Origin of the sequence: Chlamydia serpentis (assembly GCF_900239945.1) — a bacterium.
Classification (GTDB): Bacteria; Chlamydiota; Chlamydiia; order Chlamydiales; family Chlamydiaceae; genus Chlamydia; species Chlamydia serpentis.
In genome coordinates this window covers 1-115343 of the sequence record NZ_LT993738.1, presented here as the reverse complement: position 1 = coordinate 115343, position 115343 = coordinate 1, and the positions used below count along the sequence as shown (strand labels likewise).

Below are 115343 nucleotides of genomic sequence, written 5' to 3'. Positions count from 1 at the left end.
GTACTTGCCAATAAGTGCCCATAATGCGGAAGACCTGTAGCAAAAGGAGGACCATCATAGAAAGAATAAAGAGTTTTTCCTTCACGATTTTTTAAGGATTTCTCAAAAATTTTATTGTCTCTCCAAAATTTCAAAACCTGTTCTTCTGTTTCTACAAAGTTACTCTTCTTCGCTCCATCCGTAATCATGCTTTGTCCTTCAGAACATTTTGATATAAAAATACATTTAGAATAGAGGTTTTTTAGGTTTTCGTCCATAACCCTCCTCTCTATGGATTGAAAGAGAAGCCTTAGGACTTGACCGAAATATCGTGATTGGATAAAAGCTAGCAAGCTTTTACAATGCTTTCTGGGGGTGTATAGGTTTCGACTTGAAAATGAAGTGTTAATTGCATGCGGAGGGCGTTGGCTGGCCTCCTAAAAAGCCGACAAAACAATAAATGCCGAACCTAAGGCTGAATGCGAAATTATCAGCTTCGCTGACCTCACTGAGGAAAGACTTGCTGCTTAATTAGCAAAAGTTGTTACCTAGATACTCTCTAGGTAACCCGGTATCTGTGAGCTCCACCAGAGGTTCGCAGAATACTGTCATTTATCTGGTTGGAACATACTTTCTCTAATTCTCAAGGATGTTTGTTCGAGATTTCTGAGAGTCGTTGACTACTATAGAGGCTTCTAGCTAAGGGAGTTCAATGAAAATTTCTAGAAGATAAGCATGTAGAGATTAGCAGGGAGTTTATCAAGGACGAGAGTTCGAGTCTCTCCACCTCCATCATTTTAGCTATTCGTTTCTTTTAAATACCTGTTGCTGTCAATAGGGCACTAGAGGGTATTTGAGAAGGTCGTCTCAATAAAAAATTTTGCCACTCCTAATACATGTAAGATCATCGCAAAAATTAAAATATTTATTAAAAATAGATCTGTATATTTTCAATTTTAGTTAGAAAATAAATAAGAAAAACAAAATAATATTCCAATACTACAAAACAAATCTCTCGTTTCAACGAACCACATGAGTATTACTAATCAAAAAATTTTCATACTTAATCATTACCATGATCGTCAAGGTTATAACTCAGGAAAACTAAAAAATATCCCTTTGATTAACCCCCTAAACCGTTCATATTTAGAACGCATTGCGAGTTGGATTCCTATTCTTAGTACTTTCACGGGTATTCGAATCTTAAAAGGTATCAACTCGTTTCAAACTTCTATGGTTACAATCACAAATAATTTTTTGCCAACCTGTAAAACATTTCCTTGTCCAGAGATTCATCATGAGCTACCCCAAATGAAGAAAATGGCGTGGCTAGAAATTTTCGGCATCAAAGCACTTTATTACTTGGTTTTAGGAATTATTAAGATTGTTCGACTCTTTATCCGATGTACTTGCTGTAATCCTCCAAAAGAACTTCAAACACCCTTATCTCCTGAGCCAATAATTTTAGACGTAGGCAAGCAGATAGATTCAGTATTTCCTACTGATTCCTCACCGAAACCAACCGTTGTACTTCCCAAACCCCAGAAAATTTCGCCAATCCCAAAATCACCTTTTATATCTGAGCGTGCAATTTCACCTGGAAATATAAACTCATCCCCAACCTTAAATAAAAAGCCACCACCAAGTCCCATTCCACTTACCTATCCTCAATATAACAGAGAGCTGATTAATAACTGGACACCGTTGGAAGAACCATTCCCATGGCCTCCAACACAAAAGAATCAGAGAAGCTTCGGCTGGCAACTGAATAACTCTAAACTTATTTTCATATCTACAACAGGGAGTATTGAACAGCCTTGTTTTGCCACAAATAGTGCATCCTTCATGATTGTAAACGCAGCTAATGCGAAAATGACTCGAGGAGGACTAAAAGGAACAAATAAAATTCTATCACAAACAGTAAGTGCAGCTTCTTGGAATAGTTCACAGATACCTGCAAATCCTGGACGCAAAGGTATGCCTCTTGAGATAAGCGAATGTCGTGTGGGGCAATGGTCAAATGCTGATGGATCAACGCATACCGGTCAGAAAGGAAAACCCCATTACCTAGCGCAACTCCTTGGTCCTAAGGCTAGGGACTATAACAATAATTGTAAAAAAGCCTTTTCTTTATGTAAAAAAGCATATTTGAACTGCTTTAAACTAGCTCTACAACTAAATGTAACTTATTTACAACTTCCCCTGATTTCCTCTGAACACTTTGCTCCTCTTCAAAATAAGCAAGATCCACATAATCCAATGAATAACGTATATAAAGAATGGATGGACACTGTAAAACTTGCTCTTGTCGCCGCTATGCAAGAATTTGGAAAAGAGTATGAAAATCAAACACAAAAAAGAGTAATTGTTCTCGTAAACACCGGTCTACCTGATATCATGCCTGCCCAAGAGAACAACTAGTTATCAAAGCTCCAATCGAAACACTAAAAGCTTTCCTATAAAAAGAGAACCTACTCACTTTCGCTCCTTAGACCTAGCAATTATAAAATAGTTGCTGCTGCTGCTGCGAGTTCCGAACGCTCTGTACGCGTCATAAACATATGTCCATATAATGCTAAGTGATGGAATTTGCCAACAAGGTAAGTTAACCCATTAGAATTTTCATCAAAATATAAACTATCGATTTGTGTAGGATCTCCTGTAAGAATAATCTTAGTTCCCTTCCCAGCTCTTGAGATGATAGTTTTTATTTCATGAGGAGTGAGGTTTTGAGCTTCATCGATAATTATAAAAGCTTTCGGCAGAGAGCGCCCTCGAATATAGGTAAGAGCTTCCATTTCCAACTTTTTAGCATCCATAAGAGCTTGGAGAGCTTCTGAAAAACCACCCATTTGATTGATGCTAAACAAGAACTCCATATTATCATATATAGGCTGCATCCAGTGCATAAGTTTATCTTCCTTTAATCCAGGAAGGAAACCTATATCTCTACCCATAGGAACTATAGGACGACTTACTAAAACTTTATTATAAGTCTCCTTATCAAAAACTTTATACATAGCTGCTGCTAAAGCTAGAATTGTTTTTCCAGATCCTGCTTGCCCCATAAGGGTAACTAACTTTATATCATCTCTAAGAAGTAAATCTAAAGCACACCGCTGTTCTGTATTTAAAGGTTTTACTCCCCAAACACTTTTAGGAAGTGCTTTTAAAGCTATAATCTTTCCTTGACTTACGCAATATCTACCCAAAGCGAAATGATTATCTCCTGCAGACATAAAGAAATACTCATTTGGAGAAGGGGTCACATCTAAAGGAAGATCCAAGCAACCATTCTTATAAAAATTCTCAATGTCATTTTCAGAAACCTTGAATTCTCTAAATCCCCGATACAAAGAACGAAAAGAAAAACGCTTACTTTCATAATCTCGAGACTCTATATGCAATGCTTCAGCACGCACTCTTCGTCCTAAGCTCTTAGTAACAAAAATCATAGGCTCTCGTTCGGCAATAATTTTAAGCAATTCTAAAGTCAGAAGTTTTCTTCGTCTATCATCATTAGAAAGTGGAGCAACTTCTATGCGTAATTCACTTCCATTAGGTAGCTGTACTCCTTCCGTCACCTTGTTATCTGAGGCCTCTAAAAGTAAACGGATATTACTCAAAGCCCGAGAAGCATTTTTTGCAGACTCGTCGCGAAATTTGCCAAAAGCTTCTAGTTCTTCAATCACTGGGAACGGAATAATAATTCGGGTATTTTCAAAAGAAAGAAGGGCATCAGGATCATAGATGAACACACTTGTATCAATGACCATTGTTTTCTTCATTTGTCCCTCTCATTTCTATATAATGAACATGTATTCTTTATAATACGCATATCCTTGCCTAAACCAACTCTAATACAAATTCCTTAGAAAACCTTTGCTTCCATTAAAGACCTTGTATTTTGTTGTTAAGTTCCAACTACCATACTTTCGTTTTTCTATCAGGAACTATTGAAAAAAAATACGTTCCAAATAAAAAATATATTTACACAATGAAGGTCTTGCAAAAAGATTTAGCAATCAAAAGGACCTATTGCTAATTTATTGTCAAAAAAAAGACTTCGCTTTAGAATGATGTCAAATCCCTAAGATAGGTTTACCCACTTAAGGCCACTATGAAAGTCAAAATTAATAATCAACTGATTTGTATTCCCCCGTTTATCTCAGCGAGATGGAGTCAAATTGCATTTATTGAATCCCAAGAAGATGATAACAAAAGTCAAGGAACACTGAAACTCCATCTTATAGATGGAAAAGTTATTTCTATTCCGAATTTGGATCAATCGATTATTGATATGGCTTTTCAGGAACACCTTTTATACCTGGAAACTTGCCAACCAAGTAAAGATGAGTTCAACCGTGATGATGATAAATTAGGGCTAGGGGTTCTTATGAACGTATTACAACAAATAACTAAGGGTAACGATATTCAAGTGTTGCCTAAAAATCTAATTTCTCCCCTATTTTCTGGAGCTAATCCCATTGAAGCTGTATTGCAACATACCCCAGAACATAAAGATCATCCAGATGCTCCTGCCGATGTGTTAGAAAAAATGGCAGATGTAGTTCGTCTACTTTCAGGAAACAACACAACCCTTTTACCCAAACCAGAGCCTCATTGTAATTGCATGCACTGTCAAATTGGAAGGGTCATCTATGAAGAAGACCATTTTACTGTTTCTGATAAAGATCTTTCTTTTCGCACCTGGGACATCATTCAAAGTGGTGATAAGCTATACCTCGTCACTAACCCTCTGAATCCTAGCGAGCAGTTTAGTGTTTATTTAGGCTCACCAATTGGATGTACTTGTGGCGAATCTAACTGCGAACATATAAAAGCAGTTTTATATACTTAATATAACAAAATTCTTATTAAGCTTTTGGCAACCCGATTGACTTTTTCCTCTAAGTTAATATAATTCTTTTTCTAGGGGTTGATCTCCTTTTGACTATAAGGGACGTTTTTAACCAACAGTTAGCCGAAATATATTTGTAGGAGAAAAGCATGAGAATGCTCCAGATTTCTATGCTTCTTTTAGCTTTAGGAACTGCAATAAAATCGACAGCTATTCATGCTGCCGACCCCCAATCGCCATTGTTCTTAGAACAACCACTCTGTTCATTTACTGGAGAAATCAAGGGAAATCATGTGCGGATGCGTTTAGCACCTCATACTGACGGTACAATTATTAGAGAGTTCTCCAAAGGTGATCTTGTTGCTGTAATTGGAGAAAATAAAGATTATTATCTCATTTCTCCACCTCCAGGAATGACAGGTTATGTATTCCGCTCGTTTGTTATAGATAATATTATTGAAGGTGAGCATGTCAATGTCCGTTTAGAACCTTCAACATCAGCCCCTGTACTCGTACGACTCTCTCGAGGGACGGAAATACAAACAACATCAAGTACCCCGCAAGGTAAGTGGTTGGAAATTGTCCTACCATCTCAATGTGCATTCTATGTTGCAAAAAACTTTGTAACCAACAAAGGACCTATTGAACTCTACACCCAGCGTGAAGGGCAAAAGAAAATAGCCTTAGATCTTATCAATGCTGCTTTAGACTTTGCTCGTATAGAACTAGAGAAAAATCTTAGTGATATTGATCTCGAAGCTATTTATAAAAAGATCAACCTCGTACAATGTGAAGAGTTTAAAGATGTCCCAGGAATTCAAGGACTCGTACAAAAAGCTCTAGAAGAAATCCAAGATATTTATCTTTCCAAATCCTTAGAGGTTCAAGACTCTTCGAATGGAATTTGCCAAAATTCTATGTCTACAGTTCCTAATTCTCCTACAGTTGGGACTTCCTTGCTTTCACGTCATATTCGCAAGCAAACAACATTAAAAACAGCCCCTCTTACGCAGGGAAGAGAAAATCTAGAATATTCGCTGTTTAAGATTTGGACTAGTATGCAACAAAGCAATGACGGCTCTGAATCACTAACACAAGAAGCGTTTTATCGTGCTGAACAGAAGAAAAAACAAATACTTGTTGGTATATTAGAAGTTTATCCCCATTTAGTTAAGAATAATCCTGGTGATTATTTACTTAAAGACCAAGAGCATACTATAGCTTTTCTTTACGGGACCAATATCAACCTAGAGGAATGGCTAGGAAAACGGGTAACTGTAGAATGTCTTCCACGTCCTAACAACCATTTTGCCTTCCCTGCCTATTATGTTATAGGAATTAAAGAAGTTTCATAAAGCATAACTCTCAGAATATATAATTATATTCTTTCAATTTCTATCATTTATTTTTGAAATAAAAACCTTCATCAAATTATGGGGGTTATTTTATCATGCATCTAAGCAAATAAAATTTAATAGATAGAAGGAAAGTTTGTTTTACCTCTAAAGACACGATAAATATAACATGCATAAGCTATAATAAAAGGAAGACCAATCAGCACTATAATCAAGAGACTTTTTAATGTTTTAGTTTCAACAGCACTATTATAGATTGTATAACTATATTGAGGATCTATAGTAGAGAGAAGAATGTTAGGAAAAGTTAGGGTGACTGCAGACAAAATAAGCATTAATAAATTTAATGCAGAATAAATAAAAGCATAGCCATAACGTTTTTTAGCTATGCTAGTCCTAGAGGCAACACAACAACAAGTTGTTAAAGCGATGAGTAAAATCAATAATGGGTAGGTAGGAAAGGCGTCAAAACGTTTTGGAATAGAGATTAAACTAGCTCCCAAAAGCAAAACATAAAACACTAAAAATGCCGAAAAAACATAAGGAAATTGTTGTGCAATCCTAGCGTTTAAAGAATCAGAAGTCTTCATTAATGCAAAACAAGCACCATGAATAGCAAAAGCACTAGCAACTACGGCTCCACATAAAGTTGCATAGGGGCGGAAAAATAAAACCCATGACAACGAAGCATAAGGAGTATCTGGGGATAAAGGCAATCCGAGAATAAGATTTCCTACAATCGTCCCCAAGAAAAACCCTATTGCAATCCCTGAACAGGCAAAAATGATATCCCAAAACGTTTTCCAAGATATAGATTCTGATTTACTTCGAAATTCTAGAGAACACCCTCTGAAAATATAAAGAAGGACCAGAGTCCAAATAGGCATATAAAAGATAGACAAAATGGTTCCGTAGCATGAAGGAAAACCTGCAAACAGTCCACCAACAATGATAATTAACCAAACCTCATTGCCATCCCATACAGGTCCAATTGAATTAAGAAGAGTCCGACGCTCTTCATCTGCTTTTACTTTAAGATAAATAGCCCCAAGCCCTAGATCAAAGCCATCACCAAAAGAATAAGCAAAGACAGCAATTCCAAGAACTATATACCAGGCCAGTGGTAAAAGAGTAGTTAGAGAAAGTTCCATAAAAATACCTCTATTTCACTTTTAATTCTTTAGGATCATTTTCTTCTTCAGGGCCACGTTTTATTTTTTTACAAAGTATAGTAATAAAGAGTGTCAAAAGAGCGATGAACACTAAGCTGAACATTATCAAAGATTGTATAATTTGATTTCCTTGCACTATCGGCGAAATCGCATCTTTGGTTTTTAGTAATCCTTGAACTACCCATGGCTGTCTTCCCATCTCAGCAGCACACCAACCACATTGATTGCAAATTTCTGGAACAAGTACAGAGAAAGTTAAAATTATTAAACAAACAGGTTTTAAAGCCCAGCGCCACTCCTTATAGGCAAACCAAGCAAGTACAGTTAAAACGATCATAATTCCCCAAAACATGACCATAAGATGGTAGAGTTGAAAGACCACTTGCACATTAGGCCATTCATCTTTAGGGATTTGATCTAAACCTGTAACAGGAGTTTTAATATTCCTATGAACAAGAAAAGAAAGAGCCCCTGGAATAGGTAATCCTATAACATGCTCCTTCTCCATATCTACATAACCAAATCCCCATATAGGAGTATATTCTTTGGTTTTAAATATGCCTTCAAAAGCAGCTAACTTAGCAGGCTGATTTTTAGCAACTCCCCTTGCAGTTACATCTGCAGACCAAAGTTGCAAAACTAAGACTATAGCTGCACAAATCGACCCTAATTTTATCCCCTTTTTAGCGAATTCATCATGACGTTTTTTCCATAAATAGTAGGCAGATACACCTATAACCAGGAAAATTCCAGAAAGCCAAGTCCCTAAGACTGCATGAATAAAGCGATCAATAGTTGTTGGAGAGAAAACAACCTTCCAGAAGGAAGTTAAAGCAGGAATCAGCTTTCCATTATGCATTACCATTTCATAGCCTGAAGGAGTTTGCATCCAGGAATTAGCACAAATAATCCAGAAGGCGCTCATATGAGCACCCAAAGCTACCATACATGTAGCAAAGAAATGCATTTTCTTAGAGACCTTATACCGACCAAAAAGTAAAATACCTAAAAATCCTGATTCTAGGAAAAATGCAAAAACACCCTCACTGCCTAATAAAGTACCAAAAATGTTTCCTGTATATTCAGAAAAGTTTGCCCAATTAGAACCAAAGGAAAATATCTGCATAATTCCTGTAACGACTCCAAGAACAAACGTCAAGGCAAAAATCCCGACCCAAAACCAAGTCATTTGCTCATATACTTTCTTTTTTGTGACCAAATAGAATCCTTCCATAATTACAAGCATCATGCTCAATCCCATACTGAGAGGCACAAAAAGGTAATGAAAAGCTATAAACAACCCAAACTGTATTCTAGATAAGATGACCGCGTCCATAAACTTCCAGAACTATATGTAAAATTAGAAATTGTAATGTGAACGATGAAACAAAGTATTGCAACTATAAAATACTTTGCTGTTAACCTTTTTGTTCGTATGCTAAGATATAGGTTATATTCCCCAGGATTAATAGCCGTACTTTCCGTACTACTTGTTGAAGTATACTACCCAAAGACCTAGTAAAACTATGCCCTTTGATATAACTTACTATACAACCCCTCTTTTAGAAATCATTTTAATTTGGGTAATGCTCAACTACCTATTAAAATTTTTCTGGGGAACTCGAGCTATGGATGTTGTTTTTGGCTTGCTAGCCTTTCTTTTTCTATTTGTCCTAGCTGATAAACTCAATCTCCCCATTATCCGGAGACTTATGCTCCACGTAGTTAATGTTGCTGCTATTGTGGTCTTTATTATTTTCCAACCTGAAATACGCCTTGCCTTATCTCGTATACGTTTTCATGGCAAAAAATTTTTTATAGACACTCAAGAACAGTTTGTAGAACAATTGGCTGCAAGTATTTATCAATTATCAGAACGTCAAATTGGAGCTCTTGTTGTTTTAGAAAATAAAGATTCTTTTGACGAATACCTAAGTTTCTCATCAGTGAAAATCAATGCAACTTTTTCTGAAGAACTTTTAGAAACAATTTTTGAACCTTCGTCCCCTCTACACGATGGCGCAGTGATCTTAAGAGGAGATATTCTAGCCTATGCTCGTGTGGTTCTTCCTCTTGCTCATGATACAACACAACTCTCTAGATCTATGGGGACCAGACACAGAGCTGCTCTAGGAGCTAGCCAACGTTCAGATGCACTGATTATCACAGTGTCTGAAGAAAATGGAAATGTGTCTTTATCTAGAGATGGCCTTTTAACACGAGGAGTAAAAATAGATAGATTCAAAGCAGTATTGCGAAGCATTCTCTCTCCGAAAGAACATAAACAAAAACCTTTATTTTCTTGGATTTGGAAATGAAGATAAAATTCTTATCTCAACTCTTTATTCGCAATTGGCCTAGAAAAGTTGTTTCCTTAGGGTTTGCCATTATCATTTGGATTCTAGTAGGACAAAGTGTTACAATCACACGAACACTGACAAATGTCCCTGTTCGTATTGTAGACTTACATCCAGACCAAACCGTTCTTGGACTACAGAAAACTGGTTTCCTTAATAAAAAGGTATCATTAACAATCACAGGGAATAAAAATACTGTCGAAGATCTTCGCCCTTCAAATTTAGAAGTTGTAATTAGTGCAGCAAATCACACAGAAAGTTGGATTGCTACTATAGATAAACACAATCTTGTAACTATAGATCATGAAATTAACATACGGAAAGATATCCAAAGTGTCGATGCCAATGATATTTTTGTTCGACTTACACAATACATCACAGAAGACGTTTTATTGACAATAACAAAACCAATAGGCAGTCCCCCGAAAGGATACGAATATCTAGATGTCTGGCCAAAATACCTAAATCAAAAAGTAAGCGGTCCTAAAGAATATGTAAATGCTTTGAAAGAGCAGGGCCTAGAATTAACTTTTAATTTGAACAAAATCTCGTTTGAAGAACTAGAAAGAAATCGTATTGCTCAAGGAAGTCATGACGAGATTATTTTTCCTATTCCCAAGGAATGGAAAAAAGTTTTAATTCCGTTCGAAAATACTTATGTAAATCTTAATGATCCTCAAGCAGATTTTCTGCGTCTCCTATTCCTAAAACAGGAATGTCTTCCCCTAAACTTAAATTTACCAATTTTTCTATTCTTCCCTATTACCCTCATCGAAACGATCAACCCTCTAGAATATACTTTAGATCCAGTACCTCCTATTATTCTTAATCATGGAATCTATCAAATAAATATTCCTCTGTATGTGAAAGATGTCAGCCGACAATTCTTAGATGTTGTAAAGAACAACATGGCTTTAACTATCGTGATGTCTTCTCCACATGATCTATCTCCTATCAACTGGGCTATAGAATTCTTAGATGAAAAAACTTTAGAAAATACTTTCCTTAAGACTATTATAGCTCAAGAACATGGGATCTTACATGACATGGCGCTTATTGATGAAGCCGGAATTCGTCATAGATTCCGAGAATATCTAAGGAAACTTGGCCTATTTACAGCTGATGGTGAGCCTTTAAATCTTGCTGCAGAAATTAAAAACAATAAAGTTATTATTCAAACTAAAAGAAAAGAAACAACTAAATTATATAAAAAAGATTGGTAATTGATTCCGATTATAAAATTTAATTAAGGAAAGATTTATGTGCTTAGTAGACTGTCTAGGGCTTGGGTTTGAAGCAGCTATTAGTACAGCATGCTGTTGTTCAAATGATTCATCGCTTAAGGCAAGGGTAGCAAAAATTTCTGCAGGACTTTTAGCTCTTACTGCTATTGTTTGTTTCATACTTGTGATTCTGATTTGTACTGGAGTCTTAGGGGCTTCTGGAACTACATTAGGAATGAGTAATGTTCTAGCAGGATTTGTTTTAGTTGGAATAGCGTTATTATCTATGTTCTTTGCTGCAGGATGCTTCTCAGCAAAAAAACATATCCAAAACAATTAATGTGTGCTGTAAAAAGCTAAGATAACCTGTGGGACAAATATTTCGCGAAATCAAGAGAACTATTTTAGAGGCACCTCTTTATTATTTAGTGTCGGGTATTATTGCTATATGTAAGCGCATTCCTACTTCCTTTTTAAGAAGCCTAGGAAAAAGTCTTGGTTCTATAGCTTTTTATACAATCAAAGATTATCGCAAAACAGCTCTCACTAACTTAGCCTTAGCATTTCCCCAAAAACCTTTCAATGAGCGTTATAAAATAGCTCGTGAATCTTTGCAACACGTTGTAATCACAGTCTTAGAATTGCTAGCAATGGAAAAGTTTGTTAAAAATATAGATGAACTAATTACTATTGCTACCTCTTCAATAAATCCTGAAGGCTTTTCTCCGAAAGAACTGATATCTGATGAAGAATTAGAGCTAACTTTTAAGCAGCTCAATGAAAGTCAAGGGCTAATTTTATTTTGTGGTCATCAAGCAAACTGGGAGCTGCCTTTCCTTTATATCACTAAAAACCATCCTGGAATAGCCTTTGCAAAACCAATAAAAAATCAAAGGCTTAGCAAGAAAATCTTTTCTCTTAGGGAGGTCTTTAAAGGTAAGATTGTGCCTCCAAAACACGGAATCCAACAAGGGATAGAAGCCTTGAATAAAGGGCAATTTGTAGGGATTGTTGGAGACCAAGCTTTATTAACATCTCCATATACCTATCCTTTATTTGGTTCTCCAGCATTCACAACAACATCACCAGCCCTGTTAGCTTATAAAACAGGACTCCCTGTTATTGCTATTAGTGTTTACCGTCAATCTAAAGGTTTTCAAATTATCCCCAGTACAAAGTTGTATGCCAATAAGAGCCTCCCTATGAAAGAATCTGTAAGTATCCTTATGGATCAAATGATGGGATTCTTAGAAAAAGGTATTGCCAGTCATCCCGAACAATGGATGTGGATTCATAAGAGGTGGAAAAGGAAAATCTCTAATTTAATAAAAAAAAAATACCGCTATAGCCATATTTTAGTCATTGTAGATCAAGCCTCCACACATCTTCCTTTCCTTAAAGCTCTCGCAAAATGCTTTTCAGGAGCAACTCTCAGTCTAGCTTTCAAAAACGCTGATAATCTTGAAAAACTAGAAGAAACCTTATCCACATATTCCTTTTTGCACTTCAAAAATGATCAAGATCTTCTAGCACTACCTAATTGTTACCCCGCTATCTTTGATCTGAATAATAACCTCAAACATTTATATAGACATTTCAAAAAAACAGGTTCTCGTACTATTTACTCTAAAAAATTTCTAGAAAAAATTTTGGATAATCCTAAGGCTCCCTTAGAGAATTCTTTGAGAATCTTTTATGCTAAAAATCCTAACTAGGTAGCAAAAAAAGTGGTTGAAAAGAAGTTGTCGATAATCTTCCTCTACACTTTAGATCTGAGAAAATTCGGACCCAGTTAAAATATCATTCACAATTGTCAAAGTAAGGTTATTTGTTTCTTCCATACCTGCTCCTCTACTCAAGACAAGAATTTTATCATAATTAGCAAGAATACCTTGTTCTATACCATAAACGCAGGCCTGATGTCTCCAGACGGTTCTCTCACTTTCCTGGGTAAGCATAGGATAAATTCCCCATTCCAACGCTAGGCGGTAATAGACAGAAGAGTTTGGAGTTACTGCAATGATCGGGAATCTAGGACGATATTTAGAAAGGAACATTGGAGAGCTTCCTGATTCAGTATAAACAATAAGAGCTTTGGCATCTGCTTTCTCTGCAATTTGAATAGCTGCCAATCCAATAGAAGAGAGATAAGGAGAAACTTGAACGGCGCTTTTAGTATCATCCAATTGTAAGAAAAAATCATATGAAAGATTCTTTTCAGTTTCAAAAATTACAGAACGCATAATCTTCACAGCAGCTATGGGATTCTCACCTGTTGCAGTTTCCCCGGATAACATCACTGCTGAAGAACCATCATAAATTGCATTAGCAATATCAGAGACTTCAGCACGTGTAGGTAAGACATTTCGAATCATAGATTCTAGCATCTGTGTTGCAGTAACACAGAAACGACCGGTCTCTCTAGAGACTCTAGCCATCATTTTTTGTAAATTTGGAACTTCAACAACAGAAAGCTCAATACCTAAGTCTCCTCTAGCAATCATAATTCCATCTGCGAGGTTGGCAATTTTAGAAAAATTTTCTACTCCCAAGCGATTTTCTATTTTCGCAATAATAGGCATTTTAGGATTACCTAGATCTGCCAAACACTTGCGCATAGTTTCAATGTCTTCACCATAGCGGACAAAAGATGCTGCCACCACATCAATACCCTGTTCTACACCAAATTTCAGATCAGCTATGTCTTTTTCTGTCATAAATGGCAAGGCAACATCAACACCACGAATACTTACAGATTTATAGGATTTAAGAACACCGCTGTTCATAAATTCTAATTCTAGGGAATCACTGTCTGAAGAAACAACAACAGCATGAATATAGCCGTCATCTATTAAAACATCAGCACCTTCAGGAACAAAGGGAAATATCCCCTTAGGATAAAGAGAAACTCCCCCTTGGGCAGATCCATCGATATCCGTGTTTACAAGAATAAGTTTTTGTCCTCGAGAAACGGAAATCGAATTAGGAATATTCCCTAAACGAATTTCAGGCCCTTTAGTATCTAACATGATAGCTAAAGGAACACGCTTTTGTTCCCTTAATTCTTGTAAATTTTTGATAGTTTGTCCATGAGCTTGATGGGTCCCATGACTGAAATTTAATCTTGCTACGTTCATCCCAGCATCTAGAAGCTTTACTAACATTTCTGGACTGTTTGTTGCTGGCCCTATGGTACAAATAATTTTAGTACGTGTGATCATGCTGCCCTATTTTCTATTCAATCAAAAGTACGTTTTATCATTAGATTTTTAAACTTTTCTTCTGAAGAATTATTGAAATTTTTTTTATATTTAACTCAATCTATCCAAGGAGGAGGATACTTGCAGGAATATACAATATTAGGGTTTAATTTGTACTTGAAATCCTAGAACATTAGAACCACTAAAATTCTTTTCATAAACTTGGATAACAAATGCTTCCAAGTACACTACGAGAATTCTTTATGAAATTACTTCCTGTATATCTTTCCGGTATCACAGTTAGAAATCTAAAAAACATTTCTATAAACTTCAATTCTGAAGAAATCGTTCTACTCACAGGAGTGTCTGGCTCAGGAAAATCCTCTATAGCCTTTGATACTTTATATGCTGCGGGAAGAAAGCAGTATATTTCTACTCTTCCTACATTTTTTGCTGCTGCTTTAAAATCTCTTCCTAATCCTAAGGTAGAAAAAATCTATGGACTGTCTCCAACAATAGCAATAAAACAAAATCACTTTTCATACTATAGCCATGCAACTCTAGGAAGCACTACAGAGCTTTTCTCTCATCTTGCTCTCCTTTTTAGTCTAGAAGGACAAGCTAGAGATCCCAAGACAAAAGTAGCCTTAAACCTTCTTAGCAAAGAAAAAGTTCTTGCTACTATTATGGAACTACCTGAAGGCATACAGCTAACTCTCTTAGCCCCTCTATTATACAAGGATACCAACGGAATTCGAGATTATGTTCAACAGGGATTCACAAAAGTACGTCTAAACGGTAGTGTTCAACCCATCTATTCTTTCTTAACAACAGGCATTCCTGAAAACACTCCTGCTGATATTGTGGTTGATACCCTAGTTAAGATCCAGAATAACACTGCAAGGCTAAAAGTTAGTCTCTTCACAGCTTTAGAATTAGGAGGAGGTCAATGTGCAGTTCTTGTTGATACAGAACTCTTAACATTCTCTACTAATCAGCAGATTAATCAAGTCACCTATACCCCTCTAACACCGCAATTATTTTCTCCTCATGTGCTAGGTAGTCGCTGTTGTTCTTGCCAAGGATCTGGCATCTTTATTTCTATTGATGACCCTATTTTGATTAATCAAGATCTTTCTATTAAAGATAACTGCTGTAGTTTTGCTGGAAATTGCTCCTCCTATCTTCACCATGCTGTATACCAAGCTTTTGCAGATGCCTTAAAATTCAGTCTTGAGACACCTTGGAAAGATCTTCCTTTAGAAATTCAAAATATCTTTCTCCGGGGGAAAAGTAATTTAGTTCTTCCTGTACGACTCTTTGATCCAACGCTAGGGAAAAAGAATCTAACCCATAAAGTATGGAGAGGTGTACTTAATGATATAGGAGATAAAGTGCGTTATACTACTAAGCCCTCACGTTATCTACCTAAGGGAATGTCTGCTCATCGCTGCTCTCTATGTAAAGGCACAGGTTTAGGAGAATATGCCTCTGTAGCAACTTGGGAAGGTAAAACATTTGCTGAATTTCAAGATATGTCTATAAATTTATGGTATGCACTTCTTTCTGAGGTGAAAGCACCTTCTCTCTGTATTCGAGAAGTCCTTCAAGGACTTAAGCAAAGACTCTCTTTTCTTATAGATTTGGGTTTAGGCTATCTTACTCCCAATAGAGCACTGTCAACTCTTTCTGGAGGAGAACAAGAACGTACAGCAATAGCCAAATATTTAGGGGGAGAACTTTTTGGAATTACCTATATCCTAGATGAGCCGTCCATAGGACTTCATCCTCAAGATACTGATAAACTCATTCGAGTCATTCAAAAACTAAGAAATCAAGGCAATACTATTATTCTTGTTGAACATGATGAGCACATGATCTCTTTTGCAGATAGGATTATTGATATTGGTCCAGGAGCTGGTAGTTTCGGAGGCGAAGTTCTCTTTAACGGTAGTCCCAAGGACTTCTTAACACATTCGGAAACTTTAACAGCAAAGTACTTACGCCAAGAACTTGCTATCCAGATTCCAGAATCTCGTGGCCCCCCTAGATCATGGCTATCCCTAAGACAAGCCGTAGTCCATAATCTTAAAAATCTTTCTATCCGTCTCCCGTTAGCTAGGCTAACTGCAGTCACAGGAGTTTCAGGATCAGGAAAATCTTCATTAATTAATGATACCTTAGTTCCTACTATAGAAAGTTTCTTAAATCAAGAAAACCCTGAAAATCTAGAGTTTCAGGGTAGTAGCATAGATCGCTTGATTCACATTACCCGAGATCTTCCAGGACGTTCTCAACGATCTATTCCCTTAACTTATCTTAAAGCTTTTGATGAAGTTCGGGAACTCTTTGCTTCTCAAAAGCGTAGTCAACGTCAGGGATTTACAAAAGCCCATTTTAGCTTTAACCAACCCCAGGGGGCTTGCATAACATGCCAAGGGCTAGGAATCATTTCTATTTCCGAAGATGAAATGCCAATCCCATGTTCTGAATGTAAAGGAAAGCGTTATCAACCACAAATATTAGAAATCCTTTATGAAGGGAAAAGTATTGCTGACATCTTAGATATGACAGTATACCAAGCTCAAAAGTTTTTTACTTCATGTCCCAAAATTTACGAAAAGATACATGCTCTATCTTTACTACGTTTAGACTATTTACCCTTAGGACGACCCTTGTCTACACTGTCTGGTGGAGAAATACAAAGACTAAAACTAGCCCATGAGTTGTTGTTTTCTTCATCCAAGCCAACGCTATACGTCTTGGATGAACCTACAACTGGCCTTCATACCCATGATATTCAAGCCTTAATCGAAGTACTTTTATCCTTAACATATCTAGGTCATACCGTGATTGTTATTGAACACAACATGCATGTTGTCAAAGTCTCAGACTATGTTTTGGAGTTGGGTCCTGAAGGAGGTAATGATGGAGGATACCTACTTGCTTCGTGTCCTCCTAAAGATCTTATCCATCTAGATACCCCAACAGCAAAAGCACTAGCTCCATATATTCAAGACTCTTTGACCTTACCTGTGCTAAGAAACTCACCACCTCGTCTAGAAGATCCTACATCTGGCAATATCATCGTCAAAGATGCCCATGAAAATAATCTTAAACACCTGGACCTTTCACTTCCGCGCAATGCTCTTGTTGCGATTGTAGGTCCAGGAGCATCAGGAAAACATTCTTTAGTCTTTGATATCCTTTATGCCTCAGGAAATATTGCCTATGCTGAACTCTTTCCTACTTATATTCGACAAGGCCTGCTTAAGGAAACCCCTCTACCTCATGTAGGGGAAGTCAAAGGACTTTCTCCTGTTATTTCTGTAAGAAAATGTACCTCCCGCAATCACTCCCATCACACATTAGCCTCGGCTTTAGGATTAAGTAACAGCTTGGAAAAGCTCTTCGCTATATTAGGAGAACCTTTTTCTCCAGTTACAGGAGAAAAACTCTTTAAAATTTCAAGCCAAACGATTATTGATACATTACTTAAAAATTACGAGGATCACTACGTTACTATCACTTCTCCGATCCCTAGTGATACTGATCTTAATCTCTTTCTTCAAGCAAAACAGAAAGAAGGGTTTTTAAAGTTATATTCTCAGGGAAATATCTATGATTTAGATCAAAAACTTCCGAAAGATCTAACATCACCTTCTCTAGTGATACAACACCTTAAGATCTCTCTAAGGCATGTTTCTGCTTTGTTTTCAGCATTATCAGTTGCTTTTTCGCTATCTTCAAAAATCCAGATGTATATTCTTGACGGAGAGGAGACTCTTGAGTTGTCATATTCTTTAGGCTGGAAGGACCTTGAGGGAAGAACCTATCCCGAAGTCACACATGAACTTCTTTCTTGCGATCATCCTGAAGGTCGTTGTCATCAATGTGGGGGTACTAGTCAGATCTTAAGAATTTCTCTAGAGCATCATCAAGATAAATTCGCTGATTACACTCCGCTGGAACTTTGCAATTTATTCTTTCCAAATAGCTCAATGCAATCTCTAGAACATCTTCTAAAACTTGCCAATATTTCTTCTTCTAAACCTCTGGGTTCCCTAACTTCAGAAACTTTTCAAATATTGTGCAAAGGTTCCTCAGAATTTCTAGGCATGAATACCCTTCTTCAGGATCAGCTGGATATGGAAGTCGCTGCTCCTTTACTTAAACCGCTTCTTTTTCCTATCCCCTGTCCTTCATGTAAAGGCTCAGGACTAAACGATTATGCTCGTCATATCCGCATAGGGGAAACATCTCTCCTAGATATTTATGAGCAAGATACAGCATTCTTATACTCTTTCCTAAAAGATATAGAGACCAACGACACAAAAAGTATTGTCCAAGATCTTATGAATCGACTGACTTTCATTACGAAAGTAGGACTAGACTATATTACTCTCGGGCAAAGACAAGATACTCTCAGTGACGGTGAGAGTTATCGCCTACACCTCGCAAAAAAGATTTCTACGAATTTAACAAATATTGTGTACTTATTTGAGGAACCTCTTTCTGGACTACATCCTGAAGATCTTCCTATCATTATTCGTTTATTCAAAGAACTTATAGCAAATCATAATACAGTCATCGCTACAGATCGCTCCTATACTTTAGTACCCTATGCTGACTATACAATATCTTTAGGCCCTGGATCAGGACCTAAAGGAGGGTTTCTAGTTGATTGTGATGTGGAAGTTCTTCCTAAATCAAATTCTAATTCTAGTAGTGCTAAAAAAGTATTTCCCTCTAAAACAAACGCAAACTCTAAAGTAGCATTAAATTCTACTTTAAAGGTTAATCTGTCGATATACCATATTCAAAACTTAAAAGTATCCGCTCCCCTACATTCTTTGGTTGCAATTGGAGGAATTTCTGGATCTGGAAAAACATCCTTACTCTTAGAGGGATTTAAAAAACAAGCAGAAGTCCTACTTTCACAAGGAACTAGAAATTTTTCAAATATTCTAGTTATTGATTCTCATCCCATAGCCTCATCTCAACGTTCTGATATCAGCACATATTTTGATATTGCCCCATCCTTAAGATCTTTCTACGCTTCGCTTATGCAAGCTAAAGCCTTGAATATCTCCGCTAGTATGTTCAGTACAAATACAAAACAAGGACAATGTATAGATTGTCAAGGACTTGGATATCAATTGGTTGATCGAGCTTTCTATGCTTTAGAAAAGCGCCCCTGCCCTACATGCTCAGGATTTCGCATCCAACCCCTTGCTCAAGAAGTCTTGTATGAAGGTAAGCATTTTGGTGAGCTTCTCCATACTCCAATTGAAACTATAGCGACCCTATTCCCTTTTATTAAAAAAATACAGAAACCGATAAAAGCACTTCTTGAGATAGGTCTTGGTTACCTTCCTATTGGTCAAAACTTAGCTTCCTTATCTATAAGTGAAAAAACAGCACTAAAGGTGGCTTATTTCCTCTACCAACCTCCACAATTCCCCACTCTGTTTTTAATTGACGAGCTATTTACTTCTTTAGATCTGAAAAGGAAACAACTTCTTCCAGAAAAGCTTAAATCACTTGTAGCTGCTGGTCACTCGATAATCTATATAGATCACGATGTAGAATTATTAAAATGTGCTGACTACCTTATAGAAATAGGCCCTGGATCAGGGAAACAAGGAGGAAAACTTCTCTTTGCTGGGCCTCCTAAAGATATTTATCTGAACGAAAGCTCTTTGTTAAAAAAATATGTCCCTAGAGATTAATTTTACCTATAAACCTAAAATCTAGAAACATTTTAGATAGAAAAATTAGGTTACTAATAATTACTAAACACTTAAAGCTGAAATTCTTCGTCCAAAAGATGATAGATTTTCTGAGAAGAGTCTCGCTCTTTCTTGTTTTTAAGACAGTGAAAATAAAGGAACTTTTGTCTTAATAACAACCGACGTTCTTGGTAACTAAGAGAATCTTTCGGAAGACCTAAGAGCCTATAATCTCTAGCTAATAGAGAAAAGGGGGAAATCCGATCTTCATTGCAAGTATCGAAATGTTTTACTGCAGATTCATGACCTTGTGTAAGAGCAAGGTAACACCCATAAAGAATGAAAACTTCTTGTTGATCATCTATAAATTGCTCTTTTGTATAGTTCTGAAGAAGTTCTTTTACATTCTTTTCATTATGCTTCCAAAGGTGAGCTCGAATTTCATGATTTAAAAAGTAATCATTATAAAATTTATTAGAAACTTTAGGTCGAATGATACTCACAGCCTCTAAGATAGCTTCTCCACAAGATTCCATAAGAGCGCGATTAGCAAAAAGATCGAATATATAGACAAGGAGTATCGGTGAGAGGTTATTGCTAGAAGAAAACACTACTGTTGCATCTTTCTTCTCATGAATATTCTGAAGAGCAAAAAGAAATTCTGTTAACTCCTGTAAAGAAACCTCTGCCATTTCTTCTAAAGATTGCTTACTCTGAAGAGATTCTCTAATTATGTGAATACAAGAGTTTAAAAACTCCCATTGATTAAGATCACAGGCAACATACAAAATTTCAATAAGAGCTCTAACATCTCTCTGATCCCAAGCCCTATGAAATAAACTAGTAAGATGAAGCGTAAATCCCGACCAATAACTCAAAAATAATTCCATCTTAGAAGAACGACACTCTAAGGAAGTAGGATCAAGTCTACAAAATAGCGTTCCTCTAGATTTATCCTCCAACCAAAACAGGAACTTTTCTTCTTGCCCAGGAGTAATTGCTTGTGGAGCTACTTGTAATACTAGTATCATGAACACTAGAACAAGCCGATGACGCTTATAAAAACTCTCGTGTAATCGGTATACTACATGGTCTTTAATCCTGAAAATTTCAGGATGCTCTGAGTAACGCTTCAATGCTAACAGCAGACTTTTGACTTCTTCATTGTATTCTTGAAGTCTCTGATATACTAAAGACTTACCAAGATATTCTAACGGAGCAGCAACACCGTGATGCAACTTTGAAAATTCTTCAATAGCTAGAGCAAATTCATGTTCTTCATTATTTGTAAATGCCTTTTCTAAAATAGTAATTCCTGCTCGAAATCTCGCTTCACAACCTTCCTTACGTCCTGGAAAAGATTCTGCTATTCTCTGATAAAGAACCAAAGCACGATCATATAACTTTTCTGAAAGAAAAGCATCAGGAACAGCGAGACAGCTGACACACAAAGAACCACTACTTTCAAAAATACCTATATCTCCAAGGATATCTTCCATATCTTGAACTATAATAGCTACTCGTCCACCACGGCTTGGTAAGTAATTCATATGGATAAGCCAAGCGACATTATCAATGAACAAAGACAAGCCATGATTATGCCTTTCTAAAGTTACCAAGAAATTATCCTTATCACAGTTTAAATCTTGAGAATACCTCTGAATTTCCAAGCTATTTTTCACTAAAGATACTGACAAAGTTGTAGCTTTAATATGGAGCCAAAAGCCGTAACCATAATAAAAATCTCGACCTAAAGCATTCTCTGAAGTTGGGAGTAGAATTCCAAAACCCTGAGTAAGCCCCTTTTTAGCAATAGTATATTCTAAGCGGATCTCAGCAAAACCTTCGCTATTAGAGATCGCGAGATTATACCATGATGCTGGTGATACTTCTAACATTGGAAAGTACTTAGAAAGTAAAATAGGTTCGTTTAGCTTCCAACTACAAGATTTTTTAGGCGATAATGCTGTTGTTAAAGTCCATTTAGGACTGCCTTTCAAATGACTCTCTATATCTTCTTTCAGTTCTGTTACTGAAGAATAACGTGCTTTTGGATCTGAAGCTAATGCTCTCATAACTACACCAGAGAGAAATCCAGGGATTTCTCGATAGGGAGCAACTTCCCTGGGAGGTGGAATCTCCTGGTGGCTACCGACAACAATTTTGTTTCCTTTCTTCCTTCTATAGGGGAAAGAGAGCGTGAGCATCTGATAGAGAATAACTCCCAATGCATAAATATCTGTACCTTCAGAAGCAGGATAACCAAGAAGCCTTTCAGGAGCCATATAATCTGGAGTCCCAACAATCCTACCTGGAATTGTCATTTTGGAAGAGAAGAGTTCTTCTTTTCTAATATCTAGATTAAGAAGACCTTCTTCTTCCCCATGAGCAACTGCGGCTCCCCAATCTAAAATGACAGTTTCACTAAAGAGACCTAGAAGAATATTATCAGGCTTAAGATCACGATGAAGAATACCCCGAGAATGGACATATTCTATAGTGGAACAAATCTTATAAAATATGGATAGCAATGCCCCTACAGAAGTTTTTTCTGCTAATTCCTTAGATAAAGATTCTTTCTGCCAAACGCTCTTTAATAAGGTTTTCAGGGTATAGCCCTCAATATAGGGCATAGTGTAATATACGGGATCTTTCTCACTGTAAATAGTATAGACGGGGACAACTCCAGGATGTACCAGATCAGCAGCAATTCTAGCTTCTCGCAAAAAGCGTTTTTTTAATAACAGATTTTCTGCAAGATCTTCACGAATTTTTTTAAGAGCTACTTTACGAGAGCACACTGGGTCATAAGCAAGATATACTTCACCCATCCCTCCCTTCCCAATAATTCTGAGAATATCATAGCGCTCCAAACATCAGCCCTTTTGGTTCTAGGAAAACGACATAAGCTTATCAAGAATACTCTGTAATTCTACACGATTATTTTTTAAAGCTTCTCTCTTGATATTTACAAGACTCGGATTTGCCTTCTGACAAAAATTTTCATCACCTAATAAGCGCTCTAAATTTTCTACTATCCCCTCTAATCTAAGTCTTTCTTTTTCTAAACGTGTTTTCTCCTTAATTAAATGCTCTTTGGGAACAAAAATTCCAAGACGAATATTATCAATGACACCGAAACTATATAGCATTTTTTCCGGTTCTTTATCCAAAAGTTCTATAGACTCTAGTCCCCCCAATGCCTGGAGAATAGGAATATAGTTTTGGATATGGATATCTTCAGAACAAATAATAAAGGCCTTGAGTTGTAAACGAGGATCAAGTTGCATTTCTCCACGAATATTTCTAATAGTATAAACTAGACGCTGAGCCAAGACAAAAGACTCTTTAAGATCTTTAGGCATTTCTATATCAAAAATCTTAGGATATGGACATTCGATACAGGCACGAGAGCGTAGCATATTCACAGCATGACTTGTAATTGCATCACCCTTTCCTTCGGGAATCTTGCCTAATGTATCCTTTAACCTTAAAAATAAAGATTCTGTAATAAAAGGAGCTACAGGATGCAGAACTCCTAATACATTGAGAAGAAGAACAGCAAGCAATTTACGTTTTATAACTTTAGCAAATTCATTTTCCTGTGTACTCAAGAGTACTGGTTTAATTATCTCAATATAAGTAGAGCAAAGATCATTACGGAAAAACTCATAAGCTAAACTTGCTACTTTATCAAAGGCATAAGTCGCATAAGCTTCCTCAAGCTGACAAATAAGGTGATTAAAACCATCTAAAATATAGAAATCTTCAAGACCTAGGGCACTCTGATCAATACCGATAAGGAGCTCTTCTACTTGGAGATCCGAGATATGACTAAAAATAAATCTGGCTCCGTTCCATATCTTATTCGCGAAGTGCTTGTACTCTTCGAACAACCTATAATCAAGATCTATTTGCTCACCACGATTTGCACAAGAACATAGGGCCAGGCGTACAGCATCTGTACCATAAGTAGCTATCATTTCTAAAGGATCTATGACATTCCCCTTAGACTTAGAGAGTTTTTCCCATTTAGCAATAACATCACTAGGAAGTTTTTCTCCCATATCATAGGCAAGCTTCTCCTTACCAGAAATATAGGACCAATCACCGAATTCGTTATAACGTTTATAAGACTTTCCAAATATTAATCCATGTAAGAACACCTCAGAAAATGGCTTTTTTTCTGTCATTGAAGAACATAACAATACCATGCGTGTTACCCAGAAAAAGAGAATGTCATGCCCCGTAACTAGTACAGCGGTGGGATAAAATTTATTCAAATCTGGAGACTTTGCATCAGGCCACCCTAAGCATGTCAACGGCCATAAACCTGAAGAAAACCATGTATCTAGAACATCAGGATCCTGATACCAGGCATCAGGATCTTGTGCCACCTCTTCAGGAACACCTTCTCCATCATAACAGAGAATACGTTCTTCATCATCTTTGTGATACCAAACAGGAATACGGTGTCCCCACCACAACTGTCTGCTAATACACCAATCCCGAAGATGATTGACCCAAGAGAGATAATTTTTTTCAAAGTCATTAGGAAAAATCTTAATATCCTTATTTTCAACAAGCTCTCGCAAAACTCCACGGAATTCTGATACTGAGATAAACCATTGTTTAGAAAGATAGGGTTCGATTACAGCGCCCGATCGATAAGAAACACCAACACGAAGTTTGTAGGGCTCCTTTCTTATAAAAAGCCCTTGCTTTTCTAAAGCCAGAAGAATCTCTTCCCGAGCCTTTTCCTTAGTCATTCCAGAAAAAATACCGCCATTTTCGTTAATCCTCCCACAGGGAGTCAGGATATTAATGCTAGGTAAATTATGGTGAATCCCCATAAGGTAATCATCTTTATCATGAGCAGGAGTGATCTTGACAGCTCCTGTTCCAAAAGTGGGATCTACAGAGGCGTCTCCAATGATAGGGATTTGACGATTTACGAAAGGAACCTCTACACTCGCACCAATCCAAGATGCATAACGCGGATCACTAGGTGATACTGCAATTGCAGTATCACCTAATAATGTTTCAGGTCTTGTAGTTGCTACAACAATAGTTTCATTAGAATCTACAATACGATAACTAATGTAGTAAAGCCAACCGTCCTTTTCTTCATATTCTACCTCATCATCAGCAAGAGCTGTTTGCAGAATAGGATCCCAATTAACAAGGTAGTATCCACGGTAAATATAACGATTATCAAATAGAGCTTTGAAAGCCTTTTTTACTGCACGATTAGCAAGAGGATCCATGGTAAAACGCTTCCTATTCCAATCACAAGAACAGCCCAACTGTCGGAGTTGCGAAAGAATCACTCCCTCACTCTTTTCTTTCCAGGTCCAAACATGTTTTAAAAACTCTTCTCGACTATAGTCAGTACGGCGCTTACCTTCCGTAGCTTGAAGATGCCTTTCTACTACAGTCTGGGTAGCAATTCCTGCATGATCAGTCCCTGGAATCCAGCACACTTCAAATCCAGACATGCGTTTGTAACGCACAAGAATATCTTGAAGAGTATTGACAAGGGCGTGGCCCATATGCAAAACCCCAGTCACATTCGGAGGTGGCATGATCACACAATAGGGAGGTTTGTCACTCGCAACTTCCGCTTGGAACATTCCTTTCTTTTCCCAGAAAACATATAGTTCGGGTTCTATAGCTTTAAAGTCATATGCTTTTGGAAAGTCTTCTACTTTCATGGTTTTTAATTCCAACTTATGATCTGTACCTATTTTTTTCTAAACTCAGGGCTTAGAAAACTCAGTCGTTTCTCTTTTGCTAATTTGGCTAAAGACATTTATGCCTTGATTCTTCTCTATCTAAGGAGAGTCTAGGGAAATCACCTCCATCCAAAGATGGTGACGTCTGCTCACGATCTCTTGATTCCCGCTATATAATGCTACACGATAGGAGATAATTCCCTGAAATTCTTTGTATTCCAACCCCTTAAGGCAATAAACTCGATAGCCTGCACTTTGATTTACCTCATAGGTTAGTTTTTCTACTTTACCATTCCCGTAGTACACCCATAGATACAGGGTTAACGGAAGGCATCTCCTCATACGAGAGGGAAGGCTCCAGGTAACAACGACCTGCTGTCCGAAGATCTCATCAACACAACTCTGTTCAATATTGAGTTGGGCTGCTGCGCTATGTTCTGGACCCACATATTCCGTAAAAGAAGACAATGAAGGTTCAGAACAACCGAATAAGCAAACTAAACTTATTACTGATAACAGCAATAGAAGTATAAATATGATCTTAGAGCAGTAGTAACGCAAAAACAACAGCAAACAATGCAAATGATTCGACAATTCCAATCGCTGCATAACATTTCCCATATATTGAGGAAGAACGAGCGTAAGCTTGAATTCCACTTACACAGCACTTCCCCTGCATAATCGAAGATAATAAAAGAGCAGCTCCAACAGATAAGCCTATTGCAATTCCACCAGCTGCGGATAGCGTTCCATTTTTTATTGCTGATTGCATGAGCAACATTAAAATAAACCCATAGATAGACTGAGAAGAGGGCATCGCAGACATTCCTATAAGCTTCCCATGTCCTTCATCTATACGAGACATTACTGCATGTGAAGCTACACCAGCAATACCACAACCTATGGCACTCCCAATCATAGCTAGCCCCAAAACCAAAGCAGGCCCAACAACAGACAAATCAATCATACTTACCTCATGCTCCCTTCTCAAATCCCTTTAGAACAAATACGATCTTGACAAAATTTCTTTCGTACTTCTCTCTCAAAGACAGGAGAAGTTTATCAAACTACTGAATTATTATCTAAGTGAATCCCCTGAAGCCTCAGTATCTTCATGACAAACGAGTTTTCTTAGGGGACGTAAGGGACGTCCTCCTCCATCAAAACTATAGTGATACCACTCGATAAAATTTAACCTGAGTCCATGAATAACTCCTCCCATAATAGAAAGGATAATGTTCACAGAATGACCAAGAAGAATCACTATAGAACCAAGAAGCATAGGCAACCTTGCCCCCATTTGGTTAAATGTTGCTCCCATCATAGCGCCAGCAAGTCCTAAAGCATAAATACGCAAATAAGAAAGAACGTCAGAAAATACCTGTATTACAGAAATAATCTCCTCAATTCCACGCCAACCTTTCTGTATGATTGCTAATACAACAGCAAGGCTTATACCACTAAACATGCCGTAATACCCTAGTTGTCCTCCTAATTCATAGGGAACATGGAAAAGATAATGAATCAAGGATACAGCACCTAGATAGACTGGTACATAAAGATAGGCGCCAACCATGAAAATGATCCAACCAATACCAGAATAACGATAACGAAGATAACGGAACATTCCTAGAGAAAGGTGAATCACGCCAACCAACAATGCAAGTTCCATAAGTATATTATCTATAAACTTATCGTACACTACAGCACGGGACTCTGTGTTTCTACTTCCTGTTTCTGTAGCAAGCAAAAATAATTTTGGATCTTTAATCGCTTTTAAAGAGGGATATTCATTTGTCAGTTCTTTATAGGCTTTAGGACGAGTCTCTAAATAATATTTCGCTTTTTCTAAAGCAAGAAGATGGGTCATAGAGTATTCTCTAAGAAGACTGGTTCTACTAAAAGTAATTCCGAAAAATGATGTTGTCATCGTCCCCCAACATATACAACCCAGGCCTAAAATAGCGGTCATCTTAAGTATCTGGGACAGATGTTTCGAGAATTTCACTTTAAGACGGTACTTCCAAGAAAAAATGAGAGAAGAAGCTAAAAATAGTAAGCCGTACCCAGCATCATTAACAATCATAGAAAAAAAGAGTACGAAGGCAAAAAATACCCAAGTTGAAGGATCTTTATCAGAATATGCTGGAGTATCATAGATCTGCACGAGATCTTCTCCCATCATTCCGGCGCCTTTATTCTCGAGGTATGTCGGAATAATCTCATCAGGATCTACCGGGACTCTTTCAATATAGATTTGATAACGGTCACACAAGTCTTGTAATTCTTGCATTTTCTTGACAATGACCCAACCAGTTACAGCAAAACATTGGCCCTCAAACAACTCTTCACAGCACTCTTGAGCTTGATGAAGTCGTTGTTCATTATCATAGGCGCAGAGACCGCGCAAGATCTCTTTACGATAGACATAGAGATCACAGAGACGGTCTGATCTGTTTCTAATTTCACGCTGAAGATTAGCCAAATCTAGCTGAAGTTCATTAACAGATCTTGGTGCTTCTATTTCTGTATAAATATCTTTAGGGAGATCCACTACTCCAAGAACTACATAATAATCAAAATTATAAGCTGTAGAAAGATAAAAGACGTTAGGAAGATCCTCTTCGAGATCTTGATTATCTTTATGTGTCCTATAGAAAAACCGAAAAGAAATTCCAGTTTTCTTAAAAAATTCTTTTATTTCTAAAGAAGAGAAGACTCCTAAGGGTTTTACTCTAACAATTTCTTTTCTTAATGCCTTTACAATTTCTGTAAGTTCTTTTATCTCTTTGTTTAAAGTAAGGACCTCATCTAGTATCTCAGCAACTGAAATGTCTGGGTCTGTAATAAATTCCAAAGTTTCTAAAGAATACTCTTCTTGTAGATGATTAAATACTTTTAAACACTCTACAAAACGGCGGCCCTCTTCTGTGATAATACGATGTTTTTTAGAGATAAATTCTATAATACCAAGCTCTCTACTCGCAAAAAAAAAGTCCGCTTTATCGCGTCCAATAAAGAGATACTTATGTATATCTAAACGCACTCGCTCCCCCTTATTTTCCGGAGTTCTATCTTCTTTTTCGCCATTTTAACTTGACCTACATCTGTGATACTACGGTCACTTAAGAACACCGAAATCTTCTTAAGTATCTTCATAGTTTCAGGAATAAGTTTCTTTTCAAATAAATTCACTCGAATTGTGACTGCGCGTAATTCTTCCTCTAAGATCTGTTGTCGCTCTTTAGTAACTTCTGCCATTATTTTACCAATAACAAGTTCTTTTGATGCTGAAAGCATAGTATCTAGCCATATAGGAGTCTCCAAAAGAGAATATGATACGGGTGTTACTCTTATATTCCGAACTATAGGAACTTCAACTCCAGCTACGTTCTCATAATCTTTATCTATACTTTGAATCTCGAAGCTCTTCTCCACACAATTCGTATAAAGAGGAATGCTAAACAACTCTGCAAAAGCATAAATACGATTATAAGCCTCAACACAAGCTGTTTCATACGCTTCGGCTTCTCGAACAGCATTTTGGACCTCAGCCTGTAGTAAAGCTTTCTTAAGCTTTAAGGTTGGAAGGTACATTTGTAAACGTGCTAATTTTTGTTTTTCTAATCGAAACGCATTTTTTGTTAATTTTACTTGGACAGACATGCTTTAGGCCAATACTTATTTATTAACTGCGCTTTAATTCCTACTTCTTCAGAAGTAAAACTTTGAGCAAGAATTTTCCAACCAATATCTAAAGCTGCTTCTAAAGGAATATTTACCTCTAAACTCATTAAACGAGTTTCAAAGAGCTGTGAAAATGCAAGTAACTTCTTATCCCAATTAGAGAGCTTAAACCCCATAGCCATTCTTTCGATAGCTTTACGAGAATCAGCGTAAAGGCGGATTAAAGCGTTAGCAAGATCACCATGATCTTCGCGAGTGACTTTACCGATGACGAGTTGTTTCAATCGCGAAAGAGAACCAAAAGGATCTATACGATTATTTTTTAAATAGAACTGGCCTTCTGTAATGTATCCAGTATTATCAGGAACAGGATGCGTAATATCGTCGCCAGGCATCGTCGTGACAGTAATTAAAGTAATAGATCCTCCATCTGCAATTTCTACAGCTTTTTCATAGCGTAAAGCCAAGTCAGAATATAGAGAACCTGGGTATCCACGATTTGCAGGTATCTGATCCATCGTGATAGAAATCTCTTTCAGAGCGTCAGCAAAGGCTGTCATATCTGTCAGCAAGACTAAGACATTCTTTTTTTCTTCTACAGCGAACTTCTCTGCACATGCAAGAGCCATATCAGGGACTAAAACACATTCTACAGGAGCATCTACAGCCTTATGGATAAACATGACACATTTATCTAAAAAACCAAGCTTCTTAGATTCTTCGACAAAGAAACTATAATCCACGAATGTAAGCCCCATCCCACCAATCACAACAATATCAGCATCTGTTTGTGCAGCAATACGCATTAACAAAGCATTATGGTGTTCTCCAGAAGAAGAAAAAATAGGAATTTTTTGTGATTTTACCAGGCAATTGAATACATCAATCATAGGAATATTGGTTCTCACCATACTCCTAGGAACAATACGACAAACAGGATTAAATGTTGGTGTAGCAATCTCTATAGGCTCTCCGAAACATTCTCCTTCGTTATCAATAGGTTTGCCTATACCATTCAATCGTCTTCCTAATAACGAGCTGCCAAAAATCACCTCCATAGGTCTTCCTAAGAAAGTAACATGATCTCCTGTAGATAATCCTGATGTACCCCCAAAAACCTGGAGAGTTACTTTTTTAATATCAAAACGCAGTACTGAAGCATAGGAAAACCTTCCGTCCGATCTCACTATTGTAGCAAGCTCTCCTAATCGAGCTCCTTCCGCTTGTACAGTAATTAAATTGCCTTTAATATCAGTAATTTTTGTATATATTGTCTGCATGCCTTTACGCCATTTGTACTATGGTTTTTTCCAATAGCCTAATGATGACCTCTTTACTTTCTTCGTATTCTTCTGAAAGGAATTTTAGTCCATTTAATGTCTTTATCTTACTTTGCAACTCAAGGAAAAAGCTTCTCGCATCATCAGGCCCGTCGAAAATAAATTTAGCCTCAAAAATACGACTGATTAATGAAAATAGCTCTATCTGCCTTTCAAAAGGGCAGTAACAATCTACAGGATCAAACGCGTTCTGTTGAAGGTAACAAAAATCATAAAGCTCAGACTTTAAGTAAATCTCTATATCTTCCATAGAAATTCCTTCTTCACCTACAACTTCCATGCGTTTACCGATTTCTGAACCTTTCTCTAAAAAATGTGCTGCCTTTTTTACAGAATCACCCCAACCAGCAATCTTCTTTTCTAAAATTTGTCCTACTTGATTCAAATATTTTGACCAAGAAATCAAGGGATCTATTGAAGGGTATCTACGAGCATCAGCTCGTGCCTTTGAAAGTCCACAGAATGCTCCAACCACAGCTAACGTAGATTGAGTTACCGGCTCTTCAAAATTCCCTCCTGCTGGAGAGACAGCTCCACATATAGTTAAAGATCCTTCAGAATCGTCTTTCATTCTCATAGCACCTCCACGCTCATAAAAAGCAGCTATTCTAGAAGATAGATATGCAGGAAAAGCTTCTTCTCCGGGAATTTCTTCAAGACGTCCTGAAATCTCTCTAAGAGCCTGTGCCCATCGAGATGTAGAGTCTGCTAAAAGCAAAATATCTAATCCCATCTGACGATAGTATTCTGCAATCGTCACACCCAAATAAATGGAAGATTCTCGGGCAGCTACAGGCATTGATGATGTATTACAAATAATACATGTTCTATGCATCAAAGATCCCCCTGTGTGCGGATCTATGAGATGAGGAAACTCTTGCAATACTTCAACAACTTCACCAGCACGTTCTCCACATGCACACAAAATAACAATATCTACAGCAGCATACTTAGATAAATGGTGTTGTAAAACTGTTTTTCCTGCTCCGAAAGGTCCTGGTGTACAAAAAGTTCCCCCTTTCAATATTGGAATTTGGGTATCTAGGATACGTAAACCCACGTCCATGATTTTATGTGCAGGAATTTTTTCTCCTTCGATAAAAGCTTGTTTAATTGGCCATCTTTGGACCATAGTGAAGGAGTATTCTTTACCAGAAGCATCTCGAGCTTTTGCTACGACAGTATGAGCATTATACGTGCCTTCAGAAATTACCCAAGTCAAGGTAACTTCTTGAAAGCAAGAAAAGGGAACCATAATCTTATGAGTAAATCGCCCTTCAGGGACTGTTCCTAATATGTCTCCACGTCTTAAAGTATCTCCAACAGTGGCTACAGGATAATAGTTCCATAATAGCTCCTCAGAAATTGCATTAACATACTTGCCTCTTTGCAAGAAGGAGCTATCCTTAGCAACAACCTCCAAACGATTCTGAAGCCCATCAAAAATTCCCTGAAGCAAACCAGGCCCTAACTCTGCTTCTAGTAGATGTCCTGAAAAAGTAACAAGGGCTCCTCTACAAACGCCTTGAGTATCTTCAAAGACCTGAATCTTAACTTCTTGATCAGCAACTTCGATAACTTCGGCTTTTAACCAGGTATCATCCACATGAACATAGGCAACTTCACCTTGTCTAACATATCCATCAAAACGTACACGCAACAAATTCCCGTAAGCCTCTATAACATGTCCTTGGGCTGTTTGTTCTGAAATCATTACCATTTAATTGCCTTTTCTAACTGATTAATCATTTCTCTTCCTTTTTCAATATTTGCGAGGCTATTACGAATAGCAAACATATACGCAGCAGATCTTGCTAAAATTACATTCCCATCAAAATAGGAGTCACAATAAAACCCCTCTAGTTTATGAAACTGATATAAAGAAAGTGCACGATTAAGTGTGTGAGGTAAGCGTCCATAATCGTCCAAAACTACCTGTAAATCAGAAAACTCTTGGGGGAGCTCATAGTTTGGTGAATCTTTTTGCATTAGCACCTTAAGAACAACAGGATCGGAACTATCTTCATTTCTTAGTATATAAGAAACATCCATATGCAAAACTCTAGCTCGAAACCCTGCTAATACAACACGCAGCTGTTGTTGGAATGTAAAATAGTCTTGGAGAAACTTTGAAGAATTCGTTTGGTGGTACGAAAGAAATTCCCTAAATAGGTCTGAAAAATGGTTTAAACGATCTTCTGGGGTTTTATAAATCATTAGAAAATCTTTAAAAAAATCTTCAAAATCACTGTCATCAGACCACTGCTCAAAAGAAAGCATCCACTCTACGTTTTCCTGAGTTACCTCTCCAAACGAGAAGGGAAGAGACTTACCAGACCAAAAAAAAGCGAAGTTTTCAAAGTCAAAGAAACGTTTAAGAAGAGTATAATGACATAAATCTTGTTCTGAAAGGTTTAAATAAAGCAAGTCATCTAAATCTGAAATGGAGAATACTGGTGGGGATTCTGATAACTGCGGAGGCAAAAATGAAGATAAAAAATAATATTGAGTCATGACGACAATTTTAAACTTTGAGAAGATCTTTACATGACTTTAATAAAGTCATGGCGCTTGAAAAATCATTTCGCGAAAATCTTTCTGTAAATAACGCGTGAAAATCTCTACAAGAGCAGAAGAACTAAGATCAAGAACCCAATTCTTCTCTTCAACTTTTAACTGAACGCCACCAATAAAGTTCCCAACAACTACACTTTTTTTACGCAACTTTGCTGTTACAGCCTTACCAAGAAGTTCATTAACAGCTCGAGGGCTCACATGTTTTCCTATATAAGCCATGAGATTTCCTGCAACCCCTTGACTTTCTAGAGCATGAATTAAAGCTTGTATTAATTTCGCAGCAACATCAGGATCTGAAGTCACGTGCTCTAACCATTCCACTAAAGACTCTTTAAAGATTTTATTCTCTACAGCTTGTTTCAGCGCTTCTAAAGAGCGTTTCCCTGCTTGATTTAAAGCAACTTCGCCTTGTTTTAGCTTTTGATGAGCTTTCTCTTCGGCAGTCTCAAGAATTCTCTTAGATTCCTCTTGAGCGTCTTGTATAATTCTTTTAGCTTGTTCTTTAGCATTATGTAATAACGCCGCAGCCTCTTCTTCTGCAGGTTTTAAAGTCTCTAAACGCAAAGCATCACAGATTTGCTTAAGCTTATCACTAGCACTAAGATTCGGCATAACATTTTACCGCTTATTCTTTTAAAAAAGAAATTTAACTAAAAAGATATTATTCTGATTTCACTAATCCAGGAGTTTATGTCATTCTCCCATTTAATTCAACTTATCCACAAATTAAGGAACAGGTCAGAGAGACATTTTAGAACACAACCTTTTTGATCTTTGAAAGTAAAGAGCTCTTTGTTGCTATATAGTTGAAAAAAGAACACGTATAAGATGCCCTAGTCTAGGAGATTAGAAAATAACTCTGGTTATACCTTTGTTTAAATCCTTCACAGATATCCTGAATGATTAAAGATCCCTATTAGGAATATTTCTCTGAAAACGATACAATCTTGTATAAGAAAGAAAAACTGGGGTGCATGCTTGCGATTTCCCATTTTATGTAAAATTAATTATATGATTTTTATGAGATTTCTTATTCTTCTTACCTTTATTCTAGTTCAGTTTTCTATTTGTGCAGCTCCAATAAGAACGCAAACTCCTAAATCTCACTCAAAACAACGCTCTTCATTAAAGAAAACTAAAGGGACAAGAACTTATAGGAGCAGATCTTCAGCAGCAACTCGTGCAAGTATATCTCGTTATAAAACAAGAACAGCTGCACGCCAAAAAACAGGACAATTTGAAAAAAAACCCTCATATGCTCCTATGCAATGGGTTCCTTATTTAGGAGAAAACTACAGCGTTAATATTCCTTCCTTCTGGCAATGTATTGATGACAAAACACAACTTCCAGAAAAATTAGATGTGCTCTTTATAGGGAAAGGTAAAGGGAATCTCACTCCTACAATTAATATTGCACAAGAAATCACAGGAAAGTCTTCTCAAGAATACATAGAAGAGGTACTAGCCTACCATAAAGCTAATGAGATGACTTTAGAATCTGAAATATTCACCCAAATCGACTCTCCTAATGGAAAATTTAGTATCATTAAAACAGAAAAAAATTCTTCTTGGGGACGAGTATTTTGCTTACAAGCTACAGCTGTGATCAACCATACAGCTTACATTTTTACAAGCACAGCAACTTTAGATGACTATGCTGAACTTTCATTTATCTTTTTAAAAGTAGTCTCCTCATTCCAAATTAATGGTGGCAAAGAGGCTGTCTCAGGAGATGCTATCCTTGAAAAGGCTTTAAAGGCCCTACAAAATGAAAAAAAAGGAAAATAAGGATTTAAGAAACAAGATCGCTTTCTTGATGTAGAATAGTTTTATTTAAAGCATCAAAAAGAAATCTAATTATTATCTTTCTTCCCTCTAAAGATAGATTTAATACAACAGGAAAACGTGAAAACAGCAATTGAAAAGGAATATCCATTTGGTTATCTTCTACTGATACTGATACAGTAGCGCTTCCGAGTATAGAGTTAGCATCATGGATTCTTTTGCATAAAGCTACAAATTGACGAATATCATTACGCATGACGGAATCAAATGCATAGGTAGAAGCACACACACTACAGGTTAAAGTAGTATCCAAGTTAAAGACCGAGAAACAAACATTGCCTTTGTGACAACAAGGGCATGAAAATGCTAATTGCGATTTATAGTCCATCTTATTTTTCATTTGCCCTTTAAGGTGCTATCCTAAATCGGCTTACTTTATTAAGCAATTACGCACCTTCTGCAGCAATTTGCTTCATAAATTCTGTAATTGCAGTCTCAAGAATTTGAGTATCTCCTGCAAATATCCGAATTCCTTCAGCAAGTTTTTCTGTTGCCATAGCATCCTCATTCATTAAAAAGCGAAAAACACTTTCCGTAAGTTCTATAGGCTGTACATCTAACTTTTTAGCTTCGACAGGATCTAGCTGTTTTTTTACTGGGTCCTGGGATTTTTTGAGTTCATCTAATAGCTTGGGCGATATCGTTAAGAGATCACAACCAGCTAATGCTAATACCTGTTCTTTTGTACGAAAAGAAGCAGCCATAATTTGCGTAGGAATATTAAACTTTTTATAGTATGCATAAATATTTGACACCGAAGCAACACCTGGGTCAGCATCTATAGAATACCCTTCGTCACCATAGGCAGCAATCCACCAATCATAAATACGGCCAACAAAAGGAGAGATCAGAGTTGCCTTAGCCTTAGCAGCTGCAATTGCTTGAACCAAATTAAAAATCAAAGTTACATTGCAGGCGATTCCTTTTGACTCTAAAAATTCAACGGCTTGAATGCCTTCCCAGGTTCCAGGAATTTTCACTAGTAAACGTTTTTTATCTCCTCCTACAGCTTCGAACAGCTCAGAAAGAAACACAGCTCGTTGCACCATAGCTTCAACATTAAAGGAAAGCCTCGCATCAATCTCAAGAGAAATTCTCCCTGGAATATTTTTAATAATTTCTAAAGCAAAGTTAGTTTGAATTTTGTCCAAAATAAAAGACAAGGTCTGAATGTCATCGCCATTCTGACGAATTCCCCAAACTACAGCCTCATTTAAAAGTTCTTGGAACTTTGGCTCTTGGGCCACTTTTAAGATCAAAGAAGGGTTTGTCGTAGCGTCTTGAGATCCTCCGGCTTTGACTAGCTCAGGGTCTCCACTATCACAAACGATAGTACTCAACTTCTTTAGTTGATCAAATTGATTAGACATAGGCACCTTGGGGCATCACTGTTGATCTCTAGGTAACGTTAACAAAAAAAAATATTCCTATCAAGGAGGTTATGGACATAACCTCCTTGTCAAAACTTTCTATTACCTAATTAACAAGCACACTCTGCTTCGCTAACAAAATCGAAAACCAGGTCTTCTTGTTCTTTTTCCAGGTATTGCTTAATACGTTTATGAGTTTCAAAACCTGTACCTCCTGGGATCATATGACCCATAATAACATTTTCTTTAAATCCTAAGAGATAGTCGGTCTTACTACAACAAGCTGCATCCGTCAATACACGAGTAGTATCTTGGAAAGAAGCTGCTGATATGAATGACTCCGTACCTAAAGAAGCTTTGGTAATTCCTAATAAAACAGGAACAGCTTGAGCTGGCTTACCACCATCTTCTTCAGTGCGACGATTTTCTTCATAAAACTCCTTCTTATTCACATCTTCGCCAAAGAGAAGTGTAGTATCACCTGGGTCAGTAATACGTACTTTTTGGAGCATCTGACGAACAATAATTTCAATATGCTTATCATTGATATCGACACCTTGTAAACGGTACACTTCTTGGACCTCATTTACAAGATACTTCTGAAGTTCACGAACTCCACAAATTTCTAGGATCTCATGAGGAACAACCAAACCATCAGTAAGCTGTTGCCCTTTAATCACACTATCTCCCCGTTGTACGATCAAATGTTTAGTTAATGGAATAAGATGTTCTTCTTCCATACCTGTCATTTCATCACAGACAACAAGAATGCGTTTATTTTTCTGAATTCCTTTGAAATCAACAACACCATCAATTTTTGCAATCTCAGCAGCATCTTCAGGCTTACGGGCTTCTACCAACTCAGCAACACGAGGCAAGCCTCCAGTAATATCTTTTGTTTTGATAGCTCCACGAGGTAATCTAGCTAAGAGCATACCTGGATCTACTCTTTGTCCTTCTTCGACTGAGATAATTGCTCCTGAAGGAATCGCATAAGTTCCTACGAGCTCAGAGAAGTCTGCATCATCATAAATGGCAATCTGAGGATGTAACTCCCCTCGATGTTGCTTTACAATCAGCTCAACAAGTTCTGTATTTTTATTAACCACTTTTTCAGTAGAGATTCCTTCTACTAAGTCTTCATACTTCACAAATCCTGGTTTATCACAAATAATAGGAATATTATGTAGTTCAACTTCAGCTATTCTTTGTCCTTGAGAAACAGGTGTTCCATCTGCAATGAGAATTTTCACTCCCAATTCTACAGGGAAAACTTCTAAGCTTTCTATAGATTTCGTTGAGAGCAATTTTTTATACTCATGTAAGTTACGCCCTTCATCACGGACGATATGAAGAGCTCCTTTCTTATTCAATACGAGATTGTGGCCTTCTTGTCCTTCGACCACACGAAGATCCATATAGACTAAGATACCATCGCTATTTGTAATAATCTCAGGAGTTGAGGATGTTGCAGCAATACCTCCAAGATGGAACGTTCTCATTGTCAGCTGAGTTCCAGGCTCTCCAATTGACTGGGCTGCAATAATACCAACAGCTTCACCCATACCTATCAATCTACCATTAGCTAAATTGAGGCCATAACATTTTGCACAAACTCCTCGAGGACTTTCGCAGGTCAATGTCGAACGAATCTTTATCATCTCTATTCCAACATCATCGATAGCTTCTGCCTGTAATGAGTTGAGAACATCTCCGGATTGAGCCAACAATCGACTTTTATCACCTGGTTGATAAACATCCTCAGCTACAGTACGTCCGTAAATACGATCCTTAAGAGGTAAAAGTTCTTCAGAACCTTGACATATTGCCGAAATTTCAATGTGATTTAATGTACCACAGTCTTTTTCTGTGATAATAACATCTTGAGCAACGTCTACAAGTCGCCGCGTTAAATATCCAGAGTCAGCTGTTTTCAATGCTGTATCAGCTAAACCTTTTCTAGCACCATGTGAAGAGATAGAATACTCTAAAACTGTCAATCCTTCTCTAAAATTCGAAGTAATTGGTGATTCAATAATAGCACCATTTGGTTTTGCCATTAATCCCCGTAAAGCTCCTAGCTGTTTCAGCTGAGATTTATTACCTCGTGCTCCGGAATCTATCATTAGGAACAAGGGATTATGCTTACTACGTGTTTGTTTACTAATCTCAATATAAAGAGCATCAGAAAGTTGATCTGAAACTTCAGTCCAAATACTAATTGTTTTAGAATGACGTTCCCCTTCTGTAATAATTCCGTCATCGTATTGTTTTTTGACAATAGCAACCTTATTGTAAGCATCTTTAAGGATTTCACTCTTGATATCAGGAATACGAACATCCTTGAGTCCCATAGAGATTGCAGCTTTTGTAGCTTGAATAAATCCAAGATCCTTAAGATCGTCTAAAAAACGTACAGTAGCTTCTAAGCCAACTTTTTTATAGCATTGCAAAATAAGCTCACTGATACGTTTACTTGGCATACTATAGTTTTGGAAACCAAGTTCTTTAGGAACTATTCTATTAAATAACACTCTTCCTGGAGTAGTTTCAATAATTTGTCCGTCAATACGCACTTTAATTTTTTCATGAATATGGATACCGCGTCCTGTTTCATCACGACGTGACTCGAAAATATCATCAATAAATCCTCCATTATTCAGAGCACGTAATACTTCGATCTCATCTTTAAAGATTTTAGTTTTTCCTCCATGCTCTTCGGGGAAATAGGTAGGATCAGCCATCAGGTAATATAATCCCAAGGTCATATCTTTAGAAGGAATCGCTACTGGTTTTCCTGAAGACGGAAGGAAAATATTATCCGGAGCCATCATTAATACTTTAGCTTCTAACTGTGCTTCTACAGACAAAGGAACATGAACAGCCATTTGGTCTCCGTCAAAATCAGCATTAAACGCTGCACAAACCAAGGGATGCACACGAATTGCCTTGCCTTCTATTAATACAGGTTCAAAAGCCTGAATTCCTAAGCGATGCAATGTAGGTGCTCGGTTAAGAAGTACTGGATGTCCTTTAATAATCTCTTCAAGAACGTCCCAAACCTCTGGAGCTCCACGTTGGATCATTTTTTTAGCTGAACGAATAGTATAGACACTGCCCTGATCTTTGAGCCTTTTAATAATAAAGGGCTCAAATAACTCTAAAGCCATTTCCTTAGGAAGTCCGCATTGATTAAATTTTAATTCAGGGCCAACAATAATTACTGAGCGTCCAGAATAGTCAACACGTTTCCCTAAAAGATTTTGGCGAAAACGACCGTTTTTTCCTTTTAGCATTTCTGATAAGGATTTTAGTGGTCGATTTCCAGCACCCATAACAGGATGACCATGACGGCCGTTATCAAAAAGAGCGTCAACAGCTTCTTGTAACATACGTTTTTCGTTCCGCACAATCACTTCCGGTGTTTTTAAACGTAGGATTGCTTTAAGACGGTTGTTACGATTAATTACACGACGATAAAGATCATTTAGATCGGAAGTAGCAAAACGTCCACCATCTAGGGGAACAAGAGGACGAAGATCAGGTGGAACTACTGGAATATTTTTTAATACCATCCACTCAGGGTGATTCGATGAAGAAACAAACCCCTCAATAATTTTAAGGCGTTTAGCTAATTTCATTCGAGCCTGCTGAGACTTTGTTTTGCGCAAACGCTCTTTTAAATCCTTAAGTAAACTTTGGAGATCCTCGGATTTAAGCAAGTCATAAATAGCTTCGCCACCCATCTTAGCTACAAAGGCATCTTTACCCCACTTCTCAATAACTTCACGGTACTGTGCATCATTAAGAAGTTGTTTTTTAGTTAAGTCTGTTTTACCCGGATCAATAACTACATATTCTTCGTAATAGATGACTCGCTCCAAATCCGAGGCAGTCATTCCAAGAACATTACCTATTCTTGATGGAGTAGTTTTAAAAAACCAGATATGAACAATAGGAACAGCCAATTCGATATGAGCCATACGTTCACGACGTACTTTTGAAAGTGTAACTTCAACTCCACATCGATCGCAGACAATACCTTTATGCTTGATTTTCTTATATTTTCCGCAGCAACATTCCCAATCTTTAGTAGGACCAAAGATTTTCTCACAAAATAGACCACCCTTTTCAGGCTTAAAGGTACGATAATTTATAGTTTCTGGTTTTTTAATTTCTCCACAAGACCATTTATCTCGAATTGTAATATCTGAAGCTATGCCGATCTCTAATTTATCAAACAATCCTTCTTTAGAAAGGACTCCAATGTCTCGAGAATTTTCTCCGAACATTATTTTCTCCAAAACGTAATTTTTTAAGCGTCTACAACCATAGGACGAACATCAAGTCCTAGGCCCTGCATCTCTTTAATTAGCACATTGAAAGACTCAGGTGTTCCTGATCTTAGGAGGTTTTCCCCCTTAACAATAGATTCATAAATCCTTGTTCTTCCAGAGACATCATCAGACTTCACTGTTAGAATTTCCTGTAGCATATGAGCAACTCCATATGCCTCCAATGCCCAAACTTCCATTTCTCCAAATCTTTGTCCTCCCATCTGTGCTTTACCACCCAGAGGCTGTTGTGTAACCAGGGAGTATGGTCCTATTGATCTCGCGTGAATCTTATCAGCAATCAAGTGACTAAGCTTTAACATATAGATATAGCCTATGACTACCTTGTTATCAAAACGTTCACCAGTTTTACCATCATATAGGAAAGACTTACCATTGTCGGGTAGTCCTTGTTCTATCATCATATCCCAGATGCGTTGTTCAGGAAACCCTTCAAATACAGGAGTTTTCACATAAATCCCTGCAGTTTTTGCCGCATAACCCAAATGAGTTTCTAATACCTGTCCAAGATTCATCCTTGAAGGCACCCCTAGAGGGTTCAGGATCATTTGTACAGTTTCTCCATTAGAAAGATATGGCATATCGGCTTCAGGAACAATTTTAGAAACGACTCCTTTATTTCCGTGTCGCCCAGCCATTTTATCCCCGACTTGGAGCTTTCTTTTAGAAGCAACATAAACTTTGACTTGGCGAATTACACCGTGATCTAAATCTGCATCTCCCTCACGAATATGTTCGACTTCAGTTTTATAGTTAATCTCTAACCGTTGTAAGGAGGTTTCATAATCCGATAAAAGTCCCTTTAATACTTCATAGATTTCACAATTAGGCATTAAAAGATCTACCAGATCTTCTTGTTCAATACGTTCTATAGTCTCTTGATCAAAGAGCAGACCTTCATGAACAACAATTTCTGCTGTACGACGATGAATAATTGCTGCAGGCGCTTTTTCATTTAATAAGAGTGCCCCTAACTTTTCACGATATTCTGTCTTTAACGTTGCGACTTGATTTTTGTATCCTTTTTGCAAGTCTTTTAGGTGAACAGCTTCCTCTACAAGTTCGTCATCACTCTTTGATAATCTATCTTTTCTACTAAAGACTTTTACATCCATAACGACACCTTCAGTACCTGGAGGAACTGTTAATGAGGCATCTTTAACATCTGCAGCTTTTTCACCAAAAATCGCGCGCAATAAACGTTCTTCTGGAGCTAATTCCGTTTCTGATTTTGGGGTGATTTTACCAACAAGAATATCTCCTGGTTTAACTTCAGCACCTATACGAATAATACCGTCTTCACCTAGATTAGCTAATACTTCATCAGATACATTAGGAATATCACGTGTAATCTCTTCTTTCCCTAGTTTTGTATCACGAGCAGTTAATTCAAATTCCTCAATATAAATCGAGGTATAGGCATCCTCCCTGATCAATTTTTCAGAGATAATAATCGCATCCTCAAAGTTGTATCCATACCAGGGCATAAAGGCAACGAGAATATTTTTACCCAAAGCAAGTTCACCACGATCAGTTGCCGGTCCATCAGCAATAACATCGCCTTTGGTTATAATGTCTCCTACTGCACATAAAGGCTGTTGATTAATGCAAGTCCCTGAATTAGATCTAAGAAACTTTTTGAGATGATAGGTACGCTTAATTGTAGGATTATGCTTTGCAGCAATAACAACTTTATAACCATCCACAAAATCAACAATACCATCCTCTTCTGCAACAACGATAGCACCAGAATCTTTAGCAGCACGACATTCTAATCCCGTACCAACAATAGGAGCTTCAGTTTTAAGTAGCGGAACAGCCTGACGTTGCATATTAGATCCCATTAGCGCACGATTAGCATCATCATGCTCTAAAAAAGGGATCAATCCCGTAACAATAGAGACTAACTGTTTAGGTGAAACATCCATATGCGTTACAGTACTTGTATCAGCTTCAAAAGCTTCACCAGCATAACGTACCCAACATACAGGTTCAGTAAACATATTGTATTCATCTAAACTTGCGGAAGCTTGTGCGATAACACATTCTTCTTCGACATCAGCCGTCATGTATTCAATTTCGTCTGTTACAATTCCATCTCTTACAATTCTATAGGGAGTTTCAATGAATCCAAATTCATTAATTTTAGCAAAAGAAGAAAGAGAGGTAATCAGACCAATGTTTGGACCTTCGGGAGTTTCAATAGGACAAATGCGTCCGTAATGACTTGCATGAACGTCACGAACTTCAAATCCTGCTCGCTCTCTATTGAGCCCCCCTGGCCCCAACGCAGAAAGACGTCGCTTATGAGTCAGTTCTGCGACAGGATTAGTTTGATCCATAAATTGAGACAATTGAGAACGACCAAAGAAATCTTTCAATACACTAGCCAAACCTTTAGCAGAGACAACCTTCCCAGGAGTCAAGGTATCTGAAGAGAAATCAAATAAATTCATTCGTTCTCTAACAATTTTCTCCATTCTAGCCAAACCTGAACGACATTGGTTTTGAATGAGTTCACCAACTGAACGGACACGTCGATTTGCAAGATGGTCAATATCATCTATACAAGCTTTCTCATCACCCATTTTTAAACGGATTAGATATTTTAGAGCCCCTATAACATCTTCTTTTCTTAAGGTAACCTGAGACAAAGCATCTTCATCCATAGAAAAGCCCAATTTACGATTAAGCTTATAACGTCCAACACGTCCTAAGTTATAACGCTTAGGATCAAAGAATAACCTCATAATTGTAGAGCGTGCATTGGCTAGAGTTGCTGGTTCTCCTGGACGTAATCTACGATAAAAATCTTTTAATGCAGCTTCATATGAGTCCGTAGGATCTTTGGCTAGCATTTTGATGATAGGATGATTTTCATCAGCATCTACAGCAATCTTAACACAAGAAATTCCAGCATCAAGCATCCGTTTTAACATTGCTGTACTTAATTTTTCTCCAGCTTTTCCATAAACTAATGAAGAAGCTTCATCAACGATATTATCTGCTAAAATTCTTCCAACAAGGAGAGCAAAATCTTTTTCACTCTTAAGAGTATTTTCTTCTATTTTGAAGAATTCCTCAATAATGTCAGCATCTGAAGAGTATCCAAGGGCACGGATAAAAGTTATTGCTAAAATTTTTCTTCTGCGTTTTTTTCTATCAATATGAATATAAATTAAATCATTGATATCAAAAATAGCTTCAAGCCAACTTCCGCGATAAGGAATTATTCTAAAAGAGAATAAGATATTTCCTTTAGAATGTCTTTCTTGTTCGAAATTAATTCCTGGAGAACGATGAACTTGGGAAACAACGACTCTTTCTGCTCCATTAATAATAAATGTCCCTTTGTCAGTCATAAGAGGAATCGTTCCCATATAGACTTCTTCTTCTTTTATTCCTGTTTCATCTGTTAAACGAAAACGGACCTTTAAAGTAACGCTATACGTAATTCCTCGACGGATACATTCTTCTGGAGAATATTTTGGCACACCCAAATTATATGACAGGTATTCAAGAACAGTGGCTTCGTTATAAGATTTAATGGGAAAAATTTCCCTGAAAACCTCTTCTAAACCAGTATTCTCTCTTTCTTCTGCTAATTTTCCAATTTGAAGAAATTGCTTATAAGACTTAATTTGGATTTCAATAAGATTTGGAAGGTCTAGGATATCTTCCTTTTTTTTAACACTGACCCGTTCAGGGCACTTGAACATGCGGCTCTCCTGCTATTTTGATGCGACAAAATTTCCCTAAATCAAGCCTACGTATACTTGTAAAGGGAGGATTAGGTTTTTTATACATGAAAAGAAAAGAAAAGAAAAATCATTTTGATTTTTCTTTTCTACAAATTACAGTCCCTTAAACGAGGCTTTTGCACCCGCGTCTTGCAACTTCTTAACTGTATCTTCGGCATCACTCTTAGAGGTTTTTTCTTTGACGGTCTTAGGTAACCCTTCCGTCATTTCCTTAGCTTCTTTCAAAGCTAATCCTGTTACTTCTCTAACTACTTTTAAGACGCCAATTTTTTTATCAGCAGGAACATCTTCTAAAGTTACTGAAAATTCTGTAGGTTCGGCAGCAGTAGGAGCTTCTCCACCACCAGCAGCAGCAACAGCAACTACGGGAGCAGAAGCAGTAACATCCCATTTCTCTTCTAATAATTTTTTTAATTGAGAGAGTTCTAGTACAGTTAAATTACTTAACTTCTCTACTAAAGTTTCCAAACTTTCTGTTGTCACTTTTGTCACCCTTACTTATTTTGAGAGTTTTAATTTTAATTCTTTAGTTCTTTTCTGCCTTCTGATCTATGCATGAGATGACTCCAGAAAGAATGGAGTTCATAATTCCTACAACTTGAGACATAGGTGCAGCAAACAAACCAACAACTTCCTGTCTAAGCTCTTTGAGAGATGGCAGTTTGGCGACAGCTTCTACCTCAGCACCCGAAAGAGACGCATTGTCTATTCTTCCTGCAAGAAAAACTAAAGAATCTTTATGTTGTTTATTAAAATCTAATACCTGCTTTGCTGCAGAAACAGGATCTCCATAGGAAAAGACCACACCGAGATGACCATCTACGTCACTACAATCTACTTTTAGGCCCTTAGATTCTATGGCTTTAAAAAAGATTCTCTTTTTTAGAACTTCAAATTCCGCAGACACTCCAGAAAGTGAATTTCGAAATTCTCGAGAATAAGCCGCTGTAAATCCAAGGTATCTCAATAAAATAAATCCCTGTGATGCAGAAATTTTGTCTTCTACCTCTTGAAGAAGCAATGTTTTTTCTTGTTTCATTTTCCCTCTTTAAGATTAAGATACCATTAATTCTCTAGTATCTATAGAAATTCCAGGCCCCATAGTGGAGGAAATAGTAAATGAGACTAAATATTGCCCCTTAGCTGCTGGAGGCTTTGCTTTAATTAAAGCAGAACTTAGGGCCTCAATATTTTCTTTTATTTGAATACTTTCAAAAGAAAGCTTACCTACACCTACATTACATACGCCGGCACGATCTGCTTTAAATTCAATTTTTCCCTTACGTAATTCAACGACAGCCTTAGCAACATCTGTTGTTACTGTTCCTGTCTTAGGTGTGGGCATTAAGTTTCTAGGTCCTAAGACTTTTCCTAACTTTCCGACTTCACGCATCATATCTGGAGTAGCAACGGCAACGTCAAACTCTAACCACCCAGATTTAATCTTTTCAACGAGATCATCACTCCCCACAAAATCTGCGCCAGCTTCAAGAGCCTCTTTGACTTTGTTTCCTGAAGCAAAAACCAGAACCCTTAAGGTTTTTCCAGTCCCATTAGGCAAGAAAACCGCTCCCCGGATCTGTTGGTCGCTCTTTTTAGGATCTATGCCCAATTTGATAGACACATCTACGGTTTGATCGAAGCGTACTGGAGGACACTGTTTTAAAATATCTATAGCTTCTTGCAAAGAATATGATTTTGAAAAATCATAATTCTTTAAAATACCCCTTATACGTTTGCCATGCTTTGTCATAATTCTATAGCTCTAAAAGTAACAATTTATTCTACGTCTATACCCATACTACGGGCAGTTCCTTCCACCATACGTGTTGCAGACTCTAAAAGGACGATGTCCATATCTTTCATTTTTTGTTGAGCAATTGCTTCAACTTGAGCCCGAGTAAGCTTTCCTACTTTATTACGATTAGGAATTTTAGACCCTGATTCCAAATTCAATGTTTTCTTGATGAGAGAGGAAACTGGGGGCTGCTTCGTTATGAAAGTAAAAGTTTTATCGGTATAAACAGTAATCACCACTGGAAGCAAGTCTCCAACCCTATCTTGAGTTGCTGCGTTAAATTCTTTGCAGAAGCCCATAATATTGACCCCAGCAGCACCTAAAGCTGGCCCTATAGGCGGAGCTGGATTGGCTTTGCCCCCAGAAATTTGCAACTTAATTATTTTGATTACCTTTTTTTTAACCGACATACTAAACCTTAATTGAGACACCTCTACAAACAGAGGGTAAGAAACGAAAAACTAAAATTATAAGAAGATAGCGAATAAGAATACACAGATTTCAACCTATCTACTCACTTTCTTGTCCTGGGGTTACCTCTTCTACTTGCCAAAATTCTAAATCATCTACTCTAGTTTCTCTTCCAAAAATAGAAACCATAACGCTTAATCGCCCTTTATCGTGGAAAACTTCGGAAACGACACCAATGAAATTAACAAAAACTCCATCATTAATTTTTACTCTAGAACCAATCTCAAATTGATGTTTTTGAACAACCCCAGATTTTTTTTCTTCTATATCTGTTAGGATACTTCTTACTTCTTCTTCAGAAAGAGCTACAGGCACTCCTCCCCCAAGAAACTCGACAACACCTGCTGTACCTTTAACATAAAGCCATGATTCATCTGTTAAGTGCATTTTAACCAAGAGGTACCCTGGCCAGATGTATTTTTCAACGACCTTATGTTCCCCTTTTTTGACTTCCATGACATTTTCAATAGGCAAGATAATTTCATGTATAAAATCAGTCATTCCAGAAGACTCTTTAAAATCTTCCAAAGCCTTCTTTACTTTCTTTTCTTGAGCCGTGAAAACCTGAACGACATACCATTTATACATGCAATTAACCGAACAAAAAGGTTGTGATACCATCTAAACACATGAGCAATTTACGCAACAGCAGATCTATAAAATAGATAGCAAATCCAAAACCAAAAATACTTACAAGAATTATCTTAATGTATTTTTTAAGATCACGTTTACTCACCCACTCGACTTTTTTAATCTCATCTAAAAAGCTTCCTGCAAATTTAGCCTGTTTTTTGACAGTACTTAGCTTGCGAGATAAGGCTTCACGATTGTGTTGCTGTTTCATAAACTAACTTCTAGATTAAAATTAAATCTACGGGTGCGAAGGGAGTCGAACCCCCGACCGGCGGCTTTGGAGGCCACTGCTCTACCAGCTAAGCTACACACCCAAAAACTCGTGATAATTATTTCTATCATCACGAGATGTACTTTTTCTAAGCATTGATCTTTGAAATTGTTCCAGCTCCGATAGTACGACCACCTTCACGGATTGCAAATCTCATCCCTTCCTCAAGAGCAACTGTTCCAATGAGCTCGACATCCAGCTCTACATTGTCTCCGGGCATCACCATCTCTACTCCTTCAGGGAGAGTAACGACTCCTGTCACATCTGTAGTGCGGAAGAAGAACTGAGGCCTGTATCCACTGAAGAAAGGCTTATGACGGCCACCCTCTTCTTTTTGCAAAACATAAACAGCTGATTTAAATTTAGTGTGAGGTTTAACACTACCAGGTTGGCAAACTACCATTCCTCTTTCAACATCATTTTTCCCAATACCTCTGAGCAATAATCCGACATTTTCTCCTGCTCGACCTTCTGGAAGCTCTTTTCTGAACATCTCAACGCCAGTAACAATAGTTTCTTTAGTTTCCCCTAATCCTACAAGCTGCACTTTATCAGAAACTTTAACAATCCCACGCTCAATTCTTCCTGTAACTACTGTACCACGACCAGAAATAGAGAAAACGTCTTCAATAGGCATCAAGAAAGGCTTATCAATTTCTCTTTCTGGTGTAGGAATATTATCGTCGACAGCTTGCATAAGTTCACGAACTTTCTCAATATAACTTGGATCTCCTTCAAGAGCTTTTAAAGCAGAGCCACGGATAATAGGACACCCTTTGTAACCTTTTTCTTCAAGAAGTTCGCTAAGTTCCATTTCAACTAAATCAATAAGTTCTGCATCTTCTTGAGAAATCATATCCACTTTGTTGAGAAAAACAACGATATAAGGAACGCCAACTTGACGAGCTAAAAGAATATGTTCTTTAGTTTGCGGCATAGCACCATCTGTAGCGGAAACTACCAAGATAGCACCATCCATTTGAGCGGCACCAGTAATCATATTTTTAACATAATCGGCGTGGCCTGGGCAATCTACGTGAGCATAGTGACGGTTAGGGGTTTCATACTCAACGTGAGAAGCATTAATAGTAATTCCTCGGGCCTTTTCTTCAGGAGTATTGTCAATTGAACTATAATCACGAAAAGACGCCAATCCATCCCCTGATAATGCGCGTGTAATTGCCGCTGTTAGCGTAGTTTTACCATGGTCAACGTGCCCTATTGTCCCGATATTGATATGGGGCTTAGTACGTTGAAAAGTTTCTTTTGACATCTCAAAATCCTCTTAAAAAATTATTGATTACTCCAACCATTCTTTCTGCCCAGAATAGGAATTGAACCTACGACCGCTTGCTTACCATGCAAGTGCTCTACCACTGAGCTATCTGGGCTTACTTATGCATTGCTTACTGGTCCTAAAAAACCGCCTAGTCTATGTCACTTATTTTAAAACATCAATAGAAAATAATTAACGGTGCCTGTATACGACCCTAGCCTTTGTTAAGTCATAAGCAGACATTTCAACAGTAACACGATCCCCAACGAGTAATCGAATATTGCTCATGCGCATCTTTCCACACAAATGAGCGGTAACTGGCATGCCATTTTCTAATACCACACGGAAATGCATTCCTGGAAGGAGCTCCTCTACTTTACCTTCAAGTACGAGAGTATCTTCTTTTTTCGCCATTGATCAATAATCCTTAACAAAATCTTTTGGGCCGAGGCTTATGACTAGCTAGCCAAGTAGGTAGATTTAGCCCTAAAAATAGAATGGTGACCTTCTATTTCCCCTATTCTATAAACGCATTAGGATTATATTTGTTATTTAGAAAAAGTCAAATCCCTTTCACAAGACCTTATCAATACTACCAATAAAATATTGAACAAACTAAAGGAGCTCTAGAAATAAAAAACCCCTATTTACAAACAAAAAGTCCTTATTTTAATATGTCCTTCTTATTGTTTTGTTTTTAATTATCCAATGTCTATCCCACCATCTTCTGGAGGAATTACCCCTTCTGCTCAATTCCCATACTCCACCATTAACCCATGTAATAGACCGCGTTCTTCTACATCAAATTCCACTGAATCAAATAGCCCGGGAACATCTCCAACATCTTCTACTCCCCCCTTTTCAGATTTAGCTCCATTAACCCAATTACAAGTGGTTTCTCCTAATCAGGCTTCTTTTTCTTGGGCTCTCCGTTTAAAAGCAGCTGCTCAAAAGATAGGTTTATTTTTACAAAACAACTGGAAATATATATTACTTTATATTTTAGCTTGGGCACTAATTTTAGTATGTCATCACACAGTTGCTTTGACTTTAACAATTTGGTTAGGGGTTGGCCTAGGGGTAGGGGTTATTTTTGGAATCTTTACGGCAACGTGTATAGACAAAGAAAATAAACACAAGCATGTGAATAGCTTATGGAATTTGATCAACTATGGAATTTTAAAATTAGATCCTAATGGAACTCGACAAATTCTTTTGGCCACTATTATTGCCTCTATTTCGTCACTAATTTATGCTCTTCCACAAGCTGTGGGTCTAGTTATAGGCTTTTCTATTGGGAATCAACTGAGTATCAATACAGTCTATGGAATGCGTTTAGGAGACAAGGCTGCTTATGCTATTGATCGGAAGGCTCACGAAAGACGTATGGAAAATATTCAAAACGCAATTAACCAGACGCAAATATTAAAACATCAGATGGTTATTCGGATGCAGTTAAATGCAATTCGAGAGGCATTACAAAATACTCAAGAAAACTCTATAACTACCGTTTTAGATACTATACAGCTTCAAATGCATCAACCTTTCCCTTACTGTTTTTCTACACCAGATTGTAATTTGAACCCCTCTATACAACTTGATTTGAATAAAAAGTCGCCCCTTGAAATTATTCATGTCGCCGATCAATACATTATGACTTTATCCGAAACTTTACGTCAGATAACACTCGAACCTGATAGTATTATTGAGGAATAATTTGGAATTCGTTTGTCCTCTCCACCATGCTAAATGTTTGAAAAAACAATATAATATTATTAAGAAGCTCTTTCCCGAGCCTTTTCAAAAAGATACTTTGTATCTTAAATTGATGGAGAACAGTTCTTCAAGTGGCTCTTTTGACAAGCAACATATGATTAAAGAGAACTTAGTTACTGGCTGTCAAAGTGATTTATATCTTTATGAAGTGTATCAAAATGGAAGATTATTTTTTTTTACTTATACAGAAGCTTTAATCTCTTCTGGAATCGCCGCTTTATTCACTGAGGTATATTCTGGAGAAACTCCTTCTATAATTTTGACTTGCAAACCCATTTTTTTTCAGCAACTCACACCCTATCTTTCCTTTGGTAGAGTCAACGGTGGAGAATCTCTCTATATGCGCATGAAGCAAATTGCTGTAAAATACTTAAAATCTCATCATGCCTAAATACCTTCTGTTTAAGAATGGATATCCCTTGATTATTAGAAAATTATGTGCTAGCATTTTTTTCTTAAATCGGGGCGGTAGCTCAGCGGTTAGAGCTGCGGACTCATAACCCGTAGGTCACAGGTTCAAATCCTGTCCGCCCCAAGTTTTTCTCGTCTCCACTCTAAAATAGTTAAAAATTTTTATAAGACTTTCGTCATGATTACTTATATGACCTGAGCAACCTTTATTTTTCAACTGCGCACTAAACAGACAATCAGACCGATCAACCCAAGAAAGAGACCTAAGATTAAGTTAGAGACCATAATACCTGCACATATCCCACAAGTGATTTTAAAAGCTTTTTCAAACATATTTCTCCTCGAGTCTAGATTAAGTACAACTTAGGATATCTAAATTAATTAATTATAATAAATGAAAATATTTATTTTAAAAATAAAAGAAACTTCAATATAAAAAACAATATCATTAAACGAAAAGCAAACTGAGGATTCTTGATATAAAACAACCTAATGGATATCTCACGATTTTTTAGAGATTTGCATTCAAACCGTCTTCCAAAAACATCATCGATAGCGATATCCAAAAGCAATTTTTTAAAAAATTCCTATAGCATCCTAAGGATAACAAGTCATCATTAGGAAGATCTATACAATTTATTATTCTGACCTGTTCGATAAAGTTATGAACCCTATAACCTGTCGTATAGGTTTTTTTATCTACTTTGCAAGCCAGCATATTTAATGCGGTTGTGGGCAGCTAGATATCGTACTCCTCTTCGATAGAAGAAATCTATACAGAGAAACACATAATCGAGGAACACTTTCTGTGCAGTCCTTTCCCTCGTTAATGCCAACCTCATTAGTTCTAAAAAAGAATACCGAATGTACTTTTTCAATTACTACTAGGGATCTTTTTCATTTTACAAGTATCTAGCTAAAAGCTTGCCTTTGCTCCTTATTCTATCTAATATATCCAACATACTTTTGTCAGGATCAGGGACGCAGGTATACCTTGTAAGCCTGATTATTTATCGATTAAGAGGTTTTTATAATGTTTTCTCCCTTAACACAACTTGCCAATCCTTGACCACATTAAAGCGTATTATAGAATTAAAAGTAAGTAAGGCAATTTATATTAAAATACTAATAAATTAAAAAATTTAAACAACGTTAGACTCAACAAGTTAATTAAATCCTATATAAAACATTCAATAAAAATGTTTTAAGCAATCAAAAAATATAATTAACAATTATTTTCTCCTTCCTGCAAATTTATTTGGTGTTTTGAATTTTTATTCCTATAATACTTTTAAATCCTATTTTATTAAATTAATTCCTTTAGAGTTTTTATGATTAAGAAAATTTTTATATATAGTTTATTTTCCTTTTGTAGTTTCTCAATTTCTATACAAGGCGTGTGTAATGAAACTGTGTGTTCTCCAGAGAGTAACGAGCAAAACTCTGAACATTTAATCGCAGAGTTGAATGGATTACTAGAAACCTTAATAGAAGAAGGAAAAGAAATTCGTAAGGAATTACAGACAGTTTGTAATCAAGAAGAAAATCTCAATCAGGTTCAGGAAAAAGATCTTATTTTCGATGAGGGTATGGCATCTGAGGATAACCCTCAAGAATACGTTCTTAACTTTTTAAACACTATGCTTGAAAGGTTGAATGATATTTCTAAGATGTCTCAGTCTTCACAAATTTCTCAGATTATAGACTGTTTTAACCGCGAATTTGAAATTCGCAATCGAGAATTAGAATTGAAAAATCGAGAATTAGAACTTCGAGATAAAGATTTGGAATTTAAAAAATCTATTTTAAGCTGGGAGAAAGAAAAAGCAAGTCAAGAACGAGCTTTTCAACGAGAGCAAGATGTTAAGCAAACTCTCATGCTATTAAAAAAATAAACATGCTGAGGGCTGCAAGTATTCTTATAATCTTAGACCTACTTGTAGTCCCAATTTTTTATTCGACGTTTTGTATGAAAACTCAGAATTGCAATACAAAATTTTTTTATCTTCGGTAAGAAAATTATCTTTATCGCTACTTCTACAATTTAGAATGCAACCTTAGGAAATATCAAAAAATTCTTTAATCTTGAAAAACTAAAGAGTAATTTTATGCTTATTTGATATTCTAATAGTTATTGTTTTTTTAAAAGAAAACGTAGAGGCCAGGACATGAATACTAAGTAAAAAACGAGAAGCTCTAATAGAAAAAATAGAGTTATGCATAAAAGTGGTCTTCTAAGCTTCTACCCCCGTATTTCCTAACTTGATGGTCTTTAAGAAAAGACTCACCGTTATCTGTTGTTATTAGTAAATCATAAATAGGGTTAAGTGCCGGTTGTTGACAGGCAGGGTCTTTATCCTTATTAGCATAAATTTCACGAAGCTGTTTAATATTAAACAAACTGTGATAAAGTTCAATAGTTGCATTAAAGGCTAATCGAGCATAGTAGCATGAATGTCCTGGAGTAAAAAATAATTGTTTATCATTAGTACGTCGCAGCTCTGAATATTTTTTTAATATTGTTTGAGCCCCTGCTCTAAATACTGTGAAAAATCCGTCATAAGTTTTTGTATAAGCAAGAAAATGAGTCGCTCGATTTTTTACATTTAACGAGAGTATTTTCAACCCTAGTTCCTTAGTCACATCCCCGAATAGAGATCGGCTCAATTGAGTAGGAAGAGTTGAAAATAGAAAATCGTTTAATAAATTAGTAAGTTCTTTTGTAAGTTGTGGCAACTTTGGGGTAGTTGTCTCCATTAATAAATAGCAGCCGACGATATCCCGTATTAATTTTTCTTCTTTCTGACCAACATCACTAAAATTAGAACCGCTCCAATTCTTAAATAGGAAAATATCTTGGGAATTCTTATAAACATCTGTTAATGTAGGACTGTTACGTACAAAATGAAGGCTCTTGTTAAATGCAGATAGCGCATTATTTTTGTCCGATTTACTAGGATCCTCCATGTCTACACGCTTTCTTTCTTGAAACCACCTGGTCACTTCTTTGTGCTTTGACTCCACACCGCCGGTTCCAACTACTTTTTTTATTCTCTTAGAATAAAGAACTGTTACTAGCAAACAGGCAGAGACAATAGTTAAAATAACAGCCAAAATTAGATAGGGAAGCAAAGGTAAAACAGCGGCTCCTGTTAAACCTAGCAGTACCCCACCACCAATAAAAGTTAGTACAGCTACGATTATAGATAAAACTCTACACAGTTGAAATTTTTGAGAAGATTTGCTGATTAAGATTTCTTGCTCTCTCTGAGCAGGGATTTGAGAATGACTTACTATTCGCTCTGAAGACACAAAGCACCTTTATAAAATATAAAATAAAGTTCTTTAATTATAGAAATTAAGCCTTTAAAAAAGCTAATAATTTTATTTATTAGAAAAATAATTCAAAGTAAAAATAATTTGATATTTTATATGTTATTCTGGTTAAAAAATATCCGACACAATTTCTATAGATACTCACCATATTAGGAATCTCAACAGCGCTAAATTTGATATGTTATTCTGTTCTACAAATGAATTTAAGTACTGAGTTATTAGGAATGAATGCTTAGAAAGCCCTTTAGGGGTTTGCCATTAAAAACTTAAAAAAATACGATGTGTAAAAATCATCTTAGTATAATTTCTTGTTCTCTTTGAAAATCTAAAGGGCAAGGTTCCTGAACCTTCTTAGCGAGGCGACCTACGATTTAAATGTCTTCGCACTGAACTCACAAAGAAAAAGGTATTTATAAACAATAGGAGCATGCATAGCAAAAAGTGGAAGGTCTGTCCTACAGCCATTATATCTCCTGAGTTCCATGCTTCATTCGCGGTCTGATTTAAATCATAGACTACATTATGATTTGAACGCATCACGATCCTTGGAAAGTTAATGAGCATTTGGCTAAAAACACCTAATGTCAAAGGTATGAATAATCCACTGTGAGCTGTAAATAATGCATTTTCAGCAAATCTTATAGTGCTCATCTGATTTACACGAATTCTCCCTAAAGGAAGACCTCTTCCTGTTAATCTTCTGAGAACTAAAGCCTGAACGCGCGAACGCAATTGTGTGAAAAACATACGTGTGATGTCTATGTAAACGACACTTCCTGTTATAAGGGTAGCAACACAGAATATTCCTGACACTATAGCTGGCTGGCGATTAACCCTACGCGCTACATTAATATGATCAAGCAATACAGATAAAAATCCTAAAGGTTGCAGTGCTAAAAATCCCAGTCTGACAGCACGACAACGCCTACGGCAACCTGGACGATTTGTCAATAACAATATGAAATAGCGTAGGGTCATTATAGAGTATCCCGTGACAATAGCGTAGGATACGAAAACATCAGGGGAATAAGTCACTGAAAGGATTAAAACCTCTTGAAGTAAACTGGAAATCCTTGTTGTTGCATATAATGCGGTTAACGCAACATCACGGCAGTTATTTGGTTGAGGGTTAAACTCGAGAACAGCTGAGGAATCTCCTTCATTCATCCATGCAACAAGCCGAGCCATTGCACCAGAATTCGAATCTAAATCTATCAATAAAGATATTTCTGGAGCACGAGATCGAGAGATTGGAGGAATAGGGTTCTCTAAGATCCCGTGTTCCTGACTCGTCATTAAACACTGTTCTCCAAAAAGCAAGACGCTCTGATATGAAGGACAACGTACTGAAGGGTTAAAAATCCCCTCAGCAGAATCTGCATAGGGAATTGTCGTGATACTTCCTGGTTGAGCTAACCTAGAATGTAGAAGCGATAACCAATCTCCTATGACACGGTAGTGATGAACGCGATGAGACCCTTGAATATAATAACTAGCTCCAATACCAACACAAAGAATACGTTCCGAGTATATAGAATTATCTAATGCTACTTGAAGACATAGACCTCCATTACCAGAGAAAAAAACGATATACTCTCTATTTTGATTTGAAGGAGAGGTGAAAAATTCATTCCACCGAGATAAAATTCCTCCAGGAATATAGTCGTGAATAGATGGGAAATGAGGCCGAATACTTAAGGGACACGATCTTGCATTCCGTCCATCATTATATATTAGCCTAACAGGTTCTCCACGCAAGCTACTGATATGCATAGCTTCCGTAACAGCTTCGCAACGTGTTAAATGACTACTATTAATATACATAATCTTAACTTCAGAATCTTCAAAATTAAAATCTTCGTCGCTGGCTGTACACACACAGTCGTAAACTTCTGAAGATCTTAGAAGTCTTTCATTATTTCTATCGCCTCCTTCAATAAAAAGAGAAACCTCCTCAGCAGTCGAATAGGGCGGAGGAGGTTCAGAGGGAGTCTCAATATTAGAGCTCGGTGGCTGGCTTTCTGTTAGCTCAATTTCTTCTATACTCACGCTGGGACTCGGTGGTCTTGATTGTGTAGGATTTGCCATATAAACTCCTTATTTTATTAGTTTTGGGAAAATACTTTAGAAATAAAAAAATAAAGTTCAAGAAGTATATTTATTATACCTACTTACTAAAAACAGTCTCTTTATAAAGAAAGGGAAGTAAATATAAAACAGAGTTAAACTAAAATTACGAAGAAAATATTATAAAAACAACTAGCAGAGTTGTTTAGAAACACTAAAAATTAGATAATAGTTTGTGAGAGTTAATATTCAAAATTATGACCCGCTATCCTCTGTGTCTGAGGCTTCTTGAATTATTAGCCTTATAATACGACTTTGAAGCGCATTAATCTCTTTTAGAAGATCACAGATATTCCTTTTCTCCATTTGACAGCGCGTATAAAAGTCAACTATGCTTTTGTTTTGAATCTCGGAATGCTGATCTTGATATATAATATACCCAGCACGAGACATTACAGGATTCCTCCATAGTCGAATTCTGTGGAGTTCTTGCCGCAAAGCTGTGCTTCTTATTTCCAACTCTTTTAACGTTATATCAACATCTTCTTCTAACAATAGATGCTCCCTTGAATTGAGCTGTAAATATGAAGGCCGTTGATCAAATTCTTCAGTGCCTTCTTTTTTAGGCATCCAAGGTGATAAAAATTCTGGATCAATTTCCTGATTGTCTGGCCCATAAATCTTAGTTAAGTCATGCGAGGTATCTCGACGTAATTTCGCGAATTTTGTACCTTCAGTAAGCATCTTATCGAAGTCATCATCTGATGAATGATATATTTGAGATGCATTAGAAAATCCTTTAGAACACACCTTTTCTAGTCTCTTTAGGTCTCTATTCCTAGCTTCTAGTTGCTTTTGAATCTTTTCGTTGTTTTTTCTGAGTTCTTCTTCCAAAAATGGTTCTAACTCCTTAGTTATTAAGATCTGCCTATACCAGGGTTGACTTTCTAAAGAGAACGTTTCTTCCTCCTTAAGTATCCCTTGCAAAATATCAAAAAGAAGATTCTGGGAGCTTATTAGCTGATTAAAAAGGTTTAAATCTACAGTTTTTATAAAATCCTTAGAAAGTTGCTGACGATTAAACTTTGTCATACTCAACATCTGCCGTAGTAGATAGGAAAGTCCTGCAACAACAAGTCCTAAGCCCATGCTAACAGCTAAAAGTATTGGAATTGCAAATATTCCTCCAGGAATGAAAGCTGCGACAGTCATTACAGCAGCGACTACACCTAAACCTAGAATCACGCTGATTGTTGTATGGATAGACGACATCCGCGAACTTAACATCGAAAATTTTAAAGAGAATACTCCTCCAGCTTTAGAGATACCATCTACCATATTAGAGATGATGCTAGTTACAACTTTGTTTCTATAAGTGAGATAAGCACGAAATTGCGTGTTTTCGTAAATCGTTTCTTCTTCAAGGAGCTCTTCACGATATTCGAGCATCTTTACACATTCCTGATAATTTGCTGAGACCATAGCAGCATACTCTGCTAAAGTAGTCCCTGGATTGATCTCTATTTGCTCTAAGATCTTCCTTTGATTCTCTGGAATATTGAGGTTTAACTTTCGAAACTGTTTAACAACAACATTATGTAAGCACCAGCTCTCCTTCAGGACACTAGGATCGAAAGACTTTAGTTCCTTTTGTTCAAGAATAGGTAGGGAGAGCTTGGCCTGATTCAACAAATGCTTGGCTCTACTGCTCCTATGCAATATCATAGAAATAGTACCACCAACAAACAAAGCCCCTCCAGAAGCGAAAAGACATCCACCTATAATCATACTCATAGGAACTCCTAAAGGAGTTCCTATGACCAGAAAAACGCCTATTAGAAGAGCAAGTATACCTAAAACCACAGCTGTAATTTCAACTACTTGCGCTATTTTAGAGTGTTTCTGAAAAAAATTTGGATTTACCTTAATAGGATTGAGTTGGGGCCCTTTAAAACTAACAGAATGATCAAACATAGATAAAGTCACTAAAAAAACTATATATTTATGTTAACCCTATAGAGCGCTAATTAAAAGAATTATTTTTAAAGCCAAATTTTAAATAATTCTTAATAAATAAAACCATTTTTATAAAAAAACACCTTTTGCAGTAGGGTTAGGAAGGAATAAAAATTGGAGCAGCAGCCCCTTGGGTTGCTGCAACGAGTATACAAAACATAGCAAAGAGCACAAGAATGAATTTTACAGTTAGAAAAAAGCATGTAAAGAACTCTTCCCAAGATATCTGTATTTGTAGGACAGTGCGAGCACCAATAGCTTTATTTCGGAGTAAAAAGAGGGGCTGTAGTATTTGTCAACTCTTTGATAACTAACCTTATAACTACAAATATCTAACACAATTAAACCATAACTACACAACGTTAGCGCGCTAAATTTTAATTAATTCGGTTGAATTTTTAAATAAAACACAAACTAAATATTAATATAATTAATTTACTGAAAATTAGACATTTTTATCTTTTAATTTAATCACAATGGATTATTAGTATAAAACATTGGATCTTTTCCAGAGAACAAGTTAAATAAAACTATAATAGCTTGAATAAGAAAGAATTTTCTTAACCATAAAATTCTCATTTCAAAAAGCAATTTATAAAATAGAGGCAAATACCTAAAGCTTTTGCCTCTTTTTAAAAGCTCTACAATTAAGGAGTAGGCGAAGGATTGGGAGTAGGCGTAGGGCTGGGCTTTGTTGGAGACTCTGTAGCATTAGCAATAATCAAAGCCCCTACAATCATTGCGATGACAGTAACAACCATTGTACATACGGATATACTATTGTGAGTCCTACGCTTGGAGACACAGGAAGAGCATGGCCAATCGGTTTCTTCAGAATCACAGCTATATTGGTTTGCAGTAAGATATGTACCTATATTTGTGTTTCCAGCATTAGAGTAAAAATTTGGAGAATACTTTGCCAACTGGGATCCGGTTTTAGTTTTTTCACTTCTAGATCCTTTTACAGTTTCTTTTTCTTCTGCGTTAGAAGTTCCTCCGGTTTGCTTGTTTGAAACATGAGCTTCTCTTTTACAGGAAGAATTTTTCTGTTCACGAGCTTCACGCCTTACCTTACAATTGCGCCTGCTCTTGATTTCTGCAGCCTTTTCTGGATTATAACGCAAAGTAGAGGTCACAGAAGCATCTCTAGGAACTTGTTTAGTTGTACAACGAGATTCAAGGGCTTCTCTTGCAGACTTTCTTTTACATTGCCTATGCTCAGCAATAAGTTCTTTCAATATAACCTCTTTTTGCCTTTGCACCAATAACTCAGGATTAGGACGTACTAAGACAGGCAGGCTAGCACCTTGAGCTAGTTCACGTAAAGAGTGATCAATTCGCTCTGATTTTGCAACTAAGTCCTTTGATGCTAGTTGTTTACTCTTCTTAGAATCTTCTTGTTGCGAATGAGGATTCTCGACAGGAGCTTGAACAATTTCTGTTTCTAAAAATATTAAAGGAGAAGCAGAAGATTGCGTGGAATAACGTTTTCTTAGCGAAGCAAGACTAGAGGCTCCTTTATCTTTTTTTTCTTTCTGAGGAAACTTAGGAGAAAGATTTTTCAACTTTAGGTTGGGGAAACTCAGAGATCTTTTACTAACAACTTGAAATTCTTTAGAATCGTTATTCTCAATGACTATATCTTGAGTTTTGATAGAACACTCTTTCAGACGCTTGAATCTTTGTGAGCGAGACGTAACTTGAGACTTTGATTCAAAGACAATTTCAGAAGATGGTTTTTTAAACCGTTCACTTCGCGCAGTAAGGGTTTTTAGATAAGGAAAGAACGACTTTTTACTAGTAACTCTTTGAGAGTCTTTTTTCTCTAGCTGCCGTTGCTCTTTTCTTTGTTTTTTTATCTCTTTCTTGTTCTGAAGTTTATCTACAGTCTTAGAGTTAACGTAGATTGTACTCAGGCCTATGGGTGGATTTGTGTTTGCCAGCCCTGTAGAATGAGTGAATATTAATAAAATTGAAAGCACCGCTATTTTCGAGGTACGCTTAGAGCTCATCATGCGACTACAATCTCCTGGAAGCCTATGAGGATCACCATAGCAACAAAAGGATTTTTTTCACAACTTGGACTTAAAAATCTTTTTAAACTCTAGTCATTAATGAGTTTGGGACTCCCACTCTTTAACGTATGCTAACAGTTGATCTTTGTTAGGATAATTTCTAAAGAAACTTCGAGCTTCTAAAGACATCCCTAAGTGAACTATCTTATTCACTAAATTTAAATGACTTTTATCTTGGCAAGCAAAAAGAAAGAAAAGAATATTTACAGGCCTTCCATCCAAGGCTCCATACTCTATAGGTTCTCTAAGAAACATAGGAACAACAATGTCGTAGTAGGCGTTAATTAAAAAGTCTTTAGCATGGGGCAAAGCAAGTCCCTCGCCGAGGCCTGTAGACATCAGGCTTTCCCTATAAGACAACATTTCAAAAAGAACACTCTCATCTAATTGAAACTTGTCAGCGATGTATTTAGAGGCACACGCGAGAGCTTCTTCTTTATTCCGAACAATAATATCGCACAAAACACCACCACGATGAATGGCTTTATAAAGACTATATTTTAAAGAAAGATCTCGAAATGCTTCCTTATCATCGCTGGCACGTTCTTGAATCATCAATTTTTGGTTATGTAAAAGCCAATCTTCAATTTCGTCACGGCTAAAGCGATATTCGTTTTGCATGCTATAGCTTGGAATTGTCCCTTCATTAAGCCATTGAAGTATCGTTTGTTCGGAGACATCCAATAAAGAGGCTACTTCATCTAATTTTAAATCCATTTTTATATCCCCACAAACACGTTCATAACTTCTTCAATCGTTTTAACCTGCAAGAGCTGTTGACGACGAGACTCCTCTCTCAAAGATAAAGTCAAAGTAGATAATAGTTTTAGATATTCTGCTTGAGCATTCTCTGGGCCCCCAATCAAAAAAATAAGGCGGACAAGAGCTCCATCAATAGCATCCCATAAAATACCTTGGGTATGGATTCCTATAGCAATAAAAAAATCAGAACAGCTTTGAAGTTTTCCATGAGGAATAGCTACTCCCATGCCGATGCCTGTGGACATGATATTTTCACGACGGACAAGTGCATCAAAAAAAGCATGTTTGTCTTCAAGAAGTCCTGCAGCATGTACCAGATCTGTAAGATCTTGCAAAATTTCAGTTCGAGAATGTTTCCGTAAAAACATTACTAGATTCGGTGATAGAAGAGAAAATAAAGAAAAGTCTTGTTGATCTTCGCAATAGAAAGACATCTTAGTTTGCTCCAGTATGTCCAAAGCCTCCACTTCCTCGCCCAGTTTCGGCTAAGCTTCCCTGCTTAACAACAAACTCTGCTCGTACTACAGGAGACAAAACAATTTGAGCTATCCGCATCTTAGGTTCGATAATAAACGCAGTATCACCAAAATTGATTAAGATAACACCAATTTCTCCTCGATAATCTGAATCAATAGTCCCTGGAGCATTTAACACGGTAACACCGTGCTTTAAGGCTAAACCACTCCGAGGACGGACTTGCAATTCATAACCAATAGGGATCTCCGCCCTTATCCCTGTAGGGACCAAAACACGTTGACCAGGAAATAGAGCTAAAGGTTCTTTAATATTTGCTCTAAGATCAGCGCCAGCAGCTCCTGCTGTAGCATATTGAGGGATTTCCCCTCCTAAATCCAATTCACAAAATACATTCATAGGGATAGGGTCACAGATAATGTTATTGTTGCAAGATCTGGTATAATCTTTTATTCATTGTCATCTGTCAACAAAAAAATCTCTTTAAGCCTTTTAGAAAGATCTCTAGGGGCTTTAGTTTTTCCGCCAGTGTATTCTTGAGCCAAAAAGTAATCAAGCAAGGTTTGTAATGTTGTTTTCAATTCTTTACGTTCGACAATTTTATCAATCATCCCATGTTCGAGAAGAAACTCTGATTTCTGTGCGCCCTCAGGAAGATCCTCACCTATGACCTGAGCAACAACTCTTGGGCCGGCAAAGCAAATAAGGGCTTTGGGTTCTGCAATAATAACGTCTCCAAGAGCCGCAAAGGACGCAGTCACTCCTCCAGAAGTAGGGTTAGAGAGAACTGAGATATAAGGCAGCCCTGCTTCATGAAGCTTAGCCAGTGCTGCTGAGGTCTTAACCATCTGCATTAAAGAAAAAACAGACTCCTGCATACGTGCGCCTCCAGAAGCGCTGACAATAATTACAGGAAGGCGCGTCTCAATAGCCTCCTCAATCAGCCGGGTCAACTTCTCCCCTACAACAGCACCCATTGATCCTGCCATAAAATTGAAGTCCATAACAGCAAGAGCTACAGGATGCAAGCCTATCGTGCAAAAACCCACAATAGCACCTTCACTATCGGTACTATTTTTTCGAGCTTTTTCTAAACGATTTGCATAGGTATCCGTATCTACAAATTCGAGAGGATCCTGAGACTTTAAATTCGTATAAAGAGGGCGCCAGGAATCTTTATCCGCAAGCAACTTGACCCGTTCTAGAGCAGTGATACGGTAGTGATAAGAACACTTAGGACAGCAATTGTAATTTTGTCCTAATTCGTTTGCATGAATCATCTCATGACAATGATTGCATTTGAGCCAACCACTAAAACCATCAGCCTTGATTTTTTGCACTTTAATCTTGGGTTTGTCGTAAGAAAATAAACGCACAAGCCACCTAATCTAAGTTTTGTTAGGAAGCAATTTTAAATTAATGTTGTTAACACTGCAAATAAAATCACCAAATTCAAATTATTTAGATGATATTATTTCAGAAAACCTATTCTCTATATATCGCCAATTAATTATTTGAGGAAATACTTTTAGATAGTCCATCCGAACATTTTTATATTGAAGGTAATACGCGTGCTCCCAAACGTCCAGCCCAAGTAGAGGTAACTTGCCTGTGGTTGCTTCCAAAGGATCTTGGTTTACTGTTGTCTGCAAAACAAGCTCTTGTTTTGCAGGACAAAACCCTAGCCAAGCCCAACCAGATCCTTGAATCGCAGCAGAGATTTCTATTAATTTTTTTAAAAAATTATCCATAGTACCCCAAAACCTCTCAATAAGTGAGAGAAGCTCATGTTTTGGGGGTTGTCCTCCGCCCTGATCTTTAGGAGCAAGAGTCTCCCAGAATAAGCAATGATTAATATGTCCTCCCCCATTGAAACGAAGGCTGGGCTCTAAAGCAATTAACTGAGTAAGGTTTTGTTGTGTTTCTGCAGCGTCTAATTTCTTTAAAGCTTCGTTAAGATTATTAATATAGGTCTGGTGATGCTTTTGATGGTGGAGCATCATGATTTCAGCAGAAATTACTGGCTCTAGGGCATCGTAATCATAGGGTAGTTCTGGTAATGTGTAGGGAACAAAACTCATAAAAATATATCCTTATTCATAGATCAAGCTCCTCAATCTAAGTTCAGAGCAGGCTAAAAACAGATCTGACCAACTGATATCTTGAAGAGGCTTTAAGCCGAGTTTAGATAGCTTTAAGATATTCTCCAAGAGGATTTTTTAATTATAGATTTGAAAATTTGTCTTTAAAACTAAAAATAAATTCGTCTAAATGCTGCTGACTCTCCAATTCACGTTCCTTTTGAATTTCTTTATCTTTAACTTGGGTTAAATAATGGATAGAAGTTTCAAAGTAAAATTTAATCTTAGGCTCTGTTCCTGATGGCCGGACAATTACGCGACCTCCCCCACTAAAATAATAGCAAATCATTGATGTTTTAGGTAATTCCAACGGATACGATTGGTTCAAAAGAAAATTCAGCCCGACTCCTTGTGCATAGTTTTCGATTTTTTCCACTTGATATTTCCCTGAAAAAAGCCTTGCTGTACTTGTTTCTTCAAGGCGCAAGAGTTTTTTTCTTATCTCTTGTTCATCAGCATCTCCTGAGAAAACTACTGACTCAGTTTTATTAGCAAAGTAACCATAAGTTTCATAGAGCGAAAGAAGAGCATCGCGTAAAGTTTTTCCTTTTAACTTCTGTTGGAGAGCTGCTTCAGCAATCAATGCGGAAGTAATAATGGCATCTTTATCTTCGACATGGGTACCATAAAGATAACCATAGGATTCTTCGGCACCAAACACAAAATTGTTAGAAGAATTTCTCCACGATTCAATTTTGGCTCCGATATATTTAAATCCTGTACCTACATTGATTAGGTCAACATGATAGTGCTCAGCAATAGCAGAAAGCATCTCTGTAGTTACTAGGCTTTTTACGAGTTTGTCTTGAGCTCCTAAACGTCTCTTTTTTCCCCAGGCATGTAATATATGATCTGCGAGAAGACAAGCAGTTTGATTTCCATTAAAGCGGTAAGGTTGACCTTCTTCTAAGCAAACGACTCCCACACGATCTGCATCTGGATCGGTAGCAATAAAAATGTCATCGTTATTAACAAGCATTTGTTTGATCCCGAGACGTAATGCATCGGGATCTTCAGGATTTGGAAGATCGACTGTTGGAAAGTCGCCATCACTAATAGCTTGTTTTTCAACAAGATTAACGGACAGGAAGCCCCAATCTTTAAGGATACGAGGCACTAGAGAAACTCCTGTACCGTGCAATGGAGAATACGAAATTGACAGAGTTCTCCCTGAAATTCGGTTATCTTCAGGATGGAGTTGCAATTTCTGTAAAGTTTCTCTGTAAAGAGCTTCATGTTCTTTTCCAATCAATTTGATGTTTGGATGATCAATAGACGACACGGATAGAACTTCACTTACTTCCCTACATGCGCTAATAATCTCCTGATCTAATGGGGGAAGTACTTGGCCTCCTGATGACATGTAAACTTTATAACCATTATAAACTGGAGGATTATGAGAAGCTGTGATCATTACGCCACCCATAGCCTGTTCTTGTCTTATAGTAAATGAGACTAAGGCTAGAGGTTCGGGATGTTGAAAAAGGAAAACTTTGCAACCATTACCTGCAAGAACTTTTGCGGTTTCATAAGCAAATTCTATAGAATTATGGCGCGTATCACATCCAATAACTACACGAATAGGATCTTCGAAGTGAGGAGCATGAGTTTGAAGTACCTTAACTAACCCTTGAGTAGTTCGACGTATGGTAAATAGGTTGATTCTATTCGTTCCGATGCCCATAGGGCTCCGCAATCCTCCAGTTCCAAATACCAATGTAGTTCCGAATAACTCTCTAAGTTGCCCAGGATTCCTTTCTAATAATTCTAAGATTATCTTAGTGTCTTTTTGATTATTATCATTCGACAGCCATGACAAAATATTCTCTGCTGTTACTCCATCATATAGAGACTTAATACGTCGTTTCAATTCATCCATTCAAAAAGTCCTGGTAAGGATATTTTAGAAACTCTTAACACCGTTGATCCATAAAGTCCAGGAATTCCTAAAGTTAAATAAACTTTTCTATTCAAGACCGCTATACTTGAACCTCTGATTTTTGCAATTAATTATTCGAAGAAAAATTTTGATTAGAATAGGAAAAATCAGAAGGATATCTTTTAAAGAAGGCTCTTATTTTAAAGCCAAAATAAACCGCCCTTAAATAATAAAAACATAAAAAAAGCTTTTCCGTAATCCTTAGTTCTAACAATTAGGAATAGCTATTAAATGACTGGGTGACCTATAGAGGAAAAGGCTAAAAGTAGAGCCGTTGTTCCGTTTTCTAGCTTATAAAGATCCGAAGGATAAGGCCCTACAAAAAATATGCCACTCCCTATATGATTTCCTGAAAGTATAAGAAGAAGCATACAATCTTCTTCTCCTTCCGGGATTACTTCTCCTGGGAATACCCACAAATCTCTTATGAGAGAAAGCCTAGGACGGTGCACTAATTCCTCGGCAAAAGAAGCCAGATGCCGTTTACGAACCACTCCATTGATTTCTGGAATAGAACGAAACAGATTTTCTCTCCATCGAATAGCATTATCTTTTGATGCTCTGCCAATAAAATTTTGTAATTTTGCCTCTAATAGAAAACAATCCTTTATTGTTAGAAGAGCTTCAAATAAAATTGAGCCATGATTATGGAAATAGCGCAGGTGTTGGAGGTGTAGAGTAGGCCTCATGCTTATCCGAATAAGATAACAAATCCAAAAGCACTATAGACTTTAAGGTTTTTTCCACCTATAAAAAATCCGTAAATCCAACTTCTAAGTTTAAGGGCAAGTATTCTATATAAACCTATGCATTCTCCTATAGATATTAAAGCTATTGAAGCTAAACTAAATTTTACATTTACGCAATTCAAGCTCCTAGAAACAGCTCTAACTCACCCCTCATATAAAAATGAATCTTCAATTCAAATGGAGGATAGCGAACGTTTAGAATTTTTAGGAGATGCTGTCCTTGGTCTCATTGTTACTGAGCACCTTTTTCTGCTTTTCCCTGCTATGGACGAAGGAACTTTATCAACAGCGAGAGCTTGTTTAGTTAACGCTACAGCATGTTATCGCTATACAATTACTTTAGGAATTGGAGAGTATCTCCTAATAGGGAAAGGAGAAAAAATCCAGAGCGATCGAGGTCGCCTTTCTGCTTATGCAAATCTATTTGAAGCTATTTTAGGGGCCATATATTTAGATGGAGGCCTTTCTCCTGCTAGGAAACTTACTGTTCCCCTTCTTCCAGCTAAGGAAGAAATACTTCCTTTGATGTCAGGCAATCCTAAGAATCTTCTTCAGCAATTTACACAAAAGCATTTTCGTATTCTACCAATCTACCAATCTAAAGTAGTTAAAAATGCGGCAGGGATTGAAAGTTACCAGATTCAAGTGATAGTTAATAATCAGATATGGGGAGAAGGTCATGCACTATCAAAAAAGGAAGCAGAAAAGATTGCAGCAAAACAGGCATTAGATACTCATGGCAATAAAACCGAAAACACAGTGGACATGTAATCAATGCGGAGCTACTACTCCTAAATGGTTAGGCCAATGTCCAGGATGTCAGACTTGGAATTCTCTGGTTGAAGAGTATATCTCTCCAAAACGACCTGGAATACAATCTAGTTCTTCTACAGATGCAATTGCTTTAAGCTCGATTGAATTACAGGAAGAAGCGCGAGTATTTATTGATCATGCTGGATGGGACAGAATCCTGGGAGGAGGAGTAGTTCGTGGAAGCCTTTCTCTTCTTGGTGGAGATCCAGGGATTGGAAAATCGACTCTTCTTCTTCAAGTAGCAGAACGATTAGCATCCCAGGGCTATAAAGTCCTTTATGTTTGCGGTGAAGAGTCCGTCATACAGACTTCTTTAAGAGCAAAACGCCTGAAAGTTTCTTCTTCTCTTATTTATCTATTTCCTGAAACAAATTTAGAAAATATTAAACAACAAATAGCAAATTTAGAACCTGATATTTTGATTATAGACTCCATTCAGATTATATTTAATCCTCACCTACAATCTGCACCAGGATCTGTATCCCAAGTACGTGAAGTTACAGCCGAGATCATGCATCTTGCCAAAAATTTTCAGATCACAACATTTATTATTGGGCATGTCACAAAATCTGGAGAAATTGCGGGCCCTAGAGTATTAGAACATCTTGTAGATACTGTACTTTATTTTGAAGGCAACTCTCATGCCAATTATCGCATGATTCGCTCTGTGAAAAATCGGTTTGGTCCTACAAACGAGTTATTAATTCTGTCTATGCACGAAGATGGACTTAAAGAAGTTCAGAACCCTTCAGGTCTCTTCCTTCAAGAAAAGACTACGTCAATTACAGGATCCATGATTATTCCTATTGTTGAGGGTTCTGGAACTCTACTTATTGAATTGCAAGCTTTAGTTTCTTCCTCTCCTTTTGCTAATCCTATTAGAAAGACCGCAGGATTCGACCCTAATCGCTTTTCATTACTTCTCGCTGTATTAGAGAAAAGAGCTCAGGTCAAACTATTTACAATGGATGTTTTCTTGGCTATTACAGGGGGCTTGAAAATTGCAGAACCAGCTGCAGATTTAGGTGCCCTACTTGCAGTTGCATCATCACTATATAATCGCTTGCCATCTAAAAATTACATCGTAATTGGTGAAGTAGGTTTAGGAGGAGAAGTCCGTCACGTAGCTCATTTAGAGCGCCGTCTCAAAGAAGGCAAGCTAATGGGATTCGAAGGGGCTATTCTCCCTGAGGGACAAATTTCAAGTCTTCCTAAAGAAACTCGAGAAAATTTTGATTTACAAGGAGTTAAAACAATAAAAGATGCTATCCGCCTGCTATGCTGATCCCTTCCTAACTGATTTTTGCCAAGGGAAACGTCCCCTGCGTATTGCTTCAAGAAATTCAAATTTAGCAAAAATTCAAGCATATGAGTGCATGTCTTTACTGCGCTCCTGGTATCCAAAAGTTTGGTTTCGCCTATACACCATCAAGACTACAGGAGATCGCAATAAGAAAACTCCCCTACGCCTAGTAGAAAACACTCATTTTTTTACTGATAGCGTTGACGCCTTGGTTAAAAATAAAATTTGTCATTTTGCTATACATTCTGCTAAAGACCTTTCTGACACACCTTCACTGCCTATAGTCGCGATAACACAGTCTTTAGATCCTACTGACCTTTTAGTTTATGCTGATCGTTATATTGACGAGCCATTGCCCCCTAGACCTCGCTTAGGGAGCTCCTCTCTACGTCGAAACAAAATACTAAAACAACTTTTCCCTCAAGGGAAGATCTTAGATATACGAGGAACGATCGAAGAAAGGCTTAATCAACTTCACAGTGGTTATTACGAAGCTATTGTCCTTGCCAAAGCTGCTAGTCTAAGACTTCGTCTACATCATCTCTATAGTATAGAGTTGCCTCCTCCATACCACCCTTTACAAGGAAGTTTAGCAATTACAGCAACAGATCCTATAGATGCGTGGAGAAAGTTTTTTCATCCTATTACTGCCTTTGTTGATGACTCTAGCTCTCAACTAAATCAATTGCAGGAAGCTATTTCATAAAAAGTATTAAGTAGAAATTGTTTTATTAAGAAAGATGACTCTATAAGGAATGCATACCTAAGATTCTTTTATATATAGTATCTGAATGTTTTCTGATTAAAACAAAAGGCCTCTTATTCATAAGGAGGAATTCTTGTTACTTTTTTTGCAAAAAATCTGATCTATTTTTGTTCCTTTCTACTTTGAAAATTTCTTAAACTTTAAGAGATGTAAATCCCTAATAATATTGATTATAAGAAGCATGACTTGATAGTTATTTTTCTTTCAAAATTAAATATGATGAAATATTTAGAATGAATGAATTGATTCTTTATAGAAAATTAAGCTAAAGTTTTCTGAGAAATTTTTTTTAGGCATTTTATAATGACAACATCCATACTATCCTTAGTAATCGATACTGTCGGTAAGGGACTTTCATATGACATACCAGAGCACCAACATACATCCTCTAATAATGACGTAACTAAAGTACCTCATAAATCCACTACGCTAGTCTCTGGAAGTCCCGTACAAATTTTCTTGCTTCAGCTGCCTCTTTTGGGGCTATTGATGGGAGCAATACTCTATCATCAGCAAGAGCGATACAACAAGTCTGTAGTTTGCAAAGAGCTTGGTTACATGCCCTCGACAAATTGCGAAAATAGAAAATGTCAGCTTGCTACTATGTTTATAGGAAAAAAGATGTGGCTGTGGATAGGAATTGTTTGTGGCTTGGGACTATTCCCCGTAGTGGCTATTCTAATGACTATTGGAGCAATTGTTCTATTCATTCTTGGACTCTTGTGTTCCTGTTGCTCCAATAAATCAAATGCCTCTTAGATTTAAGTAAATTCTTCTTCCTATCTTATGCTGGATAGGAAACTGTATCAGGTTAGGTATCAGAATATAAAGACACGCCCCCTACTTGCCAATTAGTAGGGGTTTCTTTAAAAGTACGCTTATCAGATGCCCTCTCAAGTATGTGATTAGAAATTTCATTACGAATAATGAAACTAAAAACCAACAAGTAGCGTTCAAAAGAGTTAATTATCTTTCCTCATTTAATTGGCAAAATGCAAATTTTCAGTCTATTATTCAGCTTATATCAGCACGAATGATTTTCAGAATCCTTGATTGGTCTTCGAAATCTCTTACCGATAATAAGAGTCTTTTCCTTCTTATTATTATATCATCGATACAACCTCGTCTTGCTGTTACCATTGTTATTAAAAAAATTTATTTCTAAAGCTTTAAACACCATGAAATTTTAATAAAGAAAAAATCTAAAGTTAAAACTATAATTAGAAAAATTTTTGCTTTATTAAAGAGTTTTAATATTCTTATGGATTAAATACTATCAATATTAATTCTGAAAAATTTTTTAATTTTTTCAGAAACTTGTTCTTTAAAGAAAAAGGATTATAATAGTCGTACCATTAAAAAATATTTGAAGTAGTTTTTATGGACACAGAATCAATAATGCAAGCTCTCTTAGGAGAGCCATACTATATACCTGCGCACACGCACCTCTGCAAAAACGGCAAGTTAGCTTTAACTCCAGGTAAAGCCGTTACACTATTCTACACTCCTAAATCTTGCTCAACAATTTTGAAACTTGTTGCTTGTTTTCTTCCTATTATCGGACTATTTATGGCTGTACACTTCCGTTATAGAGAAAAAGCATGGTTGAGAAGTCATATTCACCCGACGTTACGTTACGTCCCATCAAGTCGGTGTCCAGATAACAACTGCAAAATGGCTGGCATCATTATGTCGATAACAAGCACAACTGCTATCCTCGGTGGCTGCGGAATACTTCTCCCTGTTTTCCTACTTATCATAACTGTAGCTATTATTGTTGCTCTTGCTTATGGAATCCTAAAAATCACTGATTGCTGCAAATAAAAATAATTTTAGATTCATCCTATTCTAGTTATTACCATACTAAAATAAGCCATTTCAATCTTACTGGCTTTTATCGAGAAATTTTATATAAGAATTGAATAAGTTAATATCGTTTATGATACTTACTAGTATTGAATATACTAACATTTGTTTCTATTCTTAGATTAAAGAAGGTGAATCTTACTAAAATTTTAGATTCCTTCTATCAGTTGTTGTGTAAAAGAATCTGTAGAAGATTTATAAGATATCTCAGGATATTTCATACGAGAATGCAGAGCTCCATAAAGAGTTTTTATCATACTCTCACTAATCAGTGCGAGCTCATCTAAAGTAACGGGAGAGCAAGAAAACTGACCGTCTTGCATCTTCCCATGAATAATTTGATCAATAAGTCTTCGAAGATCCGAAAGGCTAGTATTTTTCAAAGATCGCGAGGCAGCTTCAAAAGAATCTGCTATCATAATAATTGTAGTTTCTTTAGTGGAAGGTTTTTTCCCAGAATATCGAAACAGTTCCTCATCAAAAGCTGCTGTCCCTGGATTTTCTATCATATGACTGTAGTATGCAGACCGTATTACAGACGTACCATGGTGCTCTTCAATAACCCTCACAAAAGACTCGGGAAGTCCTGCCTGCCTTACAAGATTCACTCCTTCAGGGATATGGCGCATAATCATTTTAGCACATTCTAATGGTGATAGAGAGTTTCGAGATTGCTTCAAAATTATTTGATTTTCAGTAAAAAAACCTGGATTGATCAGCTTTCCAATATCATGGTAATGAGCTGCGACGAGGCAAAACAAGCTATCTGCGCTTATAGCTTGAGCAGCAGCCTCTGCTAAGCTCCCTACCAGTACCGAGTGCTGATAAGTACCTGGGGCTTCTTTAAAAAGACGATTTAGTAAAGGATGGTCAGGAGATAGATAAGTAAGCAAAGAGAAGTTCGTAGAAGCTCCGAAAGCAGCTTCAAAGACAGGAATCACAGCAACAACACTGATTGTTGTAACCAAGCTATAAATAAAACTTTCGATTCCATCAAGATACAGTGCTTCTTTAGATATTGTATTGGTAAATATCCGAAATAGAAATAAACTACCCATAACAATGCCTCCGAGCTTCATACATGCCCAGAATACTGAAGAAAGATGACTTTTTCGATTTAGGGTTGCTAAGATTCTCCAAGAACAAAGCAGATTAATAGATAAAAACCAATTGTTGTTCCAAAGATCGGATCCTAAAGTATAAAGAAGAGCGAGAAACATACAGGAGAACCCTGCGATGGGCAAACCTAGGAAATATCCCAAAAGCACAGCAGTGAATGGCAAAATTAGCGGTGAAGACAAGTAAGGAAACCAGTTAACACAGAATATTTCTGTTGCTCTGCACCAGAGTAAGGAAAGTGTTAAAATAGCAATATAGAGCATAAAGCGATGCAATGATTCTAAAATCTCTGGAGACAAAGCTTTTAGAGCACCATAACCCCAAAAAAGCGTCAAACAAACTACAAAAATAGCACCCCATAATGATCGGCAAGAAAACAATATTCGTGATGAAAGCAACTGTATCCGCAGTTGTTTCAAGATTTTAACATCTCGATTTTGTACTTTTTGATATTTTTCTAGTATAGGTGTTCCCTTAGTAATTTTCTCAATACAATGGGTTCCAAGAAGTTCTCCTTTTAAATATCCTGACATTTCCTTATCAATGACCATTTCGAATTTGGAAGCAGTGAGGATACGCATTACCCAATCAAGACAAGGTAACGGACAACTTTCTTGATTTAGGAAGGATTTTACATAAGTAAAACACTTAGGAAGAACACTGTCTATATTCGAGCCGATATTTATTTCTAAGATTTTCTTGGCATCTTCAAGTAAAGGGGAACATATGGATAAGTCTTTAAGGCATCTGTCTGTTGAGCTATCTACAAAGTTGGTAGACAATAAAAATTCAGAGGCTTTTTCAAGCCAATACTTCATATCATCTTCTATTTTAAATTCCTGATTAAGAAGCATGGTAGAAGAGTGTCTAAAATGATAAACTTTCCCAAAAGCTTCCGGGACTTCTGCATTATGTTTGTAGAACTTATCAACACTCCAACTTAAAGAAAAATCTATAGGGGCTATTAGTGAAACGCGAGAAATATCACCTTCTTTATACTGAGGGATATAAAGAACCTTTAACCATGCGAAAGTAAAGACTGCAAATATGAATGCAAACGAAACAAAAATATATAGGAAATATCGCATCCAATGATGACTTAGCTTATGTAATGTATGGGTATAGGATTCATGTCTAAGTTGCTTCATCTATCTAACCATACACTTACAAATTTTGTTCTCACAATTATCTATTTATGAGAACCAATCTGTAGTTCACCTTAAATGCTGAACAGGAACTATATAAAAATTCATGCTCACAGTCTTCCTTTAAAGATTTATTAAAAACAAATCCTTGATTTCTAGTTGTTATAGCAGTCTTTTGTTTAATCATACACAGTAGGATACTTTATTAAGACCAAATTAGGCAATCACGCTATTAATTTTAAGAATGCGAGCACTATTTTTTCTAAAGATATTTTTCTGATTTCTCTATAAAATGTCCACAAAGGAAAGTCAAAAAATCCTCCTATGGATAGAACTATTCCATTAATGAAGCCAGACTTCTTTTCGAAAAGGTTTTCTAATGAAATCTAGAAAGGTCTTCAAGAAAAAGTCTCTTAAATGAGAATATGAGCTTTTCATATATATTTTTTTGGATATGCAATGACTCCATCCCCATACCAAACGTCTTCCAGAAAATATCGTCCACAAATCTTTCGAGAGATTCTTGGGCAGAGTTCTGTTGTTTCTGTATTAAAAAATGCCTTAGTCCTCAATCGATTGGCTCATGCCTACCTATTTTCTGGAATTCGCGGCACAGGGAAAACCACCTTAGCCCGTATCTTAGCTAAGGCTCTGAACTGCACAAATCTAGGGGATGACGGAGAGCCTTGTAATCAGTGTTCTTCTTGCAAAGAAATCTCTTCTGGATCTTCTTTAGACGTTTTAGAAATAGACGCAGCCTCACATCGAGGTATTGAAGACATCCGTCAAATCAATGAAACAGTGTTATTTACTCCAGTAAAAGCTAAGTTCAAAATTTATATCATAGATGAAGTCCACATGCTTACTAAAGAAGCTTTCAACGCTTTATTGAAAACCTTAGAAGAGCCACCAACACATATAAAATTTTTCTTAGCCACTACAGAAATTCAGAAAATTCCTAATACCATTTTAAGTCGTTGTCAAAAAATGCATCTCCAAAGAATACCTGATACAACTATCTTAAAAAAGCTTTCTCTTATGGCTCAAGATAACCATATTACGTCATCACAAGAGGCACTTGTACCTATCGCACGTGCAGCACAGGGAAGTTTACGTGATGCGGAATCTCTTTATGACTATGTGGTCTCTTTACTTCCTGAAATTTTATCTCCTGAAGCTGTTTCTAAAGCTTTAGGATTTCCTGCTGAAGATACTATAAAAATTTTAGAAACTGCTATCCGGAGGGCAGACTATCCAACAGCTTTACAAACTGTTATTGAATTATTACAGTCAGGGGTAGCGCCTACTGTTCTTCTTCATGATCTTACAGTCTTCTATCGCGATCTTCTTCTTAAAAATTATAAGAATAGCGAAATAAAAGAAGTTTCTTCTTATTATACTATAGAACAACTTTTAGAAATTATAGATTTTCTTGGTGAATCTGCGAAACACTTGCAAAATACAATCTTTGAACAAACATTTTTAGAAACTGTCATTATTCATATTATCCGTGTTTATCAAAGGCCTGTTTTATCAGAACTCATAACCTCGATTAAGAATACGCAGTTTAAGAATCTTGGCAATATCAAAGAAGTTCCTCGTCAACTTGTCCCGCCATCAGAAGCTTTGATACCTAAAACCATCTACAAAGAACAGAATTTTCTAAAACAAGAAAATCAGTCTTCTATTGGGGAAAGTAAAATTATAGCTGTCGAAGGGAAGAGTTCTTCTGTAGTTAAATCTGCAACTATAGATACGTTACTACAATTTGCTGTTGTAGAATTTTCAGGAATTTTAAAACAATAAGCATAAGTCGTACAGATCATTTTCATGAAAAAACAAGTCAATATTTCACCTAAGGATAGATAAACATGGGTAGTGGATATGCTAAGAAAAAAAAAGAAGCTAAGATGATGGAACAGCAGTTCTTAGAAATGGAAACCTCGTTATTAGAAAAGCGTTATGAGGGGAAAGCTGGAAATGGGCTAGTGACCGTTGTAATTAATGGAAAGTGTGATTTAATTACAGTCAAGGTACGCCCTACATGCCTAGATCCTGAAGACCCTGAAATTATTGAAGATTTATTCCGCGCTGCATTTAAATCTGCAAAAGAGAAAATGGATGAAGAGATGTCTATTATGCGTTCAACAATGTCTTTTTAGAATTAAGTACTTATTTTTAAATGTAAGACCAATATTCTGCCACTAAAACTAGCCTGCAAAAATAGTCAGGATAAAAAAGGTTCATGCCTACTTCTTAGGATAAAGCTGGGCTTTTTCTATTTAAAAGTTCTTGCACTTCCAAACATGTCTTAGCTTGCAAAAGCTCTTCAGTCATTGCGACACAATAATTCATATCTAAGCGAGCCATATGATTATGAAGCTCATGGATTAAAGGCATCGTTACTGAGAGCTCTTTAACTCCTAAACCTATAAATAGAGGAGTAAGATCCAGCTGCCCAGCTGCCTCTCCACAGATGCCTACAGGAATGTTACTTGGTTTAGCAATCTGAACCACATAATTAATCATACGGATAACTGCTGGAGGCAAATGGACATTTAGATGGTTAGGAAGCTCGGATCCTCTTGAGCCTCCCAAAGTATATTGGATAAGGTCGTTAGTTCCTATAGAGAGGAAATCACATTCACCAACGATCTCTTGAGTCATCCAAACGGCGGAAGGGAATTCTATCATACTCCCCCAAAAAACTTTTTGTTCCTTAGGATTTCTGCTTTGAATCTTATCCCACCTCCTTTTAACTTCGACAATCTCAGAAAGATCAGAAACTCCTGGGATTAAAATCTTTATGGGGCCATCTTTAGAGGCTGCAGCAATAGCTTTCAACTGATCTTCAAGTACCGAAGTATAGTGGAGCAAGAATCGTATTGACCGCTCTTTTTTATTGTTTATTCCAGGACAAGGCTTATCTTCACCAAAATCAAACAGACGCAGTACTCCTGGAGAGTCTCCAGGAAAATTTACGAGTTTCTCATAAATATCCGCTTGCTCTTGTACTGTAGGTAGGCGCCCTAAAGTCAACGCTAAAAATTCAGAGCGAAAGAGCCCTATGGATGTGCCAGGAAAGTGGTGCAATAGAGTTTCTATATCCTTATTGCTCCCCGCATGCGAAGAGATCACAGGATGAATTGATTTTTTGACTAACTTGTGTGAGGGATTAACAATAACTGAGGGTTCTTTATTGTAACAACTTTGCAAGGTTGCTGGCTTAGGATTAAAGATCAATTCTCCGCGGTAACCATCTATTAAGACCAACTTACCATTATATTGCTTTGCAAGATACCAAAGTTCCTCAGAGATATTTGCAAGATAGGGAATGCTCTTAGCCCGCGAGACTATGGCTGTATGTGATGTGACCGCACCTATCAATGAGACAAAACCTCGAATATAAGCAGAATTAGCACTAGCAACTTCTGAGGGCGTCAATTCTTCAGAGAATATGATCAAATTCTGATCGCACTCTCCTAAAGAACTCTTATGTTGACAACACAAATGGCCAATTACTCTATTAGAAATATCATGAATATCTTGAATACGATCTACAACAGCAGGCATCCCATGTACTGCTGTTAACGATTCTTCTATTTTACCCATTACTGAAGAAAAGACATATTCTGCATTTTTACGATCCTTACGGATTGTATTCACCACCTCCTCAGTAAGGAGGGGATCTTTGATAATCTCTAGATGAGCCTGTAAGATAGAGGAAACCTCTTGAAGACCTTGTTGTCCCGTAACTTCTTGTTCTAAAGCTACAATATCAGATTTAGAACGATTTAAAGCCATGTAATAACGATGGATTTCATGTTCAATCTCTTCCTGAGGGAGAGTAAGCTCCCGAACATGTAAAGGGGAAGTTCCTAGAAAAAATACCTTGCCTAAGGCCATACCAGTAACTATAGACGTTGCTGAAACACGCCATTCTTCATTAGATACAGTAGGCGAAATATTCATTTAGAGTTCTCCAAAACCAGAATTAAAAGCATCTTGTATCTTCTTTAAAATACGACAGGCTTCTTTACTTCTAATAGTCACAAGAATCTCCCCCCCTTGAGGAGCCCCCAACATAAGAATACTCATAATACTTCTGGCATTTATAGTTTTGCCTGCATAGGTAAAACGCACATCACAATCTTCTCCATTAAATAGTTGAACAATAATTCCTGCAGGACGCACATGAATCCCTGCAGCGTTCTTAACTATACAAGTTGCCTCGAGCTCTTCAAAGAGATCTTGTAGATCTGTATTCTCGTTCTTAGAAGAAGAAGTACTAATAAACTCATTCATTATAAACCCCTTCACTATGTAGATAATTTTCTAACCATGAAAGAAAAGAAGAATAGTAACTCGTAGTCAAATGAAATAACTCAATAGCCTCTAAACTTCGATGTTTTAAGCTTTCCTCGTTCAAAAATACATTAGGTGAAGGAAGATCTCTACGTATCTCAGGGTCAAAAAGGAAGCATTGATAGGTAAAAGGCTCTTCATAACCATAAAAAGGAAAAACCCCTAAAGAATAACAATTCTCTTCAGGATGCACTTTATTTAGTAAAACGAGTTGCTGACGCAATTGTTGTTGCACTTTTGCTAAAGACCTAAGAGGGAAAATTCCTTCATCCTCCCACTTTCCAAATCCATTATGTATAGAGAAAAATTTTTGATAATGATTGTCCCCTAAAGGTGGTAGTCTACTCCCTAAAGAATCTAAGAAAGGTGGTTCTCCTTGAAATCCACAACGAGCATCACGAAAGATATAGAACATCTTTACTTGGTAGGGCCCTTGGTCTAGGCGATAGATATAAACTTCTATAGTTTCTAACAAAGAAAAAAAACGACAAATACTTGGGGATTCGTTATGCTTAACCCCTAATACTGAACACCAGAAGTCTAAACAAAAGTCTATACGATCTTCTTTAGATAAACCCATCAGCTCATACCAACCTCGAGGAAGGCGCGGTATCTTTGCAGAGGCCTCTTCCCAAGACATTTCCTTTCGTAGCTGTTCAACACATAATACATCGCGAGGGAAAAAAGAACGGATATTGAATGTTAAACTGTTTTCAGATTTTTTCATCTTTTTCCTTTCGCTATCTCATAAGCTCCTGGCTCATTCGATTACGCGCCTCTTGTGAGTACTTCCAACAAAAGCATCCTATGTTTTTATGTGGACTCTATTGGCTCGCTGCCACAGTATGTCGTAGTCATCCAGGATGCAGCGCTCTTATTCTTATCTTTCTAGGAATATTCCTTCCTCGCAATCCGAAACAATGGGTGCCCTTAGCAATTGCTTGGATCATTCCCCTGATTCTAACTTTTGCACCGTTTACTCATAAAGGTTTAGTATCAGGCACTTTTGTAATTCACCGTAAAGCATGGCAAGGAATCTACTATGGAGAAGCACTTTCTATTAAAAGTCCATGTGGTAAGAGAGCTCGCTACATTGCCTGTCAAATTCTATCAGAGTCTCAATTAGAACCTAAAAAAACTTATCAGCTCCAAGGGACCCTACATCATACATCTCAAATTGTTTTTAAGTCTAATGCTTGCTGCAAAGAAATTCCTAAGTCTAGACTGTTTATTATAAAAGATGCATGTGAAGAAGCTAGCAAACATTTTCTCAAAAATGCCTTTTATTCCAGCGAAGTACAAGCCTTTGCTTCAAGCCTCCTATTAGGAGCTCCTCTTCCCAAAAATCTTCAAGATCTCTTCAGGAAAAAAGGATTATCGCATCTCTTTGCTATCTCAGGCTGGCATTTTTCTTTATGCGCCTCCACTCTTTGGATATTATTCGGATTTTTCCCTCTGAAAATCAAAAACATTCTAATCTTTATTCTACTTACTTCTTTAACAGTTATTTTCCCCGTATCCCCCTCAGTGTGGCGTGCTTGGATCTCGACATCTTTACTTTGCTTTTCTTCGTACTTTTCAGGATGCTGTTCTGGACTCAATCGCTTAGGTCTAGGCTTTATGTTATGTTCTATATTTTTTTCCCCTTTCTCTCCATCTTTTGTCCTAAGCTTCTTAGCCACGTTAGGGATTCTTATTTTTTTCCCTATACTCTATTCCTTTCTCTACACGCCTTGGACACTTGTACTATCGCCATTTTGGTTAAGACCTATCCGTTACTTGGCTTCAACTCTTGCGATTTCAATATCTGCACAAATTTTTATTATCCTTCCTATTATGCACTTTTTCGGTAAACTACCTCTTGACGGTCTCATTTATAACCTAATCATTCCTTTTACGGTCCTTCCTATGATCTTTCTACTCCTTGCTTCACTCATCTTTCCCTTCCTCGTCCCAATGACTGAAATTTTCGTGCATAAATTTCTTGCGAATCCTTGGCTACAAACTCCTAATATTTTGACTACCATTTCTTTCCCACCAGTTGCTCCTTGGATTCTTACACTAATTTCCCTAGTTGTATTTTTCTTTGGAGTCTTATGCTCAAAATGTTCTCCTAACCCCTTAGTTCCAACTAATACTTATTATCTGATCGAAAGCTTATAAAAAAGATAAAATAAATAGACGAAAATTGTTTCCATAATAAATAAAATTGAACCGCATCTTGTGCTTTTTCTTTCTACTTGTCGTTATGTTAAAATTAAGTAATATTTTCATTCAAAAATTTATAAAAGAGTATCTATGAATAGGACATCGACTCCAACTTCAGTTCCACCCTCTCTATCTCATGCTTCATCCCCGATTTCTTTCCACAATCCTTGTTCTGAGCCTAGCCCACCAAGTCCTTTAGAGGCAATACCTTCTCAACCTCAAAATGAGAAAGCAGACGCCAAATCCTCTATCATCAAAGCTGTGTCTTGTTTTATTCTTGGGCTAGCACTGTTACTCAGCGGAATCTTGAGCGTCTGTTTAAGTGCTTCTTTATCAGTCTCAATTCCTATATTTATACTTACGGCTATTTTTATAGGCCTGGCATTACTCTATTTTATAAAACACCTAAAAGAAAGGCCTACTCTAACAGAGGAACACCTGGAAACTCCAGCCAAAATATCACCTGAACCAGCCCCAAAGGCATTACCAATCCCTGAAGAAAAAATTCTAATACCTCCTACACCTAAAGCGATACCTAAAACAAAATTGAGCTCTGATCCTGAGATACGGTACCCGTTAAAATGGGACTATTCCATTCTTCACGCTTGGCTAAAGAGTTTATTTGATCTAGATCCAGATACAGACCCAACAGACCGTCTAAAATCTAGTAATCTCACAAGTGTAACCATGCGATCCAAAACAAAACCTTGCTTTCGTTTGCACTGTTTCCAAGGCATGTTTTCTACTGATAAGCTTCTAAACAAACAGTCAGGAGCTATTGTTGTTACGACGAATTCTAGCATGGACTTTTCCATGACAGTAGGAAGAACCTCTGCTGTCACAGCACGTTTAAGCAAAAGATGCTGGGAAACGATCAAAGATACGATCCCATCTCAAGAAAAAAAACTCCCTATAGGTGCGTGCATTTCTGGTCCCTGGACCTTAGAAGAAGGTGATACCCTTTATGCCTCGCACCTGATTGCTATTAATCCTCCTACACTAGAAACCCTGATTCCACCCAAACTACGCAGAGCAATCACATTCCAAGATTTCAATATAAAGACAGCATATGCTAATTTAGTGAAAGCTTATTTACAATGTTTTGATATCTGCATACAAAGTAATGTTAGCAGTATACAAGTTGAAATTTTGGGATTAAAGGATTTAAGCAAAAATCAAGAGGAATTTACTACATGGCACTACTGTTGCCAATTGGCCCTGGTAGAAGCTTTACGAATTTTATTAGAATCTGAAGGAACGCATGTTCTTTCCAGTGTTTCCGTAAATAGCATAAACGAATTGCCACTAAAAGTAGCATGCCAGGCACTGTTTTGGGTTAAGAAATCGTAGAATAGGAAATTCAGAAGGCGTTCTAGAATTCTGCTAAACTCTTAGCAGCTTGCAGAATAGAATCCTTCTGTGGGAGAACTTCATTTTCTAGAATCTTAGAATAAGGAACAGGAGAGTGAAGCCCTCCGAGACGGCGAACAGGAGCATCTAAGTGAGTATAGCCCTGTTCTGAGATAGTAGCGACAAGCTCACTACCAAATCCACAAAACTCTGAAGCCTCGTGAACCACTAGCAATCTACCCGTTTTCTCTACTGATTTTAAAACGGTAGGAAAGTCACAAGGAACTATCGTACGTAAATCTATCACTTCTATAGAAATTCCCCGTACACCCAATTCCTGAGCGACTTCTATGCTTAGCACCAAGGGCATTCCCCAGGAAACCAAGGTAAGATCTGTCCCGGGATGCACAACGACCGCTTTACCGAAAGGCAAAACATAGTCACTAGAAAACACTGGACAAGCGCTAAAAATCCGCCTTTGGTATAGGGCCTTGTGCTCTAAAAATACCACAGGGTTTGGGTCTCGAATTGCAGCTTTTAATAAAGCCTTAGCATCAGCAGCATTGGAAGGATACGCAACTTTAATTCCAGGACAATGGGCTAAGAACGCTTCTATACTTTGCGAATGATAAGGCCCTCCCTGAATATACCCCCCTGAAGGGGCTCTTATGACTAAGGGGACTTCCCATTCTCCAGCCGAACGATAGTATATGCTAGAGGCCTCCGAAAACAATTGGTTGATGCCTGGCCAAATATAATCTGCAAATTGAATTTCGACAACAGGCTTATGAATGCCATCTAATGCCATCCCTATAGCAGTACCTATGATTGTCGCCTCAGCTAATGGAGAGTTAAAACAACGTTCATGACCGAATTTTTCTGTCAAATTTCGGGTAACACCAAAGACGCCACCTTTATCTCCGGCAACATCTTCGCCAAAGACAATGACTCCAGAATCCCGAGACATCTCTTCCATAAGAGCTTCAGCAATAGCATCACGCATCACCTTTGGTTCGGAGTTACGCAAATTTTGAGCATTTTCTGAATTCTCATAATCGATTAAAGCCTCTGTATAAGGAGAAAATACTTCATGACTTGTTGATCCCTTAATAGGGAAGGGAAGAGCTTCGGCAATCTGACAAGCTTTTTGCACTTCTTCCTGAGCTTCAGCCTTGATCTCTTCAACCTCGATAGAAGATAAACCAAAGATATCAACAGCGTCTTTCTCTAAAAGTACCAATGGATCCTTCTGAGTACAGAGTTTAAGTTCCAAAGGTGAACGATATTTTTCTTGGTTATCGGAATTGCTATGCGATCCCAGACGAACCATATCTATTAAAATCAAAGAAGGCTGAGAGTGGTGACGTGCTTGATTTACTGCAAGAGAAAAGGTTTCTGACAGAGAGGTATATTCACCGCCACTGACCTCGTAAACAGCTAGTCCGTGATAACAATTACCCAAACGAGCAAGATCTGCTCCACACTGCTCTTCAAAAGGCACTGAGATCGCCCAATGATTATTTTGAATTACTGTAACGAGAGGAAGTTGGTGTAAGGAGACAAAGTTTAACATTTCATGAAATTCGCCTTGTGATGTAGCGCCATCTCCTCCAGAAACATAGACAACTTCATTTGCTTGTGAGTGCTTTACAGCCCAAGCACGACCCGCAGCTTGTAAAAATTGAGTTCCTACAACACTCGACTGACAACAAATACGCAACTTTTTATGAGAATAATGATAAGGCATCATTCTTCCGGAAGAGTGATTCACAGTCATACGAGCAAGGAAAGAAGCGAAAATCTCAGAGAGATCGCAGCCTAAACCTAAAGGAAATCCCTGATCTCGATAATAAGGGAAAGACCAGTCTTTTCCAGGAATAAGACTTTTACCACCAAGGACACCAGCAAGTTCGTGACCTCCACAGGAGAGCTGAAAGGAACCACCAGAACCGCTTTGTCTAGAGAGAAGCAACATTTTATGTTCAGCAAATCGTAATTGCCAAACCAATTTCAAAACATCTCTTATAGAAGAAATAACCTGATTCTGTACTACTTCCATAAATCTCTCTTATAGGGCCTCTCTTTTCTCTGTTTTATACAGTGAAGTCAGAAAAAAAACCTTTTATTTTATCTAAAAAGCCACGCTTCTTAGGAAAGTTCTCCGCTTTCTCTGTAGAAGCAAAATGACGCAAAAGTTCTTTTTGGTCTTCAGACAAATTTTGAGGAGTTTCTACAGAAATTCGAACTAAAAGATCACCACGACTTTTTCCATGAACATTAGGAAATCCTTGATTTCTTACTTTTAAAATTGTTCCACTTTGAATTCCTTCGGGAATAGTAAGACGACAAGCCCCTTCTGTCTTCAATAAAGTAGGGATTTCTTTCTTTATACCTAAAGCAGCATCCACGAAGCCAATAGGAAGGTCGAGAACTAGATCATCACCACGACGTTCAAACACTGGATGAGGTTCTACATCAATAAAAACGTATAGATCTCCAGAAGGAGCTCCATTCTGTCCTGCATCCCCGTAACCTTCCATCTTCAAACGCATTCCAGAGTCTACACCTGCTGGAATATGTACATTAACATTACGCTTATCTTTAACTCTACCTTGGCCACGACATGTCGAACAAGGATCTGTGATGACACGACCTTCCCCTCCACACTCTGGACAAGTAGATGCCATCGAGAAAAATCCCCGACTTTGCACGACTTGTCCGGAACCTTTGCAGCGTTCGCAAGATTTAATTCCATGAGAATTCGCAGCTCCCAAGCCAGAACACGTGTCACAAGCTTTATACCCAGAGACAACAAGTTCTTTCTCAACACCACGGGCAGCTTCTTCAAAAGTTAGAGTAATATGAACTTTTTTACTTGCTCCTTGACGAGCACCTGCAGGATCTGAGCGCATTCCGAAAGCTTCACCAAGCCCTCCAAATAGACCTTCGAAGAAACTTCCCCCTCCAAATTCTCCCCCGAATGCCCCCATGAAAGTACGTAGCGCATCTTCCATGTTGCCCATTCCTCCAGCACCAGAAAAGCCCCCAGCACCAGAAAAAGGACCATCTTTACCAAAGCGATCGTAAGAATCTCGCTTCTGAGGATCGCTAAGCACTTCATAAGCTTCTGAAACTTCTTTGAAGTGTTTTTCAGCTTCAGCATCCCCAGGATTTTTATCTGGATGATATTTAATAGCTAATTTACGATAGGCTTTTTTAATTTCTTCTGCAGAAGCAGTTTTAGAAACACCTAAAATTGAATAGTAATCCATACCTTAAACACTACCAACTAATACAACATTGTCAATTAACGACTGCGATACTTAGCTGCAGCTTTAGATTTAGCTCGTTTTTTGACAGAAGGTTTGTCATAAAAGCGATGGGACTTAGCAGCTTTTAAAATCCCTTCTTTATCTATTTTCTTTTTTAAGATACGCAGAGCACGATCTACTGGCTCTCCAACTCGAACTTTAACACTGGGCATGCACTACCTTATTACGCAATAAATAACAAAAGTCTTATCTCCTATAAAACACTATAATAATCTTTTTACTATGTCCTTTAGAAGAGTCCTGATTGTAGCACTACTTCCATTAGGCTTCAAGTGATAGTTGAATTAGTCGACTACAGATGTCGTAAAGAATTATTTAGAAAATTGAAAATTAAAAAAGACAGGAGTAACTACGATAATCGGGAGACATTTCCGGGCTGTACTTCACAACCATAAGTTGAGAAATAACATATCTGCGAATTTGTTCTACAGAAGGCGCTACTTGTTCTAGAGTAATCTTATCGGAAAAATTACTAGCAAAGAGCTGTGGGTTAGGTGAAACTACATGATAATACCCATGAGCCACGCAATATTCAGAAGCTTCTAGATAAGAAAGCAAGGTTCCAGGACCAACCCCTCTTTTTTGTTGAATAAAGCCATCTTCGGAAATTTCTGAACTTAAGGTCAGCACTCCTCCCCGCTTCCCCAAAGGAAGCATTAAAGCTTTTTTTTGATTTTTGGATAATAAATAACCTTCCAAAGAGCTGTACCCTAATAAGGGCACGTTCTGCCCCATAGCCAAACCTCGAGCAAAAGAAATCCCTACCCGTGTTGCAGAAAAATTTCCTGGCCCCAGGGCAACAGCTACTCCTTGAAAAGACAAATTGTTATTTTTAAAAAGAAACTCTAAAACAATTCCGAGATCTGGTCCAATAGGTAAAGACCACTGCTCAATTACTCGCTTATTATCCACATAGGCCAAAAATGGATGATATCCAGAAGTATCTATTATAACATAATTATAGAAGTACATGTATCCAGTTCAACATAAAAAAAGCAAACTATACCTATAAACTCTTTTTAATCAAATAAAATATCTTCAAAAACTGTTAATTACGAATATATTTATTCTGATGAACTAAACATTTAGAGTTGAAATAAAACAAGTCAATAAGATTTCTATCTTTATATAAGAAGCTAACCCTCTAACCTTGTACTGTGATAAAACCGTCTTAGCAACAGTATTCCGAACAGAGTTAAGGAATTAGTCAATCTATGGATAAAAACTTTAGAAAGAAGTTGAGGCCTCTATGAAGGTTGCACAATAAAAATCAAAGATACAAAGCTATTGATAATCGCTTATCTTAATTATTAAAAAGATAATTCACCAAATGTATGGAGTGAAAAGGAATACTAAGTTTTATTTCTTTATTACATGAACCATGCAGCTTAAACCTTACGACTTTCTTATCTATTCGCAGGGAATAGAAAACATTTAAATAATTTTAACCAAACATAGTTAATAATTATCTCTTTAATGAAAAATCGGTTACAATAGATATAAATAAAAATCATACCTATGTTTATTTCTTCTGTGCGCCCTTTAGTGTTCTCCAAAGCGTCTTTGTCATTTCTTCCTTACTTAGACAAAGGCTCAGGAGCTCTTGAAAAGTATTCTAATCTAGTGAATAACTACCTTCATTTAGGAGGGGAAAAATCTATTGTTATCAAAGGGGCTTCCGAAAACACTTTTGTATGTGTTAATAGAATCGCCCCTATTTCTTGTCTAAACAAAACACTTAAAATTCTTTCCTTTCTTTTAATCATTCCTATAATTCTTAGTCTCTTTATTATAATCATTTTACGTATTGTATTATTCTTCAAATATCGTAAACAGATTATACGTGTGAAAGAAGAGGAACTAACACATCTACTTAGCCCAAGTAAAGAAAGCCTGAGCCTACCTTTAGCATCTCCCAAAGCATTAAAAAAGATCCACGCCCTACATGCATTGATACGGTCTGGTAAAACTTATAATGAACTGATACAAGAAGGTTTTTCTTTTATTAAAATCACTACGCATCCTGATCGCCCCCCGTCATCTAATCAAGATCTTGGATTCTCCTACAATAAACTCTTTCCTGGCTTCTATTTCCATTCTCTCATACCTATTTCCTATACTTCAGGAGATGAACGCGCTCTTAAATACCATCTCGATAAACAACAAGAAGCCACTGCTCGCTTAGAGAAGACTCCCTCCTGTTCCATTATATGTCGATCACAGTACTTCCCCCCCTTAAACCCCCAAGATCAAGGCACAAGATTTGGACTTGTCGGGCTTGTTCAATGGAAAATTGATCTCTTACAGGAGTAAAGAACTTTAAAAATAGGAAAGAATTTTTCTTAATTCCCTACCTATCAACAAGTTTTAGCATCAGACATAAATTATTTTTTTCTAACAAATAAGAAAAGACGATTTGCCTTAAACACCCATCTTTCTTAATCTTTAATCCCTTCTAGATATTTTTTAGAAGTTGTGTATAGGCGCTAATTGCAACTATTTTGTAGTATAGCAAAATATGCAATCTTTTAACATTCCCCCTCCCCTCTTTTTAAATCATAAAAAAGAGCAATATACCAGGGAGATAGACAAATATAGCCGAGCATAAGGACAATTGTGGACTCTACAATCAATAGTGACTCTCCGATCTTAGATCCAAATCCAGAAGATGTTGAAAAACTTTTAGACGAATCTGAAGATGAATCCGATGATCAGTCTACTGAGCGTTTGCTTCCTTCTGAGTTATTTATTCTTCCATTGAACAAAAGACCGTTTTTTCCTGGAATGGCGGCACCAATTCTTATTGAGTCCGGCCCTTATTATGAGGTATTAAAAGTCTTAGCTAAGTCGTCTCAAAAATACATTGGTTTAGTCTTAACTAAAAAAGAAAACGCTGACATTTTAAAAGTTAATTTTAACCAATTGTACAAAACTGGAGTAGCAGCAAGAATCTTGCGCATCATGCCAATCGAGGGAGGAAGTGCTCAAGTTCTCTTAAGCATTGAAGAGCGCATACGTATTATAGAACCCGTTAAAGATAAATATCTTAAGGCACATGTTTCTTATCATGCCGACAATAAAGAGCTCACAGAAGAGCTCAAAGCATACTCTATTAGTATCGTCTCTGTAATTAAGGATCTTCTAAAACTCAATCCCTTATTTAAAGAAGAACTTCAGATTTTTCTTGGTCATTCAGATTTTACTGAACCTGGAAAACTTGCTGATTTTTCAGTAGCGCTAACTACAGCAACACGAGAAGAACTTCAGGAAGTCTTAGAAACAACGAAGATGCATGATCGTATTGACAAGGCGTTAATCTTATTAAAAAAGGAACTAGACTTAAGTCGTCTACAAAGTAGCATCAATCAAAAGATTGAAGCTACTATAACAAAAAGCCAGAAAGAATTTTTTTTAAAAGAGCAACTAAAAACAATTAAAAAAGAACTAGGCTTAGAAAAAGAAGACCGCGCTATTGATATAGAGAAATTTTCTGAGAGATTAAGGAAGCGTCATGTTCCTGACTATGCTATGGAAGTTATTCAAGATGAAATTGAGAAGCTTCAAACTTTAGAAACTTCTTCTGCCGAATACACTGTATGCCGTAATTACTTAGATTGGCTGACGATTATTCCTTGGGGACTACAAAGTAAGGAATATCATGATTTAAAGAAAGCGGAAGTTATTCTTAATAAAGACCATTATGGTCTTGATGAGATTAAACAGCGCATTCTAGAGTTAATTAGCGTAGGTAAGCTCTCTAAAGGATTAAAAGGCAGTATTATTTGTCTTGTAGGACCTCCAGGAGTTGGGAAAACAAGTATTGGCCGGAGTATTGCTAAAGTCCTCCATAGGAAGTTTTTCCGTTTTTCTGTAGGGGGCATGCGTGATGAAGCTGAAATTAAAGGTCATCGCAGGACTTATATTGGAGCGATGCCAGGAAAGATGGTTCAAGCTCTAAAACAAAGTCAAGCTATGAATCCCGTCATTATGATTGACGAGGTAGATAAAATTGGCGCTAGTTATCATGGAGACCCTGCTTCGGCTCTTTTAGAGGTTTTAGATCCTGAACAAAATAAAGACTTTCTCGACCATTATTTGGATGTACGTGTTGACCTATCGAATGTACTATTTATTCTCACTGCTAATGTTTTAGATACAATTCCCGATCCTCTTTTGGATCGTATGGAAATACTAAGGCTTTCTGGTTATATTTTAGAAGAGAAGCTTCAAATTGCTAAAAAATATCTGGTCCCGAAAGCTCGCAAGGAAATAGGTCTGACTGCAAGCGAAGTGAATTTTCACTCTGAAGCTTTAAAATATATGATCAATAATTATGCACGCGAAGCTGGAGTTCGCAATCTCAATGGAAATATTAAAAAAGTCTTAAGAAAAGTTGCTTTAAAGATTGTTCAAAATCAAGAAAAATCCAAGTCTAAGAAAATTTCGTTTAAAATTTCTTCGAAAAATCTCCAGGCTTACCTAGGAAAGCCTATATTTTCTAGTGATCGCTTCTATGAGTCAACTCCTATAGGAGTGGCAACAGGACTTGCTTGGACCTCACTAGGTGGAGCAACTTTATACATAGAAAGTGTACAAGTTTCTTCAATGAAAACAGATATGCATCTTACAGGGCAAGCTGGAGAAGTCATGAAAGAGTCCTCTCAGATTGCTTGGACCTACTTGCATAGTGCTTTGAGTAAATATGCGCCAGGCTACACATTCTTTCCAAAATCTCAAGTACACATCCATATTCCTGAGGGAGCCACACCTAAAGATGGTCCCTCAGCAGGAATTACTATGGTTACCTCTCTACTTTCCTTATTGTTAGAAACACCAGTAGTAAATAATTTGGGAATGACTGGAGAAATCACTCTAACAGGTCGTGTTTTAGGGGTGGGGGGGATTCGAGAAAAGTTAATTGCAGCACGAAGGTCTCGATTAAATATATTAATTTTTCCTGAAGACAATCGTAGAGATTATGAGGAACTGCCCTCCTACTTAAAAACAGGACTCAAGATCCACTTTGTCTCCCACTATGACGATGTTGTGAAGGTGGCTTTTCCTAAGCTGAAATAATAAGTCAAGCTGAGTATTCGGCAAAATCAACTTTATTATTCGCATCACGTGAATTGTGATGCGTATAAAAAAGTCTGTATATTTACAAAGAGTATTCAAATACGTAAGCTGTTTTTCATATAGCTATAGCTTTAATTTAAACCTTACTATGTCGAATTTCATCTCTAATCTCAAGAATACAATTTTCACTACCAGTACCATTCAACAAAAAAAGCCAGCAACTGCATCTAAATCTCTTAGAGAGATTTGCGAAATTGCCTACATAATCATTCTAGGTATCCTTAGTCTCTTAGTTATTACCGGAGCAATAACAGCAATGTTTTCTCCCCCAGTAGGAACTTCTATTTGTTTAATCTCATTGGCTCTTTTAATTATTCTATGTATCTTCAATCCGTGTCTTGTTCGTTGGATATTCACAAAAAAGCCTAAAGAAGTTCCTCAAGCATGCCGATCTAAATCACGTCCTACAACACCTTCCATCCAAGAAGGAGATGTTAAACCATCCTGGTATCGTCGCAGTGAAGAAATCCTCAAAGACACTTTCAATAAAGGCAAGGAGCTAAAATCTACTATTTCCCAACATATTCAAAGCAGGCGTCCTTCTGAAGTCGAGTCTAGTGATTCTTCTTCTAAATCCTCCCAACAAACTGCATTAGAATCACCTAAAATAGCTGCACCAAAAGCTCTTACCACTGATCAAAAAGCAGCTACCACAAAGAAGAAAAAGCAAAGATCTTTTTCTACAAAGAAAACTACGTCGAAAATTATAGGTAGAACATCGAAATTAACAAATGAAGGTAAAAAACGAAAAAAGCCTAAATTACAGCCAGAGAAACAAAAAGATTTTGGAACACATCAAAGTTCAAGCAGTGATAGCTCTTTTTCTTCATCACCACCGCCCCCTAAACGAGGCATTCCATCATTTTGGTGGTCTTCAAATAGTTAATTAAACTGGTTCTCGGAATACAAGCGATAAGCACAAGAGAAATAAAGAAAAAAGATTCTAAATCATAAAAATTTCATTCAAAAGTTGTAGTAGCATATATAATTTCATTTAGTTTATTCTATGACTTTTTCTTAAAGTAAATCCTTATGAGTTCTAGAGAATTAATTGTGTTAGGATGTTCGAGCCAACAGCCCACTCGAACACGCAATCAAGGAGCATACTTGTTTCGCTGGAATGGTGAGGGCCTGCTGTTTGATCCCGGAGAAGGTACACAACGACAATTTATCTTTGCAAATATTGCGCCTACAACAGTAACTAGAATTTTTGTTAGTCATTTTCATGGGGACCATTGCTTGGGTCTAGGCTCTATGCTAATGCGACTCAACTTAGATAAGGTCTCTTATCCTATCCACTGTTATTATCCTGCTTCGGGAAAAAAATATTTTGACCGCCTACGTTATGGCACTATTTATCATGAGACTATCCAGGTAATTGAGCATCCTATTTCTGAGGAAGGAGTTATAGAAGATTTTGGTAACTTTCGCATTGAAGCGCGACGACTTCAACATCAGGTAGATACCTTGGGATGGAGAATCACCGAACCAGACACTATAAAATTTCTTCCTGAAAAGCTTCAGGCTCGAGGTATTTATGGTCCTATTATCCAAGATCTCATTCGGAACGAAAAGATTGTTATCAATGATTCTACAGTACATCTTAGTGATGTCAGCTATATTCGAAAAGGAGATAGTATCGCTGTTATTGCTGATACTCTGCCTTGCCAAGCAGTCATAGATCTTGCAAAAAACAGTCGTATAATGCTATGTGAGAGTACGTATCTTGAAGAACATCGTCATCTTGCTGAAAGCCATTTTCATATGACTGCAAAACAAGCGGCCACCCTTGCAAAACAAGCTGAAACAGAAAAACTTATTCTCACACACTTCTCTGCACGTTACTTAAATCTTGATGATTTTTATAAAGAGGCTTCCGTTATTTTTCCGAATATTTCCGTAGCGCAAGAATACCACAGCTATTCTTTCCCTAAAAATCCTATGCAAAATAAATAGTTTGAAAATAATATTCATAGGCTAGCATTCCCTAATCTAAAAGAAAATGATGATTACCTCTATCTATTCATTCTTGGACTACTTGAGGACGATCAAAAGCGCTTCCTCACACACATTAAGAAACTATTGTTTGGATCTTAATGGGTTAAAAAATTTTTTAGAAAAATGCGGAAATCTTCCCTCTTCACCCCCACTGAAATTAACCTTGGACAACCGAAGGGTTTCTCCTCTTCCCCTTTCGTTGTTTACAAAAGAACACGTGCGTATCTATGTTGCTAAACTTATAGAAAATGGGAAAAGTAAGCGAACTATCAAGCGGTGTCTTTCTTCAATTAAAAGTTTCGGTCATTACTGTGTTCTCCAAAGAATTCTTACAGAAAATCCTGCAGAAACTATCCAAGGGCCCCGTCTTCCCAAGGAGCTGCCCTCACCTATGACTTATAATCAAGTTGAGATACTAATGGCAACTCCTGATATTTCTAAATATCATGGACTACGTGATCGCTGTCTGATGGAACTTTTTTATAGCTCTGGTTTGAGAATCAGTGAAATTGTAGCAATAAACAAATGGGATTTAGATTTTACTACCCACTTAGTTCGTATAAAAGGAAAAGGAAAGAAAGAAAGAATTGTTCCCATCACCCCCCATGCCATCCAATGGGTACACACCTATCTTAACCATCCTGACCGAGCTCCTTTAGAACGAGATCGACAAGCGCTCTTTCTAAATCGCTTTGGAACCCGGATTAGCACACGATCTATAGATAGGAAATTTCAAGAATATCTGCGAAGTTCAGGACTTTCAGGACACATCACTCCCCATACAATTCGCCATACTATAGCGACTCATTGGTTGGAGAGTGGAATGGATTTAAAGACAATCCAAATGCTTCTTGGTCATAGCTCTCTAGAGACCACAACAGTCTATACTCAAGTCTCTATAAAGTTAAAAAAACGCACCTACCAAGAAGCCCATCCTCATGCATAAGAGAATCAGGTAAAGCTCTTGTACTCTAAAAAGCACTTTGTTATGCTTTTTGCTATGAGTATAGTATTAGATAAAATTGGCAAATCTTTAGGGACTCGAGTTTTATTCGATGAGGTGTCCGTAGTCTTCAATCCTGGAAACTGCTATGGTCTTACTGGACCTAATGGTGCAGGGAAGTCTACTCTTCTAAAAATCATTATGGGAATAGTAGAACCTACAAAAGGTTCTATTTCCTTACCTAAAAAGGTAGGGATCCTACGTCAAAATATCGATACCTTTCATGATATCACTGTCTTAGATTGTGTTATTATGGGTAATTCCCGTCTTTGGGAAGCTTTACAAATTCGTGATAATCTTTACTTACAAGAATTTACTGATGCTATTGGCATGAAACTTGCTGAAATCGAAGAGATCATTGGAGAAGAAAATGGGTACCGAGCGGATTCAGAAGCCGAAGAATTGTTAACGGGGATTGGTATTCCCAACGAGCTATTTGGCAATAAAATGGCTACAATTCCGATAGATCTACAATTCCGAGTTCTTCTTTGCCAAGCTCTCTTTGGTCATCCAGAAGCACTGCTTCTTGATGAGCCTACTAACCACCTTGACCTATACTCAATTAATTGGCTAGGCAACTTTCTAAAAAGCTATCAAGGCACTGTCATTGTAGTTAGCCATGATCGACATTTCTTAAACACAATTACTACACACATTGCTGACATTGATTATGATACGATCATAATTTATCCTGGGAATTACGATGCAATGATAGAAATGAAAACTGCATCTCGGGAACAAGAAAAAGCTGACATTAAATCTAAAGAAAAGAAAATTACCCAACTCAAAGAGTTTGTTTCTAAGTTCGGTGCCGGATCACGAGCAAGTCAAGTACAATCTCGGTTGAGAGAAATTAAGAAACTGCAGCCACAAGAATTAAAAAAATCTAATATCCAACGTCCCTATATTCGTTTCCCCCTATCGGATCGGTCTTCAGGAAAAGTCGTCTTATCTTTGGAGGGAATCACGAAAAGTTATGGAGATAATCAGGTAATTCATCCTTTTTCTTTAGAAATCTATCAAGGAGACAAACTTGGGATTATTGGGAATAATGGTCTAGGCAAAACCACCTTGATGAAATTACTTGCAGGCGTGGATACACCTTCTTCTGGAAGTATAAAGCTAGGCCATCAAGCTATATGTTCCTATTTTCCTCAAAATCATAGTGATGTTTTAGCTGACTGCGGTCAAGAAACTCTGTTCGAATGGTTGCGAAATCGCAAGACAGGAATTAGTGATCAAGAGATCCGTAGTGTTTTAGGAAAAATGCTCTTTGGCGGTGATGATGCTTTCAAGCAAATTCAAGCACTATCTGGAGGAGAGACTGCACGCCTTCTTATGGCAGGAATGATGTTAGAAAATCATAATGTTCTTATTCTTGATGAAGCTAACAATCACTTAGATTTAGAATCTGTTTCTGCACTTTCTTGGGCTATAAACGACTATAAAGGTACAGCAATTTTTGTCTCTCATGATAGGGGCCTTATTCAAGATTGTGCTATGAAATTATTGATCTTTGATAAAGATAAAATTACATTCTTTGACGGTACGATGGCTGATTACACTGCAAGTCATAAGCAATTACTGTAAATATTATTCAGCATAAAAAAAGCTCTTAAGGAATCTTATTCTATGTTGCTCCCTTTAGTTTTAGGATCTTCTTCAAGAAGAAGAAAAGCTATTTTAGAAGATTTTCGATTTCCTTTTACTGTGGTTTCTCCAAATTTTGACGAACGGAAGGTAGCTTTCTGTGGAGACCCTATTGCCTATACGCAAAAACTTGCGACACAAAAAGCATACGCTGTTTCCGCGCTTAGTTCTGATTCTGACTGTATCATTATCACAGCTGATACTATTGTTGTTTACGAGGGTCATATTTTTAATAAGCCTCAAGACAAGGTAGAAGCTATCGATATGCTAAAGACTTTACGAAATCAAACACACACAGTGATCACTAGCCTTGTTGTATTGCATAATAAGAAACTCCTGAAGGGATCTGAAAGTTCTGAAGTCTCATTGACCATGATTCCTGATCATCGTCTAGAGTCTTATATAGAAACTGTTGGAACCTTGAGTAATTGCGGCGCCTATGATCTCTGTAACGGTGGGGGTTTGATTTTCAAGAAGATCCATGGATGTTTTTACAATATTCAAGGTCTCCCTATCCAAACACTGAAATACTTGCTAGAGGAGTTTAACATTGATTTATGGGACTATTCCGCCTAACTCTCCTTGGACTTTTGTTTTCTAGCCTCCCTCTGTCTCTTCTAGCAAAGTTTCCTGAGTCTATAAGCCATAAAATTCTATATATAAGCACACAATCTGTACAGCAAGCATTAAACATTTACCTTCAAGCTTTAGACACCTATGTAGATCATGATTTCTTTGTTTTAAGAAAAATTGGAGAAGATTGTCTGAAAGAAGGCATACGCTCTTCAGATCCCCAGACTAGGAAAAGCGCTATCATCGGCGCAGGACTTGCAGGATCTTCAGAAGGCTTTGACGTTCTTTCCCAAGCTATGGAGACTACCGATCCTCTACAACAACTACTTGTGTTATCTGCGGTGTCAGCATATCTTGGCACAGCCTCTGATCAATTACTCTTTAAGGCTTTAGCATCCCCTTATCCGATAATCCGCCTAGAAGCTGCTTACAAGCTTGCTAATCTGAAAAACACTAAGGTAATCGATCATCTGTATTCTTTTATTTATAAGCTTCCTGAAGAGATCCAATGTTTATCTGCAGCTATATTCCTATGTTTGGAAACGGAGGAATCAGATACTTATATTCGAGAACTTCTAGCTGCTAAAAAAAGCTCTATTCGTAGTGCAACAGCAATACAAATCGGAGAGTATCAACAAAAACGTTTCCTTCCCACACTAAGAAATTTGCTAACAAGTACTTCTCCTCAAGATCAAGAGGCTGTTCTTTATGCTTTAGGGAAACTCAAAGATGGTCAAAGTTATTACGATATAAAAAAGCAATTACAAAAGCCAGACGTCGATGTAGCTTTAGCTGCAGCCCAAGCTTTAATTGCCTTAGGGAAAGAAGATGACGCACTGCCGACTATAAAAAAACAGGTCCTCGAAGAACGGCCGCGAGCTCTATATACCTTAAGACACCTAACTCCGGAAATAGGGATCCCTATTGCCCTTCCAATCTTCCTCAAAACTAAAAATAGCGAAGCCAAATTCAATGTAGCTTTAGCTCTTTTAGAGTTAGGATATGATTCTCCCGAACTACTTGAATATATTTCGGATTGGTTAGTCCAACCACATTACAATGAAACTCTCGCTATGAGTTTTTCTAAAGGGCATGCTTTGCAAAGTTGGAAACGGGTTAGTATGATTTTACCTCAAGATCCGCACGAGAGAGCAAAGTTGCTTTCTACAGCTCGGGTTATCGAAGAGCAAATTTTAATGTGTCTCTTCCGTTTACCAAAAAAAGCTTACCTTCCTTGTATTTATAAGCTTCTGGGGAGTCAGAAAACTCATCTTGCTGCTATAGCAATTTCCTTTTTAAGTCATACCTCAAGTCAAGAAGCTTTGGATTTACTTTTTCAAGCCGCGAAGCTTCCTGGAGAGCCTATCATCCGTGCTTATGCAGATCTCGCAATTTATAATCTTACAAAGGATCCTGAGAAAAAACGATCCCTTCATCGTTATGCCCAGAACTTAATTCAAGAAACGTTATTATTTGTGGACACCGAAAACGAAAGACCTCATCCTACCATGCCATATTTGCGCTATCATATTACTCCAGAAAACCGTACGAAACTTATGTTGGATATTCTAGAAACATTAGTTATCTCTAAGTCTCCTGAAGATATTTGTTTATTAATACAACTCATGGCGAAAGTAGATGCGAAAAACTTGCCGATCCTTGCAGGCTTGCTCATAAAAATTGTGGAATAAATCAAGCTATTTTTATGAAACATTACTACATACTCTTAGTTTTCTTAATCTTCATATGTCCTTCAGCTAATGCCTTGACTCACCAAGAGGCTGTGAAAAAGAAAAATTCCTATCTAAACCACTTTAAAAGCGTTTCTGGGATAGTTACAATCGAAGATGGTGTGCTGAACATCCATAATAATTTGCGTATACAAGCTAATAAAGTATATGTAGAAAATGTAGGTGGACAAGGCTTGAAGCTTGTAGCTCATGGTAACGTCATGGTAAACTATAGAGCTAAAACTCTAGTTTGCGACTATCTAGAGTACTATGAAGATACAGACTCTTGTCTTCTTACTAACGGACGATTCGCCATGTATCCTTGGTTTTTAGGCGGATCTATGATCACCCTCACGCCAGAAACAATAGTCATCCGGAAGGGATACATCTCGACATCTGAAGGTCCCAAGAAAGATCTTTGCCTTTCTGGAGATTACCTTGAATATTCCTCGGATAGTCTTCTTTCAATAGGAAAGACTACATTAAGGTTATATCGTATTCCGATACTCTTCTTGCCTCCATTTTCTATTATGCCTATGGAAATTCCAAAGCCTCCCATAAACTTTCGTGGGGGAACAGGTGGTTTTTTGGGATCTTATTTAGGAATTAGCTACTCGCCCATTGCTAAAAGGCATTTTTCCTCAACATTTTTTTTAGACAGCTTTTTCAAGCATGGTGTAGGAATGGGATTCAACATGCACTGTTCTCAAAAGCAAGCCCCTGAGAATGTTTTCAATATAAAAAGCTATTACGCTCATCGCCTTGCTATTGACATGGCAGAAGCCCATGATCGCTATCGCTTACATGGGGATTTCCATTTCACTCATAAGCATGTAAATTTTTCTGGAGAATACCACCTCAGCGATAGTTGGGAAACCATTGCTGATATCTTTCCTAACAATTTCATGTTAAAAAATACAGGACCCACACGTGTTGATTGCACTTGGAATGACAACTATTTCGAAGGTTATCTAACCTCCTCTGTTAAGGTAAACTCCTTTCAAAACGCAAACCAAGAGCTTCCCTACTTAACGTTAAGGCAATATCCTATCTCCATCTATAAAACAGGAATTTACCTCGAAAACGTTTTAGAATGTGGGTATCTAAACTTTGCTTTTAGTGATAATATCGCTGGGAATAATTTTTCCTCTTTACGTTTTGCTCTACGCCCTAAACTACAGAAAGCCATTTCCCTACCCATAGGGACTCTTTCATCTACACTTACGAGCTCTCTCATTTATTATAGTGATGTTCCTGAGCTCTCTCCTCACCATACTCAACTCTCTGGGAAGCTACAACTTGATTACCGATTTCTATTACATAAGACCTATATACAAAGACGCCATATTATTGAGCCCTTTATTACTTTCATTATGGAAAGTAGCCCTTTAGCCAAAAATGAAGAGCATTATATTTTTTCTATCCAAGATGCTTTCCACGCTTTAAATCTTTTAAAAGCAGGTATAGATACGTCTGTACTGAGTAAAATCAACACTTCATTCCCTAAAATACATGCTAAATTATCAACAACTCATATCTTAAATAATGCCCAAAGTAGAGCTACCTTTCCTAAAACATTATGCGAACTATCTCTACCTTTAGGAAAGAAAAATACGTTTTTAATAAATGCTGAATGGATATGGAAAAAACACTGCTGGGATCATATGAATCTACGTTGGGAATGGATTGGGAGCGATAATATTGCTATGACTTTAGAAGCTCTACATAGGAGCAAATATAGTCTTATTAAATGTGATCGGGAAAATTTTATTTTAGATGTTAGCCGCCCCATTGATCAATTATTAAATTCTCCTTTATCAGATCGTAGAAACCTTATCTTAGGGAAACTATTTGTACGACCTCATCCTTGCTGGAATTACCGCTTATCACTACGTTATGGGTGGCATCGCCAAAACACTCCAAACTATTTAGAGTATCAGATGATCTTAGGAACAAAAATCTTCGAACACTGGCAGCTCTATGGAGTGTATGAACACCGGGAAGCAGATACCCGCTTTTTCTTCTTTCTAAAACTAGACAAACAAAAAAACTTTCTTCCTTATGCTAAAGCATAGCTCTGTTGAAAGCTTCTTAAGAATCCAATGTATTTAAAGAAAAAGCTATTTTTCTAATAAAGGCTATAAAGAAAAGGCTTTTCTATCTCGAAAAGTCTGAGAAGTAGCTATCCAGAATACTGAAGACACTCATTACAGTCACAAGAGTCTAAATTATTGATCAGCTGCAACTTAAAAAAGAATATGCCTACTGCCCAATAAGCAAAAGACAAAATAAAGATCACCTCAGTAAGGTGCCTCTATATAAGCATCAAAATGACCTAATAATAGAGCTGAAATATAATAACGAAGGTGAAGAAAAGGCCCTAAATAACTTTATACATAGAGCCTTAGTATATTATTTTCTAGGGGTTTTGAATTGGATGATTAAAATACAAATTTTCCTCCAAAATCGATATTATAGCTACGAGAAGATCCTCTTAATTCAAATTCGCACTGACTGAATAGTTCGAAATTTGAAGCAAACCTGTAGTGATTACCAGCACCCAAAAGGAGGGCTTGCCTAGACAAACTCGTTGCACAAGTCGACCAAGAATCCCCAGAGATAACAAGAGTTGTAGTACAATCAGGATCACTACGGATAAGATCTGGAACATAAGTTAATGAAAGATCATAGGTCATCTTATCGGCAACTTTCTCAAATTTTATTCCCAATGGCAAAGCTAGGTTGAAGAGCTCTTCACTTTGGAAAAAACGACCCTCTGTTCCGTTTTCTTTAAAATCTTTTTGGTGTGCGTAAACAACCTCTAGATTCACAAAAGGAGTATAACTATCGATCCAAGATCTACCTCCTGAAGTAGCGATAGGAATAGCGCCTCCAATTTTTATATCAAAGGCATCATTTCCCCAGCTTCCCTTGACCGTAGGGTACGCAGTATAATTTGTTTTCATATTATTATCGGTATGGCCATAAGCAAAATGAGCACTAAAAACAAAAGGTAGATAGCTAGCATTTCCTGAGAAAACCTTAGCAAGAGTTTTGGACTCCCCAAGATGTTGATAACCCAAAGCTCCTCCGTAAACATGTGTGTGATTCTTAGCTACTAAATGGTCCTTATCATAGCCAAAGAGCTGACAGAAGCTAAAGTTGAAGAAATTATCAAAAGGAGAGGCAAATCCTGCTCCTAATGCATAGCCTGCGCTAGAATGACGATAACCCCTCTGGTTTCCTTTTTTATCTTCATGCAAAAAATTTGCTATCCCAGATATCCATAAACTCGTTGGAGAAGATAGTGAACCTGTACTTCTTTCCATAAGACTCTGAAGCGAACGAATATCTATAAAAGAGCCCCATAGACTATTGGGAACTAGAGGACCCTGTCTTTCCGGATTAGGTTTATATCCTGTTTTCTTCCAACTTAAAGTAGCATTTTTAGTTTTCGCAGTTGTATCTTCGACCCAAGCAATATGCCAGTTGCCTTGATAACCATAATGGGTTGTTGCACTTAAAGTAGGAACATCAGGGATATCAGCAGTATTAATATCTCCCTGAGCAGAAAGCTCTACTAACGGAAAGTTTTGTTCTTTACTTAGATTATGATGTTCATAAAAGTTTCCCTGAACATCGACCAGCATAATAGGCCCGGATAATACGACGTTCTTATTGGGAGCAGATGCCTTAATAATAGCTTTGTTAGCACCATCTAATGAATCTATATTAATGGCTAAGCCGTTCAGAGTGACTCCCTCAGTATTTGCCTCCAAGGAGGTTCCCCCATCCATAACTACTTTAGATCCCTCTACTTGAGTTATAGTGTTTGCAACGAGGGTTACTCCCTTTTGCAATATTAAAGCACCCGAAGCAATCTCCAGAGGCTGTACAAATACAGACTTAAGATTTTCTATTTTCTTAATTTCCTCTGTTGAAAGTTTTTCTCCTGAAAAGATGATAAGTCCTTCATAAGTATTTCCAGAACTTGCATCTGCTTTATTCAAAGACAACTTGTCAGCAACATTTCCCGAAGTGGTTATAGGATCGTAAAAGAAAATTTTGTTGCCCTTAGTAGCACGGAGGGCTAAAAACTTCGCCCCAGATCCCAGATTTATAGCATTTCTAGTTACACTTGCAGGATTGGCTGTAGTACTTGTAGTATTGCCTTGGAAGGTAATATCTCCAAGATCTGCTGAGATACTAATCTCTCCAGAATCTTTAATTGCAATAGCGCCTCCCTTAGGAGAAGCATTTACGCAGGTATTTTTAGAAAAGAATATTCCTCCCCTTCCTGAGGATAATACCAATTTATCGGTATAGATAGCTCCTCCACTAGTCTTTGCTGTGTTATTAAGAAATTGGAGACTTTCGTTGCCAGAAAAATTCAACGTAGGGCTAGTTCCTGACTTACTACAATAAATAGCTCCTCCTTCGGTCGTTGCTATACAACTATCAAAAAAGATATGTTGGTTATTAGTAATTGCAAGATTCCCTTCTACAGCAATTGCTCCTCCTGATGTGGTTGCAGTATTATGAGCAAAACTCAATACTCCTAGATTGTTAGAAATACTAGCAGTCCCAGAAGCGTAGATTGCTCCTCCTTGTTTTGAAGAGTTATTAGAAAGAAAAGATACAAATTTAGAACTTCCTATTAAAGATAGGTCTTTCGTAGTAATCGCTCCCCCATTTTCAGATGAGACATTCTCAGTAAATGAGATACTTGCATTACCATCAAACACCAAATTATTCACAATTTTAATAGCGCCTTTACCTGTTTGTCTCGGACAGCCAGTCACACGAAGGTTGGAAATATCTAAAAATTTCGTAACTTCTGCAGCTGCTGTATTGCTAACCACAGTTCCTTCAGCACTTGAGACGATATTATTAAAGTTAAAGGAAAACCCATGTCCTGCGAAGATAAGATTACCTGCCGTATTGGAAAAACAACTTGTTGTTAAGGAAGTCTTATTCCCTGCTTCACTAATCGAAACATCACTACTGAGATTGTATGTAGTTCCATTAGCATCTGAGGTTGCGCTTTTAGGAGTAAATTCCTCGGTATTTATATTACCGTTATAGCTGTCACTGCTACCTAAGATGAGATCCGCAGCATGTACGGGTAAACTCATCAAGAGAGGCAAAGTTAGAGATGAAGATATTAATAAAAAGGAAAAAGACGATTTCATGTGAAACCCTCGTTCTATTTAAAATCCCAAACGCTACATAAATAGGAAAAAGGAGGCAATATTAAAAACAATATTTCTTCCAATAGATTTGTTCAGCCTTATTTTTCTTAACACAAAGAAAAGTGTGTAGGTAGCCTTTGTTCAAAGTAAAATGTATATGGCGACAAGAAAAAAGAAGCTTAAAAAGCTAAATCTTCTTTTGACAATTACTTATAAATCAATTAAAATCGATATTTTGCTCCAAAATCTATGTTGTAGTTTCGAGATGATCCTCGCAGTTCAAAAGAAAATTGGCTAAAAGCTTCGAAATCCGAATTAAAAGAATAGTGGTTCCCTGCACGAAGAACTAAAGCTTGCCTAGCCAAGTTCGTCCCGAGGGTTTCCCAAGAGTCCCCACTAATAAGTAGTGTTGTCGTGCAGTTAGGGTTACTGCGAATAAGATCTATAATATAGCCGATCGTTAGATTGTAGGTAGCCTCCTGGGTGTCGGACTCCTTGTCAACTCTTATCCCGATAGGTAAAGCAAGATTGGTAAGACTACTACTTCCAAATTGACGAGCTTCTGATCCCTGTTCCTTAAAGCTTTCTTGGTGAGCATAGATAAATTGTAGTTTGATAAAAGGCATATACTGCTCGAACAGAGCATTGTTGTTCAAAGATATAGGGGCTCTTCCGCTTAGTTCGATAGCAAAACTATCATTTCCCCAATCCCCCATAACAGTAGGATATGCTGTGTACTTGGTCTTCAGATCATTATCAGTATGGGTATAGCTCAGGGATCCTGAAAAGAGAAGAGGAAGCTCTTTAGGAAGATAAGAGAATAAGCATGACTCTTGGTTAGAAGATAAGGAAATATAAGTTTCGTTATGTTGGTAGTAGAGAGTTCCCCCGTAGACTGTACCTTGATTCTTAGTTACAAGATAATCCCTATCCCTTCCAAAAAGCTGACAAAAAGCACCACTGAAAATCTTATCTGAACAGGTTTGGAAGTGTCCTCCCAAAACATAGCCCCCACTCAAATGGCGAAAACCACGTTGCGTTTTTGTACTATCTTTATGAAAAAAATTCGATAGCCCTGCAGCCCAAACGACACGTGATCCCTGCATCCCATCTGTTGCGGTTTCTACAAGATGGTGAAGCGAGCTGATATCTATAAACGCATTCCATAAGCTGTTAGGAACTAAAGAGCCGACACGTTCGGGATTAGGAATATATCCTGTTTTTGTCCAATTAAAGGTAGCTGTAGATGGGCTTCCCACACTCCAAGAAATCTGTCCCCAAGTTCCTTGATAACCATAATGAAACTTTTCAGCCATTACAGGCTCTGGAGCTACTCCAGTGTGTGTGACAGTTCCTGAAGCTTTAAGATCTAAAATTGTATATGCCTGAGAATTACGTAGGCTATGATTTTCATAAAAGTTTCCACTCGCATCCCATAAAGTAATGGCTCCCGACAAAGTCAAATTCTTGGTTGCACCTTTGGTTTCAATTTTTGCCTGCTTTGAGCCATCTATAGAACTGATGTTAAGGATTAAATTATCTATAGTACTCGTATCGAAAGCCTCTAGGGAAGTTCCCATATCCATCTCGAGGCGAGAATCAGGTTCCTGGGTAAATGCCTGTGTTTGCAGGATGGCTCCCTGTTTCAAAGACAGAGTTCCTGCTACAAGAGTAACGGGCTGTAGAAGTTGTGAAGTAAGATTCTTAGTATCTAAAAGCTCGCTCTCTGAAAGCTGTTCGCCCGTAAATATAATGTTGCCTATATACTTGAAGGGAGAAGAAGTAGGGGGCTCATTAATCTTTAACACATCCGTAAGTACTGTAGTTCCTGTTACAGTTATCGGATCATAAAAGTAAATACTCTGACCCGAAGCAGCACGTAAAACTGTGAGTTTTGCATTAGTTCCTAAGTCTATACTATTCCTATTCGTCACAGGATTAGTAGAAGTGACTGTATTTCCTAAAAAGACGATGTCACCAAGGTCTGCAGATAAGCTTAACTCTCCACTACTTTCAATAGCTACTGCTCCTCCTTTAGGAGTTGTCCCTCCATTCACGGTATTACCATTAAATAACGTAAGACCTCCAGTAGCGAGCTCTAGCTTTTTCACATGGATAGCGCCTCCTGCTGTAGTTGACATGTTGTTGCTAAAAACCAACGTACGATTTCCACTTAAAGTAACCTGAGTATCTGTATTAGCTTTATAAGCGCAGATCGCTCCACCGGACATACTCCCTATTGTTGAGGAACTCGTCCCAGTAACCTTATTACCAATAAAGGAGACTTTAGCGTTATCAGAAATAATAACACTTGATTCTGTAAAAATTGCTGCTCCGGAATCTTTAGAGGTATTTTCAGAAAAAGAAATTTCCCCTTCGTTTCCAGTAATTGTAATAACTTCAGGAGCATGAATCGCACCACCTTTCTTTAAAGACTGGTTTTTAGAAAATAGTGCTGATATTGTCGTTCCTTTTAATAAAAGGGTTTTTGTCTTAATAGCACCGCCATCTTCTGTTGAAAAGTTTTTGCTAAAGAGTAAGCTGTTATTTTTATCAAAACCTAAACTATTAGTAATACTAAAAGCTCCTTGACCATTGTTGACTACATCTCCAGGAGTCGAAATAAAAGAAAGTAGAGAAAAGCCTGAGAATGTCGTGGTTTTGTCTACGACAATGCTGCTAATAGCAGCACCTGGTACATTACCTGCATTTACCGTATTGAAAGCTAGGGAATTTCCATTTCCTATAAAGATCAAGTCTCCCTTAGTATTAGTAAAACAGCTCTTTATAATTGCTGTTCCTTTCCCAGGAATGTTTTGTATACTGATGTTTCCCTTAAACAGGTATGTCGTTCCATCGTCTGCCTGACTCTCATAAATCGAAAAGTTCCCATTTTCATTTCCATTGAAATTAGCACTCGAATCCAAAATTATCTCAGCAGCACTTATAGAAAGAGGAAGCACAGTAAAAGCAGAAAATATAAACTTAGGAAAAGAAGCGTTCATTACCAAAACATTTTTTAATTTAAGTCTTAAGACTTCAGCAAATACATCAATAGGATAAACAAGGCAAGAGATTCACTTTAAAAGTAAAGATTGACTTCGCCCTTACTAAGCAAGCATTTGCTATTTAAATGAAGCTATTCTCTCTAAAGAATCACCTCCTATTAATATGTCTTTAAGACACGTATGAGTGAAAACCTTAGCAAAGGCTTGTTAAGAATATTACTTAAAAATGAAAATCCTTAAAATTGACATCAGACAATTATCCAAGAAGAAAAGAGTCGCGTTCAAAAGACCTCTAAATTATATGCTCAAATCATTAGTTCCTTATTATCACAAATAGGTAAAATCTTTGATTTTAAGAAGATCACTTTGAAGGCCAAAATTTCTTCATTGTAAATTTCTTAGCTGTCGATCTCTCAACTATCTCAGATTCTAAATTAGCTAAACGAGATTGAGCAGCTCGGAACTTACAATAAGCTAAATGGAGGGCTTGTTTTTCAGATTCTTGTTGTTTGCTCTCATCTTCAATACAGATCTCTTGACTCAGTAGAGCTTCTTCATCAAATTTCATAGCCTCCAGAGCCATCTTGAAAGCTCGGTATTTCTCTGTCATCCTATGAACCTTTGCTTCAGCCTGAGCTCTCTCTTCCTCGTGATACTTAAGGTACAGCTTAGAATAGGGGCTTAAACATTCCAACATCTCTTCCCATTTGTTTGTTAGAGAATGGAAATCAGAAGTAGCTTCAACAGCTGTTTCTCGTATAAACTTTAGCCCTGCATCTTCTAGTTTCTTTTTACTTTCTTGAAGAAGACATTTTTGCTCCAGAATATCAAGATCAAGATTTAAGAATCTTCCAGCTTCCTGTTTAACGGCTATGCCGATCTCTTGTAATCTGGAAACTAAATGATTCCACCTAATATATATAGATTCGAATCTCATATCGCCTTCAAAAGACGACTTCGCTACCATTATCAGCTTCGAACAACTATCGCTCTTAATATATGCTTTTTCTAAAGCTTGTCTAACAGGGAGTAGGGGCAGTTCCTCTTTAGCAATAAGACTTTCTATACTCTCAATCTGAGAAGTAATTCCCTTTAACTCTAATGTCAAAACATCTAGCCTCTCCCTGATATCTCGCACTTCTACTTTACTTACCTCTTCTTCAAAAATAGGATTTATTTTATTAAAACACTTGACCAATGTTTCTATCTTTGCAGAAGTCGCTTCTACAAAATTAGATGCATCCCTAAGTTTATCGTCAATTTCTCTCTTCTTCTCAAGTGTCATTCTTGGTAGTGACTGATTCTTTCTAAGGTTTCGGACAAACTCTTTAAGAGATTCCCAAGCATCCTCTTGAAGAGATTTAAAGTCACCAGCCAGTTCCTTTGCTGATTTAATAACATCGCTTCGCAGTGGAAGAATGATAGAGCGCTCTTCAGACTCAGTTTGTTCTTCTGGGATAGACTCTATATCGGGATAGAACCCTTTGACGACCTCTAATCTATTCTTTGCTTTTTCGTATTCAGATCTTCGAAACTGTTCCCAAGAAGAGATAAAAGAACTTTCAATCTGCTTTAAGTCCTTTTGATTTTTTAAATTAATTTTAGCATTCGTATATGCTAAGGCTTGATTTTTCAAAGCCAACTTCTTATTCCATTCTTGACTGTTCTCCATTTCACTCAGCTTATTTCTAGAAATAATGTCAGATAAATTCCAATCTTGAACATTCGTAGTTATATCGACCACATTATCATCACTTAATCCAAAAAATACCTTCCTATGAGTATGTAGACACATATCGGTCAACTCTTGTTTCTTTTTCTCAATTATCTCCTTGTTATCTTCCCATTGAAATAGAGAATTTTCATGTAGCAGGTGCATCTTTGCAGACATTAGACCTAGGTTTCTATAGCTCTTTTCTAAACTCCCATAAACAGTATTCTCTAGCAATACACAATTCTTTTCGAATATCTCCTTTGCTACGCCATGGTCTCTTATCTTAGCAACACCTAGAGTCTCTAAAATAGCTTCTGTCAAATTCATAAACCTTGTTATCGTTTTCTGGAAAAAATTAATAAACCGTACACCTATAGGACAATCAGGGTAACAAGCTGTTATATCCTTTAAATTATCTAAGTCATAATCCCGTGCTACAATTTCTCTGTTAACTAAACTCTCACCAATTGCCCGAAAGTGTTTATGCATAGAGACAACATGAAACTCCTCTTCTTCAAGAATACGTCTGATATCCACAAGCTCTGGAATAATTCCTTCTAAAGATGCCGTTAGAATTTTTAATTTGTGTTTAGTGTTCTCAGTCACTCCTTCATCATTGTAAGGAAAACTCTTCATCTTCTCTAAACCAACCTCTACAGATTGAATGTAACCTTCAAATGAACTAAGCTCTTGATTCAGCCTTTCTATAGTTGTTTCAACCTGCTGCTTCCGTTCAATATCCTGTTGTTCCACAACCTGCTGTTCTTCGACGATACCACCTTCTTCAACCACTATCTCATCAAAGGTATCTTGCACTAAAGGCACTGCTTCTTTTTTCAAGATTAAAAACAAACCCAAACAAAATAAAATACCTCCTAAAGCACAGGATCCAATTCCTGTTCCTAAGGAAATTATTGAGCTTAACCCTGGAATTAGCACAGTAAAGAGCACAATTCCACCCGCAATCAAAATAATACTACAAGCTAATAGAGATATTCCAAGAATACGAAGTTTACTAATTGGACGATGATGATCCCTTTGCAAAGAGGTTGTAGAAATAGAAGGTGATATTGATGTCATTGATTTCAATCAAAGTGTTAATAAAAAACTGCACAAAGATCTTAAAACAAAACCCCTTAATAAAAAATTCTTAAAGTTTACGTATATTAAAAGGTAAAGAAGGGATTTATCCATAACAAGTCATTAATTACTTAATGGTTACGTGCGAATTGACAATAAAATTAAAAAATCTATTTTTTAGATTACTTACTTTAAATTCACCCGACAGAGCTTAACTTCTAAAGGATTTTCTCCCAGAGAGTATGATAAAAACTAGAAAAGCATTTGGGTTTTGTAAAATATAAAATTTATTCGGAGAAGACGGGATCACCTCTAGAGGAGATCTAGAAACAGACAAAAAAGAGTATGTTACTTTCATTTTCAAGAAGCACTTTTTACCTAAAAACGAAACTTACTCCCACAATTTATATTATAATTGCGAGAATGAGGTCGCCATTCTACACCCCCTTCACAAAAGAATTCTGTGTAATCATTGAAATTGTAACGACTCATTCCACGACCAACAAAAGCATGTTTTGATAAGTTTGTTGCTGATGTCAGCCAGGAGTCTCTACTAATAACTAACCCACCTTCGCATGAAGGATTATTGCGGAAAAGATCAGGAACGTAAGAGAAACTAAAATCATAGAGTAAATTTTCAGAGGGGGCAAGTTTTTCAAAACGCACCCCTAGAGGAAGAGAAATACATGTCAAACTACCTCTGCTGAACCTACGACCATTTGTAATAGTTTCTTTAAAAGATCTTTGATAAGCGTACACTAATTGCAACTTCATAAACGGTATTGCAGCTTGGAAAACTCTACCATTCTCAAATAGCAATAACGGCATACTTGCTCCACAATTCATAGCACAGCAATTGTTCCTCCAGCTGTTTCTCACCATAGGAATATCTGTATAGTCTGTTTTCATGTGATTGCAGACATGTCCATAAGTACATAGAAATTGAAAGATCAGAGGAGGATTTTGAGGAACCCTTCTTATCGGAATACCAACTTTCAGATTATGACTACGTGCGACATAATGGAAGATGGTATTTAGAGATGTTGTGTATTGACAGAGATAAGATCCTAAATACATTCTATATTCATTTTTAGAGACCGCATAGTCTTTATCCCTACTGAAAATTTGAGAAAATGCTAAAGAAGTATAATGCGTAGGAGTTAACTCATTATTTATAGATAAAACATACCCAGCACTGTTATGACGATACCTTTTATTCTTCTCTGATGCAGATAAGTGGAAGAAATTTCCGATCCCATCAATACAAATACTACGATCTGTCTGAAGGCTCCACCCATAGCTTTCTTGGATGTGCATTAATGATTTTATATCTATAAAATTCCCCCACAAGATATTAGATACTAAATTTCCTTCTTTTTCAGGGCTAGGACGATATCCTGTTTTATGCCACGCAAGTTCTCCGACCTGCCTTCCTGTTCCCGACCAAGCTAACTTCCAACTCCCTTGAAAGCCAAAGTGAGGATTCTCTGATATAGAGTTAAGAACAGTGACTGCGGCACCAGTTCCAGGTTCTAAAACAAGTAAAGAGAAGTTCTGATCATTTCTCATACCAACATTGTCATAAACAATACCAGCTGTGATAAGTTCAATAGGACTTGTGATAGATATTTGTTTATTTGCCTTTATAACTGCTGGTATTGAGGATGAAGTCAAAGTATCTATATTAATAGCGAGTTTCGTTATTGTAATGTCTTCTTTAGAGGCTTGAAGTCTCGTTCCTAAATCCATAATTAAGCGTGATTCTGGAGATTGAGTAAACTTGGAGACTGTTAAATCTGCACCTCCCTTAAGAACTAATGAGCCTGCTGAAAGATTCACATTCTGTGGGATCACAGATTGAAAATTCTTAATGTCTTTTGATATACTCTTGGCTCCAGAAAAGAGGATGCTCCCTGTATATACTTTATTTTTAGGATCTCCGTTAATATTCAAATTAGTCGATCCGTCTGCTTCAGAAGTAATAGGATCATAAAATTCTACAGAAAATCCATCTCTTGCTTGTAACTTAAGGAATTTAGCATTACTTCGAAGATGGAGAGCATTTAGAGTATTATTGCTGGTATGATTTCCTTGAAAGGTAATATTCCCTTGCTCTGCTGTTAGTATCAACTCTCCTCCAGAATCAATCGTAATAGCTCCACCTAGATTTGTCGAATTCATATCAACTATGTTATTGATAAATAAAGTAGGTCCTCCTGAAGAGATAGTCAATCTCCTAGCATAAATAGCTCCGCCTCCAATTATAGACCTGTTTCTTTCGAAAATGACTCCTTTATTGCCAGATAAAGTTAGAACCGGAACAGGGGCACTGCTGCCTGATTGAGGAAGACAGCATATTGCTCCCCCCTGACCTATATCAGTAGTCAATGCCTGATTATCCCTAAATATAACATGCGTATTCTGAGAAATATCTATATCCCCATTAGAATACAATGCCCCGCCCAAGCCGTTCTTAGCATTATTTTGTAAGAAACTTACCGCACCCTGGTTTACCATAATTTGTATAGAACCTGAAGCATGAATAGCTCCACCACTAGAGACCGCTTCATTGTCATAGAACATCACAGAATTGTAGTTACCCGCTAGAGTGACATTTCCAGCGTTAATAGCACCGCCTTTAGTCTTACTTCTATTTTTTTCAAAACGGATTAAATTATTATTTAAGAGCATAAGAGCATTTTTCACATAAAAACATCCCTGCTCTCCTATATCGCTAGGACTCTCAATAAATGATAATAAGGAAAATCCAGAAAAGCGTACTGTTGCTTGAGTACCTTTAGAAGAAAGTACAACTCCTTCTAAAGTAGTTCCTGATTTAATATTCCTACAGTATAGTCTGTGCTCATTTCCTAAAAACGTCATACTTCCTGAAGTGACGTCAAAACAAGCTTTATTTACTGAAGAATTATCCACATTAGATATTGAGACGTCACCTGCGAGGTTGTATACATCATCAGGTTGAACATCATAAGAGTAGGAAATCTTACCGTTTCCATTAAAACTATTTTCAGGACCTAAAGGAAGTACAGCAGCACCCAATGAAGTATAAGTTATAGATAGCACCATCAGAGCAACAATTGCTGGCAATCTATATTGCATACGTCTCATTTCTAGCACCAAAATAAAAACAAGCCTATTTTTTAGAAATACTTCAACAAAGATAAGAAAGCAAGTCGATTATAATAATTTATTGTTAGTTCAAAATAATAAAATAAATATGCAGCGAAGATATTGAGCTTATCTGTATTCTTCTTAAGTTCAAGACCTGGAAGCGACTATAAGGGAGCTCATTTGACTTGCTTGCCTTTTTAAAAAGCAAGAAACTAAGATTTAAATAAAAAGCACGTATCAGAGCATTCTAAATACGTGCTTTTTTATTTTTGAGGAACTTTAGTTTTTATCTAATTCTAGGAGCAACAGTTCATTAACTCGTTTAGGAGGAGCTTTTCCTTCTGTACACTTCATAATCTGCCCGACTAAAAATCCTAGAGCTTTGATTTTTCCATTCTTATAATCGATAACAGACTCAGGATTTTTGAGAACCACTTCAGTAATGATTGCCTGTAATGCGGACTCATCCGCCATAGGAAGAAGGCCAGGATTCTCTTTAAGAATTTCACTAGGATTTTTCCCTGGTGACTCTATCATGATATCAGCAATTTCTTTAGCAATCTTTCCTGTGACAATACCTTGGTCGATAGCATTAACTAACTGAGCTACTCCCTGAGGGAAAATTCCTGAAGAGGGTAGTTTTAGCCCCAAAGTTTTGCACCGACCTCCAAATTCTACAGTTATCCAGTTGGATAAAGATCGGAAATTCTTACAGTCTTTACAGGCAGCTTCAAAAAATGCGGCTGTATACTTATCACTAATAAGAATAACGGCAATATCTTCAGACAGACCGTAATCTTTAATATAGCGATGATATTTATCATATGGAAGCTCGGGCAATGTTTTGCGAACCTCTTCAATATATGCCTCTGTCAACTGCAGGGTCGGTAAATCAGGTTCAGGAAAATACTTATAATCTTCAGCACTCTCTTTAAGACGCATTAAAATGGTTTTTTTCTTCTCAGGATCCCAACGGTAAGTAGCTGCAGGAATTACAACTTTAGGATCTTCACTTGGATTTGCGAGATATTCATCAACCTGACGTCGTTTTTCTGCTTCTAAAGCTTGGGCCATAAAAGCAAATGAATTCATATTTTTGATTTCCACCTTATTGCGAAGTTCTTGAGCTCCTTTAGGACGCACAGAAATATTCACATCAAAACGGATAGAACCTTCTTCCATGTTACAGTCAGAGATCCCGATATAGTCTAATAGCGAGACTAAAGCAGTTGCATAAGCAACAGCATCTTCAGGAGAAAACATACAAGGCTTCGAGACGATCTCAATCAGAGGAACTCCTGCACGATTGTAGTCGACACCAGCGAACTCTCCAAAGTGCTTTAACATTCCAGCATCATCTTCTATATGAGTTTGGGCCAACTCGAAATAACGTTCTTTCCCTTGAACAATAGCCTTAACGTGGCCTCCTCTGACAATAGGATATTCAAATTGTGTTATTTGGAAATTTCTAGGACTATCAGGATAGAAATATGACTTTCTATCAAAACGACTAAACAAAGAAATTTCTCCTTGAATTGCACAGCCGAAAAGTACTGCTTTATGAACAGCAGCTTTATTCAATACAGGTAAAGACCCAGGCAATCCTGTACATACAGTAGAGATATTGGTATTCGGCTCATCTCCAAAACGGTTTAAAGCAGGGCTAAATAATTTTGATACTGTATTTAATTCTACATGAACTTCAAGTCCTATCACAGATTCCCAGTCTGCGTAAACAGCGCTCATTATTTACCTCCTAGAACTATAGTTTGAGCATATCTCTCAGCAAATAATTGCTTAATCTGAGCATGTTCTTGAAAACTATAGCCTATCTGACACACTTGCTGATCCTGACCTTGCTCTCCAATGATTTGCAATCCTAGAGGCAAGCCTTCTTTAGAAAATCCAGAAGGAACTGCCATGGCAGGAAGATATGCTAAATTCATAGCGACGGTGTAGATATCCTGTAAATATAAAGTAATAGGATCTAAAATTTCTCCTATTGCAAAAGCAGGAGTCGCACAGACAGGCATTGCTAAGATTTCACACTTTTCAAATACTGTTTTAAAGGCTTTTATAATCTTGGCGCGAACCGCTGTAGCTTTCTTATAATAAATATTTTGCCTCTCTGCAGACAAAACATAATTTCCTAAAAGAATCCTACGCATCACTTCTTTTCCAAAACTTTCTGCCCGAGACAACTCATAAATATCACTAATCGTATGAGCCTCAACAGAACGAAAGCCATAACGGATCCCATCAAATCTAGCTAAATTAGTTGCTGCTTCTGCAGATGCTAAAATGTAGTATATAGATACCGCATGACTAAGAATATCCAAATCCACATCTATAATATGTGCACCCTTATCCTCAAAAACAGCTAAAGAAGAGAAAAAATTTTCTTTAACATCGTCACGGAGTCCCTCTAAAAATGTTCTAGGAATTCCAATAAGCTTAGGGACTTCCATTGACAACTTACTGACAAAAGAATCTTTAAAAAAAGCTCTTGATGTCATATCTTTAGGATCTTTACCTGCACAAACATCCATCATAAGAGCTACGTCTTCTACAGTATTGGCTAAAGGGCCAATTTGATCTAAGGAGGAGGCGAAAGCTACTAAGCCGTAACGAGAAACTGCTCCGTAGGAAGGCTTAAAACCAACAACGCCACAAAATGCTGCAGGCTGACGGATAGACCCTCCTGTATCTGATCCTAGGGCTACAGGACAAAATTTTGCAGAGACTGCAGCAGCAGAGCCTCCAGAAGAGCCTCCAGGAACACGAGATAAATCCCAAGGATTATAGGTAGGATGAAAAGCAGAGTAGCGTGTTGTTGATCCCATAGCAAACTCATCCATATTGAGTTTGCCTAAGATAATACCGTCTTCTTTTTCTATTCTTTCTACAACCGTAGCATTGAATGAGGCTCGGTAATTTTCTAACATACGAGACGCACAGGTAGTATTCAACCCTACAACATGGATGTTATCTTTAATTCCTATAGGAACACCTGCAAGTTTCCCTAGAGATTCGCCACGTTCACGCTTAATATCAATAAGCTCAGCTTGTTCTAAAGCACGTTCCTTACATAAAGATATAAACGCGCCTACTTGTCCTTCGGCTTCTTCTATTCTATGGAAAAAATGCTGAGTGACTCCTGTCGCTGTAAGTTCACCTAAAGTTACGGCCTTTGCCAACTCTAAAGCACTATATCGGTACATGACTTCTTGGGCCCCCTTACTTGATAACTGCGGGGACTTTTACTAGCCCCCCTAAAGACTCTGGAACGTTACTTAAGAATTCTTGTCGAGTAAAATCTGGAATAACCGCATCTTCTCTTAAGTCTTCAAGACTCACCACATGGGTTAGCAAAGGTTCTGAAGTTACATCCTCAATGTCTATGGAAAGCGCTTCTTTCATAGAAGCAATAACAGCACTTAAAGAAGTCTGGTACTCCTGTATAAGCTCTTCAGAGAGTTTCAGTGCTGAGGCTTTTGCCAAAAGTAAAATTTCTTCCCTGTCTAAATGAAATTGCTCCATAATATTATCCTAAATTGCAACTTATGAAAACGTCCTTTTTTCTCAGGGGAAGTGAAAAAGATGTGTATCTACACCTGGAAAGTTGACATTTTATTTTGAACTCTCCTTTTGTAATCATAAAAACCAGGAGCTTTATCAAGTTCAAAAACTTCTTGAATAACTTAAACCTTTGTATGCAAAAAGTCAACGAGACAGAAACTCTTCGGCAAAGAAGTCTTTTGAAAAAAAAAGTTTATTAAATTACAAAAAAGATTAAAAGATGGAATTAAGCATACATCACTTAGGAGAAAAGCAATGCTAGGCAAAATTATTCGAGGATTATCCTCTCTTATTGTTGTTCTTGGCGCATTGAATGTGGGAATTATAGGAATAACTCATAATAAATTAAATATTATTGCCAAGTTGTGTGGAGGTATTTCTACTCCTGCCACCCAAATTACCTATATTGTCATTGGAATCGCTGGCATTATTTGCTTGTTAAGCTTTTGTCGCTGCTGCAGCAAAAAATCCCATTGTTCACAAGGAGACAGTTGTTCTTCTGGAAACTGCCATTCTCATCACTCTGAGAAAAACTAG

At 37.2% G+C, this 115343-nt stretch carries 85 protein-coding genes, 3 tRNA genes and 1 other RNA gene (1 of these 89 running past the window's edge); 34 read left to right on the top strand and 55 right to left on the bottom strand.

Translation table 11 applies throughout. The features are described 5' to 3' along the window. A protein-coding gene (gene ileS / locus C834KP_RS00440) for an isoleucine--tRNA ligase (protein ID WP_108897109.1) crosses the window boundary here: on the bottom strand, nt 1–188 show its 5' end (the start). 2941 nt of this gene lie to the left of the window's left edge; only the first 188 of its 3129 coding nucleotides appear in the window; it begins with the start codon at nt 186–188; the stop codon falls past the left edge of the window. Between the two features lie 162 nt (nt 189–350). Here ileS and ssrA point away from each other — a divergent pair. Beyond that, nucleotides 351–774, top strand: a transfer-messenger RNA (tmRNA) gene (gene ssrA / locus C834KP_RS00435). Between the two features lie 237 nt (nt 775–1011). Beyond that, nucleotides 1012–2400 (top strand): macro domain-containing protein, encoded by a 1389-nt coding sequence (locus C834KP_RS05350; RefSeq protein WP_231911689.1) that lies wholly within the window; start codon nt 1012–1014, stop codon nt 2398–2400. An 80-nt stretch (nt 2401–2480) separates the two neighbouring features. Here the strand turns inward: C834KP_RS05350 and C834KP_RS00425 are convergent, their stop codons facing one another. Next, nucleotides 2481–3767 carry a PhoH family protein gene (locus C834KP_RS00425; protein ID WP_108896260.1) on the bottom strand — a complete coding sequence of 429 codons (1287 nt, stop codon included), beginning with the start codon at nt 3765–3767 and terminating at the stop codon, nt 2481–2483. 332 nt (nt 3768–4099) lie between these two features. Between C834KP_RS00425 and C834KP_RS00420 the strand changes: the two genes are divergently transcribed. Next, nucleotides 4100–4840, top strand: a complete 741-nt coding sequence (locus C834KP_RS00420) for a hypothetical protein (protein WP_108896259.1) — start codon at nt 4100–4102, stop codon at nt 4838–4840. A 149-nt stretch (nt 4841–4989) separates the two neighbouring features. Beyond that, nucleotides 4990–6195, top strand: a complete 1206-nt coding sequence (locus C834KP_RS00415) for an SH3 domain-containing protein (RefSeq protein WP_108896258.1) — start codon at nt 4990–4992, stop codon at nt 6193–6195. Nucleotides 6196–6311: 116 nt separating this feature from the next. Here the strand turns inward: C834KP_RS00415 and cydB are convergent, their stop codons facing one another. Both cydB and C834KP_RS00405 read right to left on the bottom strand, forming a co-directional pair. Further along, a complete protein-coding gene (gene cydB / locus C834KP_RS00410) occupies nt 6312–7346 on the bottom strand; it encodes a cytochrome d ubiquinol oxidase subunit II (protein WP_108896257.1) in 1035 nt (344 codons plus the stop codon). Nucleotides 7347–7356: 10 nt separating this feature from the next. Next, complete coding sequence (locus tag C834KP_RS00405) at nt 7357–8703, bottom strand: cytochrome ubiquinol oxidase subunit I (RefSeq protein ID WP_108896256.1); 1347 nt, start codon at nt 8701–8703, stop codon at nt 7357–7359. Nucleotides 8704–8748: 45 nt separating this feature from the next. On the opposite strand from C834KP_RS00405, the gene C834KP_RS05280 reads away from it, so the two are divergent. From C834KP_RS05280 to C834KP_RS00385, 5 genes are read left to right on the top strand one after another with little or no spacing between them, the layout of a single operon-like run. Beyond that, nucleotides 8749–8886 (top strand): hypothetical protein, encoded by a 138-nt coding sequence (locus tag C834KP_RS05280; RefSeq protein ID WP_157951040.1) that lies wholly within the window; start codon nt 8749–8751, stop codon nt 8884–8886. A gap of 7 nt (nt 8887–8893) precedes the next feature. Beyond that, the gene (gene cdaA, locus C834KP_RS00400; RefSeq protein WP_108896255.1) at nt 8894–9685 is read left to right on the top strand and encodes a diadenylate cyclase CdaA; all 792 of its coding nucleotides are present in this window, start codon (nt 8894–8896) and stop codon (nt 9683–9685) included. Further along, entirely contained in the window at nt 9670–10947 is a 1278-nt protein-coding gene (locus C834KP_RS00395) for a CdaR family protein (RefSeq protein ID WP_162295471.1), read from the top strand. The genes cdaA and C834KP_RS00395 overlap by 16 nt, the downstream gene beginning before the upstream one ends. Nucleotides 10948–10984: 37 nt before the next feature. Beyond that, nucleotides 10985–11287 carry a hypothetical protein gene (locus C834KP_RS00390; RefSeq protein ID WP_108896253.1) on the top strand — a complete coding sequence of 101 codons (303 nt, stop codon included), beginning with the start codon at nt 10985–10987 and terminating at the stop codon, nt 11285–11287. A gap of 37 nt (nt 11288–11324) precedes the next feature. Continuing rightward, nucleotides 11325–12662 (top strand): LpxL/LpxP family acyltransferase, encoded by a 1338-nt coding sequence (locus tag C834KP_RS00385; protein ID WP_420808686.1) that lies wholly within the window; start codon nt 11325–11327, stop codon nt 12660–12662. A gap of 51 nt (nt 12663–12713) precedes the next feature. Here C834KP_RS00385 and pyk read toward each other — a convergent pair whose 3' ends face one another. Continuing rightward, nucleotides 12714–14168, bottom strand: coding sequence for a pyruvate kinase (gene pyk / locus C834KP_RS00380; protein ID WP_108896251.1), 1455 nt, complete (start codon nt 14166–14168; stop codon nt 12714–12716). Between the two features lie 242 nt (nt 14169–14410). On the opposite strand from pyk, the gene uvrA reads away from it, so the two are divergent. Next, nucleotides 14411–19879 (top strand): excinuclease ABC subunit UvrA, encoded by a 5469-nt coding sequence (gene uvrA / locus C834KP_RS00375; RefSeq protein ID WP_108897107.1) that lies wholly within the window; start codon nt 14411–14413, stop codon nt 19877–19879. Nucleotides 19880–19950: 71 nt separating this feature from the next. Here the strand turns inward: uvrA and pknD are convergent, their stop codons facing one another. From pknD to C834KP_RS00325, 10 genes are all read right to left on the bottom strand, one after another. Then, nucleotides 19951–22752 carry a serine/threonine-protein kinase PknD gene (gene pknD, locus C834KP_RS00370; RefSeq protein WP_108896250.1) on the bottom strand — a complete coding sequence of 934 codons (2802 nt, stop codon included), beginning with the start codon at nt 22750–22752 and terminating at the stop codon, nt 19951–19953. Nucleotides 22753–22770: 18 nt separating this feature from the next. Next, nucleotides 22771–25593: a valine--tRNA ligase gene (locus tag C834KP_RS00365; protein WP_108896249.1), complete on the bottom strand. Its 2823-nt coding sequence runs from the start codon at nt 25591–25593 to the stop codon at nt 22771–22773. A 120-nt stretch (nt 25594–25713) separates the two neighbouring features. Then, nucleotides 25714–26223 (bottom strand): acyl-CoA dehydrogenase, encoded by a 510-nt coding sequence (locus tag C834KP_RS00360; RefSeq protein WP_108896248.1) that lies wholly within the window; start codon nt 26221–26223, stop codon nt 25714–25716. Next, entirely contained in the window at nt 26156–26581 is a 426-nt protein-coding gene (locus C834KP_RS00355; RefSeq protein ID WP_108896247.1) for an ATP synthase subunit C, read from the bottom strand. Before C834KP_RS00355 ends, C834KP_RS00360 begins: the two co-directional genes overlap by 68 nt. Before the next feature lie 111 nt (nt 26582–26692). Next, entirely contained in the window at nt 26693–28660 is a 1968-nt protein-coding gene (locus C834KP_RS00350; RefSeq protein WP_174165537.1) for a V-type ATP synthase subunit I, read from the bottom strand. Continuing rightward, nucleotides 28651–29280, bottom strand: a complete 630-nt coding sequence (locus C834KP_RS00345) for a V-type ATP synthase subunit D (RefSeq protein ID WP_108896246.1) — start codon at nt 29278–29280, stop codon at nt 28651–28653. The genes C834KP_RS00350 and C834KP_RS00345 overlap by 10 nt, the downstream gene beginning before the upstream one ends. After that, nucleotides 29265–30581, bottom strand: coding sequence for a V-type ATP synthase subunit B (locus C834KP_RS00340; protein WP_108896245.1), 1317 nt, complete (start codon nt 30579–30581; stop codon nt 29265–29267). Before C834KP_RS00340 ends, C834KP_RS00345 begins: the two co-directional genes overlap by 16 nt. Nucleotides 30582–30585: 4 nt before the next feature. After that, nucleotides 30586–32361 (bottom strand): V-type ATP synthase subunit A, encoded by a 1776-nt coding sequence (locus C834KP_RS00335; protein ID WP_108896244.1) that lies wholly within the window; start codon nt 32359–32361, stop codon nt 30586–30588. Continuing rightward, complete coding sequence (locus C834KP_RS00330; protein WP_108896243.1) at nt 32355–33155, bottom strand: DUF2764 family protein; 801 nt, start codon at nt 33153–33155, stop codon at nt 32355–32357. The genes C834KP_RS00335 and C834KP_RS00330 overlap by 7 nt, the downstream gene beginning before the upstream one ends. 48 nt (nt 33156–33203) lie before the next feature. Then, nucleotides 33204–33830 (bottom strand): V-type ATP synthase subunit E, encoded by a 627-nt coding sequence (locus C834KP_RS00325; RefSeq protein WP_108896242.1) that lies wholly within the window; start codon nt 33828–33830, stop codon nt 33204–33206. Nucleotides 33831–34238: 408 nt separating this feature from the next. Here C834KP_RS00325 and C834KP_RS00320 point away from each other — a divergent pair, with 408 nt between their 5' ends. Then, nucleotides 34239–35006, top strand: coding sequence for a hypothetical protein (locus C834KP_RS00320; protein ID WP_108897106.1), 768 nt, complete (start codon nt 34239–34241; stop codon nt 35004–35006). Nucleotides 35007–35010: 4 nt separating this feature from the next. Here C834KP_RS00320 and C834KP_RS00315 read toward each other — a convergent pair whose 3' ends face one another. The 14 genes from C834KP_RS00315 to infA all read right to left on the bottom strand — a co-directional run bounded on the left by C834KP_RS00315 (nt 35011) and on the right by infA (nt 49412). Beyond that, the gene (locus tag C834KP_RS00315; protein ID WP_174165549.1) at nt 35011–35391 is read right to left on the bottom strand and encodes a ferredoxin; all 381 of its coding nucleotides are present in this window, start codon (nt 35389–35391) and stop codon (nt 35011–35013) included. Nucleotides 35392–35449: 58 nt separating this feature from the next. Further along, on the bottom strand, nt 35450–36433 hold the full coding sequence (gene tal / locus C834KP_RS00310; RefSeq protein WP_108896240.1) for a transaldolase: 984 nt from the start codon (nt 36431–36433) through the stop codon (nt 35450–35452). A 110-nt stretch (nt 36434–36543) separates the two neighbouring features. Then, complete coding sequence (rpoC, locus tag C834KP_RS00305) at nt 36544–40725, bottom strand: DNA-directed RNA polymerase subunit beta' (protein WP_108896239.1); 4182 nt, start codon at nt 40723–40725, stop codon at nt 36544–36546. A 23-nt stretch (nt 40726–40748) separates the two neighbouring features. Next, nucleotides 40749–44507, bottom strand: a complete 3759-nt coding sequence (rpoB, locus tag C834KP_RS00300) for a DNA-directed RNA polymerase subunit beta (RefSeq protein WP_108896238.1) — start codon at nt 44505–44507, stop codon at nt 40749–40751. Nucleotides 44508–44642: 135 nt separating this feature from the next. Next, a complete protein-coding gene (gene rplL, locus C834KP_RS00295; protein WP_108896237.1) occupies nt 44643–45032 on the bottom strand; it encodes a 50S ribosomal protein L7/L12 in 390 nt (129 codons plus the stop codon). A gap of 43 nt (nt 45033–45075) precedes the next feature. Beyond that, nucleotides 45076–45588: a 50S ribosomal protein L10 gene (gene rplJ / locus C834KP_RS00290; protein WP_108896236.1), complete on the bottom strand. Its 513-nt coding sequence runs from the start codon at nt 45586–45588 to the stop codon at nt 45076–45078. 15 nt (nt 45589–45603) lie between these two features. Continuing rightward, nucleotides 45604–46302, bottom strand: a complete 699-nt coding sequence (gene rplA / locus C834KP_RS00285; protein WP_108896235.1) for a 50S ribosomal protein L1 — start codon at nt 46300–46302, stop codon at nt 45604–45606. A gap of 26 nt (nt 46303–46328) precedes the next feature. Next, a complete protein-coding gene (gene rplK / locus C834KP_RS00280) occupies nt 46329–46757 on the bottom strand; it encodes a 50S ribosomal protein L11 (RefSeq protein WP_108896234.1) in 429 nt (142 codons plus the stop codon). 100 nt (nt 46758–46857) lie between these two features. Beyond that, a complete protein-coding gene (gene nusG / locus C834KP_RS00275) occupies nt 46858–47406 on the bottom strand; it encodes a transcription termination/antitermination protein NusG (protein WP_108896233.1) in 549 nt (182 codons plus the stop codon). Between the two features lie 4 nt (nt 47407–47410). Continuing rightward, a complete protein-coding gene (secE, locus tag C834KP_RS00270) occupies nt 47411–47662 on the bottom strand; it encodes a preprotein translocase subunit SecE (protein WP_108896232.1) in 252 nt (83 codons plus the stop codon). A 30-nt stretch (nt 47663–47692) separates the two neighbouring features. Then, nucleotides 47693–47765, bottom strand: a tRNA-Trp gene (locus tag C834KP_RS00265). Between the two features lie 45 nt (nt 47766–47810). Then, the gene (tuf, locus tag C834KP_RS00260) at nt 47811–48995 is read right to left on the bottom strand and encodes an elongation factor Tu (protein ID WP_108896231.1); all 1185 of its coding nucleotides are present in this window, start codon (nt 48993–48995) and stop codon (nt 47811–47813) included. A gap of 46 nt (nt 48996–49041) precedes the next feature. Next, nucleotides 49042–49113 (bottom strand) — tRNA-Thr (locus C834KP_RS00255). A 77-nt stretch (nt 49114–49190) separates the two neighbouring features. Further along, nucleotides 49191–49412: a translation initiation factor IF-1 gene (infA, locus tag C834KP_RS00250; RefSeq protein ID WP_100934032.1), complete on the bottom strand. Its 222-nt coding sequence runs from the start codon at nt 49410–49412 to the stop codon at nt 49191–49193. 294 nt (nt 49413–49706) lie between these two features. Here infA and C834KP_RS00245 point away from each other — a divergent pair, with 294 nt between their 5' ends. The 4 genes from C834KP_RS00245 to C834KP_RS00230 all read left to right on the top strand — a co-directional run bounded on the left by C834KP_RS00245 (nt 49707) and on the right by C834KP_RS00230 (nt 53080). After that, nucleotides 49707–50714, top strand: a complete 1008-nt coding sequence (locus tag C834KP_RS00245) for a hypothetical protein (RefSeq protein WP_108896230.1) — start codon at nt 49707–49709, stop codon at nt 50712–50714. Between the two features lies 1 nt (nt 50715). After that, a complete protein-coding gene (locus C834KP_RS00240) occupies nt 50716–51165 on the top strand; it encodes a SufE family protein (RefSeq protein WP_108896229.1) in 450 nt (149 codons plus the stop codon). A gap of 71 nt (nt 51166–51236) precedes the next feature. Then, a tRNA-Ile gene (locus C834KP_RS00235) sits at nt 51237–51309 on the top strand. Nucleotides 51310–52516: 1207 nt separating this feature from the next. Beyond that, complete coding sequence (locus C834KP_RS00230) at nt 52517–53080, top strand: hypothetical protein (RefSeq protein ID WP_108896228.1); 564 nt, start codon at nt 52517–52519, stop codon at nt 53078–53080. Nucleotides 53081–53399: 319 nt separating this feature from the next. Here the strand turns inward: C834KP_RS00230 and C834KP_RS00225 are convergent, their stop codons facing one another. The 11 genes from C834KP_RS00225 to C834KP_RS00175 all read right to left on the bottom strand — a co-directional run bounded on the left by C834KP_RS00225 (nt 53400) and on the right by C834KP_RS00175 (nt 66684). After that, nucleotides 53400–54497: a hypothetical protein gene (locus C834KP_RS00225; protein ID WP_108896227.1), complete on the bottom strand. Its 1098-nt coding sequence runs from the start codon at nt 54495–54497 to the stop codon at nt 53400–53402. Nucleotides 54498–54872: 375 nt separating this feature from the next. Then, the gene (locus tag C834KP_RS00220; RefSeq protein ID WP_108896226.1) at nt 54873–56609 is read right to left on the bottom strand and encodes a DUF687 family protein; all 1737 of its coding nucleotides are present in this window, start codon (nt 56607–56609) and stop codon (nt 54873–54875) included. Nucleotides 56610–56843: 234 nt separating this feature from the next. Then, nucleotides 56844–58562 (bottom strand): hypothetical protein, encoded by a 1719-nt coding sequence (locus tag C834KP_RS00215; RefSeq protein WP_108897105.1) that lies wholly within the window; start codon nt 58560–58562, stop codon nt 56844–56846. Between the two features lie 689 nt (nt 58563–59251). Beyond that, complete coding sequence (locus C834KP_RS00210; RefSeq protein WP_231911688.1) at nt 59252–60616, bottom strand: hypothetical protein; 1365 nt, start codon at nt 60614–60616, stop codon at nt 59252–59254. 99 nt (nt 60617–60715) lie between these two features. After that, entirely contained in the window at nt 60716–61396 is a 681-nt protein-coding gene (locus C834KP_RS00205; protein ID WP_108896224.1) for a PTS sugar transporter subunit IIA, read from the bottom strand. Nucleotides 61397–61398: 2 nt separating this feature from the next. Continuing rightward, nucleotides 61399–61875, bottom strand: a complete 477-nt coding sequence (locus tag C834KP_RS00200) for a PTS sugar transporter subunit IIA (protein WP_108896223.1) — start codon at nt 61873–61875, stop codon at nt 61399–61401. A 1-nt stretch (nt 61876) separates the two neighbouring features. Continuing rightward, nucleotides 61877–62314: a dUTP diphosphatase gene (gene dut / locus C834KP_RS00195; RefSeq protein WP_108896222.1), complete on the bottom strand. Its 438-nt coding sequence runs from the start codon at nt 62312–62314 to the stop codon at nt 61877–61879. Nucleotides 62315–62364: 50 nt separating this feature from the next. Then, a complete protein-coding gene (gene accD / locus C834KP_RS00190; protein ID WP_108896221.1) occupies nt 62365–63291 on the bottom strand; it encodes an acetyl-CoA carboxylase, carboxyltransferase subunit beta in 927 nt (308 codons plus the stop codon). Between the two features lie 81 nt (nt 63292–63372). After that, a complete protein-coding gene (locus C834KP_RS00185; protein ID WP_108896220.1) occupies nt 63373–63996 on the bottom strand; it encodes a superoxide dismutase in 624 nt (207 codons plus the stop codon). 142 nt (nt 63997–64138) lie between these two features. After that, nucleotides 64139–65935 (bottom strand): phospho-sugar mutase, encoded by a 1797-nt coding sequence (locus tag C834KP_RS00180; RefSeq protein ID WP_108896219.1) that lies wholly within the window; start codon nt 65933–65935, stop codon nt 64139–64141. Between the two features lie 287 nt (nt 65936–66222). Further along, nucleotides 66223–66684 carry a DUF5070 domain-containing protein gene (locus C834KP_RS00175; RefSeq protein WP_108896218.1) on the bottom strand — a complete coding sequence of 154 codons (462 nt, stop codon included), beginning with the start codon at nt 66682–66684 and terminating at the stop codon, nt 66223–66225. Nucleotides 66685–66801: 117 nt separating this feature from the next. Here C834KP_RS00175 and rnc point away from each other — a divergent pair, with 117 nt between their 5' ends. From rnc to C834KP_RS00150, 5 genes are all read left to right on the top strand, one after another. Further along, nucleotides 66802–67515, top strand: coding sequence for a ribonuclease III (gene rnc / locus C834KP_RS00170; RefSeq protein WP_108896217.1), 714 nt, complete (start codon nt 66802–66804; stop codon nt 67513–67515). Further along, complete coding sequence (gene radA, locus C834KP_RS00165; RefSeq protein ID WP_108896216.1) at nt 67481–68842, top strand: DNA repair protein RadA; 1362 nt, start codon at nt 67481–67483, stop codon at nt 68840–68842. Before rnc ends, radA begins: the two co-directional genes overlap by 35 nt. After that, a complete protein-coding gene (locus C834KP_RS00160; RefSeq protein WP_108896215.1) occupies nt 68820–69566 on the top strand; it encodes a hydroxymethylbilane synthase in 747 nt (248 codons plus the stop codon). The genes radA and C834KP_RS00160 overlap by 23 nt, the downstream gene beginning before the upstream one ends. 363 nt (nt 69567–69929) lie before the next feature. After that, nucleotides 69930–70385, top strand: coding sequence for a hypothetical protein (locus C834KP_RS00155; protein WP_108896214.1), 456 nt, complete (start codon nt 69930–69932; stop codon nt 70383–70385). Between the two features lie 621 nt (nt 70386–71006). After that, nucleotides 71007–71450, top strand: a complete 444-nt coding sequence (locus C834KP_RS00150) for a hypothetical protein (protein WP_108896213.1) — start codon at nt 71007–71009, stop codon at nt 71448–71450. Between the two features lie 191 nt (nt 71451–71641). On the opposite strand, the gene C834KP_RS00145 is transcribed toward C834KP_RS00150, so the two are convergent. Next, nucleotides 71642–73759, bottom strand: a complete 2118-nt coding sequence (locus tag C834KP_RS00145; RefSeq protein WP_108896212.1) for an HD family phosphohydrolase — start codon at nt 73757–73759, stop codon at nt 71642–71644. A 456-nt stretch (nt 73760–74215) separates the two neighbouring features. Here C834KP_RS00145 and dnaX point away from each other — a divergent pair, with 456 nt between their 5' ends. Together dnaX and C834KP_RS00135 are read left to right on the top strand one after the other, a co-directional pair. Beyond that, nucleotides 74216–75562, top strand: coding sequence for a DNA polymerase III subunit gamma/tau (gene dnaX, locus C834KP_RS00140; protein WP_108896211.1), 1347 nt, complete (start codon nt 74216–74218; stop codon nt 75560–75562). 65 nt (nt 75563–75627) lie between these two features. Further along, nucleotides 75628–75918 (top strand): YbaB/EbfC family nucleoid-associated protein, encoded by a 291-nt coding sequence (locus tag C834KP_RS00135; protein WP_108896210.1) that lies wholly within the window; start codon nt 75628–75630, stop codon nt 75916–75918. Nucleotides 75919–76012: 94 nt separating this feature from the next. Here C834KP_RS00135 and ptsP read toward each other — a convergent pair whose 3' ends face one another. From ptsP to C834KP_RS00120, 3 genes are read right to left on the bottom strand one after another with little or no spacing between them, the layout of a single operon-like run. Next, on the bottom strand, nt 76013–77728 hold the full coding sequence (ptsP, locus tag C834KP_RS00130) for a phosphoenolpyruvate--protein phosphotransferase (protein ID WP_108896209.1): 1716 nt from the start codon (nt 77726–77728) through the stop codon (nt 76013–76015). After that, nucleotides 77729–78061: an HPr family phosphocarrier protein gene (locus C834KP_RS00125; protein ID WP_108896208.1), complete on the bottom strand. Its 333-nt coding sequence runs from the start codon at nt 78059–78061 to the stop codon at nt 77729–77731. Next, nucleotides 78054–78848 carry a hypothetical protein gene (locus C834KP_RS00120; protein WP_108896207.1) on the bottom strand — a complete coding sequence of 265 codons (795 nt, stop codon included), beginning with the start codon at nt 78846–78848 and terminating at the stop codon, nt 78054–78056. The genes C834KP_RS00125 and C834KP_RS00120 overlap by 8 nt, the downstream gene beginning before the upstream one ends. Between C834KP_RS00120 and C834KP_RS00115 the strand changes: the two genes are divergently transcribed. Beyond that, nucleotides 78821–80284 carry a ComEC/Rec2 family competence protein gene (locus tag C834KP_RS00115; protein WP_108896206.1) on the top strand — a complete coding sequence of 488 codons (1464 nt, stop codon included), beginning with the start codon at nt 78821–78823 and terminating at the stop codon, nt 80282–80284. The two genes, C834KP_RS00120 and C834KP_RS00115, sit on opposite strands and share 28 nt — an antisense overlap. 135 nt (nt 80285–80419) lie before the next feature. Beyond that, nucleotides 80420–81679, top strand: coding sequence for a macro domain-containing protein (locus tag C834KP_RS00110; RefSeq protein WP_108896205.1), 1260 nt, complete (start codon nt 80420–80422; stop codon nt 81677–81679). A 22-nt stretch (nt 81680–81701) separates the two neighbouring features. On the opposite strand, the gene C834KP_RS00105 is transcribed toward C834KP_RS00110, so the two are convergent. The 4 genes from C834KP_RS00105 to C834KP_RS00090 all read right to left on the bottom strand — a co-directional run bounded on the left by C834KP_RS00105 (nt 81702) and on the right by C834KP_RS00090 (nt 85983). Continuing rightward, nucleotides 81702–83738, bottom strand: coding sequence for an alpha-ketoacid dehydrogenase subunit alpha/beta (locus tag C834KP_RS00105; protein WP_108896204.1), 2037 nt, complete (start codon nt 83736–83738; stop codon nt 81702–81704). Nucleotides 83739–83772: 34 nt separating this feature from the next. Further along, nucleotides 83773–84951, bottom strand: a complete 1179-nt coding sequence (dnaJ, locus tag C834KP_RS00100; protein WP_108896203.1) for a molecular chaperone DnaJ — start codon at nt 84949–84951, stop codon at nt 83773–83775. 35 nt (nt 84952–84986) lie between these two features. Continuing rightward, nucleotides 84987–85163, bottom strand: a complete 177-nt coding sequence (rpsU, locus tag C834KP_RS00095; RefSeq protein ID WP_010882681.1) for a 30S ribosomal protein S21 — start codon at nt 85161–85163, stop codon at nt 84987–84989. Nucleotides 85164–85341: 178 nt separating this feature from the next. After that, nucleotides 85342–85983: a tRNA threonylcarbamoyladenosine biosynthesis protein TsaB gene (locus tag C834KP_RS00090; RefSeq protein WP_108896202.1), complete on the bottom strand. Its 642-nt coding sequence runs from the start codon at nt 85981–85983 to the stop codon at nt 85342–85344. A 546-nt stretch (nt 85984–86529) separates the two neighbouring features. On the opposite strand from C834KP_RS00090, the gene C834KP_RS00085 reads away from it, so the two are divergent. The 9 genes from C834KP_RS00085 (at nt 86530) to C834KP_RS00045 (ending at nt 99176) form a co-directional block, all read left to right on the top strand. Beyond that, the gene (locus C834KP_RS00085) at nt 86530–87324 is read left to right on the top strand and encodes a DUF648 domain-containing protein (RefSeq protein ID WP_108896201.1); all 795 of its coding nucleotides are present in this window, start codon (nt 86530–86532) and stop codon (nt 87322–87324) included. A 303-nt stretch (nt 87325–87627) separates the two neighbouring features. After that, nucleotides 87628–90087 carry an endopeptidase La gene (lon, locus tag C834KP_RS00080; protein ID WP_108896200.1) on the top strand — a complete coding sequence of 820 codons (2460 nt, stop codon included), beginning with the start codon at nt 87628–87630 and terminating at the stop codon, nt 90085–90087. 148 nt (nt 90088–90235) lie between these two features. After that, complete coding sequence (locus tag C834KP_RS00075) at nt 90236–91033, top strand: hypothetical protein (protein ID WP_108896199.1); 798 nt, start codon at nt 90236–90238, stop codon at nt 91031–91033. 146 nt (nt 91034–91179) lie between these two features. Then, on the top strand, nt 91180–92103 hold the full coding sequence (locus C834KP_RS00070) for a ribonuclease Z (RefSeq protein WP_108896198.1): 924 nt from the start codon (nt 91180–91182) through the stop codon (nt 92101–92103). A gap of 49 nt (nt 92104–92152) precedes the next feature. Then, complete coding sequence (locus C834KP_RS00065; protein ID WP_108896197.1) at nt 92153–93091, top strand: tyrosine recombinase XerC; 939 nt, start codon at nt 92153–92155, stop codon at nt 93089–93091. A gap of 54 nt (nt 93092–93145) precedes the next feature. Continuing rightward, nucleotides 93146–94738, top strand: a complete 1593-nt coding sequence (locus tag C834KP_RS00060; protein ID WP_108897104.1) for an ABC-F family ATP-binding cassette domain-containing protein — start codon at nt 93146–93148, stop codon at nt 94736–94738. 42 nt (nt 94739–94780) lie between these two features. Further along, nucleotides 94781–95374 carry a Maf family nucleotide pyrophosphatase gene (locus tag C834KP_RS00055; protein WP_108896196.1) on the top strand — a complete coding sequence of 198 codons (594 nt, stop codon included), beginning with the start codon at nt 94781–94783 and terminating at the stop codon, nt 95372–95374. After that, nucleotides 95356–97062: a HEAT repeat domain-containing protein gene (locus C834KP_RS00050; RefSeq protein WP_108896195.1), complete on the top strand. Its 1707-nt coding sequence runs from the start codon at nt 95356–95358 to the stop codon at nt 97060–97062. Before C834KP_RS00055 ends, C834KP_RS00050 begins: the two co-directional genes overlap by 19 nt. A gap of 14 nt (nt 97063–97076) precedes the next feature. Then, nucleotides 97077–99176, top strand: a complete 2100-nt coding sequence (locus C834KP_RS00045; protein ID WP_108896194.1) for a CT351 family outer membrane beta-barrel protein — start codon at nt 97077–97079, stop codon at nt 99174–99176. Nucleotides 99177–99542: 366 nt separating this feature from the next. Here C834KP_RS00045 and C834KP_RS00040 read toward each other — a convergent pair whose 3' ends face one another. From C834KP_RS00040 to gatC, 7 genes are all read right to left on the bottom strand, one after another. Continuing rightward, nucleotides 99543–102293 (bottom strand): polymorphic outer membrane protein middle domain-containing protein, encoded by a 2751-nt coding sequence (locus C834KP_RS00040; RefSeq protein ID WP_108896193.1) that lies wholly within the window; start codon nt 102291–102293, stop codon nt 99543–99545. Between the two features lie 221 nt (nt 102294–102514). Beyond that, entirely contained in the window at nt 102515–105298 is a 2784-nt protein-coding gene (locus tag C834KP_RS00035) for an autotransporter domain-containing protein (RefSeq protein ID WP_108896192.1), read from the bottom strand. A gap of 364 nt (nt 105299–105662) precedes the next feature. Then, nucleotides 105663–108095: a DUF1978 domain-containing protein gene (locus C834KP_RS00030; RefSeq protein ID WP_108896191.1), complete on the bottom strand. Its 2433-nt coding sequence runs from the start codon at nt 108093–108095 to the stop codon at nt 105663–105665. A 378-nt stretch (nt 108096–108473) separates the two neighbouring features. Beyond that, nucleotides 108474–111224 carry a polymorphic outer membrane protein middle domain-containing protein gene (locus C834KP_RS00025; protein WP_108897103.1) on the bottom strand — a complete coding sequence of 917 codons (2751 nt, stop codon included), beginning with the start codon at nt 111222–111224 and terminating at the stop codon, nt 108474–108476. A 282-nt stretch (nt 111225–111506) separates the two neighbouring features. After that, nucleotides 111507–112973, bottom strand: coding sequence for an Asp-tRNA(Asn)/Glu-tRNA(Gln) amidotransferase subunit GatB (gene gatB, locus C834KP_RS00020; protein WP_108896190.1), 1467 nt, complete (start codon nt 112971–112973; stop codon nt 111507–111509). Next, nucleotides 112973–114448 carry an Asp-tRNA(Asn)/Glu-tRNA(Gln) amidotransferase subunit GatA gene (gene gatA, locus C834KP_RS00015; RefSeq protein ID WP_108896189.1) on the bottom strand — a complete coding sequence of 492 codons (1476 nt, stop codon included), beginning with the start codon at nt 114446–114448 and terminating at the stop codon, nt 112973–112975. The genes gatB and gatA overlap by 1 nt, the downstream gene beginning before the upstream one ends. A gap of 16 nt (nt 114449–114464) precedes the next feature. Next, a complete protein-coding gene (gatC, locus tag C834KP_RS00010) occupies nt 114465–114767 on the bottom strand; it encodes an Asp-tRNA(Asn)/Glu-tRNA(Gln) amidotransferase subunit GatC (RefSeq protein ID WP_108896188.1) in 303 nt (100 codons plus the stop codon). A gap of 294 nt (nt 114768–115061) precedes the next feature. On the opposite strand from gatC, the gene C834KP_RS00005 reads away from it, so the two are divergent. Beyond that, the gene (locus C834KP_RS00005) at nt 115062–115343 is read left to right on the top strand and encodes a DUF378 domain-containing protein (RefSeq protein ID WP_108896187.1); all 282 of its coding nucleotides are present in this window, start codon (nt 115062–115064) and stop codon (nt 115341–115343) included.

Bases quoted from the DNA above. Each gene is read 5' to 3' on its own strand.
- C834KP_RS05350 (WP_231911689.1), top strand. From the start codon at position 1,012: ATGAGTATTACTAATCAAAAAATTTTCATACTTAATCATTACCATGAT.
- C834KP_RS00425 (WP_108896260.1), bottom strand. From the start codon at position 3,767: ATGAAGAAAACAATGGTCATTGATACAAGTGTGTTCATCTATGATCCT.
- C834KP_RS00420 (WP_108896259.1), top strand. From the start codon at position 4,100: ATGAAAGTCAAAATTAATAATCAACTGATTTGTATTCCCCCGTTTATC.
- C834KP_RS00415 (WP_108896258.1), top strand. From the start codon at position 4,990: ATGAGAATGCTCCAGATTTCTATGCTTCTTTTAGCTTTAGGAACTGCA.
- cydB (WP_108896257.1), bottom strand. From the start codon at position 7,346: ATGGAACTTTCTCTAACTACTCTTTTACCACTGGCCTGGTATATAGTT.
- C834KP_RS00405 (WP_108896256.1), bottom strand. From the start codon at position 8,703: ATGGACGCGGTCATCTTATCTAGAATACAGTTTGGGTTGTTTATAGCT.
- C834KP_RS05280 (WP_157951040.1), top strand. From the start codon at position 8,749: ATGAAACAAAGTATTGCAACTATAAAATACTTTGCTGTTAACCTTTTT.
- cdaA (WP_108896255.1), top strand. From the start codon at position 8,894: ATGCCCTTTGATATAACTTACTATACAACCCCTCTTTTAGAAATCATT.
- C834KP_RS00390 (WP_108896253.1), top strand. From the start codon at position 10,985: ATGTGCTTAGTAGACTGTCTAGGGCTTGGGTTTGAAGCAGCTATTAGT.
- pyk (WP_108896251.1), bottom strand. From the start codon at position 14,168: ATGATCACACGTACTAAAATTATTTGTACCATAGGGCCAGCAACAAAC.
- uvrA (WP_108897107.1), top strand. From the start codon at position 14,411: ATGAAATTACTTCCTGTATATCTTTCCGGTATCACAGTTAGAAATCTA.
- C834KP_RS00365 (WP_108896249.1), bottom strand. From the start codon at position 25,593: ATGAAAGTAGAAGACTTTCCAAAAGCATATGACTTTAAAGCTATAGAA.
- C834KP_RS00360 (WP_108896248.1), bottom strand. From the start codon at position 26,223: ATGCAGCGATTGGAATTGTCGAATCATTTGCATTGTTTGCTGTTGTTT.
- C834KP_RS00355 (WP_108896247.1), bottom strand. From the start codon at position 26,581: ATGATTGATTTGTCTGTTGTTGGGCCTGCTTTGGTTTTGGGGCTAGCT.
- C834KP_RS00345 (WP_108896246.1), bottom strand. From the start codon at position 29,280: ATGTCTGTCCAAGTAAAATTAACAAAAAATGCGTTTCGATTAGAAAAA.
- C834KP_RS00340 (WP_108896245.1), bottom strand. From the start codon at position 30,581: ATGCAGACAATATATACAAAAATTACTGATATTAAAGGCAATTTAATT.
- C834KP_RS00335 (WP_108896244.1), bottom strand. From the start codon at position 32,361: ATGGTAATGATTTCAGAACAAACAGCCCAAGGACATGTTATAGAGGCT.
- C834KP_RS00330 (WP_108896243.1), bottom strand. From the start codon at position 33,155: ATGACTCAATATTATTTTTTATCTTCATTTTTGCCTCCGCAGTTATCA.
- C834KP_RS00325 (WP_108896242.1), bottom strand. From the start codon at position 33,830: ATGCCGAATCTTAGTGCTAGTGATAAGCTTAAGCAAATCTGTGATGCT.
- C834KP_RS00320 (WP_108897106.1), top strand. From the start codon at position 34,239: ATGAGATTTCTTATTCTTCTTACCTTTATTCTAGTTCAGTTTTCTATT.
- C834KP_RS00315 (WP_174165549.1), bottom strand. From the start codon at position 35,391: ATGGACTATAAATCGCAATTAGCATTTTCATGCCCTTGTTGTCACAAA.
- tal (WP_108896240.1), bottom strand. From the start codon at position 36,433: ATGTCTAATCAATTTGATCAACTAAAGAAGTTGAGTACTATCGTTTGT.
- rpoC (WP_108896239.1), bottom strand. From the start codon at position 40,725: ATGTTCGGAGAAAATTCTCGAGACATTGGAGTCCTTTCTAAAGAAGGA.
- rpoB (WP_108896238.1), bottom strand. From the start codon at position 44,507: ATGTTCAAGTGCCCTGAACGGGTCAGTGTTAAAAAAAAGGAAGATATC.
- rplJ (WP_108896236.1), bottom strand. From the start codon at position 45,588: ATGAAACAAGAAAAAACATTGCTTCTTCAAGAGGTAGAAGACAAAATT.
- rplA (WP_108896235.1), bottom strand. From the start codon at position 46,302: ATGACAAAGCATGGCAAACGTATAAGGGGTATTTTAAAGAATTATGAT.
- rplK (WP_108896234.1), bottom strand. From the start codon at position 46,757: ATGTCGGTTAAAAAAAAGGTAATCAAAATAATTAAGTTGCAAATTTCT.
- nusG (WP_108896233.1), bottom strand. From the start codon at position 47,406: ATGTATAAATGGTATGTCGTTCAGGTTTTCACGGCTCAAGAAAAGAAA.
- secE (WP_108896232.1), bottom strand. From the start codon at position 47,662: ATGAAACAGCAACACAATCGTGAAGCCTTATCTCGCAAGCTAAGTACT.
- tuf (WP_108896231.1), bottom strand. From the start codon at position 48,995: ATGTCAAAAGAAACTTTTCAACGTACTAAGCCCCATATCAATATCGGG.
- infA (WP_100934032.1), bottom strand. From the start codon at position 49,412: ATGGCGAAAAAAGAAGATACTCTCGTACTTGAAGGTAAAGTAGAGGAG.
- C834KP_RS00245 (WP_108896230.1), top strand. From the start codon at position 49,707: ATGTCTATCCCACCATCTTCTGGAGGAATTACCCCTTCTGCTCAATTC.
- C834KP_RS00230 (WP_108896228.1), top strand. From the start codon at position 52,517: ATGATTAAGAAAATTTTTATATATAGTTTATTTTCCTTTTGTAGTTTC.
- C834KP_RS00220 (WP_108896226.1), bottom strand. From the start codon at position 56,609: ATGGCAAATCCTACACAATCAAGACCACCGAGTCCCAGCGTGAGTATA.
- C834KP_RS00215 (WP_108897105.1), bottom strand. From the start codon at position 58,562: ATGTTTGATCATTCTGTTAGTTTTAAAGGGCCCCAACTCAATCCTATT.
- C834KP_RS00210 (WP_231911688.1), bottom strand. From the start codon at position 60,616: ATGAGCTCTAAGCGTACCTCGAAAATAGCGGTGCTTTCAATTTTATTA.
- C834KP_RS00205 (WP_108896224.1), bottom strand. From the start codon at position 61,396: ATGGATTTAAAATTAGATGAAGTAGCCTCTTTATTGGATGTCTCCGAA.
- C834KP_RS00200 (WP_108896223.1), bottom strand. From the start codon at position 61,875: ATGTCTTTCTATTGCGAAGATCAACAAGACTTTTCTTTATTTTCTCTT.
- dut (WP_108896222.1), bottom strand. From the start codon at position 62,314: ATGAATGTATTTTGTGAATTGGATTTAGGAGGGGAAATCCCTCAATAT.
- C834KP_RS00185 (WP_108896220.1), bottom strand. From the start codon at position 63,996: ATGAGTTTTGTTCCCTACACATTACCAGAACTACCCTATGATTACGAT.
- C834KP_RS00180 (WP_108896219.1), bottom strand. From the start codon at position 65,935: ATGGATGAATTGAAACGACGTATTAAGTCTCTATATGATGGAGTAACA.
- C834KP_RS00175 (WP_108896218.1), bottom strand. From the start codon at position 66,684: ATGAGGCCTACTCTACACCTCCAACACCTGCGCTATTTCCATAATCAT.
- rnc (WP_108896217.1), top strand. From the start codon at position 66,802: ATGCATTCTCCTATAGATATTAAAGCTATTGAAGCTAAACTAAATTTT.
- radA (WP_108896216.1), top strand. From the start codon at position 67,481: ATGGCAATAAAACCGAAAACACAGTGGACATGTAATCAATGCGGAGCT.
- C834KP_RS00160 (WP_108896215.1), top strand. From the start codon at position 68,820: ATGCTATCCGCCTGCTATGCTGATCCCTTCCTAACTGATTTTTGCCAA.
- C834KP_RS00155 (WP_108896214.1), top strand. From the start codon at position 69,930: ATGACAACATCCATACTATCCTTAGTAATCGATACTGTCGGTAAGGGA.
- C834KP_RS00150 (WP_108896213.1), top strand. From the start codon at position 71,007: ATGGACACAGAATCAATAATGCAAGCTCTCTTAGGAGAGCCATACTAT.
- C834KP_RS00145 (WP_108896212.1), bottom strand. From the start codon at position 73,759: ATGAAGCAACTTAGACATGAATCCTATACCCATACATTACATAAGCTA.
- dnaX (WP_108896211.1), top strand. From the start codon at position 74,216: ATGACTCCATCCCCATACCAAACGTCTTCCAGAAAATATCGTCCACAA.
- C834KP_RS00135 (WP_108896210.1), top strand. From the start codon at position 75,628: ATGGGTAGTGGATATGCTAAGAAAAAAAAAGAAGCTAAGATGATGGAA.
- ptsP (WP_108896209.1), bottom strand. From the start codon at position 77,728: ATGAATATTTCGCCTACTGTATCTAATGAAGAATGGCGTGTTTCAGCA.
- C834KP_RS00125 (WP_108896208.1), bottom strand. From the start codon at position 78,061: ATGAATGAGTTTATTAGTACTTCTTCTTCTAAGAACGAGAATACAGAT.
- C834KP_RS00115 (WP_108896206.1), top strand. From the start codon at position 78,821: ATGTTAAACTGTTTTCAGATTTTTTCATCTTTTTCCTTTCGCTATCTC.
- C834KP_RS00120 (WP_108896207.1), bottom strand. From the start codon at position 78,848: ATGAAAAAATCTGAAAACAGTTTAACATTCAATATCCGTTCTTTTTTC.
- C834KP_RS00110 (WP_108896205.1), top strand. From the start codon at position 80,420: ATGAATAGGACATCGACTCCAACTTCAGTTCCACCCTCTCTATCTCAT.
- C834KP_RS00105 (WP_108896204.1), bottom strand. From the start codon at position 83,738: ATGGAAGTAGTACAGAATCAGGTTATTTCTTCTATAAGAGATGTTTTG.
- dnaJ (WP_108896203.1), bottom strand. From the start codon at position 84,951: ATGGATTACTATTCAATTTTAGGTGTTTCTAAAACTGCTTCTGCAGAA.
- rpsU (WP_010882681.1), bottom strand. From the start codon at position 85,163: ATGCCCAGTGTTAAAGTTCGAGTTGGAGAGCCAGTAGATCGTGCTCTG.
- C834KP_RS00090 (WP_108896202.1), bottom strand. From the start codon at position 85,983: ATGTACTTCTATAATTATGTTATAATAGATACTTCTGGATATCATCCA.
- C834KP_RS00085 (WP_108896201.1), top strand. From the start codon at position 86,530: ATGTTTATTTCTTCTGTGCGCCCTTTAGTGTTCTCCAAAGCGTCTTTG.
- C834KP_RS00075 (WP_108896199.1), top strand. From the start codon at position 90,236: ATGTCGAATTTCATCTCTAATCTCAAGAATACAATTTTCACTACCAGT.
- C834KP_RS00070 (WP_108896198.1), top strand. From the start codon at position 91,180: ATGAGTTCTAGAGAATTAATTGTGTTAGGATGTTCGAGCCAACAGCCC.
- C834KP_RS00065 (WP_108896197.1), top strand. From the start codon at position 92,153: ATGATTACCTCTATCTATTCATTCTTGGACTACTTGAGGACGATCAAA.
- C834KP_RS00060 (WP_108897104.1), top strand. From the start codon at position 93,146: ATGAGTATAGTATTAGATAAAATTGGCAAATCTTTAGGGACTCGAGTT.
- C834KP_RS00055 (WP_108896196.1), top strand. From the start codon at position 94,781: ATGTTGCTCCCTTTAGTTTTAGGATCTTCTTCAAGAAGAAGAAAAGCT.
- C834KP_RS00050 (WP_108896195.1), top strand. From the start codon at position 95,356: ATGGGACTATTCCGCCTAACTCTCCTTGGACTTTTGTTTTCTAGCCTC.
- C834KP_RS00045 (WP_108896194.1), top strand. From the start codon at position 97,077: ATGAAACATTACTACATACTCTTAGTTTTCTTAATCTTCATATGTCCT.
- C834KP_RS00040 (WP_108896193.1), bottom strand. From the start codon at position 102,293: ATGAAATCGTCTTTTTCCTTTTTATTAATATCTTCATCTCTAACTTTG.
- C834KP_RS00035 (WP_108896192.1), bottom strand. From the start codon at position 105,298: ATGAACGCTTCTTTTCCTAAGTTTATATTTTCTGCTTTTACTGTGCTT.
- C834KP_RS00030 (WP_108896191.1), bottom strand. From the start codon at position 108,095: ATGACATCAATATCACCTTCTATTTCTACAACCTCTTTGCAAAGGGAT.
- C834KP_RS00025 (WP_108897103.1), bottom strand. From the start codon at position 111,224: ATGAGACGTATGCAATATAGATTGCCAGCAATTGTTGCTCTGATGGTG.
- gatB (WP_108896190.1), bottom strand. From the start codon at position 112,973: ATGAGCGCTGTTTACGCAGACTGGGAATCTGTGATAGGACTTGAAGTT.
- gatA (WP_108896189.1), bottom strand. From the start codon at position 114,448: ATGTACCGATATAGTGCTTTAGAGTTGGCAAAGGCCGTAACTTTAGGT.
- gatC (WP_108896188.1), bottom strand. From the start codon at position 114,767: ATGGAGCAATTTCATTTAGACAGGGAAGAAATTTTACTTTTGGCAAAA.
- C834KP_RS00005 (WP_108896187.1), top strand. From the start codon at position 115,062: ATGCTAGGCAAAATTATTCGAGGATTATCCTCTCTTATTGTTGTTCTT.